Raw genomic sequence first — 108302 nt, 5'->3', positions numbered from 1 at the left:
TCGCCTCCGACCACGACAAGCCGGACGGCCTCGTCGTCGTCCGGCCCGACGAGGTTCGGGAGTTCCTCGCGCCGCTGTCCGTCGAGGAGTTGCACGGCGTCGGCCCCGTCACCGCGGAGACGCTCGGAGAGATGGACGTCGAGACGGCCGGCGAGTTGGCGGCCGCCGACCCCGACGCCCTGGCCGAGGCGTTCGGGTCGCGGGGCCGCGAGGTTCACGACCACGCGCGGGGCCGCGACGACAGGGAGGTGACCCCAGTCGGCAAGCCGAAGTCGCTCTCCTCGGAGTCGTCGCTGGAGCCGACCGCCGACACCGCTCGCAAGCGACAACTGGTCCGGTCGCTGGCGGAGGAGGTGGCCGCCCGCGCCCGCTCGAAGGACGCGCTCTACAAGACCATCGGCATCAAGGTGGTGACGCCGCCGTTCGACGTCAACACGCGGGCGGAGTCGCTTTCCGGTCCGGTCGACGACCCCGAGTTGGTCGAGTCGGTCGCGCTGGACCTGCTGGGGGAGTTCTCCGGCGACCGGGTGCGGAAACTCGGCGTGCGCGTGTCGAATCTCGACTTCTCGGATGCGGACCAGGCCTCGCTCGACGGTTGGGAGCGGTCGGGTGACGGCGGCGAGGACCGGCAACGCCGGGGACAGACCTCGCTTGGGGATTTCTCGCACGGATAAGACACTTGTAGGCCGGTCGTCTCCGGGAGGATATGTCCCCCTTCGACCGTTCGAGCCTCTACTTCGCGATGGTGTTCGTCGGTGCCTGCGTCATGTTCGCGGGCGCCGGGGGGTTCCTCGCGCTCCACGACCAGGACTGGAAGTACAGCTACGACTGCGCGGAAGACGCTTTCCCGCAAAACGAGGGGAACGTGGTCTACTACGACACGCTCTCGCCCGAGGAGCGGCAGTCCGTCGACAGCGCACTCGACGGGGAGACGCTCTACTTCGAGACGGAGGAGCCGGTGCCGCCGACGGTGGTCAAGAAGAACGGGACGTTCCACGTGTTCGACCGCTTCACCGTCTTCGACTACTACAGCGAGGGGACGTACGGCCCAATCGCGGTGGCGCTGGTCGGCATGACGCTCATCGTCGACGGGGCGCGACGCGACGTGCGCCGCTGACGCGACCACAGCGCCTTTCTCGCGGGAGCGTCCACGTCGAGCATGAACAAACTCCCGTCCGCCGGCGACGGCCGGTGGCGGCTCCCGCAACACGCCCACCTCATCGTCTACGAGACCGAGGACGGCGGGGAGTTCCTCACCATCTACGACTGCGGCGCGGCCCAGAAGCCGCCGAGCGCGCAGGTCATCGGCAACCTCGTGCGCGTCGACGCCGACCACGAACTCGAACGCCAGCCGACGGGGTACATCGTCAAGATGCGCGAGCGGGCCGTCCTCGTCGAGCAGGACGACGACCACTTCGTCGTCCGCGCGGACTGACCGTGTGACGCCCGTCTGACGCGGATTTATCGGGTCCGGGGCGGTGGTGTCGGGCAAATGGGAGAGGAGACTATCACCGTCGGGGAAGTGAGCGACGGCGCGGACGCAGGCCGGGAGGTGGAGTTGCCCATCGTCGACCTGCTGACCGGCCGCGGGTTCATCACCGGCAAATCCGGGTCGGGGAAATCGAACACCGCGAGCGTGGTCGCGGAGAAACTGCTCGACGAGGGGTACGGACTGATGGCCGTCGACATCGACGGCGAGTACTACGGCCTCAAGGAGGAGTACGAGATACTCCACGTCGGCGGCGACGAGGAGTGCGACCTGCAGGTCTCGGTCGAACACGCCGAGAAACTGGCGAGCCTCGCGCTCGAACAGGGCGTGCCCATCATCCTCGACGTCTCGTCGTTCATCGACGAGCGGGACGCCCGCGAACTGCTGAAGGAGGTGGCGAAACAGCTGTTCGCCAAGGAGAAGAAGCTGAAACAGCCGTTCCTGATGCTCGTCGAGGAGTGCCACGAGTTCATCCCCGAGAGCGCCGGGATGGACGAGTGCGGCCGGATGCTCGTCAAAGTGGGCAAGCGCGGCCGCAAACACGGGCTCGGCATCGTCGGTATCAGCCAGCGGCCCGCGGACGTGAAGAAGGACTTCATCACGCAGTGCGACTGGCTCGTCTGGCACCGGCTCACGTGGTCGAACGACACGAAGGTCGCGGGACGCATCCTCGGCTCGGAGTACGAGTCCGACATCGAGGACCTGGGCGACGGCGAGTGTTTCCTGATGAGCGACTGGGACGAGTCGCTCCGGCAGGTCCAGATGGAGCGGAAACAGACGTTCGACGCGGGTGCGACCCCCGGGCTGGACGACTTCGAGCGGCCCGAACTCAAATCCGTCTCCTCGGATTTGATGAGCGAACTCGAACAGATAACCGAGCGGGAACAGCAACGCGAGTCGCGCGTCCAGCAACTCGAACTCGAACTGAAGGACAAGGAGGAGCGCATCGAGGAACTCGAGGCCGAACTGGAGGAGGCGCGCGACCTCTCGCAGATGGCCGAGCAGTTCTCGCGGGCGATGATGGCCCACGCGACGGGTAGGGCGTTCCGCGAGGACGTCACCGGCTACCAGGCGGAACTCGACGAAGTGGCCGACCCCGGAGACGCACCTGACCCGGCCGACGACGCGGACGCGTCGACGACACGGACCGAGACGGCCGACGACCCCCACGCCGCGGGCGCGCCCCGCGCCGAGGACTTCGGCGCCGACCGGATGGCGGAGATGGTCGGCGGGAGCGAGACGGCGGCCGACGGCGCCGGCGTCGGGGACGTCGAACCGGAGTTCGACGACCACTCCGGCGGTGTGGACGACTCCGACTGGGACGGCGCGTTCGACCCGCCGGAAAGCGAGGAACCGGACGTCGCGCCCGGCGAGGGCGTCCCGAACAGCAAGCGGCCGGTGGTCGGCCGCCTGCGCGAGAAGATAGAGCAACTCGACCCCGTCGCCCGAGGGATGCTGGCCCACTACCACGAGTACGGCCCGGCATCACCCGTCGACGCCCACGTCACCGCTGGCGGGGACGCCACCCGGACGGAGGCGTACCGGCGCAACGGGCGCCTGCGCGACACGGGACTCATCGAGCACGCCGGACGCGGCGGCTACACGACGCGCATCCGCGACATCGTCGTCGAGGACCACGACGACCGACTCGACGACGAGGACGTGGCCGCGACCGTCGAGGCCATCGAGGAGTCGCTACCGCCCGCGAAGCCGCCGGAGACGGCCGAGGACTGGCCGGAAGCCTGAGCCGACGTCGGCCCGAGTTTTATCACGGCGGCGGAGCGACCGACCACATGGAACGTATCGACGCGCTGACCGTCCTCGGTATCCTCGTGGTCGCTACCGTGACCGCGGTGGTGTTCGACCCGCTCGACGGCGTGTTGCTCGGGGGCGTGCTGGGGTTCGTGCTGGCCGCGGTGCTCCGCGGTCGGCGGATGGACTGGTACGGAAGCTAAAGACCGCTCACGAGGTCCTCCAGCGCCGCCCGGGGGTCGTCGGCCTTCGCCACGCCCGACGCCAACAGAACGCCCGTCGACCCGAGTTCGCGAGCGGCGAGCACGTCTTCGCCCGTCGAGATGCCGGCGCCACAGTAGACGTCGACGTCGTCGTCCACGCTCGCGGCGGCCGCGACGGCGTCCTCCACCACGTCGGGGTCGGCCTGCGAGACGGGGGTTCCGGTGCCGATGAGTTCGGGCGGTTCGACCGCGACGGCGTCCGGTCCCAGCGCCGTGACGGCGGCTATCTGCTCGGGGTTGTTCGCACAGGCGACGGTTTCGAGGCCGGCACGCTCTGCGACCCGCAAGGAAGCGTCGATGTCCGCAAGTTTCAGCCGACGCTCCGAGTGGTTGAGCAGGGTTCCGGTCGCGCCCGCGTCGGCGGCCGCCTCCGCGAGCGTCGACCCGGTGTGGCTCCCGTGTTCGACGGGGGAGACGTGCTGTGCGAACGTCTCGACGCCCGTGTCCGCGACCGTACCGAGGTGGGCGGCCTGGGGTGCGACGGCCACCCGGACGCCCGAGTCGTCCGCCACATCCGCCGCGGCGGACGCGACGGCGACGGGGTCACACGGGTACGCCTTCAGATTGACGAGGACGAACATACCGGGAGACGCGCGGGGCGGGGCAAATAGCTGTCCGTTCTCGCGGCGCTCGCCGGTTTCGACGCCCGCCAGAGTGGTGGAGGGCTGGCGTCAGCGTGGGACCGGCCCCGCGTGACCAACACCGTCCGCGACCGGTATAGTGTCGCAGGCAGTGTTTCAGGCCCGGAAACACCGCGCCCCGATTTATGTGGGTCGGCGCGGTCGGTCCGTGCGTGCCCGAGGTCCCTCCGGCGGAGCTTTTCGCCCTCCTCGACGACGAGTACGCCCGCGGCATCCTCCGGGCAACCAACTCGACAGCCATGTCCGCACCCCAACTCGCCGAGCGGCTGAACGTATCGCGCCCGACCGTCTACCGACGGGTCGAACGGTTGCAGGAACTGGGTCTCCTCGCGGAGGCGACCGAGGTGGACGACGACGGCCACCACCGGAGCATCTACCGGTCGCGGCTCGACCGACTGGTCGTCACGGCCGACGACGACGGGTTCGCAGTCAGCGTCGACCGGAGCGGTCACCCGGCGGACCGCCTCACCGAGATGTGGGAGGAGCTGTGATGTCGCAGTTGCGACCGACGCCGCTCCCGGCCGCCGCGGCGTTCGCGCTCGGCCTACTCGTCGTCGTCCTCGGGGTAGTCATCACCGCTCGCGCCTACCAGGGCCACCGGCGTAACGAGAGCAGGCCGATGCTGTATCTCGCCGTCGGAATGCTGTTGATAACGGTGGTTCCGAGTCTCGCGGAGATGGTCGTCGTTCCGTTCGTCGCCCGCTACTTCGCGGCGACCGCTCCGGCGATAGAGTACACGCTCGTCGCCTCGCGCGCCTCCGAGGCGGCGGGCATCCTCGTCCTGCTCTACTCGCTTCGCGCGAGAGAGTGACGGACGCCTGCCACAGGCGAAGGGAGTATGAGACGGGCGACCCGAAGGGGTCGCATGGAGGGCACCCGGGTCGCCGTCACCGTCGACGGCGAGCGGCACGAGGGAACCGTCGTCGAGGCGTCGTACACCGTGAAGGGCGGGGAACCCGTGGTCGGGGTGGCGCTGGACGACCCTCCGGAGGGTGGACCGGGGCGTCACGTCGTGCCGCTGTCCGAGACGGAGGCTATCTGACCTCGTCGAGCGCGACGAACGCGCCCGCGTCGGCCGTTATCCACGCCCCCATCATCGTCACGTCGTCCGCGTCCTCCGGGTGGATGGTCAACTGGTCGGGCCCGTCGGTGTACCGCACCAGCGTCGCGGTCAGCGCTTCAGGGGTGGCCTCCGGCACGCGCTCTTCCATGTGGTAGACAGGTAGCTGATTAAGAATAAACCCTGCTATGACGGTTCGGGACGCATACCGAGTGCTCCTGACCGCTTCAGGCGGCTCCCTGCGGCCGGTCAGTCTTTCCGCTTGACCACGTCGCCGAGCGTGTACGACCCGGTCGAGGAGTCGCTCTCGTACTCCTCGTCGTCGCCCGTCGCCGCGCCCTCGGTGAGCGAGATGCCCAGCGCCTTCTCGAGTTTCCGCTGGACCTTGTCGGAGGGGAGCGTGTCGCCCCGCTCCAGTTTCCGAATGAGACTCGCCTTCTCGTTCAGCTCCCGCGCGAGGTCCTCCTGGGAGACGCCTTTCGACTCGCGGGCGTTCCGGATGCGCTCGTCGTAGTCCTGCGCGATTTCGTCCATCTCGTCGAACATGTCGCGCCGGCGCTGTGAGCCACCGGACGACGAGGACGACCCCGACGACGAACTCGACGAGGTGGACGACGACCCCGACGACGAGGAGGTCGAATACTTCGTCGACGTCGTCGACGTCGACTCGTCGCGTACCTCGGTCCCGAAGTCGGCACAGTCGGAACAGACGTCGAGTTCCGCGCCCTCTACCTTCACGGTCTTCGGGTCGGCGACGTCCGTGCCGCACATCTCGCACTGGACCATACCCGGCGTTAGCCAGCGCGGGGTATAAAACGCACGACGGCGGGGAACGGCGCCTACTCCAGCGCGCGCATCGAGTAGTAGAACCGCTGGAGTGCGGTCAGATGCCCCACAATAGCGAAGAACACGAGCAACAGCGCCACGAGCGAGAGCCCCTGAACCGAGATGGTAGTGAACGCGGCCGCCGCGGTGACGAGGCCGATGAGCGCGAGGCGGTCGGCACGGCCGACCAGCCCGCCGTACACCCGGTCGAGGCCGACCGCCTGGGCCTGCGTGCCGAGATACGAGGTCATCAGCACGCCCGTCACGGCCGCCAGCCCCAGCGCGTACCGGCCGACGCCCGCGGCCAGCCCCGCGATGACGACGATGTCGGCGTAGCGGTCGAGCACGTGGTCGAGCAAGTCGCCCGCCTTCGAAGCGGTGTCTGTCCGGCGCGCGACCATCCCGTCGAGCACGTCGAGCACGCCGTTGCAGAACACGAGGACGGCACCGAGCAGGTACAGCAGGCCGCCGGGCACCGCGTAGTAGTAGGTGACGCCCGCGGCGGCGGCGGTGCCGAACGCGACGACCGAGATGGCGTCCGGGGTCAGGCCGACGCGGACGGCCGCCCGCACGAGCGGGTCGAGCGCGCGGTCCGCGACGGAGCGGTACTGGTCGAGCGTCATAGGTAGTCGATGAACTGGACTTCGCCCGCGGAGGGGTCGCGCTCGCCCGCGACGACGGCCTCGATTTCGGCCGCCGTCTCGTCGGGCGTCAGGTCGGTCGTGTCTATCTCGTAGACGCTGTCGAGGCCGTGGCGCTCGACGGCCTCCGACAGCACCACGTCCAGCGCCTCCGCCTCCGCGTTCTCGCGGGCTTTCGCGTCCGTCTCGCCCCGCTCCGTGAGGCGCCGCTCCAGTTCGTCGGGATGACACCGGAGGACCACAACCCGGTCCATCGGGAACTGGTGGGCGAGATGCGACTCCACGAGCACGTCCTCGCGGTCAGCGAGCCAGTCGGTCAGCGCTTCCATGTCCGCGACGACCGACCCCCGCTCGTCGTCGATGCCGGTGTCGAACCCCTGCTCGCGGACGACGTCGTTCAGGTGGACCACCTGGAGGCCGGTGTCGACCCGCTCGACCGCGGTGGTCTTGCCCGTGCCGGGCGTCCCGGTGACGGCGACCCTCATGCTACCTCGTTCAGCACCTCGACGGCGCGTTTCGTCTGCTCCTCGGTGCCGCAGGTGACGCGCACGCACTCGGGGAGACCGAACGACGAGGTGTCGCGGACGATGACGCCCCGCCCTTTGGCGGCCTCGAACGTCCGGGTCGCGTCGCCCACCTCCGCAAGCACGAAGTTCCCCTGGGAGGGCCACGTCGGGCAGTCGAGTTCCGACCGGAGGTGCTCGCGGGCCCACCGCACGCCCTCGACGGCCTGCTCGACGTGGGCCTCGTCGCCCAGCGCCGCGAGACCGGCCCGGCAGGCGAGTTCGCTCGCCGCGAACGGCGTGTTGACGCGGGCGTACGCGTCGGCCCATGGCTCGGGGACGAGCGCGTAGCCGAGGCGGACGCCCGCGAGTCCGTACGCCTTCGAGAACGTCCGCAACACGGCCACGTCGTCGCGCTCGCGGACCAGCCGGACCGCCGACGGCGACGCCGAGAACTCGCCGTACGCCTCGTCGACGACGACGAGCGTCTCCTCGTCGGTGCGGTCGGCGAGCGTCTCCACCTCGTCGAGCGGCATCTCCGAGCCGGTGGGGTTGTGCGGCGACGTGACGTAGACGACCCGCTCGCCGTCGTAGTGGTCGAGTACCGTTTCGGCCGTCTGCTCGAAGTCGTCGGCCTTCCGCAGGGGGTACTCGTTCACGCGGCCGTGGTGATATCGGGCCGACATCGCGTAGTAGGCGAACCCGGGGTCGGAGACGAGCACCTCGTCGCCCGGGTCGAGCGTCGCCCGCGCGAGATAGTCGAGCGCGCCGTCGCCGCCGTTGGCCAGCCACACCTGCGCGGGCGCGACGTCCCACTCGTCGGCCAGCGCCTCCGTCAGGTCCGTGTGGGCGGCCTTCGGGTAGGTGTGGACCGTCCCGGCGGCCTCCCGGAGCGCGACGACCGCCTCCGGCGACGGCCCCCACGCGTTCTCGTTCGAGGAGAGTTTGACCAGGTCCTCGGGGTCGAACCCGAGTTCGCGGGCCACCTCCTCGATACCCCGCCCTGCCTCGTAGGGGACGTGGGCGGAGAGGTCCCGTGGTTGCATACCCGAACCGAGCGCCCGACTCGCCTTAAGCGTGCTCACACGCCGCCCCCGGACACGCTTTTGACGGTCCGGGCCGTGGTCCGTGCCATGGACACACACGCGACCCTGCGGCTGACCGTCGGGTCCGCGGCCGGCGGCGAGCGGGGGGTCGAGGCCGCCCGTGGCGGCGAGGTGCGAGTGCTCGAAGTCGGGCCGACCGGCGCGTCGCGTCTGGAACCGCTCGCCTTCGCCACGCTGGACGGTCGGACGGCCATCCACGCCGACGTGACGCCCGAGCGTGCCGACCGACTCGCCGCGGCGCTTTCGGCAGGCGACCTGCCGACGGAGGGTGCACACGCCACCGTCGACCACGCGCCCGACGTGCCTCCACAGCCGAGCGGCGGGCCGCTGGGGGCCGGGACGCGGCGGGTGCTCCGGCACTGTGGCTGGGTCGACCCCACGGCCCCGGCGGCGCTCGACGAGGTCGACCCCGAACGGGTCGAGAGCGCGGTCAGGGACGCCGGTCTCCGTGGCCGCGGGCGGGGCGATGCCGCCCGTGCGGTCGGCTCCGACCGGCGCGTCGCGGCGACGTGGGACCTCGCCCGCGAGACGGCTGGCGACCCGGTCGTCGTCGTCAACGCTACGGAGACGGACCCGGCTATCGACGGTGACCGTCTGCTCCTCGAGTCGGACCCGGCGACGGTGCTTGCGGGTGCCGACGCCGTCGCGGCCCGCGTCGACGCGACGGACGTGGTCGTCGCCGTCGCCGAGAGCGACACGCTCGCCCGCTCGCGGGTCGAGGCCCTGGTCGCGGCGGCGGACGACCGTGGTTACCTCGACGCGCCGGTCGATGTGGTCACCGCCCCCGACGACTACCGGGTGACGGAGCCGACGATGACGCTCGAATCGCTGGAGGGGAGCGAGCGCATCGAGGCCCGGCGGCGACCGCCGGGGCCCGCCGAGTACGGTCTGTTCGGCCGGCCCACGGTCGTCCACACGCCGCGGACGCTGGCACAGGCGATGGCGCTGGCCCGCGACGGGGCGGTCGGCGCGCCCGCCGACCCGGGGACGCGGCTCCTGACGGTCATCCACGGCGACGAGCGCGCGACGGTCGAGGTGCCGACGGACGCACCGCTGTCCGAGGCGCTCCGGGGCGTCGGCCGGCCGTCGTTCGAGTCGGCCTGCGTCGGCGGGCGGTTCGGCGGCCTCACGCGGTCGCTGTCGGTGCCGGCGAACGCCGACGCGATGGCCGGGGCGCGTCTCGGCACCGCTGGCGGCGTCGAACTGTTCGAACCGGGTCGGTGTCCGGTCGCCGTCGCCGGGACGCGGGCGAAACTCGCGCGCGAGGGGAACTGCGGCCGGTGTGTCCCCTGCCGCGAGGGGTCGAAACAGCTCCACGAACTCCTCCGTGAGATATACGACGGCGAGTTCGACGCGGGCGAGGTCAGGGAACTCGGCCTGACGGTGAGAGACACCTCGCTGTGCGAGTTCGGCACGGAGGCGGCCCGCCCCGTGTTGACGGCGCTCGACGAGTTCGGCCCGGCGTTCACCGCCCACGCGAACGGCCGCTGTCCGGCGGGTGAGTGCCGGTGAGCTCCGACCCCCTGCCGCGCGTGCCGGGCGTCGAGGACCCGCAACACGAGACGCCGCTGACCGAGGACTTCGAGACGGGCACCGCGAACGACCCGCCGCTGGCGGTCGGTGACGACCCCGTCACGCTGTCGGTGGACGGCGAGACGGTGACCGTGCCGGCCGGGAGCACCCTGCTCGATGCGGTGGAGGCCGCCGGCCGTGAGGTGCCCGCGCTGTGTCACTACGACCGCGACAGCGACGCGAGCGAGTTGATAGGCCCGCGCTCGACGTGTCGCACCTGCACCGTCGCGGAAGGCGGCGAACTTGTGGCCGCCTGCTCGCGGCCGGCACGGGAGGGAGCGACCGTCAGCACCGACGACCCCGCCGCCGCGGAAGCCCGCGACGTGAACCTCGACCTCGTGCTGTCGAACCACAACCTCCGGTGTACGACCTGCGGGAAGAACGGCCGCTGTGAGCTACAGGACACGGCCATCGAGAACGGCGTCGAACACCCGCGGTACGGCGTGTTCGACGACCGCGACGCGTACGAACCGCTCGACGACTCCTCGCCGAACATCCAGATAGACCGCAACAAATGCATCCTCTGTAACCGCTGTGTAGACGCCTGCAACGACGTGCAGGTCGAGGGCGTCCTCAAAATCGAGGGCTCCGGCGAGGACACGCGCATCGCGTTCCAGAACGACGCCGACGCGATGGCCGACTCGACGTGCGTCTCCTGTGGCCACTGCGCGACGGTCTGTCCGACCGGGTCGCTCGTCGAGCAGGGGCTGACCGACGCGACGACGCTCCCGCTCCCGGGGTTCACACAGAAGAACTCCGTCGGGAAGACGATCGAGAGCGAGCGCGACCGCGGCGCCGGCCCGCCTGACGAACCGGCGCAGTCCGGCGTCGCCGGCTTCATGGCTCGCGCGAAGCGGAAAGCCCGCGAAACCGCGGAGGACGCGTTCGTGATGGGCGAGCACGCCGCGGAAGCCGTCGCCGCCAACACGCTCTCGGAGGGGCGACTGTTCGACGTGGCGACGCTCGTGGCGGACGGCCGACTCCGCGGCGTCGAGAAGACGGAGACGACCTGTGGCTACTGTGCGGTCGGCTGTCGGTTCGAGGTGTACGCGGACGACGACGAGGTACTCGGCGTGCGCGCGACGGGGCCGGACGGCGCGCCGGCCAACGACTTCTCGACGTGTGTCAAGGGGAAGTTCGGCTACGAGTTCGTCGGGAGCGACGACCGCCTGACGACGCCGCTCGTGAAGGAAAACGGGGAGTTCCGCGAGGCGTCGTGGGACGAAGCCGTGGACCGGGTCGTGGAGGGCCTGCGAGAGGTGCAGGCCGACCACGGCACCGACAGCGTGGCGTGTTTCGCCTCCTCGAAATGCACGAACGAGGAGAACTACCTGCTCCAGAAGTTCGCCCGCGCGGTGCTGGGGACGAAGAACGTCGACAACTGCGCGCGACTCTGTCACTCCTCGACGGTTGCGGCCCTGCTCCAGACGGTCGGCTACGGCGCGATGACCAACTCCATCGAGGACGTCGCCAACGCCGACGCCTACCTCATCACGGGGTCGAACACGACCGAGAGCCACCCGGTGCTCGCCACGCGCATCAAGCAGAACGTCCGCGACGGTGCCGACCTCGTGGTGTTCGACCCCCGGAAGGTCGGCATCGCCGAGCACGCCGGCCAGTACGTCCGCACGAAACCGGGATACGACATCGCGTGGCTCAACGGGCTCGCGCGGTACGTCATCGAGGAGGACATGTACGACGAGGCGTTCGTCGACGAGCACGTCCACGATTTCGAGGCGCTCCGCGAGAAGGTGGAGCCGTTCACGCCCGACGAGGTGGAGCGGCTGGCCGGCGTCGCGCCCGCGGACCTCGAGCGGGCGGCAGAGACGCTCGCCGACGCCGAGAACGTCGTCTTTGGCTGGGCGATGGGGATGACACAGCACAGCCACGGCACCCGCAACGTGCTCGCGGTGGCGAACCTCGCGCTGTTGCTCGGACAGGTCGGCAAGCCGAACGCCGGCCTCTCGCCGTTCCGCGGGCACAACAACGTGCAGGGGGGCGGCGGTGACATGGGGACGCTCCCGAACAAGCTCCCGGGCTACCGCGACCCGACCGACCCCGAGGTGTTAGACGAGTTCGAGGACGTGTGGGGTACCCGCCCGCCGGAGGGCGAGGGGCTGAAGGTGCCGGAGGTGTTCGACGAAGCACTCGATGGCAACGTCGAGGGCCTGTACGTGATGGGGGAGAACCCCGCGCTCTCGGAACCGGACATCTCCCACGCCGAGCGCGCGCTGGAGGAATTAGAGTTCCTCGTCGTGCAGGACCTGTTTCTCACCGAGACCGCGGAACACGCCGACGTGGTGCTCCCGGCGGCGTCGTTCGCCGAGAAGTCGGGGACGTTCACCAACACCGAGCGCCGGGTGCAGTTGGTCGGGAAGGCGCTGGACGCACCCGGGAAGGCCCGCCCGGACCTCGATATCCTCCAGTCGGTCGCCAACCGCTTCGGTGCGGACTGGGACTACCCCGACGCCGCCAGCGTGATGGACGAAATCGCGGAGGTCGCACCGATATACGGCGGCATCAGCCACGACCGCCTCGAACGCGAGGGGGGCCTCCAGTGGCCCTGCCGCGACGCCGACGACCCCGGGACGCGGTTCCTCTACGAGGCCGGGTTCAACTTCGAGGACGGAATGGCACGGTTCGTCCCCGCCGACATGGGCCGGCCGGGCGAACTGCCGGGCGAGGCGTACCCGCTGACGCTGACCACCGGGCGGGTGATGTACCACTTCCACACCGGGACGCTCACCCGCCGCGCGGAGGGGTTGACCCACCACGTGCCGGAAGCGTTCGTCGAGATACATCCGGCGACCGCCGAGTCGCTCGGCGTGAGCGACGGCGAGTACGTCCGCGTCACCTCGCCGCGGGGTGACATCACCGTCCGTGCGACGGTGACCGACCGCGTCGGCGAGGGCGTCGTGTTCGTCCCGATGCATTTCGCTGATGGAGCCGTGAACCGCCTCACCAACGAGGAGACGCTGGACCCCCAGAGCGGCATCCCCGAGTACAAGGTGTCGAGCGTCCGAATCGAACCGGTCGGCCCCGAAGCCGACCCCGACCGTCTCGCGGCCGACGACTGACCGGTCACACCACGTCGACGATCTCCGCCCGGTCCATCCGCGCGACCACGACCTGTTCGACATCCGCCCGGTCGTGGACCCGTCGAGCGATGGTCCGTGCGGTGTCCGCGAGTCGCTCGGTGTCGGCCATGTTCACCAGCGGGACCACCCGCGCACCGTCGGGAACGCGTTTCAGGCCACCCTCCGGACTGGCGAGCACCCGGGCCACGTCCTCGCCGCCGAGTTCGTCGCCCGGTGACAGCCCCGTCACCTCGGCCACGCGCTCTGGTCGGTGGACGTGCTCGTCGGTCAACGGCTCTCCTACCGCGCGGACGCTGGCGACGGGGACGACCGTGTCGACGCGCTCCGGCAAGCGGGGTTCGTGCTCCGCTGGGGCCTTCAGCAGGCGGGTGCGAGCGCCGTCGGCTTTCACCAGGACGGAGCCAGCGTGTGCGTCTATCAGGTCGTCGACGACAGCGGGGTCGTACCCCCGCAGTCGGTCGCCCTCGTCTTCGGCCGCGAGGCCGAGCGGGAACGGTCCCTCAAGCGCCGCGACGGGGTCCTCCGTGACGAGGCTCCGGACTGTCTCGCGGAACGGCGGAATCCGGACCGTGCTCGTCAGGACCGCGCGGTCGCGGGCGGTCGCGAGCGCGTACAGCGTCGTCTTCTTGCCGCCGGCGCCGACGACGGCGAGCGAGCGCCCCGGGAAGGCGTCGTCGAGGTCCATGCCCGAACCGGGGTGCGGAACCCCAAAGAACGGTAGGTTGACGGTGCACCCGCGAGTCGGCCCGGTATGGAATCCGCCTTCCTCTTGCAGTTGGGGAACGTCGACCTCACGGTGTCGTACGTCGTCCACATGCTGTTCGGCGCGCTGATGACGGGCGCGGTGCTGTTCTTCACCTACGCCGTCAATCCGGTCGCCCACGCCGGCGAGTTGGCCCCGGAGACGCTGGCGGCCGCGACCGGGAAACTGACGACCGTCACCCGGGTCAGTTCGGTGTTCGTGTTCCTCACCGGCGGCCACCAGGCCGGCGTCATCTACACGTTCGAGTCGCTGACCGGTAGCGGGCGGGGGCACCTCGTGCTCGGAATGCTCGTGTTGTGGCTGGCTATGGTGGCGTTCGTCGAAGTCGGCGCCTCGAAACTCCGCGACGGGACCGACCAGGACAAGGTGCGGACCCCGGCCCGCGAGGCCCGGCCGTTCCTCCGGGCCGCATCCGTGGCGGCGGTGCTGGTGCTCGTCGACGCGGGATTACTGGCCGCCGGCGCGAGTCTCTGACGCGCGCCGCTTTGCCTCCGCGACGACCGCCGGGCGACCTGACAGTTCCACGGTGACTCGGTCGCCGTACGACACGTCGTGGACCCGTGTGTGGTCGTACGCCCACGAGACGAGCGACATCGCCGCGTCGCAGTTGGGCATCCGGAGGGTCGTCCGCTCCGTCGGCAGTTCCGCGAGCACGCGCTCGCGAAGCGCCGAGAGGCCGCCGTCCCGGGCGCTGACGGCGACGGGGTCGCCACCGACGGCCTCGCGGGCCGTCGCGAGCGCCGCGCCGTCCAGTCGGTCGACCTTGTTCACGACCGGGACGACCGCTCCTTCGGTGTCGGCGAGCTGGTCGCGGGCGACGGCGACCTTCCGCCGAATCATCTCGGCCGGGTCGGAGCCGTCGACGACCAGAACCACCACGTCGGCGTGGTGGGCGGTCGTCAGCGTCGCCTCGAACGGTGCGACGAGGTCGTGGGGGAGGTTCGAGACGAACCCGACGGTGTCCGTGACCAGCGCCGGCCGCTCCCCGAACGTCGCGCGCCGGGTGGTCGTGCCGAGCGTCTCGAAGAGGCGGTCCGCGACGCCCGGGCCGGTGTCGAGGTCCGCCGGCCCCGAGGCTTCGCTGTCGACGGCCGCGGCGAGACGCCGGAGCAGGGTCGTCTTCCCGGCGTTGGTGTAGCCCGCCAGCGCCACGCAGTCGAACCCCGCCTCGCGGCGCCGTGCCATCCGCTCCGCGGTGGGGTCCTCGATGCGCTTCAGTTTCCGCGTCAGTTCGTCGATGCGGCGCTTGTGGTCCTCAATCGGCTTGCCCTCCTCGTCGTGGCGCGTTATCTCGGTCGCCTCGTCGCGGTTGATGCGCTCGCGGAGGCGCGGCAGTTCGTGTTCCAACCGCGCGCGCTCGACCTGTAGCCGGGCGGCTTTCGTCCCCGCTCCGGCCTCGAACACGTCGAGGACGAGCCGGTAGCGGTCGAGGACGGTCGTCCCCTCCGGGAACCGCTCGGCGAGGTTGAACGCCTGTCCGGGCGTGAGGTCGGCGTCGACGACAACTGTGTCCGCGCCCGTGTCGGCGACGGCCGTCGCCAGGTCGTCGACCACTCTTGGCGGGAGGTTGTAGGTGGCGTCCCTGGGCGCGACTACCCCCGTCGCGTGGACAACCTCGTACCCACCGGTCCCCGCCAGCGCCTCGATTTCGGTCGTGTCCGCTGTGCCGCTGTCCGTCCGTACTCCGATGACTGCTCGTGACATGGCCGTGTGTTCCGTCGGTCGAGAATCGGTGCGGGCCGGGGCCGACGCGCGGGGCGCCGGTCAGGCGACGGAACTGGGCATCGGAACTCGACCGGAGAGTGAGACCCCGGAAGAAAAAAGTTGGCCGTCGCGTGTCAGCCTCTCACAGTCGCCCTGCGACGTGGTCGGCGCATTTCAGCGCGAGCGCGCCGATGGTCAGCGTGGGGTTCATCGCCCCCGGGTTCGGGAACACGGACGACGACGGGAGATACAGGTTCGACACGTCGTGAGTCCGCAGGTCCGGGCGGACGACGCCGGCCGACGGGTCGCGGCTCATCCGCGTCGTCCCCGTGTGGTGGAACGCAGGTCCGGTGTTCTCCGGGCCGACCGACCACCGGATATCGACGCCCAGCGCCTCCAGTATCGCCCGCTGTATCTCGTTTGCACGCTCCAGCGTTCGCTCCGTCCGGTCGTCGAGCGACCACACGATTTCCGGCACGGGGTTGCCGTGGTCGTCGGTCCGCGAGCGGTCGAGCGCGATGCGGTTCTCCCGGCGGGGGGTCTGTCCCACCAGCCCGCCCATGGCGACGTGGTTTCCGTAGCTCGCTTTCAGGTCCTCGAGCAGGCTGTCGCCCCAGTCGTCCGCCGAGAGCGCCTGCTCGACGGGCGAAGGGCCCGCGTAGTTGAGAAACTCCAGTTTAATCGGGTTGAGCGGTCCCTCGCGGGCCGGAACGCCCCGCGTCGACTGCCCGGGGTCGTCGTAGAACTGGTGGCACTCGCTGGTGATGAACCCGACGTGCTTCTGGCGCGTCCGCTCGTCGAGGACGCCGCCCATGCCCGCGAACAGGTGGTCCGCGAAGTACCGCCCGACCAGCCCCGAGGAGTTGGCGAGGCCGTCGGGATGCTGGTCGTTCGCCGACAGCAGGAGCAGTCGGGGAATCTCGACGCCGCCAGCCGCGAGCACGAACACGTCGGCCGTCTGTCGGTGTTCGGTGCCGTCAGGCCTCGCGTACACGGCGGCGGTGACCTGTTGGCCCGACGGGTCCGTTTCCAGCCGCTGGACGGGCACGCGGTCGACGACGCGTACTCCCTTCCGTTCGGCCTGCTCGATGGTGTGGTCGGCGCTGTACTTCGCGCCCGACGCACAGACCGGCTTGCAGGTGCCGTAGCCCACACAGGGGGAACGGTCGTCGTACGGCTCGGAGTTGCGGGCGTTCGGCACCGAGTGGGTGGCGACGCCCACCTGTTCGCACGCCTCCGCGAACAGCGAATCCGAGTACGAGGGCGGGAACGCCGGCATCGGGTGTGGCTCCTCTCGAGGCGGTGCGAAGGGGTTGTCCGACGCGCCCGCGACGCCGAACGTCCGTTCGGCGGCCGCGTAGTACGGCCGGAGGTCACGGTAGTCGAGCGGCCACGCCGGCCCGACGTTGTCGCCGGCGAAATCCCGCTCGTGGAGGCGCATCACCATCCCCTGCCAGTGGTTCGTTGTGCCGCCGACCCCCTTCACGCGGGCGGCATTCAACGGGTAGTAGCGGCCGGAAGTGGAGAACGCGTCGCGTTCGCCGCCCATCCCCCAGACGCTCCCGCCCGACGGACGGATGGCCCGCTCCATCCGCTCGCGGTCGTTCGCGTCGTCGAACCGGGGGCCGGCTTCGAGGACGACCACGCTCGCGCCGTCATCCGCGAGGCGGTTGGCGACGAGCGCGCCCGCGGGTCCCGCGCCGACGACACAGACGTCGACGCCGGTGGACGGCGTTCGCGTGTCGGTCACCGTGGCCCCCGCTGGTAGCTCTGGGTCCCGCCGGGGTGACCTTGCGGATTCTCCAGCCCGACGAGTTCGCCACCGGTCGGTGAGGCGTACAGCGCGTACTGGAGTTCGTTCACGACGTAGCGACGGACTCGCTCGGCGGCGGTGCCGTCGACCGCCGGGTCGGCGGTGTGGACGCCCATATCGTGAAGCAGGGCGTCCCGGTTCTCGGGCGACAGCGCCGCGAAGGAGTCGGCGTCGAACCACACGTCGGCGTGTCCGTCCAGCGTGGCCGACGCCTCGCGCACGCCCCGAAGATACGACTCCCGTCCTTCGATACGCCCCAGGGAGTACGTCTCGACGAACGCCGGGATGCCCTCGACGGCCGACGGGTACACCGCCTCCGCGGCCGCCACCAGCGTCTCCAGCGTCGCGTCGATCGACGGAAGCTCCGGGTCGTCGTCCGCCGCCGCCCGTGCCATCTGACGGGAAAGGGAGGCCGCCCCGCCCCCGACGACGATGCCGGCGCCCGACAGCGCCGCGATGGCGTCACGTCGCGTCAGCTGCACGGGGTGAATTAGGTCAGCCTAAACTTATGCGTTTCCTCTCGGCGGTCCGGTCAGGCCCGCGTGAACGAGTACGCGACGAGCGCGCACGCGGCGACCACCACCGGGGCGATAGCGAGCGACGGACTCACGTCGAACCCGAGGTTCCAGGCGTAGAGGAACACCTGGACGTAGGCGATGACGCCCGCGAGAAACACGACGGACAGCGACTCCATCCACGGCCCCGAGGTGTTCCGGGTCAGCCAGTCGGGGCCGTAGCGTGTCACCAGAACGCTTCCAACGCCGACGCCGGGGGCGAGAACGATTGCGAGCGGCTTCGCCACGACGTTGTCGGCGTTCCCCGAGGGTCCGAAGTGGATTGCCATGCGTTCGGGGAGCGACGGCCACAGCGCGAGTCCGAGGAGCGCGGAGCCACCGAGGAGAGCGTAGGCGGCGAGGTCGGACGAGCGGAGATGCACGACCGGCGGTTGCCGCCGGCCGCACTTGATTCTCAGGGAATCGACACGGTGTTGCGGAGCGTGCCGACGCCCTCGACGTACACCTCGACGATGTCGCCATCGGCGAGTGGGCCGACGCCGGCAGGGGTTCCGGTCGAGACCACGTCACCGGGCTCCAGGGTCATGTACGTCGAAATCTCCGCGAGCAGGTCCGGCACCGAGAAGATGAACTCCTCGCGCGAGGAGGACTGGACCACCTCCCCGTTGAGGGTACACCGGACCTCTGCGTCGGGAGGGACCTCGTCCGGCGTCGCCAGTACGGGGCCGATGGGGGCGGCGTCGTCGAACGCCTTCCCGCGGACCCAGTTCTGCTCGACCGCCTGGTCGTCGCGGTTCGACACGTCGTTGACGCAGGTGAACCCCGCAACGTGGGCCATCGCGTCGTCGTCGGCGACGCCCTTGCACCGCTCCCCGACGACGACGCCGAGTTCCGCTTCGTGGTCGAGTCGCTGTTTCCCCGCCGGCAGGTCGAGCGTGTCGCCGTGCGCGGCGACGGTGTTGGGGGGTTTCAGGAACAGCAGGGGGCGGTCGGGCACCTCCTTCCCCTGTTCGTCGGCGTGGTCGGCGTAGTTGAGGCCGACGCAGACGACCTTGCTCGGCTCGCAGGGCGGGAGGAACTCGACGGTGCCGACCGGAAACGTCTCCTCGCCGGCGAGTCGGCTCCCGTGGTTCGGGAACGCGTGGACGCGGTCGTCGGCCAGTTCGCCGAGGCGGACGTCACCGTCCGGGTCGCGGAAGCGGACCTGTCGCATACACGCAGACGGGCCGCATTGGCGATAGGGTTTCCGGAGCGGACGGAACGTTCAGGGGACCACCGTGTCAACGGTCGGGCGTGCTCGACGGGGTGAACACGCGACGAGGGGTCGCCGCCGGGAGCGTCGCCGGGGGAGCGACGGTGCTCACGCAGGTCGTGATTCCCGGAGCGGTCGACCCGCTCATGCTCGGCGGCGTGTTCGTCGCCGCCGTCATGCTGGTGCTGTTGCTACTCGTCATCCTGCCGCGTCTGCTGGGGTGAGCCGGCACAGGCGACAGAACAAAGCCCCCTGCGGCACCGGAGTCGGTATGGACGCACCCGACTTCTCTGTCGCGGACCAGCGCGTCGTCGTCACCGGCGCGTCGCAAGGTATCGGGCGGTCGATAGCGGAGACGCTGGCGGCCGCCGGCGCGAGCGTCGCACTCTGCTCGCGGTCGATGGACCGCGTCGGCCCCGTCGCCGAGGGAATCAACGACGCCGACGTACCTGGCGAGGCGTTCGCCACCGAATGCGACGTGCGCGACCGCGACGACGTGGAGGCGTTCTTCGAAGCGGCCGCCGACGAGTTCGACGGTCTCGACGCCGCCGTCAACAACGCTGGCGGCGAGTTCGTCGCCCCCTTCGAGGACATCTCCGAGGGCGGGTGGGAGGCCGTGACCGACCTCAACCTCGGCGGCACCTACCGCTGTTGTCAGGTGGCCGGCGAGTATCTGCGGACCGATGCCGACGGCGACGGCGGGACCATCGTCAACATGGCGTCGGTCAACGGCCAGCACGCCGCCCCCAACGAGAGCCACTACGGCGCGGCGAAGGCGGCCATCATCCGGCTGACGGAGACGCTGGCGGCGGAGTGGAGCGACGGCGGCGTCCGCGTCAACTGTATCGCGCCCGGACTTATACAGACGCCCGGCGTCGCGGAGACGCTCGGCATCGACGAGTCCGACATGCCGCCACGCGAGCAGGTCCACCGTCGCATCGGCCACCCCGAGGAGATAGCCGACCTCACGGCGTTCCTGCTGTCGCCCGCGGCGTCGTTCGTCACCGGCGAGACGTACACCGCGAAGGGGGTCCCGAAGCCGGGCAACTCGATGAACCACGACCTCGGGTTGCAGTGAGCGGGAGCGACGCGCCCGAGTACCGACCGTTCGGCTACGTCGAGGACCATCCCGTCGTCCGACGGGTCTCCGACGGCCTGTTCCTCGGTAACGTCCACGCGGCTTCGCCCGATGAACACGACCGGTCGTTCGAGTACGTGCTCTCGGCGACGGCCGACCCCCAGCCGCTGACGACGCATCACCGCCCGCTCGTGGACGGGGACGACGTGACGTGGTCCCGATTCGAGGCGGCGGCCGAGACGGCCCGCGACCTGTACGGCGACGGGTCGCTACTCGTCCACTGCGAGGCCGGCGTGTCGCGGAGCAGCACGCTCGTCGCGACTGCACTCGCCGCCGAAGACGGTATCCCGCTCCGCGGGGGCATCGAGGCCGTGCAGGCGGCCCGCCCGATGGCACAGCCCCACCCGGCACTCCACGAGATGGCCGTCGTGTACCTGGCCGCACAGGGGTGAGTCCGCGTCACGGGTCGGTCCGGTCGATTATCTCGCGTATCCACAGCAGTTTCAGCCCCATCAACAGCGCCGTGGCGACGACGGTGTGGACCGGGCGGCGTCGGAGCGTCGCCCAGCCGAGGTACGCCGTCACCGGGACGTTCAGGAGATTCAGGACGTTCGGCCAGTCGGCGCCGACCGTCCCGTGGCCCGCATCGAGCCACGCGCGCTCCGCGCGGACGCCCCGGGTCATCCACGCGTCGTCGCGCTCCGGCGGCGGAAAGGCGGCGGGGTTGACGACCAGCCAGACGAGCCCCGCCGCGAGGAGTCGCCAGTTGCGGTGGTACAGCGCGTACACGAGTACGGGCGTCGTCGCCGCCCGCGACCAGCCGCTCCACGGGTTCGCGTGTCGCTCCCAGACCCACGCCGGCAGGGACGAGCGACCGTCTCCCTCGGAGGACACGGTATCCATGCGCCCGCTTCGACGGCAGGGAGGCTAACACTGTCGCCCGTCAGGAGAGCCGCTTGCGCATCGTCCGGTGGGGGATGCCCGCGTCCTCGAACTCCTCGCCCTCGGGCTCGTAGCCGAGCCGCTCGTAAAACGCGACGACCGGCACCTGCGCGTGGAGGACAACCTCGTCGTACCCCTCGTCGGCGGCGTACGACTCGAGGGCGTCCATCACGGCCACGCCGAACCCCTCCCCGCGATAGTCGGGGAGGACGGCTACCCGCTCGGCTTTCAGCGCACCGTCGTAGGGACGGGCCCGGGCGGTCGCCACCGGGTCGTCCTCGCTGGTGAGGAGGAAGTGGGTGGCCGCGTCGTCGCGGCCGTCGAGTTCGCGGTCCATCGGCACGCCCTGCTCCTCGACGAACACCAGTTCGCGGATGGCGACGGCGTCGTCGAACCGCGGGTCGTCGGTGTCGAAGACGGCAACGTTCATGCGGGACCCGAGTGGTCCCGGCGAGAAGTGGATGTCGCTACGCGTCGCGGTCGAGTTCGTTGACCGGCGCGTCGGGCGCGTTCTGCTTCACGGAGTCGATGCCCTGCCGGGCCTTCTGTCGCGTGGCGTACCCCTCGCCGGAGTCGGCGATGATGTTGCCGTTCTCGTGGACGAGCCGCCAGCGGTAGTCGCCGTCCCGGTCTTCGTACAGTTCGAAGGTGGCGCTCACAGTTGCTGGAGCACCTCCAGGTCGCGCTCCGTCCGGGCGAACACCGACGCGGACCGCTCCGTCGAGCAGTCCGGACAGACGAACGATTCGTCGGGGTCGGGCATGTAGTTCGCGTCCTCCTCCCACAGTTTGTCGCAGTTCGGGCACGTCAGCTCGACGAACGCTTCCTGCATGGCTCGGCGTTCGACGCGAACGGTGAAAAAGCTACCAGGCGGGGGCGTCGGGGTTGACGCCTCCTCCGCCTGAACAATTAATAGTCGGCCGGTGGTACGTTCGGCCGTGATGGAACTCACTTGGCACGGGCACTCCGCGTGGGGCGTACAGCTCGGTGACACCAGTCTCCTCATCGACCCGTTCTTCGACAACCCGAAGACGTCGCTGGAGCCGTCCGACGTCGACGACCCGGACTACGTCCTGCTCACGCACGGACACGCCGACCACATCGCCCACGCCGCGGAGTATCCCGAGGCGACGCTCGTGGCGGTGCCGGAACTGGCCGCCTACGCCGAGGACGAGTGGGGGATGGACGACGCCGTCGGCGGCATGGGGATGAACCTCGGCGGCACCGTCGAGTGTGGCGACGCGTTCGTCACGATGGTCCGCGCGGACCACACGAACGGCATCATGACCGACTACGAGAACAGCGCCGGCCCGCCGGCGGGTTTCGTCATCTCCGACACGAAGCCCACCCAGGAGTCGGACCCCGACTCGACGGCGTTCTACCACGCAGGCGACACCAGCCTGATGGTCGAGATGCGCGAGGTCGTCGGCCCGTATCTGGAGCCCGATGCCGCCGCTGTCCCCATCGGCGACCACTTCACGATGGGGCCGGGACAGGCCGCTATCGCCGTCGACTGGCTCGACGTCGACTACGCGCTCCCGATGCACTACGACACGTTCCCGCCCATCGAGCAGGACCCCGAGGACTTCCGCCGCGAGGTGAAAGCCGCCGGTAGCGACGCGGAGGTCGTCGTCCTCGACGGCGACGAGTCGTTCAGTTTCGAGTAGCGGGCGAGCGAGCCACCTTTTTGGTGTCGGCGGGCGTCGGTCGGGATGCTATGGCAGATATCGAAGCCAACAGCGTCTGCGAAGAAGGGTACACTACCGTCTCCCGCGTCGGCGACTTCGAGTTGACCGTCGACGCGACGGGCGAGGACGGGCCGACGCCCAACGAGGTACTCGCGGCCGACTACGCCTCCTGTTACGTGCCGGCGCTCCGCGTCGCCGGCCAGCAGCACGGCTACGACGACCTCGGGCGCGTCGAGGTCGACGTGGAGGCGAACCTCGACGACGACGACGACCTGACGGACATCTCCTTCGACATCGGCGTCGAGGCCGACGTCGACGACGAGGACGTCGACGCGCTCATCGAGACGGGCGAGGACATCTGTCACGTCCACTCGGCGCTCCGCGAGGGGCTCCACGCCGACATCTCCCTCGAGTCGGGCGTCTGAATCGGCCCCGCCGTCTTTTGCCAAACGCTCAAACCACGGCCCCACGTAGAGTGGTCCATGACCAACTGGCAGGACCGCATCGTCGGCGCGCGGATGGCCGTCGACGACGAGTACTCGTCGGCCATCGACAACTCCGGCTTCTCCCGACAGGAGTGGGGGATGGTAATGACCGCCGTCGAGTTCGACATCAGAAACGCCGACGACGACGAGCACGCGGAGCTGTACGCGGACACCTCGAACCTCAAGGACATCATGCCCGAGGTCGAGAGCGTCGCCGAGATGCAGTCGATGGGGATGGGTCAGCAGGCCGACTCCGGGGGCGGCGGCGTCCTCGATTCGGTGAAGTCGGCGCTCGGCCTCGGCGGGGATGGAAGCGACGACGCGGACCTCGAACGCCGCGTTCGCGAGGCCGAGGACCTCGTCGACGGCTACGCCACCGAACTGCAGGCCCACCTCGAAGCGAACGGGACGTGGGAGGAGGTGCTGGCCGCGTACCGCGAGCAGGATGAGTCCGCGTGACGAACTGCTCCTCGGACTGCTGTTCGCCGTCGTCGGTCTGACGTATCAAGCCGGAGGAATCGCCCGGTTCGCGGGCGCGCTCGGCCTGTTCGTCGGCCTCGGCGCGTATCTCGCGGACACGTTCTTCGGTAGAACCACGACAGAGGCGTGACGCCCTACAGCCGGTCGACGACGGCGGCGGTCACGTCCGCGGTCGTCGCGTCGCCGCCGAGGTCGGGCGTCCGCGGGCCGGACTCGAGGACCGACTCGACGGCCGTGCGCACGTCCGCTGCCTTCCCACCGTATCCGAGATGCTCCAGCAGCATCGCCGCGCTCAGTATCGTCGCACAGGGGTTGGCGACGCCCTGGCCCGCGATGTCGGGCGCGGAGCCGTGGACCGGTTCGAACAGCGCGTTGTCGGGACCGACGTTGGCGCTCGGCAACAGGCCGAGACCGCCGACCAGCCCCGCCGCGAGGTCAGAGAGCATGTCGCCCGCGAGGTTCGGGCAGACGACGACGCCGTACTCCTCCGGACGCAACAGCAGATGCATCGCCAGCGCGTCCATCAGCGCCTCCTCGTACTCGTGGTCCCCCTCGTCGGCGACCGCACGGCAGGCGTCGAGGAACTGGCCGTCCGTCTCCCGCATCACGTTCGCCTTGTGGGCGACGGTCACGTCGTCGTAGCCGTTCTCGGCGGCGTACTCGAAGCCGAACTCGGCGATGCGCCGGGAGGCGTCTTCGGTGATGACGCGCGTGAGCGTCGTCACGCCCTCCGCTATCTCGCTTTCGATGCCCGCGTAGACGCCCTCGGTGTTTTCGCGGACGAACACGAGGTCCGTCTCCGGGCGGAGCGCGTCGACGCCCGGGTACGCGCGGGCCGGCCGCACGTTGGCGAAGGAGCCGACGGCCTCCCGGAGTGGGAGGATGACGTCGGCGGCCGACTCGCCCGCGGCGCCGAACAGCGTCGCGTCCGCGTTCGCCGCCAACTCGTACGTCTCCTCGGGGAGGGGGTCGCCGCCCGCTTCGGCGACGTGGTCGCCGGCCTCCGCCTCGACGAACGCGAAGGAGCCGACCGTCTCCAGCACCTCTACGGCGGCGGGGACGACTTCCTGTCCGATGCCGTCGCCGGGGACGACGACTATCTCCTCAGTCATCGGCACTCGTCCGGGGCTCGGGGTTCCCGACGTACGGGAGCGATTCGGCCGTCGCCCGTATCGCCTCGGTGTTCGACTTCATCAGCGCGGTCGTGTCCCAGATACCCTCGACGAGCGCCTTCCGCTGGGCGTCGTCGACGGTCACGTCGACCGTCGTGTCGCCGTAGGTGACCGTCTCGGCGGCCACGTCCACGTCGAGTTCGCCGTCCGGGTTCGACTCGACCCAGTCCTGGATGGCCTCGACCGTCTCCTGGTCGGCAGTGACGGTGGGGATGCCGAGCGCGAGACAGTTGCCCGCGAAAATCTCGGCGAACGACTCGCCGACGATGGCGTCGATGCCCCAGCGCATCAGCGCCTGGGGCGCGTGCTCGCGGGAGGAGCCACAGCCGAAGTTGCTGTTGACGACCATCACGCTCGCGTCCCCGTAGCGGTCCTCGTTGAACGGGTGGTCCTTCTCGTTGTCCGCGTCGTCGAACCGCTGGTCGAAAAACGCGAACTCGCCGAGGCCGTCGAACGTGACGACCTTCATGAACCGGGCCGGGATTATCTGGTCGGTGTCGATGTCGTTGCCCCGCACCGGGATACCGGTGCCGGACACGTCGGTCACCTCGGGGATGTCGGTCTCGGTTTCGGTCATGCTTCGACCTCCGGTTTCGGCAACTCGCGCACGTCGGTCACCTCGCCCGTGACGGCCGCGGCGGCGACCATCTCCGGCGACATCAGCACGGTCCGGCCGTCCTTCGACCCCTGCCGACCGATGAAGTTCCGGTTCGAGGAGGACGCACACCGCTCGTCGCCCTCCAGTTGGTCCGAGTTCATCCCGAGACACATCGAACAGCCGGCGCCGCGCCAGTCGAAGCCGGCTTCGGTGAACACCTCGTCGAGCCCCTCGGCCTCGGCGGCGGCTTTCACCCGCTGGCTCCCGGGCACGACCATCGCCCGCACCGAGTCGTGGACCTCGCGCCCCTCGACGAGTTCGGCGGCCGCACGCAGGTCCGGCAGACGCGCGTTGGTACACGAACCGAGGAACGCCACGTCGATGTCGTACCCCTGCATCGTCTCGCCGGGGTCGACCTCCATGTGCTCTTGGCTCATCCGGGCGGTGTCCTGCTTGTCCGCGGGCAGGTCCTCGGGCGCGGGGATGGGTTCGGTGATGCCGACGCCCTGGCCGGGGGTCGTCCCCCACGTCACCGTCGGCTCTATCGCGGAGCCGTCGATGGTCACCACGTCGTCGTACTCGGCGTCCGCGTCGCTCGCGATGGACTCCCAGTACTCTTTCAGTTCGGCGAACCGCTCGGGGTCGTCGGCGAACTCGTCGGTGTCGCGGAGCCACGCGTAGGTGGTCTCGTCGGGGTTGACGTAGCCCGCGCGGGCGCCACCCTCGATGGACATGTTGCAGATGCTCATCCGGCCTTCCATCCCCAGCGACTCGATGGCCTCGCCGGCGTACTCGTACACGTAGCCGACGCCGCCGTCGGTGCCGAGCCGCCGGATGATGGTGAGGATGACGTCCTTGGCGGTGACGCCCTCGCCCAGTTCGCCGGTGACCTCTATCTTCCGGACGTCTTTCTTCTCCATCGCCACGGTCTGGGTGGCGAGCACGTCGCGAATCTGTGAGGTGCCGATGCCGAACGCGAGCGCGCCAAAGGCGCCGTGCGTGGAGGTGTGGCTGTCGCCACAGACGATAGTCGTGCCCGGCTGGGTGAGCCCCTGCTCGGGGCCGATGACGTGGACGATGCCCTGGTCGCCCGTCGTCGGGTCCGAGAAGTCGATGCCCGCCTCGCGGACGTTCCGCTCCAGTTCGGACATCATCTCCTCGGCGGCGTCGTCGCCGAGCGGCCGCGACTGGTCGTCGGTCGGAACGATGTGGTCGACCGTCGCGTGCGTCAGGTCCGGCCGGGCCACGTCGATGTCCCGCTCCTGTAGCATGCCGAACGCCTGCGGGCTGGTGACCTCGTGGATGAGGTGGAGGCCGACGAACAACTGGTCCTGCCCGTTCGGCAGGGTCGTCACCTTGTGGGCGTCCCAGACCTTGTCGTACAGCGTCCGCTCACTCATCGGCGTTCTCGTCGCCCTCCATGTAGGCGGCGTTCGCCGCGGGGGCGTTCCGCGGCGGCGTGTGGTCTACCTCGCGCAGGGTCATGTCCGGGGCCTCGTCCATCGCGGGCGTCCCGCCGGTGGGCGTGTCGCCCTCTCGGGGCTGGATGGCCGCGCCCGCCTCGCCCCCGTCGGCGGCGACCGTTCGACCCCGGTTGTACGTCTGCGTGTCGCCGAACGCCTCGTTCGTGTACGGGTTCGTGTGGCTCATCTCGCCCAGCGTGTCGTTGTCCTCTGTCATTGTCAGTCGTCCGCAGGTGTCTCCGCAGGCTGTTCCTCGTCCGATTCCTCGCCCCACGCGAACAGGCCGCGGAGCTCCTCGCCGACCTCCTCGATGTCGTGGTTCTTCTCGGCGTGGCGCAACTGCTTGTAGCTCGGTCGCCCGGCCTGGTTCTCGGATATCCACTCGCGGGCGAACGTGCCGTCCTGCACGCCCTCGAGCACCTGCTCCATCTGCTCGCGGGCGTGGTCGTCGACGACCACGTCACCGCGGGTCAGCCCGCCGTACTCGGCGGTGTCGGACACCGAGTCCCACATCTCGCCGAGCCCACCCTCGTACATCAGGTCGACGATGAGCTTCAGCTCGTTCAGACACTCGAAGTACGCCATCTCCGGCGAGTAGCCGGCGTCGACCAGCGTCTCGTAGCCGTGTTTCACGAGCGAGGTGACGCCGCCACACAGCACCGCCTGCTCGCCGAACAGGTCCGTCTCCGTCTCCTCCCGGAACGTCGTCTCGACGACGCCCGCGCGGGTACAGCCGATGGCCTGTGCGTACGCCAGCCCCACGTCGTGGGCGTCGCCGGTCGCGTCCTGGTAGACGGCCAGCAGGCCGGGCGTCCCCTCGTCGTTCTCGTAGTTACGGCGGACGAGGTGGCCCGGCGACTTCGGCGCGACCATCGTGACGTTGACGTCCTCGCTCGGCTCTATCTGCCCGTAGTGGATGTTGAACCCGTGGGCGAACTGGAGCGTGTCGCCGGCGTCGAGTTCCGGCGCTATCTCCTCGTACACCGCCGGCTGGACGGTGTCGGGCACGAGCACCGACACGAGGTCGGCCTCGCTCGCGGCGTCGGCGGGCGTCTCGACGCGCAGGCCCTCGGCCTCGGCGGCCGACCGCGAGGAGGAGTCCTCGCGCAGGCCGACGACCACGTCGACCCCCGACTCGTGGAGGTTCAGCGCGTGGGCGTGGCCCTGACTGCCGTAACCGAGTACGGCGACCGTCTTCGAGTCGATATGCGATGCGTCCGCGTCGTCGTCGTAGTACACTGGGTTGTCGAACTCCTCGCTCATTCTTTCAGATGCTCCGGCACGATGGCCGTCTTGGTCTCGCCGCGTGCCAGCGCCGTCTGCCCGGTCCGGGCGATCTCTCGGATGCCGAACTGGCGGTAGGCGTCGATGGCGTCGTCTATCTTCCGCTCGTCGCCGGTCAACTGGACCGTGATGGTACGGGGACCGGCGTCGAGCGTCGTCCCGTCGTACATTTCGGTGATTGCCTGCACCTTGTCGGGCTCCTCGCCGTCCACTTTCACGATGACGAGTTCCCGGGTCACGGCGTCCTCTGCGAGTTCGCGGACGTGGATGACGGGCACTATCTTGTTCAGTTGCTTCTCTATCTGGTCCAGCGTCGGGTCCGGCTCCTCGACGACCAGCGTGATGCGCGCCCAGTCGTCGTTCTGGGTGTCCGCGACGGTCAGCGACTCGATGTTGAACTGCCGGCGGCTGAACAGCCCCGACACCCGCGCGAGCACGCCCGGTTCGTGGGCGACCAGCGCCGAGATGACCGTCCGCCGGGGCTCCGGCTCGGCCTCGACTTCGGGGTCAATGCGGATGCCCTGACTGTTCCGCCGGCCGTCGGGCCGCTGGCGCTCGTCCGGGCCGGGACCGTCGAGTCCCTGACTCACAGGTGGTCACCCCGCAGGGCGAACAGCCCGTTGTCGCCACCCGAGGGGACCATCGGGTAGACGTCCTCCTCGGGGTCGATGTGGACGTCGACGACGGACGGCCCCTCGACGTCGAGCGCCGCCTCGACGGTCTCCTCGACCTCGTCGTACTCGTCGATGCGGAACCCCGCGGCGCCGAACGACTCCGCGAGTTTGTCGAACTGCGGCATCCAGTTGTAGTCGGAGGCCATCCGGCGACCCTCGTAGAAGCCGTCCTGCCACTGGCGGACCATCCCGATGAACTCGTTGTTCAGGATGAACACCGTGACGTCGAGTTGCTCGCGGACCGCGACCGTCAGCTCCTGACACGTCATCAGGAACGAGCCGTCGCCGTCGAAACAGACCACCGACTGGTCGTCGTCCGCGGCCAGGCGAGCGCCGATAGCGGAGGGGAGGCCGTACCCCATCGCGCCAAGCCCGTGGCTCGACACCCACGTCCGTGGCTCGGTGTACCGCCAGTACTGGCAGGCCCACATCTGGTGTTGGCCCACGCCGGTGGTGACGACCGTGTCGTCGGCCGTCGCCGCGTCGACCGTCTCGACGACGTACTGCGGCTTGACCGGGCCGTCCTCGTCCATCGGGTAGTCGAGCGGGTACTCCGTTTTCCACTCCTGGACCTGCTCGCGCCACTCGTCGGCGTCTGGGGTGGCGGGCATCGCGTCGTGTAACTGCTCCAGCACCGCCTTCGCGTCGCCCACGAGCGGGTAGTCGGCCGCGACGTTCTTCGATATCTCCGCTGGGTCTATCTCGACGTGGACTATCTCGGCGTCCGGCGCGAACGACTCGACGCCGCCGGTCAGGCGGTCGTCGAACCGCGTCCCGACCGCGAGCATGCAGTCGGTCATGGTGATGGCCATGTTGGCGTAGCCGGTGCCGTGCATCCCGGCCATCTCCAACGCGAGGTCGTGGTCCTCGGGGAACGCGCCGATGCCCGGCATCGTCGTGACGACGGGCACGTCGTACTCGATGGCGAATCGGCGGAGTTCGTGGCAGGCTTCGGCCTTGATGACGCCGCCGCCCGCGAGGATGACCGGCTTGTCCGCGTCGGCGAGCACCTCGGCGGCCTCACGCACGTCGCGGTCGTCGGCCGTCTCCGGCGGCCGGTAGGTGTCCGGCGTGGTCGCGCGCCCGGGTTCGGCGTCGGTGTCGGCCTGCGTCACGTCCTTCGGCAGGTCGACGAGCGTCGGGCCCTGCCGGCCGCGTTTGGCCATGGCGAACGCCTCGCCGACCACGTCGCCGACCGTATCGGGGTCGTCCGCGAAGTAGTTCGTCTTCGTGACGGGCATCGTGACGCCCGTTGTGTCGGTCTCCTGGAAGGCGTCGGAGCCGACGAAATCGGTCGGCACCTGACCCGTCAGAGCGACGACGGGGTCCGAGTCCATGTTGGAGTCCGCAAGCCCGGTGACGAGGTTCGTCGCGCCGGGGCCCGAGGTGGCCATACAGATGCCGGGGTCGCCGCTGACGATGCCGTACGCGTCGGCGGCGTGGGCCGCACCCTGCTCGTGGGCCATCGTGATGTGGGTCATCTCGGAGTCGAACAGGGCGTCGTAGACGGGCATGATGGCCCCGCCTTGGACGCCGAACAGGTACTCGACGCCGGCGTTCTCCAGCGAACGGACGACGGACTCCGCGCCCGTCGAGACGGGCGCGTCCTCGGTGTCGGCGTCCGCTTCGGCCGGTTCCTCCTCGGGTTTGACTGTGTGTTCGCTACTCATGGTTCACCTCCGCTGTCGTGTCGTGGGTTGGGTCGTTGATACATCGGTCGTGCTGTCGGGGTACTCGAACGCGATTCGGACGGACGGGGAGAATGATATGTAGGGGCAGTTATACCCCTACGATAATCGCGGCCGCGATGCTCGTCGCCGTGCTGGCGCGAGCGGTCGCGGCTGGTGTCACGTCCGTCGACTGAACCTCCACGGTCAAAGCCCTGTCGCGGCGAGCAAGCGTTGCCGCGTCGCTCCACCCGCGGCTGACCGGGTGGCGACTCGTCGGAGGCGGCCATCAGATTCGGACCTCCTCCGACGTGCGGACGCCGACCTCCTCGGCGAACCGCTCCAGCACGTCCATCGTCACGCGCTGTTTCTCGGCACCGTAGTCCTTGACGCGGCGCGTGACTTCCCGGACCTCGGCGTCGGTCGGCTCGTAGCCCGCGTCCTGCAGGCGCTCGCGTACCGAGTGGTTGCCGGTGTGTTTCCCCAACACGAGTTCGCGCTCGGCGCCGACCATCTCGGGGGTCATGACGCCGGGCTCGAACGTGTCGGAGTTCTCGATGACGCCCGCGGCGTGGATGCCCGACTCGTGGGAGAAGGCGTTGCGGCCGACGACCGGCTTGTTCGCCGGGATGTCGATGCCGCTCTTCTCCTCGATGATGCGGGCGATCTCGGTGATGCGCGTGGTGTCGATGCCGGTGTCGACGTCGTACAGCGACTCCATCGCCATCACCACCTCCTCGTAGGCGGCGTTGCCGGCCCGCTCGCCGATGCCGTTGACCGACACCTGCGCCTGCGACGCGCCGGACTCGTAACCGGCGACGGCGTTGCCCGCCGCCAGCCCGAAGTCGTCGTGGGTGTGGACGTCGACCTTCGCGTCGGTGTGGTCGACGACCGTCGCCACCAGGTTGCCGAACCGGTTGGGCGTGCCGACGCCGCAGGTGTCGGGGATGTTGATCCAGTCGGTGCCCGCCTCGGAGACGGCCTCGACGACCTCGATGAGGAAGTCGGTGTCCGTCCGCGTGGCGTCCATCGGGGAGAACATGCACGTCACGCCCGCGTCCTTGACGCGCTCGACCGACTCGACGGCGCGGTCGACCGCCTCCTCGCGGGTGGCGTGCATGCTGTCTTCGAGCTGGACGTCGCTCGTCGAGACGAACACGTGTACCATCTCGACGCCGCTGTCCAGCGCGGCCTCTACGTCCTGTTCGACCACGCGCGCCAGCCCACAGACGGTGGTGTCCGTGGCGGCGGCGATGTCGCTGACGGCCTCGAACTCGGCGTCGGAGTTCACGGGGAAGCCCGCCTCGATGACGTGGGTGCCCATCTCGTCGAGCACCGCGGCTATCTCCCGTTTGTCCTCGTACGAGAACGACGTCCGTGGCGACTGTTCGCCGTCGCGCAGCGTGGTGTCGAAAATCCGTGCTTCGTCGACTTCGTCAGGGTTACTCAGTGTGCCCTGGAAGAACTCGACCCGCCGGGGTATCCGACGAAACCTCGTGTGTCATGGCAACCGTGTCCACGCCGCGACCACTATTTAATACCTTCGTTCGAACAGGTGTTGCCGGGGTGTTGATGTTCGGGCACTCGGCCGGGCGAACGGAAAACCACACGACGTAAACGGCCTTTCTCTCTGCCTGCGTCCCTTATATGGTATGGAATACCTTGGATACGAGCGCGGATTTAAATAATCGTGAGGATGAAAATATCTCGATTTTTGGCGCGGAATCAAGTTTCGGGCCGCTGGCGCGCGCGCCCGACTGGACGTTCGTGGACTCCCGTCGACGACCACCGGGGCCGCGTGCGTGCAGTGGCCGCGCGTGCGTAGGTTTATTCTCGTGGGGCACCCTCCGGTCGCCCATGGCCGACTTCGACCTCGACTTGCAGACCGCGGAGGGCGAGATGGACGCGACCGTGGACGGTGACAGGGTGGTGCTGGGCATCCTCGACGGCGGGACGCCGGCCGACGAGTGGGTCGAGACGGTCGCCGCGGGCAACGTGCTCGTGCTCGACGTGGACGGCGACCTGACGGAGCTGGCCGAACCGTTCGCTCCACGCCTCAACGAGATGGGTGCCGAACTGATGCATTTCCGGGGGAAGCTCGTCGTCGCGCCCCCGGACCGCGACATCGACACCAGCCGTCTCGACTAGGGGCCGGGTGTCAACCGGTCGACCTCCGTGCCGCAGGCCGCACACGACAGCACGTACGCCGTCGTCCCGTCGCGGCGCTCGCTGTGGTACTCGCGGTCGGTCGTCTCGCCGCAGGCCGGACACTCCTCCTCGATGACGGCCCCGTCGGTCGCCTTCGGCGCGCCGACGGCAACCACCTCGGCAGGGTCGTCACCGACCGCGACCCCCCGCTGTCCCCGCCCCGGCGGGACGAACAGCACCTCGCCAGCGGTCACCTCCCGGTCGCCGTCGTCCGTCTCGAACGCCACCCGCCCGGAGAGCACGTAGAACAGTTCCTCGTGGTCGGGATGGCTGTGGAACCCCCACGGGAGTCGTTCACCGGGCTCCGCGGTGATGACGTTGAAGCCGAACTCGGTCGCACCGACGGCCTCGTCCACCTCCTTCTTGTGCCGGGTCGGGTTCGGGGCGTCGGGTAGCTCCGCGACGACGACCTGCTGGAACTCCTGGTCGGACTCCATGTCGGCCGTTGGCCCGGAATCGAGAAAATCCCTACGCGAAGAACAGCGAGTGGCCGTCCGGATCGGTGACGCGGACGCCGCCGTCCTCTCGGGCGACGTCGGTGACCTCATCCCGGACGGCCTCCAGCGCACGCTCCGGGTCGCTCGTCTCGAACCCCACGTCGACGTGGACGCCGCCGCGGGCGTCCGCGAGGCCGAGATGTGGCTCCCACAACTCGAAGTCGAACGGGCCGGCCGTCAGTCGCACCCGCTTGCGGGCCTCGCCCTCGTCGACCGTCTCCATCCCGAGCGCCTCGTAGAACGCCCGCGCGCGGTCGAGGTCGGCCACCTCCAGCACCACCTCGACGAGCCCCGTCACCGTGCGTTCCTCACCGTCGTCCCGTCCCATCACCTCGACGCAGTTCCCCTCGGTGTCGTAGAAGTACAGCGACCGCACCGGTCCGAACGTGTGCTCCTCGAGTTCGAACGACTCGCTCAGTCGGTCCCACCACTCGTCGTAGCCGCCGGCGGGACACGAGAACGCGTAGTGGGTGTGGAGTCCGCCCCGCGGCAGGCTCTCAGGGCGGCGCAACACGAGGTCGGTCCCGCCGGCCGCGAGCGCGACCTCCCGCTCCGTCTCTCGGCGCACCGGCAACTCGAGGTGGTCGCGGTAGAACGCCGTCGCCTCGTCGAGGTACTTCACCTCGAGCGCGAGATACGAGAGTGCATCGAGCATACATTCGGTAGCGGCCGGCGGAGCATAAACCGCGGGGCCTGCCGGCTGGCGACCGTTTATACGGCCACCGGCCGTTGGTTGGGCTATGCCGATGAAGGGCTCGGGCGCGGCGGACCTGCGCGAAATCGACCGCTGGAGCGACGGGGTCGGCTGGCTCGCGTATCCGGACGAGGAGATGCGACGGGCCTCCCATGCGGTCGCGACGGAGGCGGGCGTCTATCTCCTCGACCCGGTCGACGCGGACGGCGTCGACGACCTGCTCGCGGAGTTCGGGGAGGTGGCGGGCGTGCTTGTGCTTCTCGACCGCCACAAGCGGGACGCCGCCGCGATTGCGTCACGTCACGACGTCCCGGTCCACGTTCCCTCCTGGATGACGGGCGTCGCCTCGAAACTCGACGCCCGGGTCGAACGGCTGGACGGGACGCTCGGCGACACCGGCTACGAACTGGAGCGCGTGGTCGACAACCCGATGTGGCAGGAGGCGGCGCTGTACCACGAGAGCGACGGCACGCTCTACGTGCCGGAGTCGCTCGGCACGGCGGGGTTCTTCCGGGCCGGCTCCGAGCGGGTCGGCGTCCATCCGTTCCGCCGGCTGACGCCACCGAAGCGGCTGGCGTCGCTGTCGGTCGAGCGACTGCTCGTCGGACACGGCGAGGGGGTGTTCGACGACGCGGAGGCCGCCATCGGCGATGCGGTGGACAACGCTCGGCGTCGCGCCCCGTCGGCGTTCCTCGGGATGCTGAAGGGCGTTCTCTCCTGAGTCGGGCCAACGATAGGTTTTTGCGCCACAGTCGAGAAACCCGGGTCGGCATGCGCGTGCGGGCTCGCGCCGAACGATGACGATAGCCATCGAGCCGCTCCCCGACGAGACGGGTATCGAGCTACGTGACCGCATCGAACAGCGGCGCTGTCGCATCGTCACCGACGAACCCGTCGAGGCGGCGGCGGGCGACCCCGACGGGTTCCCGTACCCCCTCGATGCGGCCGTCGACATCACGGCCAGTCGCCTCACAGTCGGGAACGTCCCCACAGGCTACGTGCGGAACAGCGACGGCGAACTCATACGCGAGGTGGAGCATTTCTCGGGGTTCTCGCTGTCGTCGGGCACGTACCTGTTCGAGATGTCGGCTCCGGTGAAGCTGTATCTGGACGTGCAGGGGCCGGTCGACGTCTCCGTCGACGGTATCCAGATGTCGCTCGCGTTCGACGGCGCCACGCAGGTCAGCATCGGCGTCCGGTCGTACCACGAACGTCCGGCGACCACCATCACGACGACCCCGGAGCCGGACGACCTGATGACGGCAGTGTCGTCGCTGTCGAGCGCACTCAAAACGACCGGGCCGGACCGGGCGTACCCGACGCTCAGGGGGCATCCCCCGGAACTGGCGGTCGGCTCGGAGCTGCAGGTACCCGAGATGCTCGACCCTCCAGACACCGGCATCGCCATCGAAATCCCCCCCGAACTGCGGGCCGTGTTCGTCGTCGCCCCGCTGGCGTACTATCTCGGGGCCGAGGTGCGGCGGGGCGACGCACCCCGGATCGTCACCGGCGAGGGGTTCGTCCACCCGCTGACCGGTGGACGCGAGTTCGAGGACGAGGTGGAGCGCGTACTCAAGCAGACGTTCCTGCTCGACTCCGCCATCCGCTCGGAGGGCGCCTACGTCATCCCGACGCGGGAGGAGCGCGTCGTGGACGGACGACTGAGCGTCGGGCCGAGCACGCTGTACGACCTCGACCCGGGGCCGCAACTCGCGGAGTACCTGTCGGTGCCGTACGACGCCGTCTCGGATCTGGTTCCGCGCTGGAAACTGACCGCACACGTCACGCCACGCGCCGACAGCATCGAGGTGCTTCCGTTCCTCGTCGACGACCTCGCGGTCATCCGAACCCCGCGACCGTTCGACCTCGGAGGGGGCGACCCGTACAAGGCCGCCATCGACGAGTTCGTCCGGACCGACGGCGAGGTTCGCGGCGACGGTGGCGTCCAGCGGCGCGGGGACCCGTGGGGGGACGACGACCACGCGACCCGGAGCGACCTCCCCCTCGTCGAACCCGAACAGGCGGACTCCATCGAACAGGCGTGGGTCGGGGACGACGTTCCGGTCGGCGCGTCGAAAGCCGTCGCGCAGGCGTACCGGAACCGTCTCGACAGAACGCCCCAGAGCGGCGACATCGGTATCGTCGTCGTCTGCAACGACGCCGAGATGGCCGACGAGCGGCAGTTGGCCAGCGAAGTGTACGGCTCCCGCGATGAGCTACCGTTCGACGTGACACTGTACGAGGACCTGACCGCCGACCGACTGGCGCTCGTTCTCGAGTCGGACATCGACTTCTTCCACTACATCGGCCACATCGAACACGAGGGGTTCCGGTGTTCGGACGGCGTCCTCGACGTCGCCTCGGTCGACGGCGTGGGGCTCGACACGTTCTTCCTGAACGCCTGCCGGTCGTATCGTCAGGGAATGGCGCTCATCGAGAACGGCGCCATCGGAGGCGTCGTCACGCTCGACGACGTCATCAACAGCGGCGCGGTCAGAGTCGGGAAGGCGATGTGCCGGCTCCTCAACCGCGGGTTCCCGCTTCGGGCGGCGCTCACCATCGCCTCCGAGCGGTCGGTGGTGGGGCCGCAGTACATCGTCGTCGGTGACGGGAACATGGACCTCATCCAGGGGGAAAGCGTCGTGCCGAACCTGGTGGAGGTCGACCGGACCGACCACGGGTTCGACGTCGCTATCAGCTCCTACCCCACCCAGCATTTCGGCCTCGGGGGTGTGTTCAAACCGGAGATCGGCGGCAACACGGACCACTTCCTGACCGCGAGCCGACTGATGGAGTTCGAGGTCACCGAACGGGAACTGAGCGACTTCCTCGACCTGGCTGTGGTGCCCGTGCGAGCACGGAACCAACTGTTCTGGAGCGACCGCGTCGGCGTCGACGACCTCTGAGTTACGGCCCGGGCGACCCGTTACCGTTCGTGGCGATGACGGTCCCCGCCTGCGAGAGAATCATCATCATCGTGAACAGGACGCCGGTCATCTTCGGGTGCTCCGCGAGGTACGCCGCGATCTTGCTGTCGGACATCGTAACTACTTATCATCGCGCTTGTAATATAAATCTTTTGTTATAATTGAGATAACTACAACGGACCACGGGGCCGAAATCTGATTCAAGAGCAATATATAAAAGTAGTTCCCCGCACCGTCGGGGCCGATGCCGTTATCGGGCTTCGAGCAGTATCCGGGGACGTGGTGTACGCGACAGCCGGGTTGGTCGACGCGTTGCTGGACATCGCGGAGAGTCGGGACCCCCAGGAGGTCACCGTGGCGCTGGCGACGCGACCGGCGGGGGAAATCGACTGCGACCTCCCGGCCGAGACGCCCGTCTACACGGACTTCTACCTGCCGGACACCGGGCGCTCGGTGCGTGCCGTGTTCGGAATGGACCTGGGCACGCCCGGATCACAGGGCCGATTCGTCTCCCACCCGAGCGGTGACCCGAAGCTCTCGCGGACGGACGACCTCCACGAAGTGGTGCTGGTAGCGGTGCCGCCGTACGACCGGGACAGTCTGCGGGCGTTCGACCGCTCGGGCCGGCGTCTCGACCTCCAGATACTGGACGTCGAGCCACCGGAAGCGACGCTGGAAGAGCCGCCCTGACTACTGCAGGTAGCCGAGTTCGCGCAACTGGTCCGCTATCTCCTGGAACTCGCCTTCGGTGAGTTCACCCTGCTGTTGGTGTTTGATGACGATGCTTCGCAGGAGGAACCGAACCAGGTCGCTCGTCGAGGAGAAGCTCGTCCCCTCGATGGTCTCGTCGACCCGCTCCGCGAGGTCTTTCGGGATGGAGACGGTAGTGTACTCCGTCATAGCCGGGGGGAGGGGTGCCCGACGCAAGTGGGTTTCGGGCGCGTGTCCGGACACTTTTCTACGGGGGGGTCGTATCCGGAGGCGATGGGAGTCCGGCCGCCGCAAAACGACGACGACGAGGAACCGGAGGCGGTCAGCTTCGGCATCGCTGCCCTCGATGCGTATCTGGACGACGCCGACGTGTCGTACCCGGTGAGAAGCGAGGAACTGGTCGAGCGACTCGGCGACCCGGAGATTCCGTACGATGCGTCCGGCAACGGCGTCGAGCTATCGGCGGCGCTCGACCGGGCGCATTTCGACCAGTTCGAGACCGAACAGGAACTGCTGAACACGCTCCATCCCGTCTTCGAATCGTACCGCGAACGCGGGCCGAACGACCTCGTCGGGCGCCTTCGACGGTTGCTCCCCTTCTAATCCTCGCCGCCATCCGTCTCGGCGACCTCGTCGACGCTCCGGTCGGCCGTGTCGCCCCCCACCGGGTCCTCGCTCAACTGCTCGGCGAGTTCCTCCAGACGGCGCGTTTGCTCCCGGTTCACCGCGACGATGATGTCCGACAGCACGCCGAACAGCAGGAGCTGAGTCCCCAGCAGGATGCCAGCGGCCGCGACGACGGCCAGCCCCTCGTGGGAGACGGACGGCGTCTGGATGTAGAACTCGTAGCCGACGTACGCCGCCACGAGCAGGCCCGCGAACAGGGAGGCGACGCCCACGCTTCCGAGGTAGAACAGCGGGTTGTTCGTCTTCGCCAGTTTGTACAGCGTGAGGAATATCCGGCCGCCGTCCTTCACGGGGTGGAGGTTGGTCTCGGACTCGTCGGGACGCGCCAGATACCGGATGGGGACCACCTCGACCGGCGTGCCGTGTTTCACGCACTCTGCGGCCATCTCCGTCTCGATACCGAACCCGTCGGACGTGAGGTTGTACCGCTCGAACGACTCCGTGGTGAACGCCCGATAGCCGGAGAGGATGTCACCGAAGTCGCGGCCGTGAACGACCCGAAACGCCCGGTTGATGAGGCGGTTGCCGACGCCGTTGAGCCGCGTCATCGCGCCCGCCTCCATGTCGGCGAACCGGTCGCCGATGACGTGCTCGGCCCGGCCGGTGAAGATTGGTTCGAGCATCGACTCGGCGTCGTCCGGCCGGTACGTCCCGTCGCCGTCAGCCATCAACACGACCGGCGCCTCGACCGCCTCGACCCCCTCGCGGACGGCCTGTCCCTTGCCGTTCCCCTGCTGTTCGATGATGCGGGCGCCGGCGTCGCTGGCGGTCGCCTGCGTGGCGTCGGTCGACCCACCGTCGACGACCAGCACGTTCTCGAACCCGGCGTCCCGGAACCCCCTGACGACGGACCCGATGGTCTCCGCCTCGTTCAGCGTCGGGAGTAGCACGCAGACGTCCGAGCGGTCCATCGTCGCGGAGTCCGCCCCCCGCTCGTGAAAAGGTTGCGCTCCGTCCCTCAGTCGTCGCTGGCCCGGGCCGCACTGGTATGTTCCCACACCTCTGCACAGCCACACCCGTCGTCGATCTCCTGCAGATGTGCGTCGGCGCGCTCGTCCGTGTCGTCGTCGGTGTCGTCCCCACTCATGTTACTCGCTCGTTGAGTAAACGAAATGGCGGGCACCACTTAAACATTCCGGGCGGTCCCGTGATGTTCATGTGGGCGGCCCCGGAATCGGGGGGCATGAGCGACGTGGGGCTGTTCGAGACGCTTGAGCTGACCGAGTACGAGGCCACGGCGCTGGCCGAACTGCTTCGGCTCGGACGGACGACCGCCCCGAACCTCGCCGAGGCGACCGGCATCCCGAAGGCCCGCATCTACGGCGTTCTCGACTCGCTGGGTGACCAGGGGTACGTGAAGATCATCCCCGGTCGCCCCAAGGAGTACCAGCCCCGGTCGCCGGAGGCCATCCTGGAGCGTGCCAAGGAGAACAAGCGTCAGGAGTTCGAGTCGTTCGAGCGCGACGTCGACGGCCAGCGCGAGGAGTTCCTGGCCCGGTTCGGCCCCGCGTTCGAGCGTGGCGGCGACGAAATCACCCCTGCCGAGGAACTGTTCTACGTCGTGGACGTGGGCGAGCCGTCGGAGTCGGAGACGCGCCGGCTCTACCACGAGGCCGACCGCGCGGTGTACGTGCTCACCAAGAGCTTCGAGTACCTGGAGAGCGTCGAGCCGGCCCTGGAGGACGCGCTCGACAGGGGTATCGGGGTCCGCGCGCTGTTCCACCACCCCGACCTCCTCGACGACGAGGAGCGCCGCATCCAGGAGCGCATCGTCGACCGACTGCGGGCCGACCACGCGGGCGTCGAGTTCCGGTTCTCGGAGGGACGGCTCCCCTGGCGGGGCACGTTCACCGACCCGAGCATGGAGTACGACGACGGCGAGGCAATCTTCCTCGTCGAGGAGCCGGACGTTCCGAACCACATGCGGCAGGCCGCCATCACCGAGAACGGCTCGTTCGTCGCCGGCTTCAAGCGTTACTTCGACCTGGTGTGGGACCACGAGAGCGCCGCCGAGCCTACATGAACAGCCTGGCGACCCGCTTCAGCGGGCCGAGGTCGACGCCGAATCGCTCCTCGAAGGAGACCACGAGCCGAACTTCCTCGGGTTCGATACCGAATCGGAGCACCCCGAGCCCGTAGATGACTCCGAACGCGGCGAACAGGCCCACGAGCGTGAGGGGCGTGACGACCAGATACGCCCGACCGAGCGCGTAGACGGCCCCCATCGCGACACCCCCGATGAGGGCCGGCCACGCCAGCGCCGTCGACAGCGGGTGAGCCGACGTGCGCCGGTACAGCTGTCCGGAGTAGAGGAGGTTGAGCACGACGTACGACAGCGTAGTCGCCCACGCCGCTCCCCACAGCCCGTACAGCGGTATCAGAACGAGGTTCAGCGCCACGTTGACCGCGGCCCCGACGATGTCGTCGTACATGATGAGGCGGGTGTGGCCGAGCGACGTGAGCGCGCCCTTGTTGAGGCCGAAGGCAGTGTGGATGAAGAACCCGGTCGCCAGCACCGCCAGCGAGGGCGCCGCCTGGGCGTACTTCGCGCCGAACGTTAGCGGGATGACTCGGTCCGGGAAGAACACGAACACGAGGAACACCGGGAGCGTGGCGACGACTATCCACTTGGTAGCGACTTGGTAGAGCCGTTTGAGCTGGTCACGTTCGCCCTCGGCGTCGAGTTCCGAGACGGCCGGCATGAACAGGAAGCCGAACGCACCGAGCGCCGCGGTCAGCAGTTGTGCCAGCGGGTAGATGACGTTGTAGTCGGCGACGACGGCCGGGCCACGAAGGATGCCTAGCATGTACATGTCGATGTCCGAGAGGACGATAGACATCGCCGCCGTTACCACGAGCGGCAGGGAGAACACGAGCAGTTCTCGGCGCATCCGAACGGCCTCGACGGAGCGGTCGAACAGCCGGGTCCGGGTAGCGAGGAAATAGACGCCGGCGGCCGCCGCAAACACGTACGAGAGGACGTACGCGATGGAGACGCCGAACACGCCCGCGCCGAGCAAGATGGCGATGGCGATGCCTACGAACCGCGTCACCGGGAACGTGATGTTCTGGACGACGATTCGGGGCACCGAGTCCTGGAGCCCCTGGATGCTCCCCAGGGCGAGTTTCATCACCGTGCCGAACGGGACGGCGACGCCGAAGATGCGGAACACGACCACAAGCGACTGGTCGTTGAACACCTCCGCCAGCAGTGGCGCCCCGAGCACGATGGCCGCGCCCGCCGCGACGGACAGCGGGATGGCCACCTCGAACCCCGACACGAGGACCCCGCGGCGCTCCTCGGGCGTGTCGTACCGGGGGAGGTAGCGGCCGATGCCGGTGTTGAGTCCGAGCATCACCAGCGTCGAGACGATGGCCGCGGTGATGATGCCCAGCGAGACGGTGCCGTAGCTGACTCGCTCGAGTTCCTGTGCGATGATTATCTTGGCGACGAACGAGATGCCGAGTTCGAGCACCAGCCCGAACAGGAGCGCGCCCCCGCCCTTGAACAGGTCGCGGACGGTAGCGAACGCGCTCTCGTCGTCGGCCGCGGAGTCGGGGCCGCCGGCCGCGTCGTCGCCGCTCATCCGCGTGGCCCGTCACAGCCGCCGTAGTTCCACGGACGGTCTGTACCGACGAGCAGTTCGCGGGCCGCCGTGACTCCCAGCAGGTAGAACCGGGCGGCGTCGTAGGCGTCCTCGCGGATGAACCCGCCGTCGCGGTGTTTGACCTTCTTCAGATACAGGTACGGGAGCGTCGGGAGCGCGGCCAGTGCGAGCATCACCAGGCCCAGCGGTGGGAAAGTCGGGAGCGCGAACAGGCCGAGCACCAGCAGGCCGAGCGCGCCGACAGACCCCACGTCCCCGAGGACGTGTTCGGGGTGGAAGCCGACGTACCAGCGGCCATACTTCCGGACGAACGCGACCGAACTCGGCCGCCCCCACGTCTTGCGCAGGCTCTCGGCGGGCGTCTCGTCGGTCATCGACTCGCCGTCGAGGTCCGACCGGGCGTACGCGTCCGCGCCCGAGCGCCACAGGCGTATCTGTGCGTCCCAGTCCTCGCCGCGGGGGAGCCAGCGGTCCCAACCGTCGATGCGGGCGAGCGCCTCGCGTTTCACCGTGCAGTTGGCCTGCTGGAACCAGAAGCCGCGCTTCGGGTCGGTTACTGGCCCGTCGACGCCCGCCATCGGCGCGGCCGAGAGCACGTCCACGTCTGGATGCTCGCGGTGGAAGGCGACGTGCTCGGCGAGCCAGTCGTCGTCGACGGCCACCTCGGTGTCGAGACACGCCAGCAGGTCGCCGTCGAACCGCTCGTAGATATCCTGTCGGGCGGCGCCGACGCCGCGCCCCTCGTCGGACTGACGGTAGCAGTCGACCGGCACGTCGTACTCCGCGGCGACCCGCTCTATCACCTCGGGCGTATCGTCGCTGGAGGCGTCGACGACGAGGATACGGTCGGGTTGGCGCTCTGCGTCCAGAAGCGAGCGGAGCGTCCGGCCGACTGTGTCGGCGTTGTCGCAGGTCGGGATGCCCACCGTCACGAAGAGGTCGTCGCTCATCCGCTACTCGATGTAGCCGAGCTCTTCGAGCCGTTGTTCGGCGGTGTCCATCGTCACGTCCCGGTCGTCGGCGTCGTCGGCATCGGTGTTGGCCTCCAGCCACGCCTTCACGTCGAACACCGACTCCGGCAACTCGCCCGTCACGCCCTCGGTGGCGGCGACCATCGCACGGTCGCTGTGGACGCCGACCTCGCCCTCGTCGACCCACGATACCTTCATCCCGTGGTCCGAGAGGACCACCATCTCGTCGGTCTCGCGGCGGACCACACCGAGCAGTTCGTCGACGCGCTCGTAGAACTCCCGCAGTTTCGACTCGCGTTTGGCGAACACGTGGCCCACCACGTCGAGCACGTGCGAGTGGACGCCGGCGATGGGGACGACGCCGTTCATTCCCACGAGGAAGCCGAACTCCTCACCGGTGTTGCCGTAGACGTTTCGGCGCAGTTGGCTCTCCGTCAACTCGCCGAACTTTATCTCCGAGGCCCACGACCACGCCTCCGAGAGATGCTCGGCGTCGGTGATGCCGGGCCAGCCCATCGCGGCGCCGGAATCGAACGCACTCGGCGCCTCGGTGCGATCTATCTCCTGTTCGTGGCCCCGGTCGCGGAACGGCTGGCCGAGCCGCTGGCGAACCTCGGGGTGGAGATGCTGGGTCAGTTTGCTGGCCACACGTAGCGGCAGGGAGTCCCACTCGGCGGCGTCGCCGTGGACGCCGTGGTCGCGGGGGTGGACGCCCGTCGCTACCGTCGTCCACACCTCGGGCGTGTACGGCTGGTCGTACGAGTAGCTGAACGTCTCCATCTCCCGGTGGTCGTCAAGCAGGACGTTCTCGCAGTCCCACCGGCGCGCGAGTTCGTAGTCGGCCGCGTCGAGACCGACCACGGCGAGCGTCGACGTCATTTGCTGGGCGTTCCGCTGGCGGACATTTACGATGTTCGGTTCAGTCCCCGGCCAGCGCCGCGTACAGGTCGGCGTGGCGGCGGGCGACCGCCGCAAAACTGTTCTCGGTCCGGAACTGCTCCATCCCCGCGGCTAGTTGTTCGCGCGCCTCCGGGTCGGTGAGATACTGGTCGACGGCCGCGGCCGCGTCGTCGATGTCGTCAGGGTCGAACAGCCCCACGCAGTCCCACTCGTCGGCGACCTCCCGGAAGTAGTCGACGTCGCCGGCGACGACGGGCAGGCCGTAGGCGATACACCAGTTCAGGATACCGCTCTGTCCCTGTTTGCGGTACGGCAACACCGCGAGGCCGGCGGCGTCGAACACCCCGCGGAACAGTTCGTCGTCGAGAACTCCGGTGATTTGGAGATTCTCGGGGGCCTGAGATTCCAGTTCCCCGATGAACGCCTCGTCGCCGGGTGTCCGCGCACCGCCGGCCAGCAGGAACTCCGCGTCGGGGAACCGCTCGGCGAGTTCGAGGAACGTGTCGGCACCCTTCTGCGGGCTGACGTAGCCCGGTTCGACGACGAGCGTGTCCTCGGGGTCGTATCCCAGTCGGTCCCGGGCGTCGACGGTCGGTTCGGCGTCGACGAGGTTCACGCCGTGGGGGAGCCGCGTCGCATGGGAGGTTTCGACTGTGCCGGTGAACGCCTCGGCCCGCGAGTCCGAAAGGAAGACGAGTCGGTCCGCGAGCAGGGCCAGCGACCAGTTCACGAGGCGGACGTAGGCGTACTGGAGCCACGCGGCCGTCTCGCCCGTCGTCTCCCGGTCCCACGCCTCGTGGAGCGTCACGACGACCGGGACGCCCCGGAGCCGTGAGAGCAGGAAAAGCACGGGCGCGAACGCCCACCAGAGGTACGTCATCGGGCCGAACAGCCCGTACTCGTGCTGGAGGTGGACGGCGTCGACGTCGGCGGTGCCCGCGCGCCACGCCACCCGCGCGACGTGGAGGGGGCTCCGCGTGTTCGTCGCGAGTTCGACGTGGTCGACGGCGACCGCCTCGTCGGCGAGCACCGCCCGAAGGTCGCCCGCGTAGGTGCCGACCCCACAGGAGCCGTCGTCGGGGGTTGCGACCATCGCCACGCGGAGCCGCTCACTCGACATACGCCATCAACTCGCGATATCGGTCGGCGATGCTTTCGGTTAGCTGGTCGGCGAACGAATCGAGGCCGAACGGCTCGGCGCGGGCGGTCGGGTCGTCGTCGTCGACGCCGTCGCGTTCGAACCGCTCGACGGCGTCGCGGATGCCGTCGGCGGTGCCGTCGTGGGTCAGCCCGTTCTCGCCGTCGTCGACGAACACCGCCGGGAACCCCTCCGCACGCGCGAGGACCGGTTTGCCGCTGGCGTTCGCCTCTATCGGGACGATACCGAAGTCCTCGTTGCGGCCGTTGAACACGACGGCCCGGCAGTTCGCCAGCAGGTCGTACTTCTCGCGCTCGTCGACGAAGCCGCGGTAGTCGACGTTGTGAGCGCGGTCGATGCGCTCGCATGCGGTGCCCGCGGCGTCGCCCTCCCCGCCCGCCAGCACGAGGCGGTAGTCGGTGTCCGTGAACGCGTCTAACACTTCGACGACGCCTTTCTCGCCGTCGAGCCGGCCGAGATGGAGATAGTAGCCGTCGTCGCCGTCGTTCCGGTACGACGAGAGGTCCACGGGCGGGTACAGCACCTCCGATTCGCGCTTGTAGTACTTCCAGAGGCGCCGCTCGATGACCGGCGAGTTGGCGAAGTAGTGGTCGACGCGGGGGTCGACCGTCATGTCTCGCGTCCTGAGATATCTGACCAGCGGGCGCGCGAGCGTGCCCGCGATTGAGTTCTTGCGGTCGTGATACAGGTCGTAGTACCAGCGCGGCGGCGAGTGACAGTAGTTGCAGTGGAGCGTGTCGTCAGGGGTGATAACCGCCCGAGTCGTCGCCCCCGAGGTGACAAGCACGTCCGGGTCGCCGAGGTCACGGAGGTCGAGGTCTTCCCACTGGGCGTACTCGAACACGCGTCCGGCGCGCCGCTGGAGCCGCCGGCCCCAGGGGTACGACAGCGTCGGCGTCACGTCCCTGAATGCGACGTCGCCGTACGGGTTCGGCTCGTCGGGGTCGGGAGCGCCGAGCGTGTGGACGGTGTCCGCGCCCAGCGCCTCCGCGAGGCGGGTGACGAGGTACTCCGCGCCGCCCCACGAACGGACGTGCCAGTGGGCGACGGCCACGTCTACCTCCGCGAGCGGCCCGCCGGTCGTCATTCGGGCGAACGGAGTGGGCGCCGCGTGGTGTAGGTTTCGGTCGCCCGGGACGGACAGAGCCTTAACCCTGCTGTGCGTTCCTCCGGCCGAATGAGCGTCCCCTCCGCCCTGCGGTACGCGTACCGCGAGATACGCGACAACTACGACGACCGGTTCTGGTGGCGCAACCGCTTCTTCCACCGGGTCGTCGCGCCGTTCCACCTCGACGTCTACCCCACCCGGGAGGGGAGCGTCGACGTGATGGCCGAGGACTGGGACACGCTGGTCGTCCTGGACGCCTGCCGGCGCGACCTGTTCGAGGAGCGCGCGGACGTGAGCGAGTACGACGACTACCGGACGGTGACGAGTCGCGGCAGCGCCACACAGGAGTGGGTGCTCCAGAATTTCACCGGGGAATCGTACGGCGACACGGTCTACGTGACCGCGAACCCGTTCGTCTCCCGCGAGGCGGGCGACGCCTTCCACGCGCTGTACGAGCCGTGGCTCACGGCGTTCGACGAGGAGACCCGGACGGTCCTGCCGGAGGAGACGACGCGTGCGGCCATCGAGGCGCACCGCGAGCATCCGGACAAGCGGCTGGTCGTCCACTACATGCAGCCGCACCACCCGTTCGTGACGGCTCCCGACCTGCGGTTCCACGGCTGGCAGATAGACGACTTCGACGACTGGACCGACAAGCAGGAGGAGGCCGGGCTGAAAGACGCCACCAGTCGCGGCCGTCCGCACACGCCGTGGGACGCCCTCTACATGGGGCTCGTCGAGAGAGACGACGTGTGGGCGGCGTACGGCGAGAACCTCGACGTGACGCTGGAGTCGGTCGACGACCTCCTCGCGGCGGTCGACGGGCGCACCGTCGTGACGAGCGACCACGGCAACATGCTCGGCGAGCGCACGTTCCCGGTGCCGTTGCGCGTGTACGGCCACCCCTCGGGCGTCCGCAACCGCGAACTCGTGGAGGTACCGTGGGCGGTCATCGAGGGTGACGAGCGCCGCGAGGTCACCGACGAGGGGACGAACGCCGCGGACGACCACCGCGAGGACGTGGTACAGGACCGTCTCGAGGACCTGGGCTACGTCTGAGCCGGGCTACCGCCACTTCAGGAGGCCGTACCCGTAGCCCGCGCCGACCGCCGCGGTGAACACGAACAGCATCACCAGTTGGGTCGCCGCCTCCACGCCGGGGTCGCGGACGAGCCTCCGGAGACGTGCGGGAGCGAACTCGCCGAGTAGTTGCCCGAGGAACTCCCCTTCCTCGTCGGTCGACCCCTCGACGAACTTCTCCATCCCTCGCTTGGAGTAGCCCTGCCAGAACGCCCGGTCGAGCAGCCACCACGGGTCCGTCCGGTAGTCGAACACCTTGTGTTCCACCTCCGCGTCTGGCACGTACCAGACGCCGTGGCCGTACTCGCGTTCCAGCCGCGCACACAACTCCGTCTCGCCGCCCTGGAGGTTGGCGTCGCCCTTGCGGCCGCCGATGTCGCCCTCGAATCCGCCCAGTTCGAGAAACACCTCGCGGCGGAACGAGAGGTTCGACCCGTTGGTGTTGCGGACCTCACCCGGCGTCTCCCGGAATCCGCGGTGGGTGACGCCCACGAGCCAGTAGAACTCCGCCGGCAGGAACCCCGGTTTCCCGGCGACCCACCGGGGCGTCATCTTGCCGCCGACGGCCGGCACGTCGTGGGTCTCGTAGGCGTCGACGAGCCGTTTCACCCAGTCGTCGGCGGGGACGGCGTCGTCGTCGAGAAAGGCGACCACGTCGCCGGTGGCGGCCTCCGCACCGGCGTTGCGGGCACCCAGCAGACCGAGGTTCTCGTCGAGTTCGTGGACGAGGGCCGCCGGGTCGTCGCCGTAGTCGCGGCGCATCCGGTCGGCGACCGCGGGGGAGCCGTCGCTCACGAGCACGAGTTCCACCTCGTCGTGGGTCTGTGCGAGCACGGCGTCGGCGGCCTCCCGCAGGTCCTCGTAGCGGTCGGTGGTGTGCTCACAGAGGACGACCGAGACGCGCATGTAGCGGGCCTCGGGGTGGCGCTGTTAGGTCTTTTCGGTGTCACGTCCTGGCGATATGAGAAGGCTTATACGCGTTTTGCGGCACCTTCGGGGTAATGAGTGGTCTCACCGAGCAGTTCTCCGCCGAGCTAGAGGAGAAGTCCGTCCTCGACCTCGTTCGTGAGTACTACCACGTTCCCCTCCTGACGCTGGCGGTCGTGTTCTCGCTGTGGGTTCGCACCCGCGGCTGGGACGAGTTCACTACCGGCGGGGAGGTGCTGTTCGCCGGGAACGACGCCTGGTACCACCTCCGGACCGTCACGTACACGGTCCAGAACTGGCCGTTCACGATGCCGTTCGACCCCTGGACGTACTACCCGTACGGCACCAGTTCCGGCCAGTTCGGCACGCTGTACGACCAGCTAATCGCGACCGCGGCGCTGGTCGTGGGGCTCGGCTCCCCGACCGAACAGCAGATAGCGATGACGCATCTGTTCGCACCGGCCGTGTTCGGGGCGCTCGCGCTCATCCCCGCCTACTACCTCACCAAGCGGGTCTCCGACCGCAACGGGGGGCTGGTCGCGGTGCTACTGCTGTCCCTCACGACGGGCCAGTTCCTGACCCGCGGCGTCGTCGGGTTCTCCGACCACCACATCGCGGAGACGTTCTTCCTGGCGACGGCGGCGGTTGCGGTCGCCACCAGCCTCGTCGTCGCCGAGGAGGAGAAGCCGGTGTACGAACTCGCGACGGCCCGCGACTGGGGCGCGCTCAAACGACCCGTCCTCTGGGGTGGGCTCGCCGGCGTCGCGCTCGCGCTGTATCTCTGGACGTGGCCGCCCGGCGTGTTCATGCTCGGCATCCTCGGCATCTTCTTCGCCATCGCGATGTCCGTTCATCAGGTCCGGGGTATCAGCCCCGACCACATCGCCGTTCCCGGCGTCACGATGGGCGTCGTTGCGGGCCTGCTGACGCTCGTCACCGCGGACACGTTCACGGTGTCGGCGGTGGCACTCTCCTTGCTCCAGCCGCTTCTCGCGTTCGGACTGGCCGCCGGCTGTGCGTTCCTCGCGGCGCTGGCCCGCGTCTGGGACGACCGCGAAATCGGCGACTGGTACTACCCGCTGACGATTCTCGGCATCGGGCTGGCCGGTGCCGGCCTGCTCGCGGTCGCCGCCCCCGGCTTCTTCGACTACCTCGTGAACCAGGTGCTCCGGGTGTTCGGCTACGACGCGACGGCCCAGTCACGGACCGTCGCGGAGGCACAGCCCATCCCCGTCGAGGCCGCCTCCACGTTCTTCATGCAGTCGTACGGGCTGGCCATCTACACGGCTGTGGGCGGGTTCGCGCTCATGCTGTACAAGTTCGCCGTCGCCGACGACGGCCGGACCGACCACATGTTCGTCCTCGTGCTCGCCGCGTTCCTGTTCATGGCGACGATGACCCAGCGCCGCTTCGACTACTACTTCGCCATCCCGGTGGCCGCGCTCAACGGCTACCTGGCGATGGTGGTGTTCGACCTCGTCGACATCGGCGAGGCGGTCGACTCGCTGGACGACATCAAGGCGTACCAGGTGATGGCCGTGCTCTCGGTGCTCGTGCTCGTCGTGGCGCCGCTGACGCTCGGCACATCGGCGTGGGCCGTCACGCAGGACCGGTCGGGGCCGGGCGAGGTGAGCGCCTGGACCGGCTCGCTCGACTGGATGCAGGACAACACGCCCGTCGAGGGCGCGTACGGTACGGGCGGCGAGCAGTCGCTCGACTACTACGGCACCTACGAGCCGACCGACGACTACGACTACAGCGACGGGACGTACGGCGTGATGGCGTGGTGGGACTACGGCCACTGGTTGACCGTTCTGGGTCACCGCATCCCGAACGCCAACCCGTTCCAGCAGGGCGCGACGGAGGCGGCGAACGCGCTACTTGCCCCCAACGAGTCGGCGGCCTCGGACGTGATGGACCACCAGAGCGGTGAGGACACTCGCTACGTCGTCGTCGACTACCAGCTCGGCGTCGCCGGCACCACGAAGTTCTCCGCGCCGCTGGTGTTCGAGACGGAGTACGGCCTCTCGGACACCGACACGAACCTGGACAACGACGTGGCCCGGACCATCTTCAGTCCCGAGACGGGCCAGGCGTCGCGGGTCATCCACGCGCCCCGCTCCTACGAGAGCCTGCGCGTGCGGCTCTACCAGTTCCACGGTAGCGCCACCTCTCCCGACCAGTTCAGAACGCCGGTGGTCACCGACTTCGACACCACGACCGGCGAGGGGCGAACGTACCTGCTCGCACCCGAGAACGGCCGCACCATCAAGACGTTCCCCAACATGTCCGCGGCCCGTGAGTTCGTCCGGCAGGACGGCACCGCACAGATCGGTGGGCTCCCCGGCTACCCCTCGAAGGACATCCCCGCGCTGGAGCATTACCGGCTGGTCCACGCCAGCGAGCGGACGGTCGGGCCGCTCCAGCTCGGGCAGAACTACTCGTGGGTGAAGACGTTCGAGCGGGTCCCCGGTGCGACCCTCGAAGGACAGGCTCCGGCGAACAGCAACGTCACCGCGACCGTGCGGATGCGAATCGACTCGACGAACAAGACGTTCGTCTACCGCCAGCACGCCCGGACGGGCCCCGACGGCGAGTTCACGATGACGCTCCCGTACTCGACCGAGGGGTACGACCAGTGGGGCACCGCCGAGGGGTACACCAACGTCGACGTGCGGGCCGTCGGCCCCTACCAGGTCACGACCGAGTTCGAGTCGTTCGACAACGGCACCTACGTCCGCCACAGCGGCACCGCGAACGTCACGGAGGCGCAGGTCATCGGCGAGTCGGACGAGCCGGTCACCGTCGAACTCCAGCGCCGGTCCATCGACCTGAGCCAGGACGGCAACGAGACGAACACGACCGACACGAACGGGACGGACACGACCGACACCGACACCTCGGCTAACACCAGCGACGGAACGAACACGACGGACGCGAACACGAGTTCGTCGCTTGCGGCCCCGCCGCGAGCGGCACGCGCCGGCTGATGGAGGACCGCGCGCGCACCGACGAGGCGCCGGGCGTCCGTGGCTACCTGTTCGTCTACCTGAAGGGAGCGTTCATGGGCGCCGCCGACGCCGTCCCCGGCGTCTCCGGCGGCACCATCGCGCTCATCGTCGGCGTGTACGAGCGGCTCATCGGCGCGCTGACCGCGCTGGACCCGCGGGTGCTCGAACTGGTCCCACGGCTCCACACCCGTGACGGTCGCACCGAGTTCGTCCGCGCGCTGGTGGCGATGGACGTGCCGTTTCTGGTGCTTCTTGGAACCGGCGTGGTGACCGCGGCCGCCGGCGTCTCCGGCGTGATGCACGTCGCCGTCACCCAGCATCCCGTGCCGACGTACAGTTTCTTCTTCGGACTCATCGCCGCCAGCGCGGTCGTCCTGCGCGACGAGGTGGCGCTCGACACGGCTGGGCGCGTCGCCGCCGGCCTGGTGGGGTTCACCCTCGCGTTTCTCGTGTCGGGCATCACCCAGAGCGGCCTGCTCCCGACGACGCTTCCCGTGCTGTTCGTCGCCGGCGGCATCGCCATCACCGCGATGATACTGCCGGGCATCTCGGGAGCGTTCCTGCTCGTCCTGCTGGGACAGTACGAGTTCATGTCCGGGCTTCCGGCGGCGGTACTCGGAGGCGTCCGAGACGCGCTGTCTGGCGACGCCGGGTCGCTCGCCGACCCGCTCGCCGCGCTCGTCACGTTCGGCGTCGGCGCCGTCATCGGACTGCTGACCGTCGCCCACGCGGTGCGGTGGGCGCTCGAACGCTACCACGCGGCGACGCTGACGTTCCTCGTCGCGCTGATGGTCGGCGCGCTCCGTGCGCCGTACCTGGAGGTGGCGAGGGCGACAGACGGCCTCACCGTGACCGTCCTCGGGACCGTCGCCGTGGCCGGCATCGTGGGCGCTGGGCTTGTGCTCGGCCTCGATTACGTCACCGACGACATCGACTACTGAACGGAATTGGGTCGCAGTTCGGCGTAGCTTGATACGTGCGTGGTCGGGACGCTGTAGTATGCAGGGAGGGAGCATCACCGACGCCGTGCCCGCGCTCGACACCGGGCGCGACCGGAACCTCGTGCAGGCGTTGCTCACGGCATCCGCCGAGGCGCTCGGCTTCTGGACGAGCGTAGTCCTCCCGGCCGTCTACCTGCCGCTGTTCGTCCTCCGCGGGGTCGATGCGGTGACCGTCGCCGGATTCCTCCTCGCGCACGCACTGGCCGTCGTCGTCGGCCACTCCTACGGCCGCTGACCGGGCGAAACGCCCCTGCGGGCGTCGGAGAACACAAAACATACGTCGGAGGTCTGACTGACCGCCGACCGATGAAGGTACCACGCCTCTCCCCCCGCGAGACGGTCGAGCACGCCTGTTCGGCCGGCTTCACAGGAGTGGTTCTCTGGTCGGCGCTCCTCCGGGGAATACAGGTCCTCGCTCTCCGGGTCGACCTGCTGGCGGTGGTGCTCGTCGTCGCCGTGACGGAGGCCGTGGTGTCCGCGACGCTGTTCACCCTGCTGACCGCCGGGTCGGGTCTGTTGCTCGCGGCGCAGGTATCTCTCGGCGGCCGCGGCGATGCGCCCACCCCGACAGACGAGAGGGTCACGGCGGTCGTCCCGGTGTACCGCGACAGCGAGGTGCTCCACCGGAGCGTCGAGAGCCTGCTCGCGTCGACACAGCCCGTCCGGGTGGTCGTGGCCTGCGAACCCGACGACAGTGCCTCCCTGGCCCGCGCCCGCGAACTGGCCCGTGACCGCCCGGTCGAGGTGTTCGTCAACGACGTGACACCGGGGTCGAAAGCCGGCGCAGTCAACGCCGCCGTCTCGGTCGCCGACGCGACGTACGTCGCGGTGTTCGACGCCGACGAGCGGGTCCACCCCGAGTTCCTCGCGGCCGCGGTCGACCGCCTCGAGGACGGCGCCGAGGCCGTTCAGGGGCGGACCGTGCCCGGAGCCACCGGGTTCGTCGAGGCGCTGTCGTACGTCGAGTCGGTGCTGCTGTCGTACGCGGGGCGCCGGCCGCTGTATCTGCTGACCGACTTCCGGATGGCCGCGAGTCGGGCCGTCGTCTTCGAGCGGGCGGCGTTTGAGCGGGTCGGCGGCTACGACGAGACGCTCCTGACGGAGGACTACGAGTTCGCACACCGCTGTTACCGCGAAGGCGTCGAAGTCGAGGAACTGGTCGGCTACCCCTCGCGCATCGAGGCGGCTCACTCGCTCGTCGACTGGTGGGGCCAGCGCAAGCGCTGGATGACCGGCTACGTGCAGACGGCCCACCACCTGCTCGGCTCGGCCATCCCGCCCCGGAGCCACCGGGACGAGCTCTCGGTGGTCGTCGCGGCCGGCACCCTGCTGGGAAGCCTGCTGATGGTCGGGCTGGCCGCGAAGCTGTTCGTGCTTGTCGCACTCGGCGGTGCGCCGTGGGTGCTCATGCCGCTGGGGTCGCTGGCGCTGGCCGTCGGGGCCGTCCGCCTCGCCGACCGCGCGAACGGCGCGGTCGACCGCCTCGGCTGGCGGTGGCTCCTCGTCCCTGCCCTGCTCCCCGTGTTCGGCATCGCGGCCATCAAGGCGCTGTTCGAGTATCTGCTGTCGTGGGACGGCGACTGGTATCGGGTCGCCAAGACCGACGCCTGAGCCGCCGGGGTTTTACTGGCCCACGCCGAGACCCCGCTATGGTACTTCGCTCGTTCGACGGCACGGAGCCCGACATCCACGAGTCGGCGTACGTCGACCCGGACGCGGTCGTCATCGGGGACGTGACGCTCGACGCGGACGCATCGGTCTGGCCGAACGCGGTGTTGCGCGGCGACCACGGGGCGATACACCTCGAAGAGGGTGCGAACGTCCAGGACGGGGCGGTCCTCCACGAGGGGGCCCGCATCGGCCCGTACGCGACGGTCGGCCACAACGCCATCGTCCACAGCGCCGAGGTGGAGGAGCGGGCGCTCGTCGGGATGGGCGCGACGGTGCTCGACCGGTCGACCGTCGGCGAGCGCGCGATGGTCGGCGCGAACGCGCTCGTGACCGAGGACACCGACGTGCCCGCCAACACACTGTTCGCGGGGACGCCCGCCGAACTGAAGAAGGAAGTCGAGGAGTCGCCGTGGGCGTACGCCGGCGACCGCTACGCCCAGTTGGCCGACGAGCACCGCGAGACGTCCGAGCGCCTCGATTAGCCCGCGTCGTCGAACCCCTCGACGCCGTCGAGTCCGAGGACGAACTCCGGACCGAACGCCCCGCCGGGCGTCGTGAACCCGGCGGGCGCGTCGCCCGACAGCGTCCGCTCGACTGCCGCCAGCGCCGAGTCGACGGTGAGCGCGTACGTGTTCGGCGTTCGAAGTCGCGACACGGCCCGGCGCTCGATGCCCGACTCCCCGACGACGCGCGCCTCGCCCCACACACGACACGTCGTCCGTTCTCGCTTTCGCTCGCCGGGGCCGGCCGCGACCCGGTGGACCAGCGACTGGAGCGTGTCGGTGACGAGCGGGAGCGACAGCAACGGCTCCAGGGGTCGAGAGGCCCGGAGCGCGAGCACCGCGCCGGGCGGGACGCCCGCGTACACCTCGACGTTGCCGATGCCGGTCGTGTAGTAGGCCGTCGCCACGTCGCCCCAGGGGATGGTGACGGCGGTGCGTTCGCCGTCGCCGAAGTCGATTCGCCGCGATTTCCAGGCGGAGGGAACCCGCTGGATGCGGCCGTCACGGCGGACCGCGCCGCCCTCGCCGAGCGAGTCGACGGCGGTGGCGGCCGTGCCGGGCGAGACGGAGCCGAGCGCATCGAAGCCGAGTCGGAGATGGGTCGCCTCCGGCAGGCGCTCGGCGAGGTGGGCCGCGAGACAGTCCGTCGGGACGACGTCGAAGCCGACGCCGGGCAGGAGCGTGACGCCAGCCGCCTCCGCCGCGGCGTCGCGGGCCGCGAGGGCCTCGAACACCTCCATCTCGCCGGTCACGTCGAGGTAGTCGGTCCCGGTGGCGAGGCAGGCGTCGACCATCGGGTCGGCCGTCTCCGCGAACGGCCCGGCGCAGTTGAGCACGCAGTCGACGCCGTCCAGGTGGTCGGCGGCCGCGTCGACGGGGAAGACACGCCGCTCGCAGTCGAGTTCCGCGGCGAGGTCGTCGAGCGGGTCGGCTCGTCGTCCCGCGAGCACGACGTCGCGGCCGCGGGCGTTGGCCTCGCGGGCGACCAACTCGCCGGTGTAGCCGTACGCGCCGTAGAGGAGGAACATGGGGGGACCGAGAGCCGACCCGCTCAAAAACGCTCGGCGTCCGGCAAGCGTTGGCCCTATCGGGCGACGAGGTACGTCCGGCCGCCCTTGCGCTCGAAGTAGAGCATCGCGTCGGTCTCCCGGGCGTAGTCGGCCACCCGGTCGGGGTCGAGTTCGGAAACGTCGAGTTTTCGTTGGTCGGGGGCGTCGGCCTCCCGGTTCGTCGTATCGGTGCGGACGGTATCGATGCTGGCGCTCATACCTGCGGATAGGCCCGGACGCGTAGTTAAGCCGAGCCTACCGCGGAGTGAAAGTGAAACTGGAACGGCCGGCGGTGGTGAACGGACGTGAACGGTTTTACGCACTGAACTTCAAGAGCCGGCTATGTCCGCCCCCGACGAGGTCGGTACCGCCCCGGACGACCGGGGTGCGGAGTTTTTCGGCGACCTGACACGGCGCGTGGCACTAGAGGCGCCGGTAAGTCTCGTCGAACTCCACCGGGCGCTCGACCTGTTCGACGCACGGCCCCCCGAGAGCCGGCTCGTCGATTCCGTCTCCGGTGCGACGGTACGCTTCGCGTCCGCGACTGCCTGGCACGAACGCGCCGCAGGCGAGGGGATACATCCGGCCTGCGAACTTGCGGCCCGGGAGGTGCACCGCCGGATGGCCGCCGCTCTGGGAGCCCCCCGGCCGCCGGCACGAACCGACCCGTTCGTCGCCCGCGAGTAATTCGACCGTATCGGTAGGGGGGTTTCAGTTCTCGATAACAGCCCCCGAGTTTAAGTGCGTAGGCCGACACTACCACGGCATGGCGACGAACGCCGACGGTACGGAGCTGGCCGACGTGCAGGAAGGGAGCGTCTCAGTCGGCCAGCTCTACCGGGAGATGGTCGGCGGGGGGTCGGCGGACGACGAGAGCATCGAACAGCGGTCCGAGGCGATACTGGCGGCCGTCACCGAGTCCCTGTTCGAGGACGGCGAGTTCGAGTTCGCCGAGGAGACGGTGAAGTCGAACCTCGACGAGATTCTCCTGATGCTCGTGGCGCTACGCGACAGCCGGACCCACGGCAAAGGGCTGATGGAGGACCTCGAATCTGTGTTCGGGGCCGACCTCAGTCCGGGCACGGTGTACCCCCGCCTCCACGAACTGGAGGACGATGACGTCCTCGAAGTCCACGAACTCGTGCGGACGAAGGAGTACCGCATCGACGACGAGGAGGCGTGCCGGGAAACCGTCGCGGCGGCGATGCGCGAGCATCTCGCGCTCGGCTTCTTCTTCCGGGCCGCGCTCGAGGACCTGTAGCGGATAGTCAGTTATACCTTCCCGCTTCGAGCAGGCCCCTACAGAGATGTCTGGCACGCCAGCGGTGGTCCAGTCATGGTAGCAGTCGAGACGCTCGTCACCCTCGGGGTCGTCGCGTTCGCGGGCGGCGCACTCGGGGCCGCACTGGGGGGACTCCGGGCGTACGGACTGGCCGGCGTCGCGGTGCTCGTCGGACAGGCCACGAGCGTCGCCAACGGGATCGTCGCCGCCGCTGGGGGCGACCCCGCGGCGCTCGGAACGACGGGCATCACCGCGGCGCTCGGATTCGGCCCCGCGCTGGGCCCCCACGTCGCCTTCGCCGGGGGCGCCGCGGCGGCGGCGTACGCGGGTCGCGGGGGCGGCGAGGACGGGTTCGAATACCACGCCGCGAAACGCGTCGGCGTTCCCGTCGGGACCGACCCCGACGTGCTCGCGGTCGGTGGCGTGTTCGGTCTCGTCGGCTACGGCCTCGCCGTGGGACTCGCCGCCGTGGGCGTCCCCACCGACCCGATTTCGCTGTCGATTGTGCTGTCGGCGCTTCTCCACCGGGTGGCGTTCGGCTATCCGCTGGTCGGCGAAGTGCGCCACGGACTGCTCGATATGTCCCCGTACGAGCGCCGCGAGCATCGCCCACGCCGGCCCGGAGCGGTCTCGGACGCCGAACAGCAGTCCGCCGAGGAGGCCGCCACGGCAGGCACCCGCTACGTCGTCGAGCCCTGGCTCCCCGACCAGAGCGAGTGGGCGAACGTCACCCTACTCGGGTTCGTGGTCGGCGCGTTCGCCGCATTCGTCACCTACGAGACGGGCGCACCGTTCCTCGCGTTCGGCATCACGGCGGCGACCCTTCTGGTCGCCGACTCCGACGGCCGGGTTCCGGTCGTCCACCACATGGCGCTCCCGGCCGGTGTCGTCGTCGTCGCGCTGGTCGGCGCCGCCGACCCGACGCTACTGGACGGGGGACTCACGCCCGCGGAACTCGAATCGGCGGTCCAGCCCTACCTGGCGGTGCTGGCCGGCGGCGTGCTCGGTATCGTCGCGGGGGTCGTCGCCGAACTCGCCCAGCGGACGCTGTATGCCCACGCCGACACGCACCTCGACCCGGCGGCCGCGGGTATCGTCGTCAGCGTCCTGCTGGTCGGCCTGCTCGAACTCGCGGGAGTCGTGACGACGGGCGGCATCCTTCCGATGCCGTAATCACTCGACGCTCTCGGCGAGCCAGCCGGCGAACGGCTCGACCGTCTCGGCCTCGTCGAACCGCTCGACACACGGTACGTCGTGCGGGTGGAGGTCGACGACCCGGCTCTCCAGGTCGGCGTATCGTTCGTCGGTGGTCTTCGCCAGCAGTATCTCTTCCTCGTCGTGGGCCACCTCCCCCTCCCAGCGATACGTCGACTGGCAGGGAACGCGGTTGACGCAGGCGGCCAGCCGCTCGGCCACGAGCCGCTCGGCTATCTCCGCGGCCGCGTCAGGCGGCGCGGTGACGTACGCCGTCGGCATCAGGCCGACTCCTGCACGGGGTTGTACCGGCCGTTGATGTCCCACTCGTGGACGCAGGTGGGGCTCCCGACCTGCCGGTTGCCGTCCTCGACGGCGATGACCCAGTTCTCGGCGTCGTCGTCCCAGACGTCGGTCCGGCCACAGAGTTCGCACGACCGTTCGCTCGGGGGGACGATGCGTACCATACCCGGGGAAGGACCGGCGGCGGCTTGAACGCTACGGCGTCGGCTTCGGGACGACTTTACGGCGGCGGTACCTACGGGCGACAGATGGTTCGTCGTCGCCGGTTTCTGGCTACCGTCGGAACCGTCGCGGCCGGGGGGGTCGCCGGCTGTACCGACGGCGGCACCTCGACGCCACAGGCGCTCCAGTACCGGGTGCCCGCGCTCGCCGACGGGACGATACCCCGACGGCTCACCTGCGACGGTGACGGCGTCTCCCCACGGGTCGAAATAGAGCGTGTGCCACCACCGACGGAGGCGCTCGCGCTGACGTTCACGTTCCCGCAGGGAATCGCCGGCCAGACGATGCTGTGGTCGATGTGGGACCTGCCCGCCGACACCGACGTGGTTCCGACCGACGTGGCGGCCGACCCGGGGGTTGACGCGCTGGGCGGCGCGAAACAGGGCCGGAACGCCCGCGGCGACGTGGGGTATCTGCCGGTCTGTCCGCCACCCGGCGAGGAGTACGAACACTGGTTCACGCTGTACGCGCTCCGCCGGCCGCTCGGGCTCGCGGCCGGCGCCTCGGCCGACGCCCTCCGGGAAGAACTGGAGACGGCGACGCTCGCGAGTCGACTGACGACGGCGACCTACCGGCGGGCGTGACCGGGGGAGCTATCGGTCAGGGGCGCGTGGCCCCGGTATGGGCTTTCACACGTTCGACAGCGACCGGGCCGACAAACTGGAGGACCCGACGCGGTTCGCCTACTGCTCGGTCGACGAACTGCTCGCGCTGGTCGGCGCGCCTGCGGAGCTCCGGGTCGCGGAAATCGGGAGCGGCACCGGGTTCTACACCGACGAGATAGCGCCGTACCTCTCGGCGGTGCACGCGGTCGACGTGCAGGCGGCGATGCACGACCGCTACCGGGCGAAGGGCGTCCCCGAGAACGTCGAACTGGTGACGGCGGAGGCGGCGGACCTCCCGTTTGCGGACGGCGAACTCGACGCCGTCGTCTCGACGTTCACCTACCACGAGTTCGCCTCGGAGTCGGCGCTGGCCGAACTGGCACGCGTGCTCGACTCCGGCGGGCACGTCGGCATCGCGGACTGGTCGGCCGAGGGGCTCGAGGAGTCCGGCCCGCCGACGAGCGAACGGTTCGCGGCCACCGACGCGGTCGACGCGTTCGAGACGGCCGGCTTCGCGGTGGACCGTGCCGACGAGCGCCGGGAGACGTTCGTGCTCGCCGGCCGGGCACCATAATTGGACGTTCGTATACCGCAATCCGAGATTCTACAGATGTTCTAGGTGATTTAACCCTAAAAGGAGAGCATAGGAGAACGCTTTAGCGCGTGTGACTGTTTCTCACGGATATGCACGTCGACCCCTACGACCCCGGCGACCCGATGTACGAGTGCTTCGACTGCGGCCACCGCGTTGACGGCGGCTATCAGGGCCGATGCCCCGAATGTTCGGGCGGTGTCAGGAACATCGCCGTGAGCAGGGAGTGACGCCGTTCGTGTGATTTGGTACCATGTGCCAAAACCTTTATGTCGGCTCGTCTCCTTAGAGTCGTTGCCAGCCGGGAGTCACGGGGACTCACCGGACGACCGAGCGGAAACGACCGGGAAGGTCACGTTCAGTGGCCGACACCGGAGTCGACCGGTTCCAGGTGGAAACCTGGCTACGCCTGCGGGCAGGTGCGAGTCCTGTCGCGGGTGCGGGACGGTCGGCGCTCGTGACCGAGCGGTTGGGGGCTAAAACCGAAGGGCCCGTAACAGGGCGACGAGGTCGCAGTCCCGAAGGAGAACCGCAACAGCCCACTTCCGAACCGTCCGGACGGTTCGGTGTGAAGGCCAACTACCGGAACGCGGGTGACTGCGTTTCGGGAACCCGTCGAGACGGCCGACGACGGAACGGCCGTACGGGCTGTGGAAAACGTCTCCCGTCCGGGTCCTATCCGGGGCTCCCGGCGTTCTCTGTCATCTACCTCCGAGTCGCTACTCTATCTCCGAGTCGCTACTCCGGGTAGCGGTCGCCGACGGACGCCTGGAGGTACTCGTCGAGCAGGGTCGGGAAGTCGCGACCCTCCAGATAGCGGAGGCCGAAATCCTCCGCCCAGGTGATGATGCCCTGGTCCTCGGTGACGACGCCGGCGTCGAGTTCGCGCGCGAGGATGAGCAGGTCGAAATCCTCCCGGGAGTCGAGCACGCCCTGCCGGAGCGTCTCGCGGTACTCGTCGCGCAACTCCGAGACGACCCTGTCCACCTCGCTCATCCCGTTCTCGTCGGGCGCGTCGCGCGACTCCTCGGCCTTCCGGACGGCTTTCTCCGAGACTCGGAGTCCGCGGTCGACCCGGTCGGACATCTCGTCGATGAACCGGTAGACGATTTCGGCCGGCACCATCACTTCGAACCGCGCGGGGTTCTTCGTGATGACCCAGGTGTTCAGGCGACCGACGAGCGCCTCGTCCACGTCGCGTCTGCGCAACATGCCGACGAGTTCGTCATAGATGGACGGCGGCACGTAACAGGAGATGTCGAGTTCGAGTTTCGCCTCCGCAATCAGGTCGAGCAACCGCTCGACCGCCGCCTCGAGAGTCTCGCCGTCGCTCCGTATCTCGTCGGTGATGAAAAGCGAGGTGTCGAGGACGAACCGCTGTCGCAACGGGTGTGCCGCCGTTCCCATACCCCCCGTCGGAGTGGTGACGGGATAAGGCTACCCCGAACTCACTCGAACTCCGGCAGGTCGTCCGGCGCGTCGAACTCGCTTTCCCACTCGATGTACTCGTCCTTCAGGTGGTCCGACACCGTTCGCCCGAGTTCGGTGAGCGCGGCGTTGATGGCAGAGACGGTCGCCCACGAGTCGAGCCCCGGATGGAGATCGCGCTGTTTCCAGTCTTCCGGCAGGCCGGGCGCGTGGTAGCCGACCCGGTCGGCGAAGTCGTCCCAGAAGAAGTCGAACTCGGCGACCAGGTCGAGGTCGGAGACGACCCGCCAGTCGTCCTCGTCGAGCTCCGTGTGGGCGGCCCACTCGTCGAACGCCTCGGCCCACGCGCCCGCTTCGAGATACTCCTGGAGTTCCTCCCGGCGGTAGTCGTCGCCCATCACCTCCACGTCGTCGTACGCGTCGGCGTCGAACTGCGACTCCAGTTCCGGCGGCTCTGGGGGAGAGACGTGAAGCGCCATACCCACACGAGGCGGGGGGCGGCGATAAATGGGCCGGATATTTCTACCGCGACGTCGTAGTTTTGACCATGCGCCGCGTACTCGTTCCGCTGGACGACTCGCCGATGGCCGACCGTGCGCTGAAGCAGGCCCTCGAGGACTACCCCGACGCGGAACTCCACCTCCTGCACGTCATCGACTACGTCGAGGCGGGCTACGCCGCCAGCCCCGACATGGGGATGGGCGCGTACATCGACGAGTGGGAGGAGGCGGCCCGCAATCGAGCGGAAGCGCGGTTCGACGAGGCCAGAGAAACAGCCCGTGCCGAGGAGTTCGACGGCGACGTCGAGACGGCCATCGAGGTCGGGCCGCCCTCCCGCACCATCGTCGACTACGCCGAGGAGCACGACATGGACTACGTGGTGATGGGCTCGCACGGTCGTTCGGGCGTCTCCCGCGTCCTGCTGGGGAGCGTCGCCGAGTCGGTCGTCCGGCGCGCGCCCTGTCCGGTGCTCGTCGTGCGCTGATGGCCGAAGCGGCCGACCTGCTCGAGGCGTTCGACCCCGGCCGGGTCGTCGCCGCCCCCGACGGGAGCGTCGACTCCTACGTGTACGTGTTCGACGCTGGCTCGCGGGTGACCGACCGCGCGGCGTTCGGCGACCGCGTCGAGGCCGGCGACCGCTCGTTTCGGCTCGACCCCCAGCGCCACGAACCCGGCGGGCAGTCGGTGAACATGGCCGTCCAGAGCCACGCGCTCGGCGCCGACACCTGTCTGTACGGCCACTGCGACCACTCCGTGTTCGCGTTCCCGTTCGAGACCGTCTCGCTGGGCGAACCCGCGTGGGTCACCATCTGCGACTTCGAGGACGGCGACCTGCTTCTGGCCGAGGAGTCGGTCGCGCTCCAGGCCTGCGACGACGAGACGCTCCGAGCGGCGGGCGCGTTCGAGGAGTCGCCCGACGCCGTCTGTCTCGCCAACTGGTCGTCGGTCCACGGCGTGACCGACATCCTCGGCGCGTACGCCGCGGTGCCGGGTGAGGCCCCCATCGTGCTCGACCCCGGGTCGCTGTCGGGGCTGACCGACGCTCGCGCCGCTCGGTTCCGGGACGCGCTCTCGGCGTGTGCCGACCACCGGCGGGTGGTCGTCAGCGCGAACGCCGCCGAGACCCGTGACCTCGCGGAGGTGTGGGGCATCGAGGAACCGGCCGGGGCGGCGGTCGCGCCGCTCCGTGACCTGCTCGGCGTCGACGGCTACGTGCTCCACGCGACCCCGGAGACGGTCGCCGCGACGCCCGACGGGACGCTGACGGTCGAGACCGTGCCCGTCGACGACCGGACCACCGACACGGGTGGCGGCGACCGGTTCTCGGGGGCGCTGGCGTGCGCGCTCGGCGAGGAGTGGCCCTGGCGGCCGGCGCTGGAACTCGCGGACGCGGCCGCGTCGTACTACATCCGCACCGGCGAGACCGCCGACAGGGGAACGCTCCGGGCGCTACTCTAGGCGGTCGGCCACGTCCGCCAGTTGTTCGCGCCGCAGGTCGACCGCCCGCTCCCGTAGCGCCGCCTCGTTGTCCGTCGGGCACTCCAGGTCGGGTACCTCGGTCGGCTTGCCGTCCTCGTCGAGCGCGACGAACGTGAGAAACGAGGTGGTGGTCGGGCGGCTCTCGCCCTCGCGTGGGTCCTCCGCGCGCACGTCGACGCGCACGTCGAGGCTGGTCCGCCCGGTGTTGAACACGTACCCTTCGAGGACGGCGACCTCCCCGAGGTCGATGGGCGAGAGGAAGTCGACGTGGTCGACCGACGCCGTGACGCACTGCCGACCGGAGAACCGCATCGCGGCGATGGCCGCACAGATGTCCATCCAGTGGAGCACCGCACCCCCGAGCGCACGGCCGAGGTTGTTGGTGTCGTTCGGGAGGAGGAGTTCCGTCATCTCGGTGTAGGAGTCCTGAAGCGTCGCCATGCTCGCCACTGGCGCGCCCTGGCGTTAGGCGCTTGTGGTCGCACGACCGCCCGAGCCGGGACGCCACGCCGCCGGGCCGACCCCGACAGGTACAAACGGCCCGCACCACCAATCGGGTGTAATGAGCGAGCAGACGTCGGCCGGCGACGTGCGCGTCGTCGGGACCGCTCACGTCTCCGCGGAGAGCGTGTCGGAGGTCGAGGAGGTGGTCGAAGCCGAACAGCCGGACGTGGTCGCGGTCGAACTCGACGAGGGGCGGTTCCGCCAACTGAAAGGCGAGACGCCCGACGACCTCGACGCCGCCGACCTGCTCCGGGGCAACACCGTCTTCCAGTTTCTCGCGTACTGGATGCTGTCGTACGTGCAGGCGCGACTCGGCGACCGGTTCGACATCACGCCCGGCGCAGACATGCTCGCGGCCGTCGAAACCGCGGAAGAACACGGCATCGACGTGGCGCTGGTCGACCGCGACATTCAGGTGACCATCCAGCGGTTCTGGGCGCGGCTCACGGCCCTCGAGAAACTGAAAGTCGTCGGCGGACTCGCACTCGGGGCGGCCGACGGCCCGACCGTCGGCCTCGGCGTCGGGCTCTCGGTCGGGTTCTTCCTCGGCGTGCTGGTCGAGGCGTTCGCCGGTCCCGTAGTCGTACCCGCGAGTCTCGGCCTGCCGGGGCTCGTGGTCGCCGTCGTCGACTTCGCGCTGGTCGCCGCGGGCATCGGCCTCGTGGTCGGGGGGGTGCTCGTGGCGCTGTTCGCGCTCACCGCCCCCGACGAGGACGTCGAGGAGATAGATATGGAGGAGCTGACCGACGCCGACGTGGTGACGGCGATGATGGAGGAGTTCCGCCGGTTCTCCCCCGGCGGCGCGGAGGCGCTCATCGACGAGCGGGACGCCTACATCGCCCACCAGTTGGTCGGGCTCCGGGAGGCGGGCAAGCGGGTCGTCGCCGTCGTCGGCGCGGGCCACCGCGAGGGCATCGAGGCGTATCTTGCCAACCCCGAGACGCTCCCGCCGATGGAGGAGTTGACGGGGAGGCAGTCGTCGGGCTTCTCGTTCTACAAACTGTTCGGCTACCTGTTCACGCTCGGCTTCCTCGCGTTCTTCGTGCTGGTGGCGATGGCCGGGGTCTCGAACGCTTTCCTCCTGCGGCTGTTCGGCGCGTGGTTCCTCGTCAACGCCGTGTTCTCGGCGGGGTTGGCGAAACTCGCGGGCGCCCACTGGACGAGCGCGTCCGTCGGCGGCGCCGTCGCGTGGCTCACCTCCGTCAACCCGCTTCTCGCGCCGGGCTGGTTCGCCGGTTACGTCGAACTCCGGTATATCGACGTGAACGTCGCGGACATCTCGACGCTCAACGAACTCGTCTCCGACGAGGAGCGCCCGCTCGGCGACCTGATAGCCGACCTGCGGGAGGTGCCGCTGTTCCGGCTCATCATGGTCGTCGCCCTGACGAACGTCGGCTCGTTCGTCGGGAGCATCCTGTTCGCCACGGTCCTCATCCCGTACCTGTTCGCCGGCGTCGGCGGCCCGGACCGCATCGCCCAACTGATGCTCGAAGGGGCACAGAACTCCATCGACGTCATCGTGGGTGGTCTGCTGTGAACGTGGAGTTCTCCGGTCGGGAACTGCGCGACATCACCGTCGCGTGGGCCGCTCTCGGCGTCGCGTTCACCCTCTTCATCCTCCAGACGAACGACCAGTACCGGCTGTTGCCGGACCCGACGACCGTGCCGGTGGGCTTTCTCACACGGGTGTTCGTCGGCTCGCTACTGACGGTCGGCGTCGGCTTCCTGCTACACGAACTCGCGCACAAGGTGGTCGCCATCCACTACGGACAGGTTGCGGCGTTCAAAGCCGACTACGGTATGTTGGGCATCGCCGTCCTCGGTGGGCTGGCGGGGTTCCTCTTTGCGGCGCCGGGTGCCGTCGTCCACCGGGGCCGCGTCTCCCCGCGGGAACACGCATTCATCGCCGTCGCCGGGCCGCTCGTCAACGTCGCGCTCGCGGCGCTTTTCGTCGTGCCGTGGCTCCTGTTGAGCGGGATGGCCGGCGAGATAGCGCAACTCGGCGTGACGGTCAACGCCGTGCTCGCGGGGTTCAACATGATACCGTTCGGCCCGCTGGACGGCCGGAAGGTGCGCCAGTGGTCGACGGCCGGCTTCGCCGCGGCGTTTCTGCTGTGCGTCGGGGTCGCGCTCGCCGCGTTCCTGTTCGTCGGCTTCCCGTTTTAGTCGCCGGCGGCCGCTTCGGGCGCGGCGTCGGGGAACGCGTCGACGCCCGCGTACTCGACACACATCTCGCCGAGTTCCTCGATGCGGCTGACCAGCGCGCGGTCGGTCAACCGACCGCCCTCTGTCGCGGAACTGGAGTTCGGGATGGCGACCTGATGGGGGAGCGTCCAGGCGTTCAGCGTGCGACACACCTGCCGGAGATGCTCCAGCGGCGGCGTCGGGTAGCTCCCACCCGCCACCTCCAGCAGACCGACCGTCGTCCCCTCGAACTCGTCGCGGCCCAGGTAGTCGAGCGCGTTCTTCAGCACGCCCGAGTACGAGCCGTGGTAGTTGGGCGTGCCGAGCACGACGGCGTCGGCGGCGTCGACGACCCGGCGGAGTTCGGGCGCGTCGCCCGCGTCGGGTCGGTCGGGGTCCAGCGGCGGCAACTCGTAGTCGTCGAGGTCCACGAGCGTCGTGGTCGCGCCGCGGTCGGCCGCCGCGTCGAGTGCGGTCCGGAGCGCGATGCGGGTCACGCTCCCGTCGCGGCGACTGCCACAGAGCGCGACGACGTCGGGAGAGGGGTTCGGGGACATACGCCTGTGTAGCGGCAGGAGCCACTAAACGTCTCGCTGAACTCGATTACCGTACGCGAGCCGACACGTCGACCGCGACACCGGTGTGCTTTTGCCCGCGGTGGTGTGCGTCTCGACTATGACCGACGACAGCGAGGAGGGGCTGACGTACGCGGAGGCGGGGGTCGACATCGAGGCGAGCGAGGCGGCGACGGCGGCGCTGATGGGCGCCGTCGGCGAGTTCGAGGGCGACTACGCCGGCCTGCTCGACATCGGTGACCGGTATCTCGCGCTGGCGACGGACGGCGTCGGCACGAAACTGCTGGTCGCGGAGGCGCTCGGCGACTACTCGACGGTCGGCATCGACTGCATCGCCATGAACGTCAACGACCTCGTGGCCGCGGGCGTGACGCCCGTCGCGTTCGTCGACTACCTCGCGGTCGACGACCCCGACGAGACCTTCGCCGAACAGGTCGGTGAGGGGCTCGACGCCGGCGCAAAGCGGGCCGACGTCCACCTGCTGGGCGGCGAGACGGCGGTGATGCCCGAAGTCGTCACCGGCCTGGACCTCGCGGGCACCTGTGCGGGGCTGGCGGCGAAAGACGAGGTGTTCGACGGCGAGGCCCGCGAGGGCGACGCGCTCGTCGGATGGCGCTCGTCGGGTATCCACTCGAACGGACTGACGCTCGCCCGCGAGGCGACGACCCGCGACCACGACTACACGGACGCCTGCCCGTTCGGCGACTACGACACGCTCGGCGAGGCGCTCCTGGAGCCGACCCGCATCTACACCGACCTGCTTCCCCACCTGCACGCCGCCGACACCCACGCCGCGGCTCACGTCACCGGCGGCGGGTGGACGAACCTCTCGCGGATGGGGGCGTTCCGATACGTCGTCGAGGACCCGTTCGACCCGCAGGCGGTGTTCGGGTTCGTCCAGCGGGAGGGGGCGGTCTCGGACGAGGAGATGTACCGCACGTTCAACATGGGCACCGGGTTCGTGGCGGCGATGCCCGAGGCCGACGCCGAGCGGGTGGCCGCGGAGACAGACGGACGGGTCGTCGGGCGCGTCGAAGCCGGCGAGTCGGTCGACGTGGCGGGGCTGTCGCTCTAGGAGAGCCGCGAGGCCACGTCCGCCTCGGTGATGATGCCGACGGCCTCGCCGGCCTCGGTGACCATCACGGCCTTGTAGTACTCGAGGAGATGCCGCACCTCGTCGATAGAGGCGTCCGCGGCGACGGTCGGGAACGACTCGCTCATGTGCTCGGAGACCGGCTGGTCGCGGGCGTCCTCGTCGAGTCCCACGAGGTCGGACTGCGAGATTGAGCCGACGGGCCGGTCGTGTTCTAGCACCGGCAACTGGGAGTACGCCTCGTCGTCCATCTGGCTGGCGGCGGCCCGCACGGAGTCGTCGGGCGAGACGCTCACCACCGACTCGTGCATCAGGTCGCGCGCCTTCAGGACGTTCCCCTCCGCCTCCTCCAGCGCGGTGACGATGCGCCGGAGCGTCGACAGCCGCGGGTCCACGTCGCCTCCCTCGATGCGGGCGATGAGCGGCTGAGAGACGTCGGCGCGTTCGGCCAGTTCGCTCTGGGTTAGCTCCAGCGACTTCCGCTTCTCGCGGAGGTCCGCAGGCGTCGGTAGTTCCATATCTGCGAATAACCTCTAGTTATACAAAAAACCAGGGGTAATCCGCAACCCGGTGACGGCGCTACTCGTCGTCGTCCTGCCCTTCGATTTCCATCGTCTCGATGACCTTGAGCGGCACGTCCCGGAGGGCCCCGCCGACCTCCTTCTTCGCGACCCGCTGGGCGTGTTCGTCGCCCTCGACGTTGAACACCTTCATCTCGAGCACGAGTCCGACCAGCGCCGTGTCGGCGGCGACGAACACCGAGTCGAACGGCTCCCCACAGGCCGGACACGGCGTCGCCCCCACGTCCACCTCCACGTAATCGAGGTCCTGCTGATTGAGCCGCTTTCCGGCCTCGCTGACCGCGACGCCGATAGCGTCGTCGACGTCTTCCACGTCACGCACCAGCCACGCGGCCTCCATCGCCACCATGTAGTCGCTCATGTGCGACTCCTACCGCGCGTCGAACTTGACGCTGTGGATTCTCCCGCGACGGCGCGCGCCGGCGTGGGCACTTCGCCGAATCCGCCCGATAACTTATGGCGACGTTGGCCGCGAGTTCGCGCGCTCTCACGCGAATGTCGAGATTACAACCATTCCAGTTGCACACAGCACAACCCCAGTTGAACCGCACGACGGCGAGCAGTCAGGTGTGTCGTGCGAGCGTCTGACATCCCCCGAACCGGTGGGAAAGCTTATGTGTGGGAACGCGGTTCGACTCGACCTGACCACCGATGGCGACCCGACCCGACCGAATCGTCCTGCTCGCGCTGTACCAGTTCAGCCTCCTGCTTGGAGTGCTGTTGTTCCCCGTCGCGCTCGCCGCGAGCCGCGTCGGCGTCAAACTCCCGTTCGACCGGGTAATCGCCGGCCTCGACGCGGCACTGGAGCGGACCGAGTGACCCGACCGTAGCGGCCCTGCTCGCCCGCGCCGGACCACCGGAAGAGTGGGGTTTATGGGCGGCCGTGGCTTACGCCCGGCAATGCGTACCCCAGAGTTCTCCGACGTCCGCGACCAGCTCGAACCCGAGTTCGACCCCTACGAGCCGCAGGTGGGCGAACTCCCCGAGAGCGACCTCTCGGAGGAGGACCTCGAGAACGTCAACAAGACCGGGACGACCACCATCGGCCTGACGACGCCCGACGGCGTCGTGATGGCGACGGACATGCGCGCGTCGCTCGCGGGCCGGTTCGTCTCCAACAAGGACGTCCAGAAGGTCGAGCAGGTCCACCCGACCGCCGCCCTGACGATGGCCGGCTCCGTCGGCGGCGCCCAGTCGTTCATCCGCACCATCCGCGCGGAGGCGAACCTCTACGAGGCGCGCCGTGGCGAGAACATGAGCATGGAAGCGCTCTCGACGCTGTGTGGCAACTTCCTGCGCGGCGGTCCGTTCTTCATGGTCTCGCCCATCCTCGGCGGCGTCGACGAGACGGGCGGCCACGTGTTCTCGCTGGACCCCGCCGGCGGCGTCATGGAGGACGACTACACCGTCACCGGCTCCGGCATGCAGATGGCCTACGGCGTCCTGGAACGCGAGTACGCCGACGACCTCTCCATCGAGGAGGCCCGCACCGTCGCGGCCCGCGGCATCCACTCGGCCGTCGAGCGTGACACCGGCTCCGGCAACGGCGTGTTCCTCGCGGACGTGACCGACGAGGGCGTCGACATCGAGGGACACAAGGAGTTCGACGACCTCATCTGACCCCGCGTTCTGCATTTCTCCCGCCCTACACAGGTCGCGGCCGGCGCGCGCCGGCGTTGTCGGTCACAAAACTTACTCCGCGAGACTGAATTGCCCGAGTCGTGTCGCTCCGCCGGCAGTTTCGGGCGTTCGCGGACGGCGACGAGCGGCTCGCGTCGCTCGGCTGGCTAACACTGAGTGCCCTGCTCGCCTTCCCGTTTCTCGCGCTCGTCGTCCAGGCCGACGGCGGCCCGTTCCGGTTCGGCGGCGTCGACTTCAAGGCGTACTACCTCGCCGGCCTGCGAGCGCGGGCGGGCCTGCCGCTGTACGAGTCCGGGCAGTTCGTGGAGCGGGTCACACGACCGCGTGCGACCGAGTTCCTCTATCCCCCGGCCGCCGCAGTTCCCTTCGCCGCAGTGACCCGCCTGCCACCGGTGTCGGCACGATGGCTGTGGACCGTCGGGCAGGTCCTGTTCCTCTGGTGGAGCGTCCTGAAGTTGGCCGGCTCGTTCGGCCTCTCGCTCTCGCGTGGCCAGCGGGCGCTGGCCGCCCTCGTGGTGGTGGGGTTCCAGCCCGTGTTCTTCCTCACGCGAATCGGTAACGTCTCCGGGTTCATGGCCGGGATGTTCTGTCTGTCGGCGGCCGTCACCGTCGCCCCTGAGGGCCCCGAACGGCCGTATCTCGGCGGTGCCGCGGCGGCGCTGGCTGCGGCGGTCAAACCGTTCGCCGCGCCCGCCGGCGCCCATCTGGTCGGCGACCGGCGGCGACTCGTCGGTGCCACGGCCGCCGTCGCCGGCCTGCTCGCCGTCGGGGTCGCGGCGTTCGGCGCGGACGCCCACGGCGCGTATCTCGAGGTCCTGCTCGCGGGCGACGATTCGGCCGGCGGCGACCCGTCGGCTCTCCCGTTCCACGCGCGGCCGTACTACCGGTTCCCGGGCGTCGCGACGGTCCTCCGTGGGAGCCTGCTCGGCGTCGCGGTCGGCGCGTCGGCCGTCGCCGCCCGGGTCGGCGCCGACGCCCGCGCGTTTGCGCTCGGCGCCGTTTCGATACCGCTGGTCGCGCCGGGGGCGAACACGCTGACGCTGGTGCTCGCCGGCCCGGGACTCGTCGTCGCTCTCGCCACCGAGTGGCGCGCGTCGGGGCGCCCGGGCGTGGTGCTCGGGAGCATCCTGGCCGTGCAGGTGAGCGTCTACCTCGTCCGTATCGTGGGCATCTACGGGCCGATGTCGCACCCGGGATTGCCGTGGGGACTCGTCCAGCACGTCCTCGTCGTTCAGCCGGCGACGCTGGGTCTGCTTGCGGTGTTCAGTCTCTGTGTGGCTCGCGTGCTGGCACGAAGCCGGGACGTTTAATCCGACCACCCGGCAACCCGCGGTATGGAGTTCGCCCGCCTCGCCGACCGTGCCGACGCCATCGAGGCCGAATCCGCCGACCTGGAGACGGTCGCGCTCGTCGCGGACCTGCTGGCAGAGGCGGGCGAGGGCCTCCCCGTCGTCGCCAGGTTCCTCCAGGGCCAGGTGTTCCCGGCCCACGATTCGACGAAACTCGACGTGGGGCCGGCGCTGGTTCACGAGACCATCGCGCGGGCGGCCGGTCACAACGTCACCGCCGACGACGTCGAGGACAGACTCGCGGACGTGGGTGAAATCGGCGCGGTCGCGGCGAGCTACGAGTTCGGCGGTCAGACCGGCCTCGGTGCGTTCACCCGCGGCGGCGACGACGCCCTGACCGTCGGGGAGGTGGACGAGGAGTTGCGCGCGCTGGCGGCCGCCGAGGGAACCGGTTCGGAAGACACGAAACGCGACGCGCTGTTCGGCCTGTTCAACCGGTGTTCGCCGTCCGAGGCGAAACTGCTCGCGCGGCTCGTCCTCGGTGAGATGCGCATCGGCGTCGGCGGCGGCACGGTTCGGGATGCCGTCGCCGAAGCGTTCGACGTGCCCCTCGAGTCCGTCGAGCGCGCCCTCCAGGTGTCGAACGACTACGGCCTCGTCGCCGTACGCGCCCGCGACGACGGGGAGGCTGGCCTCAACGCCATCGACCTACAACTGGGTCGCCCGGTGCAGGCGATGCTCGCGCAGGCCGGCACCGCCACGGAGGCACTGGAGGCGTTCGGCGAAGTAGTCGTCGAGACGAAGTACGACGGCGCCCGCGTGCAGGTCCACCACGGCGATGAGACGCGGGTGTTCTCGCGCAACATGGAGGAGGTGACCGAGGCGCTCCCAGAGATAGTCGAGTTCGTCGATGCCCGCCTCGATGCGCCGACCATCCTCGACGGCGAGGTGGTGGCCGTCGACGACGCGGGCGACCCGCTCCCCTTCCAGGAGGTGCTCACGCGGTTCCGCCGGAAGCACGACGTCGAGCGCATGCGCGAGTCCGTCGCGGTGGAGTTGCGCGCCTTCGACTGCCTGCACGCCGACGGCGAGGACCTGCTGGACGCGTCGTTGAGCGAGCGACACGACCGTCTTCGCGACCTGTTGGACGAGGGCGTGTCGACGCTCGCCGTCGCGGACGATGCGGACGCCATCGCCGCCCACGAGGAACGGGCGCTGGAGGCGGGCCACGAGGGCATCATGCTGAAGAACCCCGAGTCGGCGTACACGCCGGGTCGCCGGGGGAAGAACTGGCTGAAGCGGAAGCCGGACGTCGAGACGCTCGACTGCGTCGTCGTCGGCGCCGAGTGGGGGGAAGGTCGCCGCGCTGAACTGTTCGGCACGTTCCGCATCGCCGTCACCGACGGCGACGGCTACGCGACCGTCGGGAAGGTGGCGACGGGCGTCACCGACGACCAGCTCGCGGAGCTGACGGAGCGTCTGGAGCCGTACGTCCGCACGTCGTCGGGCCAGGACGTCACGTTCGTTCCCGAGGTGGTGTTCGAGGTGGGCTACGAGGAGATACAGTCCTCGACGACGTACGGCTCGGGGTACGCCCTCCGGTTCCCGCGGTTCGTCGCCGTCCGCGAGGACGCATCGCCGGAGGACGCCGACTCGCTAAACCGGGTCCGGCGACTGGCCGACCGCTAATCGAGGCGGCGTTCGACGGCGTCGAGCCGCGTTTCTATCGCCTCGATTCTCTCTGCCAGGTCCGACATCTCCTCGCGGCTGGCGGCGTCCGCCCGAGTCGCCTCGATGCGGCTCAACAGTTCGTCGTGGACGGCCCGTGCCTCCTCGCTGATTTCGCCGGTCACCTCACCGAGGCCGCGTCCTTCGACCGATTCGATGTGGCGTTCGAGTTCGTCGTCGGAGACCATCGTCCTGGAGGGAGCGACGCCGAGGGGCGTCACTACCGGAACGAGGCGACGCAACGCCATAAACCGGGGCGTGCGTTCTCTCGGCGTGAAAACCGCGGTGGGCAACCTACTTGCGGCGCCGAACGCAACCACGGGCATGGTCAAACACGACGGCCTCACCGTCGAGTGGCTGGGCTACGCCACCCTCCGGGTCGCGGGCGACGGCGTCACGGTCTACTGTGACCCCGGTCGGTACGGCGTGCTCGACGGCCGGGAGCCGAGAGACGGGGACGTGGTCTGTGTCACCCACGACCACCACTACGACCCCGACGGTATCCGTCGCGTGGCCGCGCCCGACGCGACGGTCGTCATCTTCGACGGCGTCAACACCCACCGCATCGACCGGGACGTGGACCGACCGGCCGACCTCGATTTCACGGTTCGGGAGGTGGACGACGAGGCAGACATCGCGGTCGGCGAGGTCATCGTTCGGACGGTGCCGGCGTACAACGACCCCGACGGCCCCCACACCGGAGCGGACGGCGAGCCGTACCACCCCGAGGGGTTGGGGTGTGGCTACCATCTCACCGTCCCGAGCGAGTGGGGGCGAAACGTGCGGGTGTTCTGGCCCGGCGACACCGACGTGCTGGCGGGGCACGAACGGCTCGACGTGTCACTGTTCTGCCCGCCCATCGGCGGGTCGTTCACGATGGACCGACACGAGGCGGCCGACCTCGCCGTCGCGATAGACCCGGACCTCGTCCTCCCGATTCACTACGACACGTTCGACGCGCTGGAGACGGACGCCGGGGCGTTCGCCGCCGACGTGGCGAGCCGCGGCGTCCCGGTCGTTCTCGACGAGTAAGCCGGCGTTTCTCCCCGCGGCGCCGCTCTGCTTCCCGATTGGCTGTGGCTAATTATTCCGCTGTGGCGCGAACGTGGGGTACGATGTCCGACACCCACGGCGCCGGGGCGTCGCGCCGACAGCTCCTTCGAGCGGCCGCCGCAGTGGGGGCCCTGGCGGGGCTGACAGCCACGGGCTCCGCCACCCGACAGCCGGACGCGCCTGCCGTGCCGGCGACGCTCCCGAGTGCGCGCCGTCTCGACCGCGAGGCGGGCCGCGTCACACTTCCGGTGTACCGGGGACTCGACCCGGACGGCGACAACCTCTACTTCGCACTCACGAGCGCATCGACCATCGCGGAGGCGACCAGACAGGGCGTGAACTGGGCACCGAAACTGGCCAACGCCCGCGACGAGGACGGCGTGCAGGAACTGACGCGGGCCATCCCATCGCCGCGGACCCGCCGGCAGGCGCCCGTCCCGTTCGACGCGACGGTGGAGTTCGACTCCACGCCCGGGTCGCCGCCCGCGGTCGCGGCGCCGGGGTACACCCCCCTCGTCTCGCCCGAGGCGTCGGTTCCCGGCCCGTCCAGCGGCGTCGTCTACTGCACCCCTCATCTCGTCAACAGCACGGGGCGACACCCAGCCGTGGTCGAGTTCGACCGCGACGAACTGGAGGTCCGGGTCGACCTCTCGACGGCGTTCGTCGGCGGGCGACGGGCGCTGTATCTCCCGGCCGAGGCGTCGACGGAGTCGTACGCGCGACTCGAAGGCGCCACGCACACGCCCGCGCTCGATGCGGTTCCCGCGGTGGGCGACCGCTCGCTGGAGGCGTCGGCCCGCGAGGCGCTGTTCGCCGTAGTGAACGGCCCGGTCGGTGCCCGGAGCCCCGAGCGCCAGGGAACCAACTCGGCGCGGGCCGGCGAGGGCGACGCACTCTACGTGTTCCGCTCCTCGCAGGTCTGTGTGGACGCGAGCGACCCGACCGACTGCTCCGTGTTCTACGCGCCGACGTGGGGCGTCTACGAACTCGCGTGGACGGGCGACGCCATCGAGTCCGACCGCCGACGGCGACTGACCGACCACGAGGCCGTCATCGAGGGCGTACTCGGTGGCGAACTAGAGAGCGCAACCCCCGACGGTCCCGTCGACACGCTCCTCGCGAACGTTTCGGCTTCGGGGGCCGTCCTCGCGGCGCCGCTGGTCGACGTCAGCCCGCAGAACGGTTCCCCGTAGCCGCGACCAGGTCGACCCTGACGACGTCCCCGTCGTCGCCGTCCGACGCCTGCAGGAGATACGACCCCGGTTCTAGTCCGTCGGTCGAGAGCCGTGCGCGCCACACCCCCGACTGCCCCCACTCACCGGCCGTGGCGAGCGAGGCGACCCCGCTGGTCTCGGCGTCCACGAGGTCGACGAACACGCTGTTGTCGCCCGGCTTCCGGTTCGTTTGCCCCCGGACGACCATCGTCTCGCCGACGGGCACGGACCGAACGCCCGTCCGATTTATCGCGCCCGCCGGCACCACGGCCTCGATGGTCGTCCGCGCGTCCGCGAGTGCGAACGTGTCGACGACCGAGAGGTCGTCGCTTCCCGCCTCCTCGACTGACTCGGCGAACAGGATGTCGAGTAGCTGTGCCTGCGAAAGTTCGACCGCGGCCCGGCGCTCACCGAGGTGTCGCTCCAGCGACGCGAGGTCCGCCCCGAACTCCTCGCGGATGATGCCGTTGCCGACCCGACCATCCCGACCGGCGCTGAGCACGACGCCGACGACCGCCCCCCTCGACAGCGGCCCGCCGTCGGGCGCCGCCAGCGCGAGGTCAGTCTCGAACGTCCCGTCACGGTCCACCGACACGAGGTCGCTGGCGAACTCGCCGCGCCTGTCGACGGCCACGGCGAGGACCTCGTCGGCGCCCGGGGCGAGGCCCGCGACCGTCACCTCGCCGTCCTCGATGGCCACCTGGCCGCCGATGTCGCGGAACACCGGCGATTCGGATTCGGCCGGCGCGGTCACGTCGAGCGACACCGCGACGCTGTCGTGACCGTCGCCGAGGGCGTCAGCGGGGAGTTGCGGGCGGAGCGTTCCGTTCGGCGTACACACGGCACCTCGGACGACGGCACCCAGTTGATAGCGTCCGGGGCCGGCCACGACCCTGCTCGCGTTGGTCAACACGACACCCTCCCGTCGCCAGGTTCCGTCGGGGCCGACCGCCACGGCGTCGTCGTCCGAACGCCGGCCGTCCTCGTCGGTATCGAGCAGATGCCAGTCGCCGTCGGCCCGCACGTACAGCGCCACGGCGCCGGCATCCGCGGGTGCCGTGCCGCCGAGTGTCGTCCGCGTTCCCAGTTCGTAGCTCCCGTTCGGCCGGGTGATACCGACTGGGCTCGCCGACGGCTCCGACTCCGGACTCTCCCCGTCAGCGGCGGCAGGGCTCGCGGGGTCGGCGGCGACCGGAACGCCGGTCGCCACCAGCAGGAGGACCACCAGCCAGGTCGAGTCGGGTCTGGGTATCGTCATCGGGAGGTGAGCGGCGACCGCCGGCGACGGACGGGTCCCCGTATCGTATCCTGGTGGGGCAGTGGCATTGTTACGCGGCACCAAATCGTCCGGCGTCCGGAGAAACGACCGGCATCTCGCGGAGAGTCACGGTTCCGGGCCTCTGGTGCAGTGGGCTCGAAAAAACGCCCCCGCGGCCACGGCGAGCGACGGCCCGCCGCGAGTCGGGGCGACGGCCCCGGTGGCCAGGTCAGTCGCGTCGGTACAGCGCCACGACGGCGGTCGTCAGTAGCCCGACGAGCAGTGCGAGAGCCGGCATGCCGCTCTGGGTGGGTGTCGGCGTGCCGGGTTCCGGGGTCGCGGTCGTTTCGTTTCCGACCGTCACCACGGCGTCGTCGGTGACGGCGGCGCCGTCGGCAGTGTACGGGCCGTCGTCGCTGCCGTTCGTGGCCACGAAGTCGTACGACTGGTTCCCGTTCGTGTCGCGGTGCGGCATGGCGATGTAGGTGCCGGACTCCGAGACGGGCTCCTCGAACGTGACGGTCACGTTCGAGGCGTTGCCGGCCTCGAGATACTCCGAGACACCCACGGCACTGCCCACGACGTTGCCGTCGAGGAGTGACGCGTCGTGGACGACGACGAACCCGCCATCCGGGAGCGACGCGCTCTCGACCACGACCGAGGAGCCGTCGCTGGTCTGGTTGGCGAACGAGACGGTGGCGGCCGGTCCGGCCGGTTCTGCCGTCTGGTTGCCGACCTCGAAGACGACGATGTCGGTGTTGTCACCGTCGTCGGCCTCCAGCGTGTAGCTACCGGGCTCGGCGTCCTCGGGCACCTGCATGGTCACGGACCAGCGGCCCGTGAAGTTCCACTCGTCCGTCGAGGGGCTGGCGAACTCGTTGGCGCTCGGCCCCTCGGTCACGTCGATGGCGATGGTGTTGTCGTCCGGCTTGCGGTTGGTGATGCCGGAGATAAGCATCTCGTCGCCCGGTGCGACCGGGTTGATGCCCGTCCCGGCGGCACCGACCGGCTTGACCGTCTCGATGCTGGTCGCACCGTCCGTGTACCGGAACGAGTCACGGATGAACAGGTCGTCGGAGCCGGCCTCGTCGACCGTCTCGTCGTTGAATATCTCCAGGACCTGCTGTTGGGTCAGGCCCGTGCCGCTGAACCGCTGGACGTAGTTCTCGACGGCGGCGATGTCGGCGCTGGTCTCGCCGGGGATGATGCCGTCGCCGGCCACGCTGTCACGGCCGACAGCGTAGACGACCGCCTGGATGTTGCCCTCGTTGAGCGGACGACCGTCGGCGGTGATGAGCGGCACGTCGTCCTCCTCGAAGACGTCGTCGTCGTCGACGGTCACCTGTTCGGTCGCCACCCGGCCGCGGGTGTCGACCATGACGAGCAACACGTCGTCCTGCCCGGGAGCGGTCCCGAGCACGTCGACGGTGCCGTCGTCGGTGGCAACCTGGCCGTTGTACGACTTGAATATCTGCGGCCGCTGGACGTCTATCTGCTGTGGCGCCTCGATCGGCGCGTTGACGTCACCCTCCGCGGCCCCGGGACCGAGGCCCGGTTCGGTGACCAGTATCGACGTCTGTTCGCTACTGCCGGCGCTGAACTCCGAAGTGGTCAGCGTCTCGCGGAGCTGACCGTCGTCGCCCCGCGCGTCCTCAGCCTCGATGACGCCGAAGCGGTAGCGGCCGGGGATGGCGAAGATGTCGGTGGCGACCGAGAGGCGCACGTCGCGCTCCTCCCACTCGCCGTCAGCGTCGACCGGGATGAGGTCGCCCTCGTCGAGGTCGCCGTTCTCGTCGATGTCGAGCAGTTCCCAGTCGCCCTGGTCGCGGGCGTAGAGAGCGACGTCGGAGATGCCCTGCTGGGCGGTGCCCCGCACGTCGACCTCCTGGCCGGCGATGTACGAGCCGGCGGGCTCGTCGATGGACAGCACGCCCTCGATGACCCGGACGGAGTCGTCGTCCTCGGGGTCACCGATGGACGCCGCGACGTCGTCCAGGGTGAGCCCCTCCTCGAACACGTTCACGTCGACGTTGGTGTCATCGAGGTACGCGGAGTCGATCTGACCGAGACCGAGTCCGGTGTCCTCGTCGATGACGACCTGCGCCCACGCGAACTCCGCGGTGCCGTCGTCGTCGGTGTCGAAGGTGCCGCGGTCGACGGTGTCCTCGACGTCACGGAACACCCGCTCGTCGACGACGTTGTTGCGGAAGTCGTCGTCCTCGATGGCGACGAAGTGGGTCGCACCCGCGGTCGACCCGCGGATGGTGAACGGGACGTACTGGCCCCGCACCGCCTCGTCGCGTTCGAGGTCCATCGTCACGTCGGTGTCGGTCGTCAGCTGGATGGTCGCGGTCCGGCTTGCCGGACCGAAGTCCAGGTTGTCCCAGCCCTCGACCGTGATGGTGTAAGTGCCGGCGTCCTGGTCGCTCAGGTCGAGCGCCCAGTAGCCAGCGTCGACGGACTCGTTGCCGATCTGCGTCTCGTTGAACTGTCCGAGCCCCTGGAGATAGACGATCTCCGTGCCGGTGCCCCGCTGGGCGGGGTTGCCGACCTGCTGGGGGTTGGTCGCGTACGGGCCGGTCAGTTCGGCCAGTTGTTGCTCCGAGAGCTCGTCCGACGTGGTGAGCACGTCGCCCGTGATCTCGTTGCCGTTCTCGTCGAACACGTTGATGTCGAGGTCCTCCGCGGTCTCGAAGTTGTACTCCCCGCGCACGAGGAGCACTTCGTCTTCGGGAACGCTGGAGTCGGCCACGTCGGCGCCCCGCTCGTTGAGCAGTTCGAGGTCGGTGACGCGCGGCTGCTGGACGGTCACGCCCGCGCCGGTCGACTGACCGTTGAGCGTGTACTGGCCCAGCGCCTGGTCCTGCGGGATGGGCTCTTCGAGCGGTTGGCCCTCCGCGTCGCCGGCGACGCCGACCAGGTTACCCGGGTCGACCGGGGTGCCGTTCTCGTCGACGAGGTCGATACCGTCCTCGCCACGGAACACGATGGGCTTGTCCGTGGAGACGACCACGTCGCTCGGGCCGCCGACGCCGGGGTTGAACTGGCCGGCGTCGCCGCCGCGGTTGGTGTGCGCCGCGCTCACGGCGCCCGGTATCGCCAGCACCGACAGTACCATCAACGAGGCGAGAAGTATCGCCCTGATTTCGTTATTGAGTGTTATCATTCCTTCCTGTTGCCGAGTTCGCTGTTGTCATTTCACGTCTGATTTCGATTCCGAGTCGATCCGTTACGTCTGATAAGCCGAGATACTCCTGATGATCACGGGAAACCCGTGTGAGACGATCACCTCCGTGTTTCGCGTCGTATAGAACGCCGCACGACGGTATTGTTATGTACGGACAAGAAATAGCGCACAGACGCCTCGAATCGAGTAATATCGGCGTTCCAACGCCGAGAGTAGCGGCGGCCGCGGCGGGCAGTCAGGGCCGCGAGTGGGTCGGGTGACCGAGCGCGGACCCAGAACAATACAATATCTGATAGATACGATTCGGTATGATTTACAGCATCCTGATAAGAGTAAGCGGAACGGCGAGGAGTCGTTCAGCCGGACTTACCGAATCGACCGGACCGCGGGGCACGGGCACCGACGCGTGAACGGTCCGGTGGGGCCGAGGTTACTCGCCGGCACGCCCCGGCGTATCAGACGGGCGTGTGGGACGGCCAGTGAGCGGCAGGGCGGCCGCCGGGCTCAGAGGAATGCGCCGACGAGCACGGCGAGCACGAGCAGTACCGAGAGGACCGCGATGACGCCGAACAGAATCGAAACGACCTCGTTCGTCTCGGTAAGCCCCGATTCCAGCGAGCCGGGGTCGAAGACCACCCGTCGCGCACGGTCCAGGACGCCGCTCGCTCCGTCCTGGTCGACGTCGGTGGCCGGGACGACAGTGCCCGCGGAACACACCTCACAGACGTCGTCGGGTGGGTCGTAGTAGGTCCGCCCGCAGTTCGTGCACGCCCACTCCATACGCCCAGTACGGCGCCGGCGCCGATAAGCGTTGGCCGCCGACCGGCGAGCCCGGTTGCCGTCCGGGGCCATAGAGAGTGCTTTCAGGGTCGTACGCCGGGATTTCCGAACGTGGGGCGACCCTACTCACCCCGAACTATCGAACGGGTTAATGTGCGGTGCTGTCCCTCCATCCGAACCATGAATCCCCACCCCGGGAGTGACACGTTCCGAGCCACGCCGGCTCACGACCGCTCGACCGACGGCACCGCCACAGCCTCCAGGGGAGTGGACCGATGAGGCTCGCGTTCGTCGGTGTCGGGCAGGCGGGCGGGAAGGTGGTCGACGCGTTCCTCGAGTTCCAGCAACACACCCCCCGCGAGTTCGTCGCGTCGGCGGCGGCGATAAACACGGCCCACTCCGACCTGCTCGGACTGGAGTACGTCCCCGAACAGCACCGGACGCTCATCGGCCAGGCGCGGGTGAAAGGCCACGGCGTCGGCGCCGACAACGAACTCGGGGCCGAAATCGCCCAGCAGAACCGCGAGTCCGTACTGGGTGCGCTCGATTCGGTTCCCATCGGCGAAGTCGACGCGTTCCTCGTCGTCGCGGCGCTGGGCGGCGGCACCGGAAGCGGCGCCGCCCCAGTCATCGCCCGCTATCTCCGGGAGGTGTACACCGAACCGGTGTACGGGCTGGGCATCCTGCCGGCCTCGAACGAGGGGGGCATCTACACGCTGAACGCCGCCCGCTCATTCAAGACGTTCGCGCGACAGGCCGACAACCTGCTCGTGTTCGACAACGACGCCTGGCGCAAGAGCGCGGAGACGCTGTCGGACAGCTACGGCCAGCTAAACCGCGAAATCGCGCGCCGGTTCGGCACGCTGTTCTCGGCCGGCGAGGTGGACGCGACCAGCGACGTGGCGGAGTCGGTGGTCGACGCGAGCGAGATAATCAACACGCTCGACACCGGCGGCGTCTCCAGCGTCGGCTACGCCACGCAGGCGCTCAACGACCAGCGCGGCCTCCTCGACCGGTTCCGGAACGGGTCGGACGTGGAGGACCCCGCCGCGGACACGAACCGCATCACCGGGCTGGTTCGCCGGGCAACGCTCGGCCGGCTCACGCTCCCCTGTGATGTGAAGAGCACGGAACGGGCGCTGATGGTCGTCGCGGGGCCGAGACGGCATCTCGACCGGCAGGGTATCGAGGAGGCGCGTCGCTGGCTCGAATCCGAGACCGGGACGATGGAGGTCCGGGGCGGCGACTTCCCCATCCAGTCGTCGGAGCTATCCGCGGTCGTGATGCTGTCGGGCGTCTCGAAGATACCCCGCATCGACCGGCTTCAGACGGTCGCGCTGGAGACACAGGACGTCCAGCAGGACACCCGCGAGCGCCACGAGCACCAACTGGACGACCTGCTGACCGACGAGCGGGACGAACTCGACCCGCTGTTTTAGCTGTCCCGGCCGTCCGCCCGACGCGTCCCGTGTTTCGTGGCCGAATCGTCCGCCGTGTCCGTCGGCGAGTCGGCCGTGTCGGCAGTCGGTCCAGGGAGTGTCGCCCGGTCCGCCTCGAACACCCGCCGCTCGCGAATCGAGCCGTCGGGACGAACGTGCCGGACCTCGACGACCGCGACCCCCTCCGGCAGTTCGCCGGTTATCGTGTACCCCTGTCGGAGACACCGAAGTCGGCGAAACCGCGGCCACGCTCGCAGACCCACGGTGAGGCTCATCCGGTCGGACTCGCGGGCGACTCCTGCCAGCACGGGGTGGAACCGCTCGGCCCTGAGCGACCGCGCCCACTCGACGTACAGGTCGTGGTCCACCTCCGCGTGTGGCGTCCGCCGCTCGCATCTGGCACCGCCCCGATGGAGCCTGAACCCCCCCTCGGACGACGACGGCCGCGCGAACGAATCCAGCCCGACGCGCTCGTAGCCCGCCGCGCTCGGCGACGCCGTCGGCGTGTCGTCGCCGGCGTACCGCGCCACCTGCTGGTTCCCGTACTCGGTGCCCCTGGCGGAACGGAACCGGAGGCCGACGACGCGGGGGAACGCGCCCGCGTCGACGCTCGCGGTCCGGGTGAACCCGCCGTAGGAGCCACAGTCGTCGTGACTGCGGACGTCGTCCGGCACCTTCGACCACGTCAGGTCGCCCAGTCGCCGGGCGCCGACCAGTCGGCCGTCGGCGTCGAACGCCGCGAGCGCGGCGTCGGAGAACCCCGCTCCCTGACGGCCGAACTGGAAGGAGACGTCGACGCGGGCGTCGACTTGCCACCCGTCACCGATTCGCCGCAGTGCCGTCGGCGTGACGTCGAGGTCGATTCCCGTCCACGTCTCACCGCAGGGCGAACAGCCGGCGAGTGGGGACGCCACCGCAGTCGCGACACCGGCGAGGAGAGCACGGCGGCGCATGGCCTGCAGTCGGCCAGCCCCGGCAAAAACGTTCGCCCGGTTACAGGACGTCCATCTCGTCGAGGCGGGTCGGCAGGTACTCGTCGGTGACGAAGTCCAGCCCGCGGGAGGCCAGCGCCTGCTGTTCGGACTTCTTGCCGATGTCGAGCTGGAGCTGTATCTGCTCGGTCCAGAACTCGGTCTGGAACCGGGGGTCCTCCAGTTCGGATTCGAGGGCGTTCACGTCCGAGTCCGACAGCGGGTCCGACGGCAGGTCGTACTCCTCGATGTCCTGTGGGCGGATGCCGACGAACTCGGCGTCGGGCGTCGCCAGATACTCCGAGAGATGTGCCGACTTGATGGAGCCGTACGACACGGAGCCGAAGATGCGGTACGACCACGGGTCGCCGTCGGTGAACACCACGACAGGGAGGTCGAGTTCGTCGTGGAGCCGTTTGGTGATGCGGCGGGTCGCACGGGCCGGCTGGCCCTTCAGGTGGACGATGATGCTCCCCCACTCCTCGTCGAACCCGTTCTCGACCAGTCGGTCCCGCATGCCGCCGGTCTCCACACAGAGGATGAACTCGGCGTCGTGGTCGAGAAACTCGATGGTGTCGGGGTTGTTGGGAATCTGGTAGCCGCCCTCGCCGACGTCCTCCTGGCAGTGTATCTCGCGTTCACCGCGGCGAGTCTGCTCGCGGAGGTGGAGCGGCCCCATGATGGTCGCGCCCGACTCCTCGGGACGCATGTGGAAGTCCTCGCGGGTGACCCCCGAGACGATTTCGAGGTCCTCGACAAGCTGGTTGGACTCGTCCTGGTCGTTGAACTGCGCGTGCTCGTTGTCCCACGACTCGCTGAGGTAGTACAGTTCACGCAGGGTCGACGAGCGGTCCTCGCCTAGCTGGTTGGCGAGGAACTCGATGGTGTAGATGGCCTTCAGTAGCTTCTTTGCACCACGCACGGAGTTGGCCGAGCGGGTGGTGTGGCGGTCGCCGAGCACCCACACGTCCGCCTCCTCGTCGAACTCGATGTTGGACTTGCTCCGGGTCGGAATCTGCATCGACGGCACGTCGCCGCCGAGGAACTGGTCGTAGAACTTCGAGGCCAGGTCCACGAGTCGCTCGCGGGCCTCCTCGTCTTCGATGTCTGCGGTGGTGTCGACGTTGCTCATGCGTTGACCGTTATCTTCTCGCTTTCCAGCCCTTCGACGGAGATGTCGAAGTCGGCTTCCTCGCTCACGCTGTACTCGATGACGCTCTCCGCGCCGCCCGGCACGTCCGGGTTCCACTTGATGAACCACTCGCCGTCCATCTCGACGACGGTGGCGTCCTCCACGTCGCCGGGGTCCTCGCTCACGATGTCCGTTATTTCCAGCGACGCCGACGTGTCGCCGTGGTTCTGCACCGCGAGCGTGACGGCTCCGTCCTCGATGCGGCGCTCCACGAGGACGTTGTTCATGATGCGAGCAAGCGAGTCGTCGATGTCGAGCGACTCGCGGTCGGTCACTTCCGAGAGCTTCGCGGCCATCTCCGGCAGGATGTCCACGAGGACGTTCTCCTTCCGGCGACGCTTCTCCAGCGACCGCTGTTTGTTCAGATACGACTTCAGCTCGCGGGCCGCCTCCCGGAGCGCGAGCTCTATCTCGTCTTCGATTTCGGGAACGTTCGCCACGGCGTCCTTCGACTCGCTCGTGAACGGGACGTTCGTGGAGGCGACGTGGACCATCAACACGGCCGGCCCGTTCGGCATCCCGCTTCCACCGGGCTGGTCGAGCCCGTAGTTGCGCCAGTTGATGTTCTTGACGACGTCCGTCGTGGAACACGCACCGAGTCGGTAGACGAGCGGCACGCGGTTCGCGAACCGCAACACTTCGACGTTCCCCTCGGCCGGAAGGTCACCCCCGTAGGCGATGCCGGCCTCGACGATGAACGGGTCGCCGCGATGGACCTCGGCGTCGCGGGTGGCCGCGGCGTAGAAGTCGGCGTCGTACTCCTTCCTGAGGCCGGCTTCGACGAGGTCCTCGTCGATAGGCGCGAGACAGTCGGTAGGCGGCGACAGCACGTCCGTCTCCCGCATCGCCTCCAGCAGACGGGCGGCCACGTCGCGGTCGGCCGCCACCTCGGACACCTTCGGCGCGTCGTCGGGGACCGTCTCCATCACGTCCCACAGCGCCTCGACCACCTTCTCGCGGGCCGTCTCGCCGAACGTCGCGTCGTCCGTCTCCTCGGTCATCTCGGCGGAGCGGTCGACGAACTCCGCCAACTGCTCGCGGGTTGCGCGGTTCCGCGTGTCGTCCTGGTCGTCGAACTTCTCGGCGATGCGCCGCGCCAGCCCTTCGACCGCGGCGTCGTCCTTGCGGCTCGTCGTCGCGTCGTCGACGAGTTCGTAGATGTCGCCCGCCCGCTCGCGGGTGACGGCGTACCACGCCGCCGCGACCGCGTTCTCGCGGACGGTCGCGCCGAACGACTTGCCGGACCGCTCCGCGGCGGCCTCGGCGGCCTCGTCGACGACGTCGACCACCGCGGCGTGGGTGACCCGCTCCCGCGTTTCGATGGCGTCGGCCACGTCGGCGGCGAACGCCTTCGTCACCTCCGAGCCCTTGTTGGAGACGGCGGCGGTCACCTCCGCGGTCACGTCCGCGTCTTCGTGGGCTTTCGGCGGCGACCACGCCATCTCGCGGCCGAAGTGGCGGTCGCGGAAACGGTCGACGACGGTGTCGGCCGTCTTGCCGCCGACGCGGGTGAACTCCCCCTGGAGGAATCCCGAGACTGAGTAGGAGTCGGTGGCGTCGAGCATCTTCAACAGCGTGCCGAGTTCGACGCCGTGCGGGTGGGGGCGTATCTCCGAGGTCTCGTCCGGGAGTTGGTCGGTCGCGCGCTCGTACTTCTCGTGGTTCTTCGGCTCCTTGTACTCGAGGCGGGCGTGGGGGTTGACGACCGCCGTGTACTTCATGTACGCTTCCAGTTGCTTGCGGGCCCGCATGTTGGCCTCCATCTCCAACTCGATGCGGGTGCCGTGGGGCCGCTCCCACGACCGTTCCTCGCCGACGTCTATCTCGGGTTCGTTCGTGTCCGTGTCGATGGTCAACTCGAAGTACTGGGCGCTGTTGTTCGCGCCCGTCTTCGACGTTATCTTCGCGGGCTTGCCGGAGGTCAACTGCGAGTAGAGGACGGCCGCGGAGATGCCGATACCCTGCTGGCCCCGTGACTGCTCGCGCGCGTGGAACCGGGAGCCGTACAGCAGTTTCCCGAACACTTTCGGTATCTGCTCCTTCGTGATGCCGGGGCCGTTGTCCTCGACGACGAGCCGGTAGTAGTCGCCCACGTCCTCGATTTCGACGTAGATGTCCGGCAGGATGCCCGCCTCCTCGGTGGCGTCGAGGGCGTTGTCGACGGCCTCCTTGACGGCCGTGACCAGCGCCTTCGCGCCCGAGTCGAAGCCGAGCATCTGCTTGTTCTTCTCGAAGAACTCGGCGATGGAGATGGACCGCTGGGACTGTGCCAACTCCTCCGCGACGGCACCGTCCCCGGCTCCTTCCCCGAGCGTCGACTGGAACGAGGTCATTACGACCACGGTAGCCCGGCGGGGCCTAAAACCCTCGCGGTAGCACGGTGGAAGTAGACGAATCGGGGACAGCATCGGTACGTCGGACGCCCGGCGGACGCGTGGCGTCGGGCCTGTGCGGAGTTGAACCGTGAACCGCGTGCGTTCGCGCGCGCCCGTGGCCTTTATACCGCAACCGGGCATAGGCCGGGTAAGCGCAGATGTCTAACGAACCTAGCTACGGAGCCGACCAGATTCAGGTCCTTGAGGGGCTGGAGGCGGTCCGGAAGCGACCCGCGATGTACGTCGGGTCGACGGACGCCCGGGGGCTCCACCATCTCGTCTACGAGGTGGTCGACAACTCCATCGACGAAGCGCTCGCCGGCTACTGTGACACCATCGAGGTGACCGTCCACGACGACGGCTCCGTCTCGGTGTCCGACGACGGCCGCGGCATCCCCGTCGACACCCACAGCGAGTACGACCGCCCCGCACTGGAGGTCATCATGACCGTCCTCCACGCGGGCGGGAAGTTCGACAACAAGTCGTATCAGGTGTCCGGGGGGCTCCACGGCGTCGGCGTGAGCGTCGTGAACGCGCTCTCCCAGTGGCTCGAAGTCGAGGTGAAACGCGACGGCCACGTCTACCGCCACCGGTTCGACCACGGCGCGCCCGACCAGGAGATGGAGCAGGTCCGCGAGATGGACGCCGACGAGGAGACGGGGACGACCATCCGCTTCTGGCCCGACACCGACATCTTCGAGACGACGGAGTTCACGTTCTCGACGCTGGAGTCGCGGCTTCGGGAACTCGCCTTCCTCAACCCCGGCGTCGAAATCGGCATCGTCGACGAGCGGGACGACCAGGAATCGCGGTTCCAGTACGACGGCGGCATCCGGGAGTTCGTCGAGTATCTCAACGAGACGCGGACCGCGCTCCACGACGAGGTCGTCTACCTCGACGGCGAGGAGCAGGACATCCAGGTCGAAATCGCGATGCAGGCCACCGACGGCGTGCAGGGTTCGGTCCACGCGTTCGCCAACAACATCAACACCCGCGAGGGCGGCACCCACCTGACCGGGTTCAAAACCGCGCTCACCCGCGTCGTCAACGACTACGCGGACGACCACGGACTGGCCGACGACATCGACGAGAACCTCAAGGGCGAGGACATCCGCGAGGGGCTCACGGCGGTCATCTCCATCAAGCACCCCGACCCGCAGTTCGAGGGGCAGACGAAGACGAAACTCGGCAACAGCGAGGTCAGAGGGATAGTCGAGAGCCTGATGCACGAGCAGTTCGCCACCTACCTCGAAGAGCATCCCGACACGGCGGAGGTCATCGTCGGGAAGGCCGTCGAGGCGGCGAAAGCGCGGCTCGCGGCGAAGAAGGCGGAGGAGCTGACGCGCCGGAAGTCGGCGCTGGAATCGACCTCCCTGCCCGGAAAGCTCGCGGACTGTCAGACCCGCGAGCCCGAAGAGGCCGAACTGTTCGTCGTGGAGGGCGACTCCGCGGGCGGCTCCGCGAAACAGGGTCGCAACCCCGAGTTCCAGGCCATCCTCCCGCTCCGTGGGAAGATACTCAACGTCGAGAAACACCGGCTCGACCGCATCCTCGAGAACGACCAGATTCGGAACCTCATCACCGCCATCGGGACGGGCATCGGCGAGGAGTTCGACATCGAGGACGCCCGTTACCAGAAGATAATCATGATGACCGACGCCGACGTGGACGGCGCGCACATCCGCACGCTCCTGCTCACGTTCCTCTACCGGCACATGACGCCGCTCATCGAGGCCGGCTACGTGTACGCCGCACAGCCACCCCTCTACCGGATTCGCTACCGCGGCGAGACGTACGACGCCATGACCGAGGCCGAGCGGGAGCGCATCATCGAGGAGGAGTGTGGCGGTACGCCCGACCAGGTCCAGCGGTTCAAGGGGCTCGGCGAGATGAACCCCGAACAGCTGTGGGACACGACGATGGACCCCGAGCACCGCATCCTCAAGCAGGTCACCATCGAGGACGCCGCCGCGGCCGACCGGATGTTCTCGGTGCTGATGGGTGACGCCGTCGAACCGCGCAAGCAGTTCATCAAGGAGCACTCCGAGGACGCGGAGTGGGTGGACATATGAGCGCCGACGACCAGCCCGACGTCCCCGCACAGCGGGTCGAGAACGTCCGCATCGAGGACGAGATGGAGCAGTCGTACATCGACTACGCGATGTCGGTCATCGTCGGGCGCGCGCTCCCCGACGCCCGCGACGGCCTCAAGCCGGTCCAGCGGCGCATCCTCTACGCGATGCACGAGGCGGGCGTCACCTCGAACGCGGGCCACCGCAAGTCCTCGAACATCGTCGGGGACACGATGGGCAACTACCACCCGCACGGCGACTCGGCCATCTACGACGCCCTCGCGCGGATGGCACAGGAGTTCTCGCTACGGTATCCACTCATCGACGGCCAGGGGAACTTCGGCTCCATCGACGGCGACCCGCCCGCGGCCATGCGGTACACGGAGGCGCGGATGGCACCGCTCGCGGAGGAGTTGCTCGCCGACATCGAGGAGGACACCGTCGACTTCTCCTCGAACTACGACGACCGCCTGACTGAACCCGACGTACTGCCGGCGAAAGTGCCGAACCTGCTTCTGAACGGCGCCTCCGGCATCGCCGTCGGCATGTCGACGAACATCCCGCCGCACAACCTCCGGGAGATAGTCGACGCCTGCATCCACGTCATCGACAACCCCGACTGTTCGGTGCGTGACCTCATCGCCGGCCCGGATGGCGACGGTCCGGTCAAGGGGCCGGACTTCCCGACGGGCGCGAACATCGTCGGCCGGGAGGGCATCTACGACGCGTACACGACCGGTCGGGGACGGCTCCGCGTCCGCGCGGAGATGGACGTCGAGCGGAACGACTCCGGCGGCGACCGCATCGTCATCTCGGAGTTGCCGTATCAGGAGAACAAGGCCCGACGCATCGAACGCATCGCCGAGGACGTCACCGAAGGGAAAATCGAGGGCATCTCGGACATCCGCGACGAGTCCGACCGCGAGGGGGTCCGCGTCGTCATCGACCTCAAGCGCGGTGCGAACACCGACGTGGTGAAGAACAAACTGCTGGAGTCGCATCTCGAGCGCACGTTCTCGGTCATCTCGCTGGCGCTGGTCGACGGGCAACCGCGGGTGCTGAATCTGAAGGAACTCGTCGAGGAGTACGTCGACCACCGGAAGGAGGTCGTCCGCCGGCGCACCCAGTTCCGACTCGACGAGGCCGAGGACCGCGCGCACATCCTCGAAGGTCGGCTGGTCGCGCTCGACAACGTCGACGGCGTGGTCGAACTCATCCGCAACAGCGAGGACCGCGACGCCGCCAAGGAAGGCCTGCAGGAGGAGTACGACCTCACACAGGACCAGTCCGAGCACATCGTCCGGATGCAACTCGGCTCGCTCACCTCGATGGAGGCCGGCGAGGTCCAGGAGGAGTACGAGGAGGTGCAGGCGACCATCGAGCGCCTCGAGACCATCCTCGCAGACGAGTCGGAACTGCTGGGCGTCATCAAGTCGGAACTCCGCGAGATGCGCGAGGAGTACGGCGACGACCGCCGCACCTCCATCGTCGAGGACTACGGCTCCGTCACCCGCGAGGACCTCATCCCCGACGAGGACGTCGTGGTCGTCCTGACCGAGGAGGACTACGTGAAGCGGATGCCGCTCTCGGAGTTCGACCCCCAGCACCGGGGCGGGAAGGGTATCATCGGCGTCCGCCCGAAGGACGGCGACCGCGTCTCGACGGTGTTCCACGCCAGCACCCACGACTCGCTGATGGTGTTCACGAACCGCGGGCAGGTGTACCGGCTGAAGGTGTACGAACTCCCGGAGATGGGACGGACCGCACGCGGCACGAACGCGGTGAACGTCCTCGACCTCGACTCCGAGGAGGACGTGACCGCCGTCGTCAACCTCGAAGAGTTGGAGGCCGACGACGGTAGCTACCTGGCGATGGCGACGAAGAACGGCTACGTGAAGCGCACCGAACTCTCCGCGTTCGAGAACGTCCACTCCGGCGGCATCCGCGCGACGAAACTGGAGGACGGCGACCGCCTCGTCGACGTCGAGGTCACGGACGGCGACCAGGACCTCGTCATCGGCACCCGCCGTGGCATGACCATCCGCTTCGACGAGGACGAGGCCCGGTCGATGGGCCGGTCCGCTCGCGGCGTCAACGGCATCAAACTGCAGTCCGGCGACCAGGTGGCCGGCATCGTCGCCACCGACGACGCCGACGACCGGGACCTGCTCACGGTCACCCGGAACGGCTACGGGAAACGCACCGCGCTCTCGGAGTACCGCAAGCAGTCCCGCTACGGGAAGGGACTGGTCGACATCAAGACCAGCGAGCGCAACGGCGAAGCGTGTTCGCTGTCTGCAGTCTCGCCCGGCGACGGTCTCGTCATCATGAGCGAGTCCGGCCAGATAATGCGCACCCACGTCGACGAGGTGTCCCGGCAGGGACGCAACACGATGGGCGTGAAGGTGATGGACTTAGACGAGGGCGACTGGGTCGCCGGCGTCGACGTCGTCACCGAGCGGGTCGACGCCGACGAGTCGGACGCCCCGGAGGAGGCGACAGGCGACGCTGACGCCGACGAGTCGGGCGACGAGTAGCGTCCGTCGGCCGCCGCCGAACGCTGTTTTGCACACGTCGCAACGCTTTTGTCCACCAGCGGGCAGATTCGGTCACATGTCCGACAGCGAGTTCCCCGACGAGTTCGACGGGTTCGGCGGCCGACACGTCCCCGAACCGCTCCTGGAACCGCTCGCCCAACTGGCGGCCGCGTTCGAGGACATCGTCCCGAGCGAGGCGTTCCAGGAGCAGTTCCGGGACATCCTCGCGTCGTACGCCGGCCGGCCGACGCCGCTGTACCACGCCGAGAACCTCAGCGAGGAGTACGGCGCCGACATCTACCTCAAGCGCGAGGACCTACTCCACGGCGGCGCCCACAAGATAAACAACACCGTCGGACAGGCCCTGCTGGCGAAGAAAGCCGGAAAAGAGCGGCTCATCGCGGAGACCGGCGCCGGCCAGCACGGCACCGCGACGGCGATGGTCGGGGCGCTGTTCGACCTCGACACGGAGATTTACATGGGGAAGAAGGACGTCGAGCGCCAGAAGATGAACGTCTTCCGGATGCGGTTGATGGGCGCGGAGGTGAACGAGGTTACCCGCGGCGGTTCGGGGCTGGCGGACGCCGTCGACGCGGCGCTGGAGGACTTCGCGGCGAACGTCGAGGACACCCACTACCTCGTCGGGAGCGTCGTCGGCCCCGACCCGTTCCCGCGGATGGTCCGGGAGTTCCAGTCGGTCATCGGCGAGGAGGCCCGCGAGCAGTTCCGCGAGCGGACTGGCGAGTTGCCGGACGCCTGCGTCGCCTGCGTCGGCGGCGGGTCGAACGCCATCGGCCTGTTCCACGCGTTCCGCGACGACGACGTGGCCTTTTACGGCGGCGAAGGCGGCGGCGAGGGCGCGGATTCGAAGCGCCACGCCGCACCCCTCGCGGCGGGCAACGAGGACGTCATCCACGGGATGAAGACGCGCGTCATCGACGACGACGTGGAGGTCCACTCGGTGTCGGCGGGCCTCGATTACCCGGGCGTTGGCCCCGAGCATGCGATGTTCCGCGAGGTCGGTCGCTGTGAGTATCGCGGCATCACGGACGACGAGGCGCTCGACGCCTTCAGGACGCTCGCGGAGACGGAGGGCATCATTCCCGCACTGGAGTCGAGTCACGGCCTCGCGCTCGCGAAGCAACTCGCCGAGGAGGGGGACCACGAAACCATCCTCGTCAACCTCTCGGGCCGCGGCGACAAGGACATGGAGCAGGCCGCGGAGCAGTTCGACCTGAGCTAGCGGTCGAGCAGTTCCTCGTACTCCTCGCTCGTCATCCCCACGTTCTCGGCGACCTTGCTGTCGACCAGTTCCGGTTCGTCCGGGCTGGAGGCGACCCGGCGTGCGAGCAGTCCCAGCCCCAGCGTCAGCGCACCGAGCGGCACGAGAACGGCGGCCATCGTGACGGCGGGCGGGACCGCGACGTCCGCGGCGGCCACCCACACCAGCACGACCGGCGGCACGGCGAACGCCGCCAGCAGGGCCACGACGGCACGCCGTCCGAACCCGCGCTCGTCAGCCATACCTCCCTCAAGGAACCGGTGCCACTAAACCGTACCGTGCGCGGATGGAAACGCCGATACGCGCGGGGCGCCTGCACCTATCCGTGACGACCCCCGCCGGACTCCGGACAGCCCTCGACCCGACCGTCCCGGACGCACGGGGCGGTCGGTGACCGTGTCCCGCGGCCAGCGCGTGTACGACTGGTGGGCAGACCACCAGCGCCTGTTCCGACTGCTCTCGGAAGCGGCGTTCGGCGGCCGCCACGACGAACTCAGGAGTCGCTCCGTGGGCGCGCTCCGACTGAACGCCGGCGAACGGGTGCTCGACGTCGCGTGCGGGCCAGGGGTCAACTTCGACCGCCTCGCGTACCCGGTCGGCCCGGAGGGGCGGGTCGTCGGCGTCGACTACTCGGCGGCGATGGTCCGGCGCGGCCGGCGGCGGGCGCGGGGCGACGACCGGGTCAGCGTCCTCCGCGGGGACGCCGAGCGGCTTCCCGTTTCGGACGGTGCGTTCGACGCGGCGTACTCCTCGCTGTCGGTGAGTGCGATGGCCGACCCCGAGCGCGCGCTCAGGGAGGCGTACCGGGTTCTCCGTCCCGGCGGTCGGGTCGTGGTCCTCGATGCCCAGCCGTACCAGTCGGGGCCGGGTCGTCTGGTGAACCCACTCGTGAACCGGGTGTCCGCGTGGGCGACGAACTGGCGGCCGGACGTGAACGTGCCGGCGCTACTCGACGAGGTGTTCGACGAGAGCGACGCCGAGACGTTCAACGCGGGGACCCTGTTCATCGGCGTCGGGCGCAAGCGGGCGTGATGTCTCCGAAATCCGGTCAGAGGATGCGCTTTCCGACCGCGGAGGCGACCAACTCGACGGCGAGTTCGGCGGTGGCGTTGTGCTGGTCGAGGATGGGGTTGACCTCCACGACTTCCATCGACCGGACCACGTCGAGGTGGTCGGCGACGTACTCCATGGCGGCGTGAGCCTCGCGGTAGGTCGCGCCCCCGCGAACGGGCGTCCCGACGCCCGGCGCCTCGTTGGGGTCCAGGAAGTCCATGTCGAGCGAGACGTGGATGCCGTCGGTGCCGTCCGTGGCGACCGCGAAGGCGTCCTCGACGACGTCGGTCAGCCCGCGGTCGTCGATGTCCGACATCGTGAACACCGAGACGCCGCTGTCGCGCAACGCTTCCTGTTCGGCGTCGTCGAGCGAGCGGATGCCGACCATGGCGACGTTCTCCTCGCTGACCGTCGGGGCGTACGCCCAGTCGGCGTCTGCGAACTCGCCGCGGCCCAGGACCGCGGCGACGGGCATCCCGTGGACGTTCCCCGAGGGCGTGGTCGCGGGCGTGTTGAAGTCGCCGTGGGCGTCGAACCAGACGACGCCCGTCGACCCGGCGCGTGCGCTCCCGCCGATAGAGCCGATGGCGATTGAGTGGTCGCCCCCGAGCACCAGCGGGAACTCGCCGGCCGCGAGCGCCTCCTCGACCGTCTCGCGGAGGTCACGACAGACCTGTTCGGTCTCGGCGAGGTACTTCGCGTCCACCGCGTCGCCGTCGCCCGATGAGAGCTCCGGGCGGGGAACCGAGAGGTCGCCCACGTCGACGCAGGTGTGACCGATGTCGTCGAGGGTGTCCGCGAGGCCGGCGTAGCGAATGGCGGACGGACCCATGTCGACGCCACGGCGGTCGGCACCGAGGTCCATCGGCACGCCTATGAGACGAACGTTCATGCCGACGGCTACTGCCGCCGGGGGTTTATGGCCCCCGGTCTCGCCGTTGGCCCCCCATAACTACGTGCGAAACGGGCGTTGCTCCCGGGGATGCGTCTCATCCGGCTACTCGTCGGGGCCGACGACCGCGAGACGGTTGCGGGCGTCCTCGACGAGGAGGGTATCGACTTCGTCGTGACCGACGAGGAGAGCCACGAAGGAGCCACAGTTGTCGAGTTCCCCCTGCCCGTCCAGGCGGTCGACGCGGTGTTCGAGGCGCTCGACGAGGCGGGCGTCGACGCCGAGACGTACTCGGTGGTCGCCAACGCGGAGACGGCGACGACCGACCGGTTCGACGAACTCGAGGCACGCTACGTCGAGGGGACCGAGGAGTCCGACAGCGTCGCCGGCGAGGAGGTGCGCACGAAAGCGCGGTCGTTGCTTCCCGACGCCCGCACCTACTACGCGATGACGGTGTTGAGCGTGGTGGTCGCCACGGCCGGCCTCCTGCTCGACTCCCCCGCGGTGGTCATCGGTGCGATGGCCATCGCCCCACAGGTCGGGGCGGCCATCACCGCCTGCGTCGGCACCGTCGTCGGCGAACGGGGGATGCGACGCGACGGCGTCCGCTCGCTCGTGCTGGGGCTGGTGATGGCCGTCGTCGGCGCCGTCGTGTTCGGATGGCTGTTCCGCAACGCCGGCTTCTTCGCGCCCGCGCTGGACGTGACGACGGTCGAGCAGATCAGCACCCGTATCTCACCGGGCCTGCTGTCGCTACTGTTGGGACTGTGTGCTGGCTCCGCCGCGGCGTTCGGGGTCGCCACGGACCTCCCGCTGTCGCTGGTCGGCGTCGCAATCGCGGCGGCCGTCGTCCCCGCCGCGGCCGCCGTCGGCATCGGCGTCGTCTGGGGTCTTCCGCTGGTCGCGCTCGGCGCGGCGGTGCTTCTGGTCATCAACACCACGACCATACTGCTGTCCGGTACCGCGACGCTGTGGTATCTCGGCTACCGGCCGGACGACTGGGAGCCCGGGTCCCACCGTCGGAACCTGACGCGCCACGCCCGAACGCTGGCCGTTGTGGTCGCGTTGCTCCTGGTGTTCTCGGCGCCTGCCGTGGCGATGGTCGACCACGTCCGACTGGAGAACACCGCCAACGGCGTGGTTCAGGACACCCTCGAACGGCCCGAGTACCGCGAGTTGACGCTCGTCTCGGTGCAGACCGAGTTCACGGACCTCGGACTGCTCGGTGTCACCCAGGAGATAACCGTCACCGTCGCCCGACCGGACGGGTGGGCCTACCCCAGGTTCGCGACGACCATCGACGAGGAGGTGACGGTGCGGGCGGACCAGCCGGTCGTCGTCACCGTCGAGTTCGTCGACCAGCAGGTGTCCGAGGGGGACGGGCAGGCGGCGCGTCTCGACCGTCAGAGATACTGGTCGCAGACGCGACGAAGCCCCTCGTCGAATCCGATTTCGGGCTCCCATCCCGTCGCCTCGTGCATCTTCGAGGGGTCGGCCATCGTGTGGTGGACGTAGTTGCGCATCGTGTTCTCCTCGTACACCGGGTCGACGTCCGTGCCGAGCACGTCGTTGAGCCGCTCGACGAGTTCGTTCAGCGAGTAGGACTCGCCGGTGCCGAGGTTGTAGACGCCGTCGAGCCGTTCGTCGGCCGCGAGTTCCAAACCGCGCACGATGTCGTCGACGTGGGTGAAGTCGCGGGTCTGCGTCCCGTCGCCCCAAATTTCGGGGGACTCCCCGCGGGCTATCTCGTCGGCGAACTGCGCGATGAGGTTGGCGTACTCCCCTTTGTGCTCCTCGGCGCCACCGAACCCCTGGTAGACGGAGAAGAACCGCATCCCGGCCATCGACATGCCGTGGAAGTTGGAGTAGTACTCGCCGTAGCGCTCCCGGGCGAGTTTCGACGCCTCGTAGCCGGTCCGGGCCTTGACGTCCATCGATTCGGGCGACGGCTCGGTCATGTCGCCGTAGATGGAGGAGGTGGACGCGTACACGACGGTGTCACAGCCCTCCTCGCGCACCTGCTCGACCGTGTTGATGAACCCCTCGACGTTGACCCGCGCGCCGCGGGCGGGGTCCTCCTCGTGCATCGCCCGCGAGGACAGCGCCGCCAGATGGAACAGGACGTCGACGTCCGCCGGCAGGTCGTCGTCCAGCACCGAGGCGTCGACGAACTCCACGTCGTCGTCGAGGTTCTCGGGCGTGCCGAGATAGCAGTCGTCGAGTGCGATGACGTCGTTGTCGCCCGCGAGATGGTTGGCGAGGTTCGAGCCGATGAACCCTGCACCCCCCGTCACGAGCACGCGTTCGCCGTTCATACCGGGTGCGGTAGGCCCGACGACAAGTGCGTGTCGGTCCCCGTCCCAGAGGTTGACGAGAATTTGATAAATCACCGTAGCATCACGGTCAGGGGCGGCGGCGATTCACCCGGAACGGGGGGCGGGAGATTCACCGCCGGACTTAAGGGACGGAGTACCGAATTAAAGTTAATGTCATCAATCGAACTCACCCCCTCGCAGAAGAAGATACTCGAGGCGCTCATCAACCTCTACCGTGACACCGAATCCGCGGTGAAAGGCGAGGACATCGCCGAGGAAGTGGACCGGAACCCGGGCACCATCCGCAACCAGATGCAGAGTCTGAAGGCACTGCAGTTGGTCGAGGGCGTACCCGGGCCGAAGGGTGGCTACAAGCCGACGGGCAACGCGTACGACGCCCTCGAGATACAGGAGATGGACCAGGCGGCCGACGTCCCGTTCCGACACAACGACGAACTCGTCGAGGGCGCGAACGTCCAGGAGATAGACCTGACGAGCGTCCACCACCCCGAACTCTGCCGGGCGGAGATTCGCCTCCAGGGCTCCATCGGCGACTTCCACGAGGGCGACTCCATCAGCGTCGGCCCGACGCCGCTGTCGAAACTGCTCATCGAGGGCACCCTCGAGGGCAAGGACGACACCAACAACAGCCTCATCCTCACCATCGACAACATGGAGGCACCCGCCGGCGGCGAGGAGCCCGCCCACTGACGAACTGAAGAGTATTTCTCTTCGATTGGTACGTTCTAACACCACGAGCCGAGCGTGCCGAACGCGCAAGGCTTGCCGGCTCCATGGGGCGATTCCGCAGGGTTTGTATCCGATGACCACCCAGCCTCGGGCATGACAGACGACGTCGTCGTGCTGGGCTCGGGGTACGCCGGGACCGGTGCGGTGCTGAAGCTCGAACGCGAGCTGGACGACGAGGCGGACCTCACCTGGATCTCGGACGTCGACCACCATCTCGTACTCCACGAGTCGCACCGCTGTATCCGGAATCCGGACGTGCAGGACAAGATAACTTTCCCGTGTGAGGAGATCAAGTCCCCCTCGACGCGGTTCATCAACGCAAGCGTCGAGGACCTCGACACCGACGCCCGGACGGTCCATCTCGACGACGACTCCACGGTCGACTACGACTACGTGCTGGTCGCGTTCGGCTCCCAGACCGCCTTCTTCGGCATCGACGGGCTCCGGGAGCACTCGCTGACGCTGAAGGGGCTCGACGACGCCCTCGAGATTCACGAGGAGGTGAAGACGGCCGCGAAGGAGGCCACGCGCGACGACCCCGCGCAGGTGGTCGTCGGCGGTGCCGGGCTCTCCGGCATCCAGGCCGCCGGCGAGATAGCGGAGTTCCGCGACAAGCATCGGGCGCCCATCGAGATCAAACTCGTCGAGGGGCTGGACAACGTGTTCCCGAACAACGACCCCGTCGTGCAGGCGAAACTCGCCAAACTGCTGGAGGAGAAGGACGTCGACGTCCTGACCGGCGAGTTCATCGGCGAGGTCGACGAGGAGACCGTCTACGTCGGCGACGACGCCGAACTCGACTACGACGTACTGCTGTGGACGGGCGGCATCACCGGCCAGGACGCCGCCCGCGAAATCGAGGTCGACCAGGACGACCGCTCGCACCGCATCAACGCGGAGGCCGACTTCCGGACGAGCGACGAGCGGGTGTTCGCCATCGGCGACGCGGCGCTCGTCGACCAACCCGGCCAGGAGATGCCCGCGCCGCCGACCGCACAGGCCGCCTGGCAGGCCGCCGAGGTCGCCGGCGAGAACCTCGCGCGGGCCGCCCGCGGCCAGTCGCTCGACACCTGGACCCACAAGGACAAGGGGACGGTCATCTCGGTCGGCGACGAGGCCGTCGCCCACGACGTGATGTATCTCGACAGCGTCATCGACACGTTCGGCGGCCCCGTCGCCGAAATGCTCAAGAAGGGTATCGCCGCCCGCTGGATAAACGACGTCGCCGGGCCCTCCGCCGCGCTGAAGGCCTGGGGCGACATGTAGCTGTCACCCCGGCGAACTGCGTCTCAGGACTCCGTTTTCCCCTCGTCGGACCGCCGTTCCCGTTCCGCTTCGAGTTCCGCGACCCGGGTTTCGAGTTCGTCGATTCGGCTCTCCTCGCTGTCCACGTTCGCCCCGACGGCGAGCGCGAGTCCGGTCCCGGTCACGAAGCCAAGCGCGGCCCAGGCCGGCCCGACGAACAGTCCGGCGACGAACCCCACAGCACCCACGACCAGCGGGACGACCACCGTCCCGACGAGCGAATCGTCGCGCGCGAGGCGCATGGACGGTGTCTCGTCACGCGCCGGCAAGAATGTCGTGGTCGTCAGTCCACCTCGAACCGTCCGAAGGCCGCCGCGCCGACCGTCACCATCACCACACCGGACAGCGCCACGACGCCGAAATCCAGCCACAGCGGGTACTGCGAGTAGCCGACCAGCGCCCCGCGGAGGCCGTCGATGCCGTACGTGAGCGGGTTGAGATACCCGAGATACTGGACGACCGTCGGGAGGTTCGACAGCGGGTAGAACGCTCCCGACAGGAACGCGAGCGGGAACAGCGTGAAGTTGACGAGCAGGTTGTACCCCTGCGTGTCCGAAAAGAGGGTCGCCAGCGCGAGACCGAAACCGATGAACGTGACCGCGATGGCGACGAGCATCACCGCCGCCAGCGGGAGGCCGAGGAGTCGCGGCCGGAACCCGAGCACGACGGTGCCCGCGAGGATGAGCCCCGTCTGTATCAGCGCCGTCGTCGCGCCGCCGAGCACGCGCCCGAGGACGATGCTCGTCCGCGGCACGGGCGCGACGAGTATCTCCTTCAGGAACCCCACCTCGCGGTCCGAGAGCACGGCGAGTCCCGTGAACGACGCCGAGAACAGCATGGTGAACCCGAGGATGCCCGGCACGAGATACTCGACGTAGCTCACGTCGCCCGGGACGCCGCCGAACTGGACGCCACGGAACCCGAACCCGAAGAACGCAAAGACGAGAAGCGGCGTGAGGAAGGCCCCGATGACCCGGGAGCGCGAGCGCCGGAACCGGAGGAGGTCACGTATCCAGAGCCCGTAGACGGCCAGCGGGTCGACCCGGAGCATCATTCGGCCCCCGCCGGTGCGGCGACCGGTTCCTCCCGAACTCGAGCGACCGGGCGACCCGTCAGTTCGAGGAACACGCGTTCGAGCGTCGGTGCCTCGACGCTGACGCCGGTCACGTCGGCAACCTCCCCCGCGGCGACGACCAGTGCGGGAACCCGGCGCTCCCCGTCGTCGACGACGACCCGGAAGCCGTCGCCCGCGTCGGCGACGGATTCGACCCAGGGGAACTCGCGGACGCGAGCGGCCACGGCGGCCCCGTCCGAGACGGCGAGGCTGACGGCGTCGCCGCCGAGCCCCCGCTTCAGCGCGGCGGGCGCGTCGCAGGCGACGACCCGGCCCCGGTCCACGATGGCGATTCTGTCACAGAGCGCGTCGGCCTCCTCCATGTAGTGGGTCGTGAGGACGACGGTGACGCCGGTGCGGTCGTTGAGCGCCGCGACGTACTCGCGGACGTCCTTCCGGGTGCCGGCGTCCAGCCCGACGGTCGGCTCGTCGAGGAACAGCACCTCCGGTTCGTGAAGCAGGCCCCGCGCGAGTTCGAGGCGGCGCGCCATCCCGCCGGAGTAGTCGCCCACCTTCTCGTCGCGGCGGTCGCCGAGGTCCACCAGCGCCAGCACCTCCTCGATGCGGTCGCGCCGCCGGTCGCCGGTGATGCCGTAGAGTCGGGCGTGGAACCGGAGGTTCTCGACGCCGGTGAGTTCCTCGTCGAGTGCTGGTTCCTGGAACACGACGCCGATGGCCTCTCGGACCTGCGCCGGGGCGGCGCGGACGTCGTGGCCGGCGACGGCGGCCGTCCCCGCGGTGGGTCTGGTGAGCGTACACAGCGTGTTGACGAGCGTCGTCTTCCCCGCGCCGTTCGGGCCGAGCAGACCGAACAGTTCGCCGGCCTCCACGTCGAGGGTGAGGTCGTCGACGGCCGTCACCTCGCCGTACCGCTTGGTGAGTCCGGCGACCTCGATGGCGTTCATACCCGTCCAACGGGCCGGAGCGACTTATCGACGCGGCTACCTGTCCAGCGACAGCCCCGCGTGCCAGCGGTCCGCGCCCGCCTCGGCTTTCGTCTCGTCCATCTCCCGCAGGATGGCCGCCGCACGCGACGCAACCTCGCCCGCACGCCGTTCGCCCTCGGTGCGGAACTCCCCGGTGACACGGTTGGCGTACACCGTACAGACGGCGCCCGCCCGAAGGCCGTAGAGGTTCGCCACCGTCAGGATGGCCGCCGCCTCCATCTCGAAGTTCAGCACGCCGGCGTTCTGGAGTTCATCGACGAGCGCCTCCGCGCCCTGCGCCTCGAACCCGCCGTGGCCGGGGCGCCCCTGTCCCGCGTAGAAGGAGTCCGTCGAGCAGGTGACCCCGGTGTGGTAGTCGTAGCCGAGTTCCTCGCAGGCCGTGACCAGCGCCGTCACCACCTCGCTGTCGGCCGTCGCCGGGTAGTCCTCGCGGACGTACTCGTCGGAGGTGCCCTCCTGTCTGACCGCACCGGTCGTGATGACGAGGTCACCCACGTCCATCCCCGGCTGAATCGCGCCACAGGAACCGACCCGCATGAACGTCTCCGTACCGATGTTAGCGTGCTCCTCGACGGCGATGGCCGCCGACGGCGAGCCGATGCCCGTCGAGGTGACCGTCACGGGCGCGCCGTCGTACGTGCCCGTCGCGGTTCGGTACTCGCGGTGGTGGCCCCGCTCCTCGCTGTCGTCCCAGAACGCCGCGATCTTCGGGACGCGCTCGGGGTCGCCCGGCAGGAGCACCGGGCCGTCGACGTCGTTCGGACCGACGCCGAGGTGGTACTGGACGTCGTCGTTGGGGTTCTCGCTGTCGCCCGTCATTTGCCCAGCGTCTCCGGCGAGATGGCGTTCGGGAGCAGTTCGCCCAGCGTGTACTCGCTCACTGTATCGCCCTCGTCACAGTAGATTGGAAGCGACCCGTCGCAGAACTCCGCGAGCGTCTGCCGGCACATCCCGCAGGGCGTGACGCCGTCGCGGTTCCCCGAGACGACGGCCAGCGCGTCGAACGACTCGTGGCCGTTCTTGACGGCTTCCGCGACGGCCACCTCCTCGGCGTGCAGTGAGTTCGAGTAGTTCGCGTTCTCCAGGTTACAGCCGACGAACACCGACCCGTCCGACGCTCGGATGGCGGCGCCGACCCGGTACTCCGAGTAGGGGACGTACGCCGAATCGAGCGCGTCGCGTGCGGCGTCGAGTAACTCGTCCATGGGCGGCGTTCGACGAGACGGCAAAAATAGCCACCGGACGCCCGGCCGCAGGAGGTGGGGGTTACCCGTCTTCCCCCGACTCGTAGTGGTCGCCGGCGGCCTCCGGGATGCGCGTCTTCCCGACGAACGCCAGCACGAGGATGACGGTGACGAACGGGATGATGCGGACGAGCGACGGCGGCAGGCCGGTCGTGCCGCTCGTCTGGAGCGTCACCTGGATGGCGTCCAGCCCCGCGAACAACAGCGTCGAGAGGAACGCACCCACGGGGTTGTAGTTGCCGAACAGGTACGCGACGATGGCGATGAACCCCTTGCCGTTGACCATCGTCGGGCCGTTGCCGGTGAACTGCCCGATGGACAGCGCCAGCGCGCCACCGCCGAGGCCGGAGAACACGCCCGACAGCGTCACCGCGGCGTAGCGGACGCGGGAGACGCTGACGCCCGCGGTGTCGAGCGCCTTGGGGTTCTCACCGGACGCGCGGACCCACCGCCCGAACGAGGTGCGATTGAGCAGATACCAGCCGACGCCGACCATCAGGAACATCAGATACACCGACAGCGACGCCCCCAGCAGGACGTCCGCGACGAACAGCGGCGGTCGGCTGAGTATCTCCACGGCCGACTGGAGCAGGCCGTCCACGAGGGGGACACCGAGGTCCGGCGCACCGAGTCGCTGGGGGATGGTCCCCTCCGCGGGGAGGAACCCGAGCAGTTCGGGCAGGGTGGGAATCGTCCGGACGCTCCGGGTGTTGGGGCCCCCGTACACCACCTGTGAGGCGAACGGGGCGAGGCCGAGCGCGATGAGCCAGACGGCAAGTCCCGCGATTATCTGGTCGGCGCGGAACTCGATGCAGACGACGGCGAACACCAGCGCCAGGAGCGTCGACGCGAGCACGCCGAGCAGGAAGCCGACGAGCAGGCTCCCCGTCACCTCCGTCATCCAGACGGCGACGAACGCCGAGATGATGAGGAGGCCCTCGAGCCCGATGTTGATGACGCCCGACTTCTCGGCGAAGATACCGCCGACGGCCGCAAGCGCGATGGGAACCGACAGCCGGAGCGCCGACCCGACCACCGACTCCGTGACGACGATGGACAACAGCGTCCCGAAGATGGAGTCCGGGAGCACGACCCCGAGCACGACGACTGTGACGACGGCCGCGGCGACGACTGCGACGCCGATGAGGCGGCGGCCGACCTGCTCGGGAGCGAGGGCATCCGCACGCAACCGGAGCCACGTCGAGAGGTCACTCATCGGCGCCACCTCCCTGTTCGCCCCCGTCGGCCGCGACCTGGCGGTCCGTCTCCACGCTGGGAGCAAACGGCAGTCGCGCACCCAGCATCCGGAAGAACTCCGGCATGGCGACGAACAGGATGATGAGCCCCCGGAGGACGCTCACTAGCTGTGGCGGCACGTCGGTGGCGAAGTCGACCACGATGGCGCCGGACTTCAACACGCCGAACAGCAAGGCCGCGAACACGACGCCGAGCGGGTTGTTGCCCGCCAGGATGGAGACGGTGATGCCGTCGAACCCGTAGGCGGGCACCCCGGTCTGGTACTTGCCGAGTATCAGCATCACGTACAGCGCCCCGCCGATGCCGCCGAGCGCCCCCGAGAGGACGAGACTGGAGACGACCGTTCGCTCGGCGTCCACGCCGCCGTACTCCGCCGCGCGCGGCTGGATGCCGCTGGTCCGCACGTCGTAGCCGAACGTCGTGTGTTCGAGCACGTAGTAGATGACGGCGACGAGCAGGAGCCCGAGCGCCAGCGCGACCAGCGAGAAGTCGGTCCGCGGGTCGAAGATGAGATGCGGGAAATCCGCGTACGCCGGGAGCGACCGCGTCTGCGTCGCGGCGCTGTTGGGGTCCTTGAAGTGGTTGAGCACGAGGTAGCCGACCACACCCGTCGCCACGAAGTTCAGCATGATGGTGGTGATGACCTCGTTGGCGTCGGCGTACGCTTTCAGCAAGCCGGGGATGGCGCCGTACAGCCCGCCGAACGTCGCGCCCGCAAGCAGTCCGAGCGGCACCAGCAACAGCGTGCCAGCGACGCCGGAGACGTACGGCGCGGTCCACAGCACCGACATGGCACTCGCGAGGGCGCCGACGACGAGTTGGCCCTGCGTCCCGATGTTGAAGATGCCGGCGCGGAACGCGACGGCGACGGACAGCCCCGTGAACACCAGCACGGTCGCCTCCCGGAGCGTGACCGCCATCTGTGCGTTCAGCGGATCGTAGCCCGCGCGAAACGGGACGACCGGGCCGCCACGGAACGGCGTGAGCGGTCCCCAGCCCTCCTTGAGCGGGTCGCCGAGCGCGCCCACGAACAGCCGGTCGTAGACGGTGACGGGGTCGTAACAGAACCCCACGGAGAACAGCCGCGGGAACCCGAACGGGGTCGGGTGGGTGAGCACGAACGCCGCCTGCGTGCAGTCGGTCATCCGGCCGGCGACGAGCACCAGTACAGTCCCGACGGCGATGGAGGCGACGAGCGCCGCGACGCTGATGGCCAGCCGCTCGAACCCCGAAGCCGTCACCAGTCGGGCGTACGCTCGGCGGAGCCGGTCGCGCCACGTCATTCGGCCCCTCCGTCGGCCGCCGTCCCGGAGGCGGCCGCCTGCTCGGTTGTCTCGGTCAGTCGCCGCGAGCCCAGGTCCCGGTCGGGCCGTTCACCGGCCATCAGCAGACCGAGTTCCTCCTCGGTCACGTCGTCGGGGTCGACGACGGCCATCAACTCGCCCTCGTACATCACCGCGAGGCGGTCGGACAGCGACTGCACCTCCTCCAGTTTCGAGGAGACCAGAAGCACTGCGGCCCCCTCGTCGCGCATGTCGAGCAGGCGGTCGTGGATGAACTCGGTCGAGCCGATGTCGACCCCGCGGGTGGGATGGGTGGCGACCAGAAGCGAAGGGTCGCGCTCGAACTCGCGACCGACGATGAACTTCTGCTGGTTGCCGCCCGACAGCGACGCCGCGGTGGCGTCGGCGTCCGGCGGCCGCACGTCGTACTCGTCGATGAGCGTCTCGGCGTGGTCGCGGGTCGCCGGCCAGTCGATGCGGCCGCGGTCCGCGAACTCGTCGTCGTGCTGGTTGCCGAGCAAGCCGTTCTCCACGAGGTCGAACTCCATCACGAGGCCGCGTTCCTGTCTGTCCTCGGGGACGTAGGCCATCCCAGCGGCGATGCGCTCGCGTCGCGACCAGTTCGTCACGTCCGTCCCACTCAGACCCACGCGCCCACTCGACGGCTCGCTCAGCCCGGTTATCGCCTCGACCAGTTCGGTCTGGCCGTTGCCGTCGACGCCCGCGATGCCGAACACTTCGCCCTCGCGGACGCGGAACGAGACGTCGTCGACGACGTCGACGCCCCGGTCGTCGGTGACCCCGACCCCTTCGACCGCGAGCGTATCGCTCCCGGGCTCCCGTTCCGGTTCGCGGACCTCCATGAACACCTTCCGGCCGACCATCAGCTCCGCGAGCTGTTCGCGGGTGGTGTCGGCCGCGGGCACCGTCCCGACGTTCTCGCCGTCGCGCAGGACCGTCACGTCGTCCGCGGCGGCCATCGCTTCGCCCAACTTGTGGGTGATGAAGATGATAGTCTTCCCCTCCGCGGTGAGTTCCTCGAACACGTCGAACAGGTCCTCGACCTCCTGGGGAGTGAGCACCGCCGTCGGCTCGTCGAGGATGAGTACGTCGGCCCCCCGGTACAGCGCCTTCAGTATCTCGACGCGCTGTTGGACGCCGACGCTGACGTCCTCGATGCGTGCCTCGGGGTCGACGTCGAACCCGTACCGCTGGCTCAACTCCCGGACCTCACGGCGCGCGCGCTCGCGGTCGACCGCCAGCCCGCCCCACTTGCGCGGCTCGTTGCCGAGCGTGATGTTCTCGGCGACGGTCATCGTGTCCACGAGCATGAAGTGCTGGTGAATCATGCCGACGCCGGCGTCGATGGCGTCCCGCGGCGAGTCGAACTGGCGCTCGGTGCCGTCGACGACGACGCGGCCCGCCGTGGGCTGGTAGAGCCCGTAGAGGACGTTCATCAGCGTCGTCTTCCCGGCGCCGTTCTCGCCGAGGAGGGCGTGGACGCTCCCCGCCTCGACTTCGAGCGTCACGTCGTCGTTGGCGACGACGCCCGGGAACCGCTTGGTTATCCCGTCGAGGTGGACGGCCTCGGTCATCCGCTCAGACGTTCTCGGGGTCGGTCGGAACGTCGATGTCGCCGTCGATGATGGACTGCCGCGACGACGCTATCTCGTCTTTCACCGACGACGGAATCTCCGAACCGAGCTGCTGGCCGTACACCGCGGCGACGCCGTCGTCGTCGAGGCCGAGTGCGGTCGTCGTTCCGCCCTCGAACTCGCCGTTCACCTCCGCCTCGATGGCGTTGTAGACGGCGGTGTCGACCCGCTTGACCATCGACGCGAGGATGACGTTCTTGAACGAGGACTTCGTCACGGACTGGTCGCGGTCGACGCCGATGGCGAACCGGCCCTGGTCCTGGGCGGCCCGGAACACGCCGGTGCCGGTGTTGCCGGAGGCGTGGTAGACGACGTCGGCACCGCTGTTGTACATCGACAGCGCGGCCTCCCGGCCGGCCCCGGGGTCGTTGAACGAGCCGACGTACGCCGTCTGCACGTCGACGTCGCCGTCCGCGGCCTTCACGCCGGCCGTGTAGCCGGCCTCGAACTTCTTGATGAGACCGGACTCGACGCCGCCGACGAAGCCTACGTTCGTGGAGTCGGACTGGGTGGAGCCGGCTCCCGCCGAGAAGCTCCGGGTCGTGAGCAGGCCCGCCAACTGACCGACGAGGTACGACCCCTCTTCCTCGGCGAACACGTAGGACGCGACGTTGTCGAACTGCTCGTCGCCCTCGCCGTCGTCGTCGGTGTCCTTCATCGGGACGGAGTCGACTATCTGGAAATGCTGGTCGGGGTACTGCGGCGCCGTCTCCGAGAGCGCGTCCGCCTGCAGGAACCCGATGCAGGACACCAGGTCGTAGTCGGGGTCCTGCGACTGGGCGAACTGCTGTTGGAACGTCCCGAACTCCGACACCTCCTCCGGCTGTGCGGACTGGTACTGAACGTTCAGTTCTTCCTCGGCCGCCTGCACCCCCTGCTGGGCCTGGTCGTTGAACGAGCCGTCGCCGAGTCCACCCGTGGCGTACACCATGCCGATGTGGGCCGCCGTCTCCATGCTGTCGCCCCCGTCGTCCGTGTCGGTGGTCTCGTCGTCACCGCCCCCGTCGGTGTCGGTCGGCGAACCGTCGTCGCTCGACGGTCCCCCCGTACATCCTGCCAGCCCCGCGAGGCCTGCGATACCCGTTGCCGTGACGAACCGCCGCCTGTCCAGTGGCATCTCGGTTCAAGAGCCGGGCCACCCCGGCATAAGGTCTGCGAAAGTTCCCCCCGGTTCGACTATATAACCCCGCCTCGCCCTCTCTATCGGAATTTCTCAGAGCTCTCGCTCGACGACGGCGCGGGCCCGGTCGACGAGCGCGTCCACCTCGTCGCTCTCCGCGTAGATGCGGACGTACGGCTCCGTCCCAGACGGGCGGACGAGCACCCACGAGCCGTCCGGGCGGTCGATGCGGACGCCGTGGTCGGTGTCCACCTCGCCGTCGGGGAACGCCTCGGGGAGTGCCGTCTCGATGGCCGTCATCGCCTCCGCCTTCCGGTCGTCCGGACAGGGAACCGACAGCTTCCGGTAGGGTCGCTCCGCGACCGGCTCCCGGAGCCCGGAGAGGCCGCGCTCGGCGACCAGTCGTGCGAACACTGCGGCGCTGGCGACGCCGTCGATCCACGGTCCGTGGACCGGGTGGATATGCTTCCACGGTTCGGCCGCGAACACGACCACCGTCTCGTCGTCACCGGCGGCACGGACGCTGGCGATTCCCTCGTGGAGCGCCCCCAGTCGGACGCGCTCGACTCGGCCGCCCTCGGCGTCGACCCGCTCGTCGATGCGCCCGGACGCGTTCGGCGTCGTCACCACCACCGGGTCGGCCGCGTCGCTCGCGGCGACGAAATGCGCCGCGAGCACGGCGACGACGGTGTCCTCGTGGACCACCTCGCCGTCGCCGTCGACGACGACGACCCGGTCGGCGTCGCCGTCGTGGGCGATTCCGAGGTCGAACTCCCCCTCGCGGACGAACGCCCGCAGGTCCCCGAGGCTCTCGGGCGTCGGCTTCGACTCCCGGCCGGGGAAGTGGCCGTCGACCTGTGCGTTGAGTGCGACGACGTGGGCCCCCATCGCGCGCAACACCTGGGGCGTCGCCACGGCGCTCATCCCCGTCCCGCAGTCGACGGCGACGGAGAGCCCGTCGAGCGATGCCCCGTGGGAGTTCGCGTACTCGACGACTGCGCTCCGATACTCCGCGAGGACGTCCACCCGCTCCGTGTCGCCCCAGGCGTCCCACTCGGCCGGCGGGGCGTCGTCGACGACCCGTTCGTCGATGCGCCGCTCGGCGTCGCGGTCGTACTCTTCGCCGTCGACGAACAGTTTCAGCCCGTTGTCGCCGGGCGGGTTGTGGCTGGCGGTCACCATCACGCCACGGCGGCCGCGGGAGGCGGACGCCAGCGCCGGGGTGGGCACCTGCCCGACGCGGACGACCCGGGCGCCCGCGGAGGTCAGTCCGGCTTCGAGCGCCGCGGCGAGCGCGGCGCCGGTCTCGCGGCCGTCACGGCCGACGACGAACTCGTCGCCGTCGCGGCCGGCCGCCCGCCCCACCGCGAGCGCTAGCTCCGGGGTGACGCGCTCGCGGACGTCACCGCGGATGCCGGCGGTTCCGAAGAGGTCCATACGGGGAGAACTCCCCTCGGGCACTTATCTCTGTTCTCGCAGGCTCAGAGTTCGACCCCGCTGGGGATGAGCGAATCCGAGCGGCGCAGGTCACCGTCGGGACCGTAGACGAGCAGCGTCCCCTTCTCG

At 69.0% G+C, this 108302-nt stretch carries 122 protein-coding genes (2 of these 122 running past the window's edge); 55 read left to right on the top strand and 67 right to left on the bottom strand.

All coding sequences use genetic code 11. The annotated features are described in order from the left end of the window. The 5 genes in view from dinB to NL112_RS15550 are tightly spaced (at most 57 nt apart) and all read left to right on the top strand, a layout consistent with a single transcriptional unit that may run on beyond the window. Positions 1-674: the 3' portion of a DNA polymerase IV gene (gene dinB / locus NL112_RS15570; RefSeq protein WP_255149766.1), read on the top strand. 568 nt of this gene lie to the left of the window's left edge; only the last 674 of its 1242 coding nucleotides appear in the window; its start codon lies beyond the left edge, outside the window; the stop codon is at positions 672-674. Positions 675-706: 32 nt separating this feature from the next. Next, a complete protein-coding gene (locus tag NL112_RS15565) occupies positions 707-1117 on the top strand; it encodes a DUF7979 domain-containing protein (RefSeq protein WP_255149765.1) in 411 nt (136 codons plus the stop codon). A 42-nt stretch (positions 1118-1159) separates the two neighbouring features. Then, a complete protein-coding gene (locus NL112_RS15560) occupies positions 1160-1435 on the top strand; it encodes a hypothetical protein (RefSeq protein ID WP_255149764.1) in 276 nt (91 codons plus the stop codon). A gap of 57 nt (positions 1436-1492) precedes the next feature. Next, a complete protein-coding gene (locus NL112_RS15555) occupies positions 1493-3235 on the top strand; it encodes an ATP-binding protein (protein ID WP_255149763.1) in 1743 nt (580 codons plus the stop codon). Between the two features lie 47 nt (positions 3236-3282). Next, positions 3283-3444: a hypothetical protein gene (locus NL112_RS15550; RefSeq protein WP_255149762.1), complete on the top strand. Its 162-nt coding sequence runs from the start codon at positions 3283-3285 to the stop codon at positions 3442-3444. Here the strand turns inward: NL112_RS15550 and tpiA are convergent. Next, positions 3441-4085 (bottom strand): triose-phosphate isomerase, encoded by a 645-nt coding sequence (gene tpiA, locus NL112_RS15545; RefSeq protein WP_255149761.1) that lies wholly within the window; start codon positions 4083-4085, stop codon positions 3441-3443. The two genes, NL112_RS15550 and tpiA, sit on opposite strands and share 4 nt — an antisense overlap. A 212-nt stretch (positions 4086-4297) precedes the next feature. On the opposite strand from tpiA, the gene NL112_RS15540 reads away from it, so the two are divergent. From NL112_RS15540 to NL112_RS15530, 3 genes are read left to right on the top strand one after another with little or no spacing between them, the layout of a single operon-like run. Then, entirely contained in the window at positions 4298-4636 is a 339-nt protein-coding gene (locus NL112_RS15540) for an ArsR/SmtB family transcription factor (protein WP_255149760.1), read from the top strand. Continuing rightward, the gene (locus NL112_RS15535; RefSeq protein WP_255149759.1) at positions 4636-4956 is read left to right on the top strand and encodes a DUF7521 family protein; all 321 of its coding nucleotides are present in this window, start codon (positions 4636-4638) and stop codon (positions 4954-4956) included. Before NL112_RS15540 ends, NL112_RS15535 begins: the two co-directional genes overlap by 1 nt. Before the next feature lie 54 nt (positions 4957-5010). Further along, positions 5011-5187, top strand: a complete 177-nt coding sequence (locus NL112_RS15530; RefSeq protein ID WP_255149758.1) for a hypothetical protein — start codon at positions 5011-5013, stop codon at positions 5185-5187. On the opposite strand, the gene NL112_RS15525 is transcribed toward NL112_RS15530, so the two are convergent. The 5 genes from NL112_RS15525 to hisC all read right to left on the bottom strand — a co-directional run bounded on the left by NL112_RS15525 (position 5180) and on the right by hisC (position 8220). Further along, positions 5180-5356 (bottom strand): DUF7511 domain-containing protein, encoded by a 177-nt coding sequence (locus NL112_RS15525; RefSeq protein WP_255149757.1) that lies wholly within the window; start codon positions 5354-5356, stop codon positions 5180-5182. The genes NL112_RS15530 and NL112_RS15525 overlap by 8 nt on opposite strands. Positions 5357-5454: 98 nt before the next feature. Further along, entirely contained in the window at positions 5455-5991 is a 537-nt protein-coding gene (locus tag NL112_RS15520; RefSeq protein ID WP_255149756.1) for a multiprotein bridging factor aMBF1, read from the bottom strand. A gap of 53 nt (positions 5992-6044) precedes the next feature. Further along, a complete protein-coding gene (locus NL112_RS15515) occupies positions 6045-6653 on the bottom strand; it encodes a CDP-alcohol phosphatidyltransferase family protein (RefSeq protein WP_255149755.1) in 609 nt (202 codons plus the stop codon). Next, on the bottom strand, positions 6650-7156 hold the full coding sequence (locus tag NL112_RS15510; protein WP_255149754.1) for an adenylate kinase family protein: 507 nt from the start codon (positions 7154-7156) through the stop codon (positions 6650-6652). The genes NL112_RS15515 and NL112_RS15510 overlap by 4 nt, the downstream gene beginning before the upstream one ends. Then, positions 7153-8220: a histidinol-phosphate transaminase gene (gene hisC / locus NL112_RS15505; protein WP_255149753.1), complete on the bottom strand. Its 1068-nt coding sequence runs from the start codon at positions 8218-8220 to the stop codon at positions 7153-7155. Before hisC ends, NL112_RS15510 begins: the two co-directional genes overlap by 4 nt. Positions 8221-8307: 87 nt before the next feature. Here hisC and NL112_RS15500 point away from each other — a divergent pair, with 87 nt between their 5' ends. Together NL112_RS15500 and fdhF are read left to right on the top strand one after the other, a co-directional pair. Then, the gene (locus NL112_RS15500; RefSeq protein WP_255149752.1) at positions 8308-9792 is read left to right on the top strand and encodes an NADH-ubiquinone oxidoreductase-F iron-sulfur binding region domain-containing protein; all 1485 of its coding nucleotides are present in this window, start codon (positions 8308-8310) and stop codon (positions 9790-9792) included. Continuing rightward, positions 9789-12929: a formate dehydrogenase subunit alpha gene (fdhF, locus tag NL112_RS15495; RefSeq protein WP_255149751.1), complete on the top strand. Its 3141-nt coding sequence runs from the start codon at positions 9789-9791 to the stop codon at positions 12927-12929. The genes NL112_RS15500 and fdhF overlap by 4 nt, the downstream gene beginning before the upstream one ends. A gap of 4 nt (positions 12930-12933) precedes the next feature. Here the strand turns inward: fdhF and yqeC are convergent, their stop codons facing one another. Next, the gene (yqeC, locus tag NL112_RS15490; RefSeq protein ID WP_255149750.1) at positions 12934-13635 is read right to left on the bottom strand and encodes a selenium cofactor biosynthesis protein YqeC; all 702 of its coding nucleotides are present in this window, start codon (positions 13633-13635) and stop codon (positions 12934-12936) included. 66 nt (positions 13636-13701) lie between these two features. Here yqeC and NL112_RS15485 point away from each other — a divergent pair, with 66 nt between their 5' ends. Beyond that, positions 13702-14187: a CopD family protein gene (locus NL112_RS15485; protein WP_255149749.1), complete on the top strand. Its 486-nt coding sequence runs from the start codon at positions 13702-13704 to the stop codon at positions 14185-14187. Here the strand turns inward: NL112_RS15485 and NL112_RS15480 are convergent. From NL112_RS15480 to NL112_RS15460, 5 genes are all read right to left on the bottom strand, one after another. Beyond that, the gene (locus tag NL112_RS15480) at positions 14161-15417 is read right to left on the bottom strand and encodes an HflX GTPase family protein (RefSeq protein WP_255149748.1); all 1257 of its coding nucleotides are present in this window, start codon (positions 15415-15417) and stop codon (positions 14161-14163) included. The two genes, NL112_RS15485 and NL112_RS15480, sit on opposite strands and share 27 nt — an antisense overlap. A 142-nt stretch (positions 15418-15559) precedes the next feature. Continuing rightward, the gene (locus NL112_RS15475; RefSeq protein ID WP_255149747.1) at positions 15560-17167 is read right to left on the bottom strand and encodes a GMC family oxidoreductase; all 1608 of its coding nucleotides are present in this window, start codon (positions 17165-17167) and stop codon (positions 15560-15562) included. Beyond that, on the bottom strand, positions 17164-17712 hold the full coding sequence (locus NL112_RS15470) for a gluconate 2-dehydrogenase subunit 3 family protein (protein WP_255149746.1): 549 nt from the start codon (positions 17710-17712) through the stop codon (positions 17164-17166). Before NL112_RS15470 ends, NL112_RS15475 begins: the two co-directional genes overlap by 4 nt. Before the next feature lie 50 nt (positions 17713-17762). Beyond that, positions 17763-18167 (bottom strand): SdpI family protein, encoded by a 405-nt coding sequence (locus NL112_RS15465; protein ID WP_255149745.1) that lies wholly within the window; start codon positions 18165-18167, stop codon positions 17763-17765. 32 nt (positions 18168-18199) lie between these two features. Continuing rightward, the gene (locus NL112_RS15460; RefSeq protein WP_255149744.1) at positions 18200-18958 is read right to left on the bottom strand and encodes a fumarylacetoacetate hydrolase family protein; all 759 of its coding nucleotides are present in this window, start codon (positions 18956-18958) and stop codon (positions 18200-18202) included. An 80-nt stretch (positions 18959-19038) separates the two neighbouring features. Between NL112_RS15460 and NL112_RS15455 the strand changes: the two genes are divergently transcribed. From NL112_RS15455 to NL112_RS15445, 3 genes are read left to right on the top strand one after another with little or no spacing between them, the layout of a single operon-like run. Beyond that, the gene (locus NL112_RS15455) at positions 19039-19221 is read left to right on the top strand and encodes a hypothetical protein (RefSeq protein WP_255149743.1); all 183 of its coding nucleotides are present in this window, start codon (positions 19039-19041) and stop codon (positions 19219-19221) included. Positions 19222-19268: 47 nt separating this feature from the next. Beyond that, positions 19269-20075, top strand: coding sequence for an SDR family NAD(P)-dependent oxidoreductase (locus NL112_RS15450; protein WP_255149742.1), 807 nt, complete (start codon positions 19269-19271; stop codon positions 20073-20075). Next, on the top strand, positions 20072-20527 hold the full coding sequence (locus NL112_RS15445; protein WP_255149741.1) for a dual specificity protein phosphatase family protein: 456 nt from the start codon (positions 20072-20074) through the stop codon (positions 20525-20527). The genes NL112_RS15450 and NL112_RS15445 overlap by 4 nt, the downstream gene beginning before the upstream one ends. Positions 20528-20534: 7 nt before the next feature. Here NL112_RS15445 and NL112_RS15440 read toward each other — a convergent pair whose 3' ends face one another. Genes NL112_RS15440 through NL112_RS15425 form a run of 4 tightly spaced genes read right to left on the bottom strand, consistent with a single transcriptional unit; the run spans position 20535 to position 21849 of the window. After that, entirely contained in the window at positions 20535-20978 is a 444-nt protein-coding gene (locus NL112_RS15440) for a DUF6653 family protein (protein WP_255149740.1), read from the bottom strand. A 40-nt stretch (positions 20979-21018) separates the two neighbouring features. Continuing rightward, positions 21019-21447, bottom strand: a complete 429-nt coding sequence (locus NL112_RS15435; protein ID WP_255149739.1) for a GNAT family N-acetyltransferase — start codon at positions 21445-21447, stop codon at positions 21019-21021. Between the two features lie 37 nt (positions 21448-21484). Further along, positions 21485-21676: an HVO_2922 family protein gene (locus NL112_RS15430; protein ID WP_255149738.1), complete on the bottom strand. Its 192-nt coding sequence runs from the start codon at positions 21674-21676 to the stop codon at positions 21485-21487. Next, positions 21673-21849: a DUF7836 family putative zinc-binding protein gene (locus NL112_RS15425; RefSeq protein WP_255149737.1), complete on the bottom strand. Its 177-nt coding sequence runs from the start codon at positions 21847-21849 to the stop codon at positions 21673-21675. The genes NL112_RS15430 and NL112_RS15425 overlap by 4 nt, the downstream gene beginning before the upstream one ends. A gap of 109 nt (positions 21850-21958) precedes the next feature. Between NL112_RS15425 and NL112_RS15420 the strand changes: the two genes are divergently transcribed. The 4 genes from NL112_RS15420 to NL112_RS15405 are packed head-to-tail and all read left to right on the top strand — an operon-like array spanning position 21959 to position 23800. Then, positions 21959-22684: a metal-dependent hydrolase gene (locus NL112_RS15420; protein ID WP_255152611.1), complete on the top strand. Its 726-nt coding sequence runs from the start codon at positions 21959-21961 to the stop codon at positions 22682-22684. Between the two features lie 50 nt (positions 22685-22734). Then, positions 22735-23130: an OsmC family protein gene (locus NL112_RS15415; RefSeq protein ID WP_255149736.1), complete on the top strand. Its 396-nt coding sequence runs from the start codon at positions 22735-22737 to the stop codon at positions 23128-23130. Between the two features lie 57 nt (positions 23131-23187). Next, entirely contained in the window at positions 23188-23649 is a 462-nt protein-coding gene (locus tag NL112_RS15410; RefSeq protein ID WP_255149735.1) for a DUF5799 family protein, read from the top strand. Continuing rightward, entirely contained in the window at positions 23636-23800 is a 165-nt protein-coding gene (locus tag NL112_RS15405) for a hypothetical protein (protein WP_255149734.1), read from the top strand. Before NL112_RS15410 ends, NL112_RS15405 begins: the two co-directional genes overlap by 14 nt. Before the next feature lie 4 nt (positions 23801-23804). Here NL112_RS15405 and NL112_RS15400 read toward each other — a convergent pair whose 3' ends face one another. The 8 genes from NL112_RS15400 to NL112_RS15365 all read right to left on the bottom strand — a co-directional run bounded on the left by NL112_RS15400 (position 23805) and on the right by NL112_RS15365 (position 32011). Beyond that, a complete protein-coding gene (locus NL112_RS15400) occupies positions 23805-24782 on the bottom strand; it encodes an isocitrate/isopropylmalate dehydrogenase family protein (protein ID WP_255149733.1) in 978 nt (325 codons plus the stop codon). Next, positions 24775-25419: a 3-isopropylmalate dehydratase small subunit gene (gene leuD / locus NL112_RS15395; RefSeq protein ID WP_255149732.1), complete on the bottom strand. Its 645-nt coding sequence runs from the start codon at positions 25417-25419 to the stop codon at positions 24775-24777. Before leuD ends, NL112_RS15400 begins: the two co-directional genes overlap by 8 nt. Beyond that, positions 25416-26840 (bottom strand): 3-isopropylmalate dehydratase large subunit, encoded by a 1425-nt coding sequence (leuC, locus tag NL112_RS15390; RefSeq protein WP_255149731.1) that lies wholly within the window; start codon positions 26838-26840, stop codon positions 25416-25418. Before leuC ends, leuD begins: the two co-directional genes overlap by 4 nt. Next, positions 26833-27120, bottom strand: a complete 288-nt coding sequence (locus NL112_RS15385; protein ID WP_255149730.1) for a DUF7989 family protein — start codon at positions 27118-27120, stop codon at positions 26833-26835. Before NL112_RS15385 ends, leuC begins: the two co-directional genes overlap by 8 nt. 2 nt (positions 27121-27122) lie before the next feature. After that, positions 27123-28166 carry a ketol-acid reductoisomerase gene (ilvC, locus tag NL112_RS15380; protein WP_255149729.1) on the bottom strand — a complete coding sequence of 348 codons (1044 nt, stop codon included), beginning with the start codon at positions 28164-28166 and terminating at the stop codon, positions 27123-27125. After that, the gene (ilvN, locus tag NL112_RS15375) at positions 28163-28777 is read right to left on the bottom strand and encodes an acetolactate synthase small subunit (protein WP_255149728.1); all 615 of its coding nucleotides are present in this window, start codon (positions 28775-28777) and stop codon (positions 28163-28165) included. The genes ilvC and ilvN overlap by 4 nt, the downstream gene beginning before the upstream one ends. Continuing rightward, the gene (ilvB, locus tag NL112_RS15370; protein WP_255149727.1) at positions 28774-30531 is read right to left on the bottom strand and encodes a biosynthetic-type acetolactate synthase large subunit; all 1758 of its coding nucleotides are present in this window, start codon (positions 30529-30531) and stop codon (positions 28774-28776) included. Before ilvB ends, ilvN begins: the two co-directional genes overlap by 4 nt. 286 nt (positions 30532-30817) lie before the next feature. Further along, positions 30818-32011, bottom strand: coding sequence for a LeuA family protein (locus tag NL112_RS15365; RefSeq protein WP_255152610.1), 1194 nt, complete (start codon positions 32009-32011; stop codon positions 30818-30820). A 374-nt stretch (positions 32012-32385) separates the two neighbouring features. On the opposite strand from NL112_RS15365, the gene NL112_RS15360 reads away from it, so the two are divergent. Beyond that, positions 32386-32676, top strand: coding sequence for a DUF5779 family protein (locus NL112_RS15360; protein ID WP_255149726.1), 291 nt, complete (start codon positions 32386-32388; stop codon positions 32674-32676). On the opposite strand, the gene NL112_RS15355 is transcribed toward NL112_RS15360, so the two are convergent. Both NL112_RS15355 and NL112_RS15350 read right to left on the bottom strand, forming a co-directional pair. Continuing rightward, a complete protein-coding gene (locus NL112_RS15355) occupies positions 32673-33173 on the bottom strand; it encodes a cupin domain-containing protein (protein WP_255149725.1) in 501 nt (166 codons plus the stop codon). The genes NL112_RS15360 and NL112_RS15355 overlap by 4 nt on opposite strands. Positions 33174-33204: 31 nt before the next feature. Then, positions 33205-33888 (bottom strand): VOC family protein, encoded by a 684-nt coding sequence (locus tag NL112_RS15350; protein ID WP_255149724.1) that lies wholly within the window; start codon positions 33886-33888, stop codon positions 33205-33207. Positions 33889-33973: 85 nt separating this feature from the next. On the opposite strand from NL112_RS15350, the gene NL112_RS15345 reads away from it, so the two are divergent. Together NL112_RS15345 and NL112_RS15340 are read left to right on the top strand one after the other, a co-directional pair. Further along, on the top strand, positions 33974-34648 hold the full coding sequence (locus NL112_RS15345) for a hypothetical protein (RefSeq protein ID WP_255149723.1): 675 nt from the start codon (positions 33974-33976) through the stop codon (positions 34646-34648). Positions 34649-34724: 76 nt separating this feature from the next. Continuing rightward, positions 34725-36833 (top strand): hypothetical protein, encoded by a 2109-nt coding sequence (locus NL112_RS15340; protein WP_255149722.1) that lies wholly within the window; start codon positions 34725-34727, stop codon positions 36831-36833. A 1-nt stretch (position 36834) separates the two neighbouring features. Here NL112_RS15340 and NL112_RS15335 read toward each other — a convergent pair whose 3' ends face one another. Then, the gene (locus NL112_RS15335) at positions 36835-36969 is read right to left on the bottom strand and encodes a DUF7503 family protein (protein ID WP_255149721.1); all 135 of its coding nucleotides are present in this window, start codon (positions 36967-36969) and stop codon (positions 36835-36837) included. Between the two features lie 164 nt (positions 36970-37133). Here NL112_RS15335 and NL112_RS15330 point away from each other — a divergent pair, with 164 nt between their 5' ends. After that, positions 37134-37544 (top strand): JAB/MPN domain protein-containing protein, encoded by a 411-nt coding sequence (locus tag NL112_RS15330; protein ID WP_255149720.1) that lies wholly within the window; start codon positions 37134-37136, stop codon positions 37542-37544. Here the strand turns inward: NL112_RS15330 and NL112_RS15325 are convergent, their stop codons facing one another. Beyond that, on the bottom strand, positions 37545-37754 hold the full coding sequence (locus tag NL112_RS15325) for a ribbon-helix-helix domain-containing protein (protein ID WP_255149719.1): 210 nt from the start codon (positions 37752-37754) through the stop codon (positions 37545-37547). Between the two features lie 84 nt (positions 37755-37838). On the opposite strand from NL112_RS15325, the gene NL112_RS15320 reads away from it, so the two are divergent. Then, a complete protein-coding gene (locus tag NL112_RS15320) occupies positions 37839-38168 on the top strand; it encodes a DUF5789 family protein (RefSeq protein ID WP_255149718.1) in 330 nt (109 codons plus the stop codon). Here NL112_RS15320 and aglJ read toward each other — a convergent pair. Continuing rightward, a complete protein-coding gene (gene aglJ / locus NL112_RS15315; RefSeq protein ID WP_255149717.1) occupies positions 38165-39163 on the bottom strand; it encodes an S-layer glycoprotein N-glycosyltransferase AglJ in 999 nt (332 codons plus the stop codon). The two genes, NL112_RS15320 and aglJ, sit on opposite strands and share 4 nt — an antisense overlap. Before the next feature lie 47 nt (positions 39164-39210). Beyond that, on the bottom strand, positions 39211-39339 hold the full coding sequence (locus NL112_RS15310; RefSeq protein ID WP_255149716.1) for a DUF8595 family protein: 129 nt from the start codon (positions 39337-39339) through the stop codon (positions 39211-39213). 96 nt (positions 39340-39435) lie between these two features. Here NL112_RS15310 and NL112_RS15305 point away from each other — a divergent pair, with 96 nt between their 5' ends. After that, positions 39436-40275: a TrmB family transcriptional regulator gene (locus NL112_RS15305; protein ID WP_255149715.1), complete on the top strand. Its 840-nt coding sequence runs from the start codon at positions 39436-39438 to the stop codon at positions 40273-40275. Here the strand turns inward: NL112_RS15305 and NL112_RS15300 are convergent. The 5 genes from NL112_RS15300 to NL112_RS15280 are packed head-to-tail and all read right to left on the bottom strand — an operon-like array spanning position 40268 to position 45977. Further along, the gene (locus NL112_RS15300; protein ID WP_255149714.1) at positions 40268-41839 is read right to left on the bottom strand and encodes a flippase; all 1572 of its coding nucleotides are present in this window, start codon (positions 41837-41839) and stop codon (positions 40268-40270) included. The two genes, NL112_RS15305 and NL112_RS15300, sit on opposite strands and share 8 nt — an antisense overlap. Continuing rightward, entirely contained in the window at positions 41836-42810 is a 975-nt protein-coding gene (locus tag NL112_RS15295) for a glycosyltransferase family 2 protein (protein ID WP_255149713.1), read from the bottom strand. Before NL112_RS15295 ends, NL112_RS15300 begins: the two co-directional genes overlap by 4 nt. A gap of 3 nt (positions 42811-42813) precedes the next feature. Next, the gene (locus tag NL112_RS15290; protein ID WP_255149712.1) at positions 42814-43710 is read right to left on the bottom strand and encodes an alkaline phosphatase family protein; all 897 of its coding nucleotides are present in this window, start codon (positions 43708-43710) and stop codon (positions 42814-42816) included. Between the two features lie 40 nt (positions 43711-43750). Next, positions 43751-44851, bottom strand: coding sequence for a glycosyltransferase family 4 protein (locus NL112_RS15285; protein ID WP_255149711.1), 1101 nt, complete (start codon positions 44849-44851; stop codon positions 43751-43753). After that, positions 44841-45977 (bottom strand): glycosyltransferase, encoded by a 1137-nt coding sequence (locus tag NL112_RS15280; RefSeq protein WP_255149710.1) that lies wholly within the window; start codon positions 45975-45977, stop codon positions 44841-44843. The genes NL112_RS15285 and NL112_RS15280 overlap by 11 nt, the downstream gene beginning before the upstream one ends. A gap of 90 nt (positions 45978-46067) precedes the next feature. On the opposite strand from NL112_RS15280, the gene NL112_RS15275 reads away from it, so the two are divergent. Then, entirely contained in the window at positions 46068-47057 is a 990-nt protein-coding gene (locus NL112_RS15275; RefSeq protein WP_255149709.1) for an alkaline phosphatase family protein, read from the top strand. A 6-nt stretch (positions 47058-47063) separates the two neighbouring features. Here NL112_RS15275 and aglG read toward each other — a convergent pair whose 3' ends face one another. Further along, entirely contained in the window at positions 47064-47984 is a 921-nt protein-coding gene (gene aglG, locus NL112_RS15270; protein WP_255149708.1) for a glucosyl-dolichyl phosphate glucuronosyltransferase, read from the bottom strand. 95 nt (positions 47985-48079) lie between these two features. On the opposite strand from aglG, the gene NL112_RS15265 reads away from it, so the two are divergent. The 5 genes from NL112_RS15265 (at position 48080) to NL112_RS15245 (ending at position 54170) form a co-directional block, all read left to right on the top strand. Beyond that, positions 48080-50995: an oligosaccharyl transferase, archaeosortase A system-associated gene (locus NL112_RS15265; protein ID WP_255149707.1), complete on the top strand. Its 2916-nt coding sequence runs from the start codon at positions 48080-48082 to the stop codon at positions 50993-50995. Further along, positions 50995-51957 carry a DUF368 domain-containing protein gene (locus NL112_RS15260; protein WP_255149706.1) on the top strand — a complete coding sequence of 321 codons (963 nt, stop codon included), beginning with the start codon at positions 50995-50997 and terminating at the stop codon, positions 51955-51957. Before NL112_RS15265 ends, NL112_RS15260 begins: the two co-directional genes overlap by 1 nt. Positions 51958-52015: 58 nt before the next feature. After that, positions 52016-52252 carry a DUF8028 family protein gene (locus tag NL112_RS15255; protein WP_255149705.1) on the top strand — a complete coding sequence of 79 codons (237 nt, stop codon included), beginning with the start codon at positions 52016-52018 and terminating at the stop codon, positions 52250-52252. Positions 52253-52323: 71 nt separating this feature from the next. Continuing rightward, positions 52324-53628, top strand: coding sequence for a glycosyltransferase family 2 protein (locus NL112_RS15250; protein WP_255149704.1), 1305 nt, complete (start codon positions 52324-52326; stop codon positions 53626-53628). Between the two features lie 38 nt (positions 53629-53666). Then, positions 53667-54170: a gamma carbonic anhydrase family protein gene (locus NL112_RS15245; RefSeq protein ID WP_255149703.1), complete on the top strand. Its 504-nt coding sequence runs from the start codon at positions 53667-53669 to the stop codon at positions 54168-54170. On the opposite strand, the gene NL112_RS15240 is transcribed toward NL112_RS15245, so the two are convergent. Both NL112_RS15240 and NL112_RS15235 read right to left on the bottom strand, forming a co-directional pair. Further along, complete coding sequence (locus NL112_RS15240) at positions 54167-55219, bottom strand: saccharopine dehydrogenase family protein (RefSeq protein ID WP_255149702.1); 1053 nt, start codon at positions 55217-55219, stop codon at positions 54167-54169. The genes NL112_RS15245 and NL112_RS15240 overlap by 4 nt on opposite strands. Positions 55220-55275: 56 nt before the next feature. Beyond that, positions 55276-55458, bottom strand: a complete 183-nt coding sequence (locus NL112_RS15235) for a hypothetical protein (RefSeq protein WP_255149701.1) — start codon at positions 55456-55458, stop codon at positions 55276-55278. A 124-nt stretch (positions 55459-55582) separates the two neighbouring features. On the opposite strand from NL112_RS15235, the gene NL112_RS15230 reads away from it, so the two are divergent. The 3 genes from NL112_RS15230 (at position 55583) to NL112_RS15220 (ending at position 57695) form a co-directional block, all read left to right on the top strand. Beyond that, on the top strand, positions 55583-55927 hold the full coding sequence (locus NL112_RS15230) for a hypothetical protein (RefSeq protein ID WP_255149700.1): 345 nt from the start codon (positions 55583-55585) through the stop codon (positions 55925-55927). A 79-nt stretch (positions 55928-56006) separates the two neighbouring features. Continuing rightward, complete coding sequence (locus tag NL112_RS15225; protein WP_255149699.1) at positions 56007-56501, top strand: PadR family transcriptional regulator; 495 nt, start codon at positions 56007-56009, stop codon at positions 56499-56501. A gap of 75 nt (positions 56502-56576) precedes the next feature. Next, entirely contained in the window at positions 56577-57695 is a 1119-nt protein-coding gene (locus tag NL112_RS15220) for a DUF7973 family transport facilitator (RefSeq protein WP_255149698.1), read from the top strand. Here the strand turns inward: NL112_RS15220 and cutA are convergent, their stop codons facing one another. Beyond that, a complete protein-coding gene (cutA, locus tag NL112_RS15215; RefSeq protein ID WP_255149697.1) occupies positions 57696-57998 on the bottom strand; it encodes a divalent-cation tolerance protein CutA in 303 nt (100 codons plus the stop codon). It lies immediately after the preceding gene. After that, a complete protein-coding gene (locus tag NL112_RS15210; protein WP_255149696.1) occupies positions 57998-58183 on the bottom strand; it encodes an HEWD family protein in 186 nt (61 codons plus the stop codon). The genes cutA and NL112_RS15210 overlap by 1 nt, the downstream gene beginning before the upstream one ends. A gap of 84 nt (positions 58184-58267) precedes the next feature. Between NL112_RS15210 and NL112_RS15205 the strand changes: the two genes are divergently transcribed. The 3 genes from NL112_RS15205 (at position 58268) to NL112_RS15195 (ending at position 59668) form a co-directional block, all read left to right on the top strand. Continuing rightward, a complete protein-coding gene (locus NL112_RS15205) occupies positions 58268-58825 on the top strand; it encodes a YbhB/YbcL family Raf kinase inhibitor-like protein (RefSeq protein WP_255149695.1) in 558 nt (185 codons plus the stop codon). Between the two features lie 37 nt (positions 58826-58862). Beyond that, positions 58863-59420: a class I SAM-dependent methyltransferase gene (locus NL112_RS15200; RefSeq protein ID WP_255149694.1), complete on the top strand. Its 558-nt coding sequence runs from the start codon at positions 58863-58865 to the stop codon at positions 59418-59420. A 110-nt stretch (positions 59421-59530) separates the two neighbouring features. Continuing rightward, a complete protein-coding gene (locus NL112_RS15195) occupies positions 59531-59668 on the top strand; it encodes a rubrerythrin-like domain-containing protein (RefSeq protein WP_255149693.1) in 138 nt (45 codons plus the stop codon). A gap of 508 nt (positions 59669-60176) precedes the next feature. Here NL112_RS15195 and NL112_RS15190 read toward each other — a convergent pair. Together NL112_RS15190 and NL112_RS15185 are read right to left on the bottom strand one after the other, a co-directional pair. Further along, positions 60177-60845, bottom strand: a complete 669-nt coding sequence (locus tag NL112_RS15190) for an RNA ligase partner protein (RefSeq protein WP_255149692.1) — start codon at positions 60843-60845, stop codon at positions 60177-60179. Between the two features lie 41 nt (positions 60846-60886). Further along, positions 60887-61345 (bottom strand): DUF7992 family protein, encoded by a 459-nt coding sequence (locus NL112_RS15185; protein WP_255149691.1) that lies wholly within the window; start codon positions 61343-61345, stop codon positions 60887-60889. 68 nt (positions 61346-61413) lie between these two features. Between NL112_RS15185 and NL112_RS15180 the strand changes: the two genes are divergently transcribed. Further along, positions 61414-61851: a universal stress protein gene (locus tag NL112_RS15180; protein WP_255149690.1), complete on the top strand. Its 438-nt coding sequence runs from the start codon at positions 61414-61416 to the stop codon at positions 61849-61851. Beyond that, complete coding sequence (locus NL112_RS15175) at positions 61851-62825, top strand: carbohydrate kinase family protein (protein WP_255149689.1); 975 nt, start codon at positions 61851-61853, stop codon at positions 62823-62825. The genes NL112_RS15180 and NL112_RS15175 overlap by 1 nt, the downstream gene beginning before the upstream one ends. Here NL112_RS15175 and NL112_RS15170 read toward each other — a convergent pair. Then, complete coding sequence (locus tag NL112_RS15170) at positions 62817-63287, bottom strand: acyl-CoA thioesterase (protein WP_255149688.1); 471 nt, start codon at positions 63285-63287, stop codon at positions 62817-62819. The two genes, NL112_RS15175 and NL112_RS15170, sit on opposite strands and share 9 nt — an antisense overlap. 121 nt (positions 63288-63408) lie before the next feature. Between NL112_RS15170 and NL112_RS15165 the strand changes: the two genes are divergently transcribed. Together NL112_RS15165 and NL112_RS15160 are read left to right on the top strand one after the other, a co-directional pair. Further along, positions 63409-64887, top strand: coding sequence for a TraB/GumN family protein (locus tag NL112_RS15165; RefSeq protein WP_255149687.1), 1479 nt, complete (start codon positions 63409-63411; stop codon positions 64885-64887). After that, positions 64884-65516, top strand: a complete 633-nt coding sequence (locus NL112_RS15160) for a zinc metalloprotease (RefSeq protein ID WP_255149686.1) — start codon at positions 64884-64886, stop codon at positions 65514-65516. The genes NL112_RS15165 and NL112_RS15160 overlap by 4 nt, the downstream gene beginning before the upstream one ends. On the opposite strand, the gene NL112_RS15155 is transcribed toward NL112_RS15160, so the two are convergent. Continuing rightward, positions 65513-66091, bottom strand: coding sequence for an NADPH-dependent FMN reductase (locus NL112_RS15155; protein ID WP_255149685.1), 579 nt, complete (start codon positions 66089-66091; stop codon positions 65513-65515). The genes NL112_RS15160 and NL112_RS15155 overlap by 4 nt on opposite strands. A 118-nt stretch (positions 66092-66209) precedes the next feature. Between NL112_RS15155 and purM the strand changes: the two genes are divergently transcribed. Then, complete coding sequence (gene purM, locus NL112_RS15150) at positions 66210-67184, top strand: phosphoribosylformylglycinamidine cyclo-ligase (protein ID WP_255149684.1); 975 nt, start codon at positions 66210-66212, stop codon at positions 67182-67184. Here purM and NL112_RS15145 read toward each other — a convergent pair. Together NL112_RS15145 and NL112_RS15140 are read right to left on the bottom strand one after the other, a co-directional pair. Further along, positions 67181-67720, bottom strand: a complete 540-nt coding sequence (locus tag NL112_RS15145) for a CBS domain-containing protein (RefSeq protein ID WP_255149683.1) — start codon at positions 67718-67720, stop codon at positions 67181-67183. The genes purM and NL112_RS15145 overlap by 4 nt on opposite strands. Positions 67721-67781: 61 nt before the next feature. Next, positions 67782-68144, bottom strand: coding sequence for a DUF555 domain-containing protein (locus NL112_RS15140; RefSeq protein ID WP_255149682.1), 363 nt, complete (start codon positions 68142-68144; stop codon positions 67782-67784). Between the two features lie 290 nt (positions 68145-68434). On the opposite strand from NL112_RS15140, the gene NL112_RS15135 reads away from it, so the two are divergent. The 4 genes from NL112_RS15135 to ligA all read left to right on the top strand — a co-directional run bounded on the left by NL112_RS15135 (position 68435) and on the right by ligA (position 72402). Beyond that, complete coding sequence (locus NL112_RS15135; protein ID WP_255149681.1) at positions 68435-68602, top strand: hypothetical protein; 168 nt, start codon at positions 68435-68437, stop codon at positions 68600-68602. Positions 68603-68683: 81 nt separating this feature from the next. Continuing rightward, positions 68684-69403 (top strand): archaeal proteasome endopeptidase complex subunit beta, encoded by a 720-nt coding sequence (gene psmB, locus NL112_RS15130; protein ID WP_255149680.1) that lies wholly within the window; start codon positions 68684-68686, stop codon positions 69401-69403. 101 nt (positions 69404-69504) lie between these two features. Then, complete coding sequence (locus tag NL112_RS15125) at positions 69505-70734, top strand: glycosyltransferase family 87 protein (protein ID WP_255149679.1); 1230 nt, start codon at positions 69505-69507, stop codon at positions 70732-70734. A 24-nt stretch (positions 70735-70758) separates the two neighbouring features. Further along, on the top strand, positions 70759-72402 hold the full coding sequence (gene ligA, locus NL112_RS15120; RefSeq protein ID WP_255149678.1) for an ATP-dependent DNA ligase LigA: 1644 nt from the start codon (positions 70759-70761) through the stop codon (positions 72400-72402). On the opposite strand, the gene NL112_RS15115 is transcribed toward ligA, so the two are convergent. Next, entirely contained in the window at positions 72399-72662 is a 264-nt protein-coding gene (locus tag NL112_RS15115) for a hypothetical protein (protein ID WP_255149677.1), read from the bottom strand. The two genes, ligA and NL112_RS15115, sit on opposite strands and share 4 nt — an antisense overlap. A 103-nt stretch (positions 72663-72765) precedes the next feature. Between NL112_RS15115 and NL112_RS15110 the strand changes: the two genes are divergently transcribed. Together NL112_RS15110 and NL112_RS15105 are read left to right on the top strand one after the other, a co-directional pair. Next, entirely contained in the window at positions 72766-73473 is a 708-nt protein-coding gene (locus NL112_RS15110) for an MBL fold metallo-hydrolase (protein WP_255149676.1), read from the top strand. Between the two features lie 83 nt (positions 73474-73556). Then, complete coding sequence (locus NL112_RS15105) at positions 73557-74687, top strand: hypothetical protein (RefSeq protein WP_255149675.1); 1131 nt, start codon at positions 73557-73559, stop codon at positions 74685-74687. Here the strand turns inward: NL112_RS15105 and NL112_RS15100 are convergent. The 3 genes from NL112_RS15100 to NL112_RS15090 form a co-directional block, all read right to left on the bottom strand. Beyond that, positions 74662-75966 (bottom strand): hypothetical protein, encoded by a 1305-nt coding sequence (locus NL112_RS15100; RefSeq protein WP_255149674.1) that lies wholly within the window; start codon positions 75964-75966, stop codon positions 74662-74664. The genes NL112_RS15105 and NL112_RS15100 overlap by 26 nt on opposite strands. Before the next feature lie 229 nt (positions 75967-76195). Further along, a complete protein-coding gene (gene csg, locus NL112_RS15095; protein WP_255149673.1) occupies positions 76196-79132 on the bottom strand; it encodes an HVO_2072 family ArtA-dependent S-layer glycoprotein in 2937 nt (978 codons plus the stop codon). Positions 79133-79657: 525 nt separating this feature from the next. Continuing rightward, positions 79658-79933: a hypothetical protein gene (locus NL112_RS15090; protein ID WP_255149672.1), complete on the bottom strand. Its 276-nt coding sequence runs from the start codon at positions 79931-79933 to the stop codon at positions 79658-79660. Between the two features lie 275 nt (positions 79934-80208). On the opposite strand from NL112_RS15090, the gene NL112_RS15085 reads away from it, so the two are divergent. Beyond that, a complete protein-coding gene (locus NL112_RS15085; RefSeq protein WP_255149671.1) occupies positions 80209-81372 on the top strand; it encodes a tubulin/FtsZ family protein in 1164 nt (387 codons plus the stop codon). Here NL112_RS15085 and NL112_RS15080 read toward each other — a convergent pair. The 3 genes from NL112_RS15080 to NL112_RS15070 are packed head-to-tail and all read right to left on the bottom strand — an operon-like array spanning position 81369 to position 85868. Further along, positions 81369-82325 (bottom strand): hypothetical protein, encoded by a 957-nt coding sequence (locus tag NL112_RS15080; RefSeq protein WP_255149670.1) that lies wholly within the window; start codon positions 82323-82325, stop codon positions 81369-81371. The genes NL112_RS15085 and NL112_RS15080 overlap by 4 nt on opposite strands. Before the next feature lie 40 nt (positions 82326-82365). Then, positions 82366-83475 carry a DNA topoisomerase IV subunit A gene (locus NL112_RS15075; protein WP_255149669.1) on the bottom strand — a complete coding sequence of 370 codons (1110 nt, stop codon included), beginning with the start codon at positions 83473-83475 and terminating at the stop codon, positions 82366-82368. Beyond that, positions 83472-85868: a DNA topoisomerase VI subunit B gene (locus NL112_RS15070; protein ID WP_255149668.1), complete on the bottom strand. Its 2397-nt coding sequence runs from the start codon at positions 85866-85868 to the stop codon at positions 83472-83474. Before NL112_RS15070 ends, NL112_RS15075 begins: the two co-directional genes overlap by 4 nt. A gap of 200 nt (positions 85869-86068) precedes the next feature. Here NL112_RS15070 and gyrB point away from each other — a divergent pair, with 200 nt between their 5' ends. The 3 genes from gyrB (at position 86069) to trpB (ending at position 91762) form a co-directional block, all read left to right on the top strand. Then, complete coding sequence (gene gyrB / locus NL112_RS15065; protein WP_255149667.1) at positions 86069-87982, top strand: DNA topoisomerase (ATP-hydrolyzing) subunit B; 1914 nt, start codon at positions 86069-86071, stop codon at positions 87980-87982. Beyond that, on the top strand, positions 87979-90519 hold the full coding sequence (gene gyrA / locus NL112_RS15060) for a DNA gyrase subunit A (protein WP_255149666.1): 2541 nt from the start codon (positions 87979-87981) through the stop codon (positions 90517-90519). Before gyrB ends, gyrA begins: the two co-directional genes overlap by 4 nt. 76 nt (positions 90520-90595) lie before the next feature. Next, a complete protein-coding gene (gene trpB / locus NL112_RS15055) occupies positions 90596-91762 on the top strand; it encodes a tryptophan synthase subunit beta (protein WP_255149665.1) in 1167 nt (388 codons plus the stop codon). Here the strand turns inward: trpB and NL112_RS15050 are convergent. After that, a complete protein-coding gene (locus NL112_RS15050; protein WP_255149664.1) occupies positions 91759-92043 on the bottom strand; it encodes a hypothetical protein in 285 nt (94 codons plus the stop codon). The two genes, trpB and NL112_RS15050, sit on opposite strands and share 4 nt — an antisense overlap. A gap of 148 nt (positions 92044-92191) precedes the next feature. Here NL112_RS15050 and NL112_RS15045 point away from each other — a divergent pair, with 148 nt between their 5' ends. After that, positions 92192-92833, top strand: coding sequence for a methyltransferase domain-containing protein (locus tag NL112_RS15045; protein ID WP_255149663.1), 642 nt, complete (start codon positions 92192-92194; stop codon positions 92831-92833). A gap of 16 nt (positions 92834-92849) precedes the next feature. On the opposite strand, the gene rocF is transcribed toward NL112_RS15045, so the two are convergent. Further along, the gene (gene rocF / locus NL112_RS15040; protein ID WP_255149662.1) at positions 92850-93746 is read right to left on the bottom strand and encodes an arginase; all 897 of its coding nucleotides are present in this window, start codon (positions 93744-93746) and stop codon (positions 92850-92852) included. A gap of 90 nt (positions 93747-93836) precedes the next feature. Here rocF and NL112_RS15035 point away from each other — a divergent pair, with 90 nt between their 5' ends. Further along, positions 93837-95261: a DUF389 domain-containing protein gene (locus NL112_RS15035; protein ID WP_255149661.1), complete on the top strand. Its 1425-nt coding sequence runs from the start codon at positions 93837-93839 to the stop codon at positions 95259-95261. On the opposite strand, the gene NL112_RS15030 is transcribed toward NL112_RS15035, so the two are convergent. Next, on the bottom strand, positions 95150-96061 hold the full coding sequence (locus NL112_RS15030) for an NAD-dependent epimerase/dehydratase family protein (RefSeq protein WP_255149660.1): 912 nt from the start codon (positions 96059-96061) through the stop codon (positions 95150-95152). The two genes, NL112_RS15035 and NL112_RS15030, sit on opposite strands and share 112 nt — an antisense overlap. A 171-nt stretch (positions 96062-96232) precedes the next feature. Between NL112_RS15030 and NL112_RS15025 the strand changes: the two genes are divergently transcribed. Together NL112_RS15025 and NL112_RS15020 are read left to right on the top strand one after the other, a co-directional pair. Beyond that, entirely contained in the window at positions 96233-96772 is a 540-nt protein-coding gene (locus tag NL112_RS15025) for an Rrf2 family transcriptional regulator (protein WP_255149659.1), read from the top strand. A 132-nt stretch (positions 96773-96904) separates the two neighbouring features. After that, complete coding sequence (locus NL112_RS15020; RefSeq protein WP_255149658.1) at positions 96905-98077, top strand: NAD(P)/FAD-dependent oxidoreductase; 1173 nt, start codon at positions 96905-96907, stop codon at positions 98075-98077. A gap of 23 nt (positions 98078-98100) precedes the next feature. Here NL112_RS15020 and NL112_RS15015 read toward each other — a convergent pair whose 3' ends face one another. The 11 genes from NL112_RS15015 to NL112_RS14965 all read right to left on the bottom strand — a co-directional run. Further along, positions 98101-98358 carry a hypothetical protein gene (locus tag NL112_RS15015; protein ID WP_255149657.1) on the bottom strand — a complete coding sequence of 86 codons (258 nt, stop codon included), beginning with the start codon at positions 98356-98358 and terminating at the stop codon, positions 98101-98103. Between the two features lie 41 nt (positions 98359-98399). Beyond that, complete coding sequence (locus NL112_RS15010) at positions 98400-99167, bottom strand: ABC transporter permease (protein WP_255152609.1); 768 nt, start codon at positions 99165-99167, stop codon at positions 98400-98402. Beyond that, positions 99167-100135, bottom strand: coding sequence for an ABC transporter ATP-binding protein (locus tag NL112_RS15005; protein WP_255149656.1), 969 nt, complete (start codon positions 100133-100135; stop codon positions 99167-99169). The genes NL112_RS15010 and NL112_RS15005 overlap by 1 nt, the downstream gene beginning before the upstream one ends. Positions 100136-100171: 36 nt before the next feature. Continuing rightward, positions 100172-100996, bottom strand: coding sequence for a nucleoside phosphorylase (locus NL112_RS15000; protein ID WP_255149655.1), 825 nt, complete (start codon positions 100994-100996; stop codon positions 100172-100174). Continuing rightward, the gene (cdd, locus tag NL112_RS14995) at positions 100993-101382 is read right to left on the bottom strand and encodes a cytidine deaminase (RefSeq protein ID WP_255149654.1); all 390 of its coding nucleotides are present in this window, start codon (positions 101380-101382) and stop codon (positions 100993-100995) included. Before cdd ends, NL112_RS15000 begins: the two co-directional genes overlap by 4 nt. A gap of 61 nt (positions 101383-101443) precedes the next feature. Further along, on the bottom strand, positions 101444-102637 hold the full coding sequence (locus NL112_RS14990; protein WP_255149653.1) for an ABC transporter permease: 1194 nt from the start codon (positions 102635-102637) through the stop codon (positions 101444-101446). Further along, positions 102630-103961, bottom strand: a complete 1332-nt coding sequence (locus NL112_RS14985; protein ID WP_255149652.1) for an ABC transporter permease — start codon at positions 103959-103961, stop codon at positions 102630-102632. The genes NL112_RS14990 and NL112_RS14985 overlap by 8 nt, the downstream gene beginning before the upstream one ends. Beyond that, the gene (locus tag NL112_RS14980; RefSeq protein ID WP_255149651.1) at positions 103958-105556 is read right to left on the bottom strand and encodes an ABC transporter ATP-binding protein; all 1599 of its coding nucleotides are present in this window, start codon (positions 105554-105556) and stop codon (positions 103958-103960) included. The genes NL112_RS14985 and NL112_RS14980 overlap by 4 nt, the downstream gene beginning before the upstream one ends. A gap of 4 nt (positions 105557-105560) precedes the next feature. After that, positions 105561-106733: a BMP family lipoprotein gene (locus NL112_RS14975; RefSeq protein ID WP_255149650.1), complete on the bottom strand. Its 1173-nt coding sequence runs from the start codon at positions 106731-106733 to the stop codon at positions 105561-105563. 96 nt (positions 106734-106829) lie between these two features. Beyond that, complete coding sequence (locus NL112_RS14970; protein WP_255149649.1) at positions 106830-108173, bottom strand: phosphohexomutase domain-containing protein; 1344 nt, start codon at positions 108171-108173, stop codon at positions 106830-106832. Between the two features lie 44 nt (positions 108174-108217). Beyond that, positions 108218-108302, bottom strand: partial view of a DUF5793 family protein gene (locus tag NL112_RS14965; protein WP_255149648.1) — the final stretch only. The gene runs 350 nt beyond the window's last position; only the last 85 of its 435 coding nucleotides appear in the window; the start codon falls outside the window, past its right edge; it ends in the stop codon at positions 108218-108220.

The organism is Halorarius halobius (assembly GCF_024298865.1).
Taxonomy (GTDB): domain Archaea; phylum Halobacteriota; class Halobacteria; order Halobacteriales; family Haloarculaceae; genus Halorarius; species Halorarius halobius.
The sequence above is the reverse complement of the archived record's forward strand: the minus strand, read 5'-3'. Positions and strand labels throughout refer to the sequence as shown.

What these genes read in the sequence shown, in the direction of transcription:
- NL112_RS15410 (WP_255149735.1), top strand. Translation starts at nt 23,188, where the DNA reads ATGACCAACTGGCAGGACCGCATCGTCGGCGCGCGGATGGCCGTCGAC.
- NL112_RS15050 (WP_255149664.1), bottom strand. Translation starts at nt 92,043, where the DNA reads ATGGCTGACGAGCGCGGGTTCGGACGGCGTGCCGTCGTGGCCCTGCTG.
- NL112_RS15205 (WP_255149695.1), top strand. Translation starts at nt 58,268, where the DNA reads ATGGTTCGTCGTCGCCGGTTTCTGGCTACCGTCGGAACCGTCGCGGCC.
- NL112_RS15440 (WP_255149740.1), bottom strand. Translation starts at nt 20,978, where the DNA reads ATGGATACCGTGTCCTCCGAGGGAGACGGTCGCTCGTCCCTGCCGGCG.
- purM (WP_255149684.1), top strand. Translation starts at nt 66,210, where the DNA reads ATGACCGACGACAGCGAGGAGGGGCTGACGTACGCGGAGGCGGGGGTC.
- cdd (WP_255149654.1), bottom strand. Translation starts at nt 101,382, where the DNA reads ATGGACGAGTTACTCGACGCCGCACGCGACGCGCTCGATTCGGCGTAC.
- NL112_RS15210 (WP_255149696.1), bottom strand. Translation starts at nt 58,183, where the DNA reads ATGGTACGCATCGTCCCCCCGAGCGAACGGTCGTGCGAACTCTGTGGC.
- cutA (WP_255149697.1), bottom strand. Translation starts at nt 57,998, where the DNA reads ATGCCGACGGCGTACGTCACCGCGCCGCCTGACGCGGCCGCGGAGATA.
- rocF (WP_255149662.1), bottom strand. Translation starts at nt 93,746, where the DNA reads ATGAACGTTCGTCTCATAGGCGTGCCGATGGACCTCGGTGCCGACCGC.
- NL112_RS15340 (WP_255149722.1), top strand. Translation starts at nt 34,725, where the DNA reads ATGACGATAGCCATCGAGCCGCTCCCCGACGAGACGGGTATCGAGCTA.
- trpB (WP_255149665.1), top strand. Translation starts at nt 90,596, where the DNA reads ATGTCCGACAGCGAGTTCCCCGACGAGTTCGACGGGTTCGGCGGCCGA.
- NL112_RS15025 (WP_255149659.1), top strand. Translation starts at nt 96,233, where the DNA reads ATGTCATCAATCGAACTCACCCCCTCGCAGAAGAAGATACTCGAGGCG.
- gyrB (WP_255149667.1), top strand. Translation starts at nt 86,069, where the DNA reads ATGTCTAACGAACCTAGCTACGGAGCCGACCAGATTCAGGTCCTTGAG.
- tpiA (WP_255149761.1), bottom strand. Translation starts at nt 4,085, where the DNA reads ATGTTCGTCCTCGTCAATCTGAAGGCGTACCCGTGTGACCCCGTCGCC.
- NL112_RS15015 (WP_255149657.1), bottom strand. Translation starts at nt 98,358, where the DNA reads ATGCGCCTCGCGCGCGACGATTCGCTCGTCGGGACGGTGGTCGTCCCG.
- NL112_RS15135 (WP_255149681.1), top strand. Translation starts at nt 68,435, where the DNA reads ATGGCGACCCGACCCGACCGAATCGTCCTGCTCGCGCTGTACCAGTTC.
- NL112_RS15155 (WP_255149685.1), bottom strand. Translation starts at nt 66,091, where the DNA reads ATGTCCCCGAACCCCTCTCCCGACGTCGTCGCGCTCTGTGGCAGTCGC.
- NL112_RS15140 (WP_255149682.1), bottom strand. Translation starts at nt 68,144, where the DNA reads ATGAGCGACTACATGGTGGCGATGGAGGCCGCGTGGCTGGTGCGTGAC.
- NL112_RS15295 (WP_255149713.1), bottom strand. Translation starts at nt 42,810, where the DNA reads ATGAGCGACGACCTCTTCGTGACGGTGGGCATCCCGACCTGCGACAAC.
- aglG (WP_255149708.1), bottom strand. Translation starts at nt 47,984, where the DNA reads ATGCGCGTCTCGGTCGTCCTCTGTGAGCACACCACCGACCGCTACGAG.
- NL112_RS15405 (WP_255149734.1), top strand. Translation starts at nt 23,636, where the DNA reads ATGAGTCCGCGTGACGAACTGCTCCTCGGACTGCTGTTCGCCGTCGTC.
- NL112_RS15185 (WP_255149691.1), bottom strand. Translation starts at nt 61,345, where the DNA reads ATGGCGCTTCACGTCTCTCCCCCAGAGCCGCCGGAACTGGAGTCGCAG.
- NL112_RS14975 (WP_255149650.1), bottom strand. Translation starts at nt 106,733, where the DNA reads ATGCCACTGGACAGGCGGCGGTTCGTCACGGCAACGGGTATCGCAGGC.
- ilvC (WP_255149729.1), bottom strand. Translation starts at nt 28,166, where the DNA reads ATGAGCGAGGAGTTCGACAACCCAGTGTACTACGACGACGACGCGGAC.
- NL112_RS15480 (WP_255149748.1), bottom strand. Translation starts at nt 15,417, where the DNA reads ATGTCACGAGCAGTCATCGGAGTACGGACGGACAGCGGCACAGCGGAC.
- NL112_RS15275 (WP_255149709.1), top strand. Translation starts at nt 46,068, where the DNA reads ATGAGCGTCCCCTCCGCCCTGCGGTACGCGTACCGCGAGATACGCGAC.
- NL112_RS15105 (WP_255149675.1), top strand. Translation starts at nt 73,557, where the DNA reads ATGTCCGACACCCACGGCGCCGGGGCGTCGCGCCGACAGCTCCTTCGA.
- NL112_RS15310 (WP_255149716.1), bottom strand. Translation starts at nt 39,339, where the DNA reads ATGAGTGGGGACGACACCGACGACGACACGGACGAGCGCGCCGACGCA.
- NL112_RS15425 (WP_255149737.1), bottom strand. Translation starts at nt 21,849, where the DNA reads ATGCAGGAAGCGTTCGTCGAGCTGACGTGCCCGAACTGCGACAAACTG.
- NL112_RS15485 (WP_255149749.1), top strand. Translation starts at nt 13,702, where the DNA reads ATGGAATCCGCCTTCCTCTTGCAGTTGGGGAACGTCGACCTCACGGTG.
- NL112_RS15520 (WP_255149756.1), bottom strand. Translation starts at nt 5,991, where the DNA reads ATGGTCCAGTGCGAGATGTGCGGCACGGACGTCGCCGACCCGAAGACC.
- NL112_RS15005 (WP_255149656.1), bottom strand. Translation starts at nt 100,135, where the DNA reads ATGAACGCCATCGAGGTCGCCGGACTCACCAAGCGGTACGGCGAGGTG.
- NL112_RS15000 (WP_255149655.1), bottom strand. Translation starts at nt 100,996, where the DNA reads ATGACGGGCGACAGCGAGAACCCCAACGACGACGTCCAGTACCACCTC.
- NL112_RS15290 (WP_255149712.1), bottom strand. Translation starts at nt 43,710, where the DNA reads ATGACGTCGACGCTCGCCGTGGTCGGTCTCGACGCGGCCGACTACGAA.
- NL112_RS15070 (WP_255149668.1), bottom strand. Translation starts at nt 85,868, where the DNA reads ATGACCTCGTTCCAGTCGACGCTCGGGGAAGGAGCCGGGGACGGTGCC.
- ligA (WP_255149678.1), top strand. Translation starts at nt 70,759, where the DNA reads ATGGAGTTCGCCCGCCTCGCCGACCGTGCCGACGCCATCGAGGCCGAA.
- NL112_RS15530 (WP_255149758.1), top strand. Translation starts at nt 5,011, where the DNA reads ATGGAGGGCACCCGGGTCGCCGTCACCGTCGACGGCGAGCGGCACGAG.
- NL112_RS15355 (WP_255149725.1), bottom strand. Translation starts at nt 33,173, where the DNA reads ATGGAGTCCGACCAGGAGTTCCAGCAGGTCGTCGTCGCGGAGCTACCC.
- NL112_RS15350 (WP_255149724.1), bottom strand. Translation starts at nt 33,888, where the DNA reads ATGCTCGATGCACTCTCGTATCTCGCGCTCGAGGTGAAGTACCTCGAC.
- NL112_RS15195 (WP_255149693.1), top strand. Translation starts at nt 59,531, where the DNA reads ATGCACGTCGACCCCTACGACCCCGGCGACCCGATGTACGAGTGCTTC.
- leuD (WP_255149732.1), bottom strand. Translation starts at nt 25,419, where the DNA reads ATGACCGAAACCGAGACCGACATCCCCGAGGTGACCGACGTGTCCGGC.
- NL112_RS15335 (WP_255149721.1), bottom strand. Translation starts at nt 36,969, where the DNA reads ATGTCCGACAGCAAGATCGCGGCGTACCTCGCGGAGCACCCGAAGATG.
- NL112_RS15170 (WP_255149688.1), bottom strand. Translation starts at nt 63,287, where the DNA reads ATGGCGACGCTTCAGGACTCCTACACCGAGATGACGGAACTCCTCCTC.
- leuC (WP_255149731.1), bottom strand. Translation starts at nt 26,840, where the DNA reads ATGAGTGAGCGGACGCTGTACGACAAGGTCTGGGACGCCCACAAGGTG.
- NL112_RS15030 (WP_255149660.1), bottom strand. Translation starts at nt 96,061, where the DNA reads ATGAACGGCGAACGCGTGCTCGTGACGGGGGGTGCAGGGTTCATCGGC.
- NL112_RS15515 (WP_255149755.1), bottom strand. Translation starts at nt 6,653, where the DNA reads ATGACGCTCGACCAGTACCGCTCCGTCGCGGACCGCGCGCTCGACCCG.
- NL112_RS15400 (WP_255149733.1), bottom strand. Translation starts at nt 24,782, where the DNA reads ATGACTGAGGAGATAGTCGTCGTCCCCGGCGACGGCATCGGACAGGAA.
- NL112_RS14980 (WP_255149651.1), bottom strand. Translation starts at nt 105,556, where the DNA reads ATGACCGAGGCCGTCCACCTCGACGGGATAACCAAGCGGTTCCCGGGC.
- NL112_RS15080 (WP_255149670.1), bottom strand. Translation starts at nt 82,325, where the DNA reads ATGCGCCGCCGTGCTCTCCTCGCCGGTGTCGCGACTGCGGTGGCGTCC.
- NL112_RS15385 (WP_255149730.1), bottom strand. Translation starts at nt 27,120, where the DNA reads ATGACAGAGGACAACGACACGCTGGGCGAGATGAGCCACACGAACCCG.
- NL112_RS15165 (WP_255149687.1), top strand. Translation starts at nt 63,409, where the DNA reads ATGAGCGAGCAGACGTCGGCCGGCGACGTGCGCGTCGTCGGGACCGCT.
- NL112_RS15500 (WP_255149752.1), top strand. Translation starts at nt 8,308, where the DNA reads ATGGACACACACGCGACCCTGCGGCTGACCGTCGGGTCCGCGGCCGGC.
- NL112_RS15240 (WP_255149702.1), bottom strand. Translation starts at nt 55,219, where the DNA reads ATGTTCCTCCTCTACGGCGCGTACGGCTACACCGGCGAGTTGGTCGCC.
- NL112_RS15435 (WP_255149739.1), bottom strand. Translation starts at nt 21,447, where the DNA reads ATGAACGTTGCCGTCTTCGACACCGACGACCCGCGGTTCGACGACGCC.
- NL112_RS15245 (WP_255149703.1), top strand. Translation starts at nt 53,667, where the DNA reads ATGGTACTTCGCTCGTTCGACGGCACGGAGCCCGACATCCACGAGTCG.
- NL112_RS15525 (WP_255149757.1), bottom strand. Translation starts at nt 5,356, where the DNA reads ATGGAAGAGCGCGTGCCGGAGGCCACCCCTGAAGCGCTGACCGCGACG.
- NL112_RS15565 (WP_255149765.1), top strand. Translation starts at nt 707, where the DNA reads ATGTCCCCCTTCGACCGTTCGAGCCTCTACTTCGCGATGGTGTTCGTC.
- NL112_RS15550 (WP_255149762.1), top strand. Translation starts at nt 3,283, where the DNA reads ATGGAACGTATCGACGCGCTGACCGTCCTCGGTATCCTCGTGGTCGCT.
- NL112_RS15510 (WP_255149754.1), bottom strand. Translation starts at nt 7,156, where the DNA reads ATGAGGGTCGCCGTCACCGGGACGCCCGGCACGGGCAAGACCACCGCG.
- NL112_RS15285 (WP_255149711.1), bottom strand. Translation starts at nt 44,851, where the DNA reads ATGTCGAGTGAGCGGCTCCGCGTGGCGATGGTCGCAACCCCCGACGAC.
- NL112_RS15460 (WP_255149744.1), bottom strand. Translation starts at nt 18,958, where the DNA reads ATGCGACAGGTCCGCTTCCGCGACCCGGACGGTGACGTCCGCCTCGGC.
- NL112_RS15560 (WP_255149764.1), top strand. Translation starts at nt 1,160, where the DNA reads ATGAACAAACTCCCGTCCGCCGGCGACGGCCGGTGGCGGCTCCCGCAA.
- NL112_RS15110 (WP_255149676.1), top strand. Translation starts at nt 72,766, where the DNA reads ATGGTCAAACACGACGGCCTCACCGTCGAGTGGCTGGGCTACGCCACC.
- NL112_RS15220 (WP_255149698.1), top strand. Translation starts at nt 56,577, where the DNA reads ATGGTAGCAGTCGAGACGCTCGTCACCCTCGGGGTCGTCGCGTTCGCG.
- NL112_RS15260 (WP_255149706.1), top strand. Translation starts at nt 50,995, where the DNA reads ATGGAGGACCGCGCGCGCACCGACGAGGCGCCGGGCGTCCGTGGCTAC.
- hisC (WP_255149753.1), bottom strand. Translation starts at nt 8,220, where the DNA reads ATGCAACCACGGGACCTCTCCGCCCACGTCCCCTACGAGGCAGGGCGG.
- csg (WP_255149673.1), bottom strand. Translation starts at nt 79,132, where the DNA reads ATGATAACACTCAATAACGAAATCAGGGCGATACTTCTCGCCTCGTTG.
- NL112_RS15235 (WP_255149701.1), bottom strand. Translation starts at nt 55,458, where the DNA reads ATGAGCGCCAGCATCGATACCGTCCGCACCGATACGACGAACCGGGAG.
- NL112_RS14970 (WP_255149649.1), bottom strand. Translation starts at nt 108,173, where the DNA reads ATGGACCTCTTCGGAACCGCCGGCATCCGCGGTGACGTCCGCGAGCGC.
- NL112_RS15100 (WP_255149674.1), bottom strand. Translation starts at nt 75,966, where the DNA reads ATGACGATACCCAGACCCGACTCGACCTGGCTGGTGGTCCTCCTGCTG.
- NL112_RS15265 (WP_255149707.1), top strand. Translation starts at nt 48,080, where the DNA reads ATGAGTGGTCTCACCGAGCAGTTCTCCGCCGAGCTAGAGGAGAAGTCC.
- NL112_RS15535 (WP_255149759.1), top strand. Translation starts at nt 4,636, where the DNA reads ATGTCGCAGTTGCGACCGACGCCGCTCCCGGCCGCCGCGGCGTTCGCG.
- NL112_RS15180 (WP_255149690.1), top strand. Translation starts at nt 61,414, where the DNA reads ATGCGCCGCGTACTCGTTCCGCTGGACGACTCGCCGATGGCCGACCGT.
- NL112_RS15230 (WP_255149700.1), top strand. Translation starts at nt 55,583, where the DNA reads ATGTCCGCCCCCGACGAGGTCGGTACCGCCCCGGACGACCGGGGTGCG.
- NL112_RS15360 (WP_255149726.1), top strand. Translation starts at nt 32,386, where the DNA reads ATGGCCGACTTCGACCTCGACTTGCAGACCGCGGAGGGCGAGATGGAC.
- NL112_RS15555 (WP_255149763.1), top strand. Translation starts at nt 1,493, where the DNA reads ATGGGAGAGGAGACTATCACCGTCGGGGAAGTGAGCGACGGCGCGGAC.
- NL112_RS15250 (WP_255149704.1), top strand. Translation starts at nt 52,324, where the DNA reads ATGAAGGTACCACGCCTCTCCCCCCGCGAGACGGTCGAGCACGCCTGT.
- yqeC (WP_255149750.1), bottom strand. Translation starts at nt 13,635, where the DNA reads ATGGACCTCGACGACGCCTTCCCGGGGCGCTCGCTCGCCGTCGTCGGC.
- NL112_RS15305 (WP_255149715.1), top strand. Translation starts at nt 39,436, where the DNA reads ATGAGCGACGTGGGGCTGTTCGAGACGCTTGAGCTGACCGAGTACGAG.
- NL112_RS15325 (WP_255149719.1), bottom strand. Translation starts at nt 37,754, where the DNA reads ATGACGGAGTACACTACCGTCTCCATCCCGAAAGACCTCGCGGAGCGG.
- NL112_RS15175 (WP_255149689.1), top strand. Translation starts at nt 61,851, where the DNA reads ATGGCCGAAGCGGCCGACCTGCTCGAGGCGTTCGACCCCGGCCGGGTC.
- NL112_RS15200 (WP_255149694.1), top strand. Translation starts at nt 58,863, where the DNA reads ATGGGCTTTCACACGTTCGACAGCGACCGGGCCGACAAACTGGAGGAC.
- NL112_RS15320 (WP_255149718.1), top strand. Translation starts at nt 37,839, where the DNA reads ATGGGAGTCCGGCCGCCGCAAAACGACGACGACGAGGAACCGGAGGCG.
- NL112_RS15345 (WP_255149723.1), top strand. Translation starts at nt 33,974, where the DNA reads ATGCCGATGAAGGGCTCGGGCGCGGCGGACCTGCGCGAAATCGACCGC.
- NL112_RS15280 (WP_255149710.1), bottom strand. Translation starts at nt 45,977, where the DNA reads ATGACGACCGGCGGGCCGCTCGCGGAGGTAGACGTGGCCGTCGCCCAC.
- NL112_RS15075 (WP_255149669.1), bottom strand. Translation starts at nt 83,475, where the DNA reads ATGAGCAACGTCGACACCACCGCAGACATCGAAGACGAGGAGGCCCGC.
- NL112_RS15085 (WP_255149671.1), top strand. Translation starts at nt 80,209, where the DNA reads ATGAGGCTCGCGTTCGTCGGTGTCGGGCAGGCGGGCGGGAAGGTGGTC.
- NL112_RS15035 (WP_255149661.1), top strand. Translation starts at nt 93,837, where the DNA reads ATGCGTCTCATCCGGCTACTCGTCGGGGCCGACGACCGCGAGACGGTT.
- NL112_RS15010 (WP_255152609.1), bottom strand. Translation starts at nt 99,167, where the DNA reads ATGCTCCGGGTCGACCCGCTGGCCGTCTACGGGCTCTGGATACGTGAC.
- NL112_RS15420 (WP_255152611.1), top strand. Translation starts at nt 21,959, where the DNA reads ATGGAACTCACTTGGCACGGGCACTCCGCGTGGGGCGTACAGCTCGGT.
- NL112_RS14990 (WP_255149653.1), bottom strand. Translation starts at nt 102,637, where the DNA reads ATGAGTGACCTCTCGACGTGGCTCCGGTTGCGTGCGGATGCCCTCGCT.
- NL112_RS15090 (WP_255149672.1), bottom strand. Translation starts at nt 79,933, where the DNA reads ATGGAGTGGGCGTGCACGAACTGCGGGCGGACCTACTACGACCCACCC.
- NL112_RS15450 (WP_255149742.1), top strand. Translation starts at nt 19,269, where the DNA reads ATGGACGCACCCGACTTCTCTGTCGCGGACCAGCGCGTCGTCGTCACC.
- NL112_RS15020 (WP_255149658.1), top strand. Translation starts at nt 96,905, where the DNA reads ATGACAGACGACGTCGTCGTGCTGGGCTCGGGGTACGCCGGGACCGGT.
- psmB (WP_255149680.1), top strand. Translation starts at nt 68,684, where the DNA reads ATGCGTACCCCAGAGTTCTCCGACGTCCGCGACCAGCTCGAACCCGAG.
- NL112_RS15300 (WP_255149714.1), bottom strand. Translation starts at nt 41,839, where the DNA reads ATGAGCGGCGACGACGCGGCCGGCGGCCCCGACTCCGCGGCCGACGAC.
- gyrA (WP_255149666.1), top strand. Translation starts at nt 87,979, where the DNA reads ATGAGCGCCGACGACCAGCCCGACGTCCCCGCACAGCGGGTCGAGAAC.
- NL112_RS15415 (WP_255149736.1), top strand. Translation starts at nt 22,735, where the DNA reads ATGGCAGATATCGAAGCCAACAGCGTCTGCGAAGAAGGGTACACTACC.
- NL112_RS15225 (WP_255149699.1), top strand. Translation starts at nt 56,007, where the DNA reads ATGGCGACGAACGCCGACGGTACGGAGCTGGCCGACGTGCAGGAAGGG.
- ilvB (WP_255149727.1), bottom strand. Translation starts at nt 30,531, where the DNA reads ATGAGTAGCGAACACACAGTCAAACCCGAGGAGGAACCGGCCGAAGCG.
- NL112_RS15145 (WP_255149683.1), bottom strand. Translation starts at nt 67,720, where the DNA reads ATGGAACTACCGACGCCTGCGGACCTCCGCGAGAAGCGGAAGTCGCTG.
- NL112_RS15190 (WP_255149692.1), bottom strand. Translation starts at nt 60,845, where the DNA reads ATGGGAACGGCGGCACACCCGTTGCGACAGCGGTTCGTCCTCGACACC.
- NL112_RS15255 (WP_255149705.1), top strand. Translation starts at nt 52,016, where the DNA reads ATGCAGGGAGGGAGCATCACCGACGCCGTGCCCGCGCTCGACACCGGG.
- NL112_RS14985 (WP_255149652.1), bottom strand. Translation starts at nt 103,961, where the DNA reads ATGACGTGGCGCGACCGGCTCCGCCGAGCGTACGCCCGACTGGTGACG.
- aglJ (WP_255149717.1), bottom strand. Translation starts at nt 39,163, where the DNA reads ATGGACCGCTCGGACGTCTGCGTGCTACTCCCGACGCTGAACGAGGCG.